This window comes from Citrobacter sp. CK199 (assembly GCF_030333285.1).
Classification (GTDB): domain Bacteria; phylum Pseudomonadota; class Gammaproteobacteria; order Enterobacterales; family Enterobacteriaceae; genus Citrobacter_B; species Citrobacter_B koseri.
The window spans coordinates 1-115,343 of the sequence record NZ_JAOWGF010000026.1; the positions used below are offsets into that span (position 1 = coordinate 1).

At 53.5% G+C, this 115,343-nt stretch carries 107 protein-coding genes and 4 tRNA genes (1 of these 111 running past the window's edge); 43 read left to right on the forward strand and 68 right to left on the reverse strand.

Annotation, left to right across the window (positions count from 1 at the left end):
• Positions 1-135: 135 nt before the first annotated feature.
• The 13 genes from OGX75_RS11095 to mltB all read right to left on the reverse strand — a co-directional run bounded on the left by OGX75_RS11095 (position 136) and on the right by mltB (position 10,315).
• A tRNA-Arg gene (locus tag OGX75_RS11095) sits at positions 136-212 on the reverse strand.
• Between the two features lie 62 nt (positions 213-274).
• Positions 275-351: transfer RNA gene (locus OGX75_RS11100), tRNA-Arg, on the reverse strand.
• A 62-nt stretch (positions 352-413) separates the two neighbouring features.
• Positions 414-490, reverse strand: a tRNA-Arg gene (locus tag OGX75_RS11105).
• Between the two features lie 3 nt (positions 491-493).
• Positions 494-586 (reverse strand) — tRNA-Ser (locus tag OGX75_RS11110).
• Between the two features lie 340 nt (positions 587-926).
• Entirely contained in the window at positions 927-1,112 is a 186-nt protein-coding gene (gene csrA, locus OGX75_RS11115; RefSeq protein ID WP_000906486.1) for a carbon storage regulator CsrA, read from the reverse strand.
• A gap of 239 nt (positions 1,113-1,351) precedes the next feature.
• Positions 1,352-3,979: an alanine--tRNA ligase gene (alaS, locus tag OGX75_RS11120; protein ID WP_047461723.1), complete on the reverse strand. Its 2,628-nt coding sequence runs from the start codon at positions 3,977-3,979 to the stop codon at positions 1,352-1,354.
• Between the two features lie 131 nt (positions 3,980-4,110).
• A complete protein-coding gene (gene recX / locus OGX75_RS11125; protein WP_047461718.1) occupies positions 4,111-4,611 on the reverse strand; it encodes a recombination regulator RecX in 501 nt (166 codons plus the stop codon).
• Positions 4,612-4,717: 106 nt separating this feature from the next.
• On the reverse strand, positions 4,718-5,782 hold the full coding sequence (gene recA, locus OGX75_RS11130) for a recombinase RecA (RefSeq protein WP_101744114.1): 1,065 nt from the start codon (positions 5,780-5,782) through the stop codon (positions 4,718-4,720).
• Between the two features lie 96 nt (positions 5,783-5,878).
• Complete coding sequence (gene pncC, locus OGX75_RS11135; protein ID WP_024130886.1) at positions 5,879-6,376, reverse strand: nicotinamide-nucleotide amidase; 498 nt, start codon at positions 6,374-6,376, stop codon at positions 5,879-5,881.
• Positions 6,377-6,505: 129 nt separating this feature from the next.
• Positions 6,506-7,384 (reverse strand): metal ABC transporter substrate-binding protein, encoded by an 879-nt coding sequence (locus OGX75_RS11140; protein WP_024130887.1) that lies wholly within the window; start codon positions 7,382-7,384, stop codon positions 6,506-6,508.
• Positions 7,385-7,398: 14 nt separating this feature from the next.
• Entirely contained in the window at positions 7,399-8,259 is an 861-nt protein-coding gene (locus tag OGX75_RS11145; protein WP_012134809.1) for a metal ABC transporter permease, read from the reverse strand.
• On the reverse strand, positions 8,256-8,909 hold the full coding sequence (locus OGX75_RS11150; protein ID WP_286451163.1) for a metal ABC transporter ATP-binding protein: 654 nt from the start codon (positions 8,907-8,909) through the stop codon (positions 8,256-8,258). The genes OGX75_RS11145 and OGX75_RS11150 overlap by 4 nt, the downstream gene beginning before the upstream one ends.
• Positions 8,910-9,214: 305 nt before the next feature.
• On the reverse strand, positions 9,215-10,315 hold the full coding sequence (gene mltB / locus OGX75_RS11155) for a lytic murein transglycosylase B (protein ID WP_286451162.1): 1,101 nt from the start codon (positions 10,313-10,315) through the stop codon (positions 9,215-9,217).
• A 255-nt stretch (positions 10,316-10,570) separates the two neighbouring features.
• Between mltB and srlA the strand changes: the two genes are divergently transcribed.
• From srlA to gutQ, 7 genes are all read left to right on the forward strand, one after another.
• Positions 10,571-11,134 carry a PTS glucitol/sorbitol transporter subunit IIC gene (srlA, locus tag OGX75_RS11160; protein WP_012134812.1) on the forward strand — a complete coding sequence of 188 codons (564 nt, stop codon included), beginning with the start codon at positions 10,571-10,573 and terminating at the stop codon, positions 11,132-11,134.
• Positions 11,131-12,102 (forward strand): PTS glucitol/sorbitol transporter subunit IIB, encoded by a 972-nt coding sequence (srlE, locus tag OGX75_RS11165; RefSeq protein ID WP_110493903.1) that lies wholly within the window; start codon positions 11,131-11,133, stop codon positions 12,100-12,102. Before srlA ends, srlE begins: the two co-directional genes overlap by 4 nt.
• Before the next feature lie 11 nt (positions 12,103-12,113).
• Positions 12,114-12,476 carry a PTS glucitol/sorbitol transporter subunit IIA gene (srlB, locus tag OGX75_RS11170; protein WP_012134814.1) on the forward strand — a complete coding sequence of 121 codons (363 nt, stop codon included), beginning with the start codon at positions 12,114-12,116 and terminating at the stop codon, positions 12,474-12,476.
• A gap of 18 nt (positions 12,477-12,494) precedes the next feature.
• A complete protein-coding gene (gene srlD / locus OGX75_RS11175) occupies positions 12,495-13,274 on the forward strand; it encodes a sorbitol-6-phosphate dehydrogenase (RefSeq protein WP_012134815.1) in 780 nt (259 codons plus the stop codon).
• A gap of 101 nt (positions 13,275-13,375) precedes the next feature.
• Positions 13,376-13,735, forward strand: a complete 360-nt coding sequence (gutM, locus tag OGX75_RS11180) for a transcriptional regulator GutM (RefSeq protein WP_286451161.1) — start codon at positions 13,376-13,378, stop codon at positions 13,733-13,735.
• A 73-nt stretch (positions 13,736-13,808) separates the two neighbouring features.
• On the forward strand, positions 13,809-14,582 hold the full coding sequence (gene srlR / locus OGX75_RS11185) for a glucitol operon DNA-binding transcriptional repressor SrlR (protein ID WP_012134817.1): 774 nt from the start codon (positions 13,809-13,811) through the stop codon (positions 14,580-14,582).
• Positions 14,575-15,540, forward strand: a complete 966-nt coding sequence (gene gutQ / locus OGX75_RS11190; RefSeq protein ID WP_286451160.1) for an arabinose-5-phosphate isomerase GutQ — start codon at positions 14,575-14,577, stop codon at positions 15,538-15,540. Before srlR ends, gutQ begins: the two co-directional genes overlap by 8 nt.
• Here the strand turns inward: gutQ and norR are convergent.
• Positions 15,537-17,057 (reverse strand): nitric oxide reductase transcriptional regulator NorR, encoded by a 1,521-nt coding sequence (gene norR, locus OGX75_RS11195; RefSeq protein ID WP_012134819.1) that lies wholly within the window; start codon positions 17,055-17,057, stop codon positions 15,537-15,539. The two genes, gutQ and norR, sit on opposite strands and share 4 nt — an antisense overlap.
• A gap of 186 nt (positions 17,058-17,243) precedes the next feature.
• Between norR and norV the strand changes: the two genes are divergently transcribed.
• A complete protein-coding gene (gene norV / locus OGX75_RS11200) occupies positions 17,244-18,692 on the forward strand; it encodes an anaerobic nitric oxide reductase flavorubredoxin (RefSeq protein ID WP_286451159.1) in 1,449 nt (482 codons plus the stop codon).
• Entirely contained in the window at positions 18,689-19,822 is a 1,134-nt protein-coding gene (norW, locus tag OGX75_RS11205; protein ID WP_071257938.1) for an NADH:flavorubredoxin reductase NorW, read from the forward strand. Before norV ends, norW begins: the two co-directional genes overlap by 4 nt.
• 257 nt (positions 19,823-20,079) lie before the next feature.
• Here norW and hypF read toward each other — a convergent pair whose 3' ends face one another.
• The 3 genes from hypF to OGX75_RS11220 form a co-directional block, all read right to left on the reverse strand.
• Positions 20,080-22,320 (reverse strand): carbamoyltransferase HypF, encoded by a 2,241-nt coding sequence (gene hypF / locus OGX75_RS11210; protein WP_153257806.1) that lies wholly within the window; start codon positions 22,318-22,320, stop codon positions 20,080-20,082.
• Positions 22,321-22,464: 144 nt separating this feature from the next.
• Positions 22,465-23,010 (reverse strand): electron transport protein HydN, encoded by a 546-nt coding sequence (gene hydN / locus OGX75_RS11215; protein ID WP_024130889.1) that lies wholly within the window; start codon positions 23,008-23,010, stop codon positions 22,465-22,467.
• A gap of 154 nt (positions 23,011-23,164) precedes the next feature.
• Positions 23,165-24,178, reverse strand: a complete 1,014-nt coding sequence (locus tag OGX75_RS11220) for a LacI family DNA-binding transcriptional regulator (RefSeq protein WP_286451168.1) — start codon at positions 24,176-24,178, stop codon at positions 23,165-23,167.
• A gap of 264 nt (positions 24,179-24,442) precedes the next feature.
• Here OGX75_RS11220 and ascF point away from each other — a divergent pair, with 264 nt between their 5' ends.
• The gene (gene ascF / locus OGX75_RS11225) at positions 24,443-25,897 is read left to right on the forward strand and encodes a PTS cellobiose/arbutin/salicin transporter subunit IIBC (protein WP_286451158.1); all 1,455 of its coding nucleotides are present in this window, start codon (positions 24,443-24,445) and stop codon (positions 25,895-25,897) included.
• A gap of 22 nt (positions 25,898-25,919) precedes the next feature.
• The gene (locus OGX75_RS11230; protein WP_024130891.1) at positions 25,920-27,344 is read left to right on the forward strand and encodes a 6-phospho-beta-glucosidase; all 1,425 of its coding nucleotides are present in this window, start codon (positions 25,920-25,922) and stop codon (positions 27,342-27,344) included.
• A 108-nt stretch (positions 27,345-27,452) separates the two neighbouring features.
• Here OGX75_RS11230 and hycI read toward each other — a convergent pair whose 3' ends face one another.
• The 9 genes from hycI to hycA form a co-directional block, all read right to left on the reverse strand.
• Complete coding sequence (gene hycI, locus OGX75_RS11235; RefSeq protein ID WP_115608920.1) at positions 27,453-27,926, reverse strand: hydrogenase maturation peptidase HycI; 474 nt, start codon at positions 27,924-27,926, stop codon at positions 27,453-27,455.
• Positions 27,919-28,329 (reverse strand): formate hydrogenlyase maturation HycH family protein, encoded by a 411-nt coding sequence (locus tag OGX75_RS11240; RefSeq protein WP_058668007.1) that lies wholly within the window; start codon positions 28,327-28,329, stop codon positions 27,919-27,921. Before OGX75_RS11240 ends, hycI begins: the two co-directional genes overlap by 8 nt.
• Entirely contained in the window at positions 28,326-29,093 is a 768-nt protein-coding gene (gene hycG, locus OGX75_RS11245) for a formate hydrogenlyase subunit HycG (protein ID WP_047461678.1), read from the reverse strand. The genes OGX75_RS11240 and hycG overlap by 4 nt, the downstream gene beginning before the upstream one ends.
• The gene (locus OGX75_RS11250) at positions 29,093-29,635 is read right to left on the reverse strand and encodes a formate hydrogenlyase complex iron-sulfur subunit (protein ID WP_012134831.1); all 543 of its coding nucleotides are present in this window, start codon (positions 29,633-29,635) and stop codon (positions 29,093-29,095) included. The genes hycG and OGX75_RS11250 overlap by 1 nt, the downstream gene beginning before the upstream one ends.
• A gap of 9 nt (positions 29,636-29,644) precedes the next feature.
• Positions 29,645-31,354 (reverse strand): formate hydrogenlyase subunit HycE, encoded by a 1,710-nt coding sequence (gene hycE / locus OGX75_RS11255; protein WP_012134832.1) that lies wholly within the window; start codon positions 31,352-31,354, stop codon positions 29,645-29,647.
• Between the two features lie 17 nt (positions 31,355-31,371).
• Positions 31,372-32,295: a respiratory chain complex I subunit 1 family protein gene (locus OGX75_RS11260; RefSeq protein WP_012134833.1), complete on the reverse strand. Its 924-nt coding sequence runs from the start codon at positions 32,293-32,295 to the stop codon at positions 31,372-31,374.
• Positions 32,296-32,297: 2 nt separating this feature from the next.
• Positions 32,298-34,124: a formate hydrogenlyase subunit 3 gene (gene hycC / locus OGX75_RS11265; protein ID WP_047461671.1), complete on the reverse strand. Its 1,827-nt coding sequence runs from the start codon at positions 34,122-34,124 to the stop codon at positions 32,298-32,300.
• Positions 34,121-34,732 (reverse strand): formate hydrogenlyase subunit HycB, encoded by a 612-nt coding sequence (gene hycB / locus OGX75_RS11270; RefSeq protein WP_047461668.1) that lies wholly within the window; start codon positions 34,730-34,732, stop codon positions 34,121-34,123. The genes hycC and hycB overlap by 4 nt, the downstream gene beginning before the upstream one ends.
• 146 nt (positions 34,733-34,878) lie before the next feature.
• On the reverse strand, positions 34,879-35,340 hold the full coding sequence (gene hycA, locus OGX75_RS11275) for a formate hydrogenlyase regulator HycA (protein WP_012134837.1): 462 nt from the start codon (positions 35,338-35,340) through the stop codon (positions 34,879-34,881).
• 209 nt (positions 35,341-35,549) lie between these two features.
• Here hycA and hypA point away from each other — a divergent pair, with 209 nt between their 5' ends.
• The 7 genes from hypA to OGX75_RS11310 all read left to right on the forward strand — a co-directional run bounded on the left by hypA (position 35,550) and on the right by OGX75_RS11310 (position 41,971).
• Complete coding sequence (hypA, locus tag OGX75_RS11280; RefSeq protein ID WP_024130894.1) at positions 35,550-35,921, forward strand: hydrogenase maturation nickel metallochaperone HypA; 372 nt, start codon at positions 35,550-35,552, stop codon at positions 35,919-35,921.
• 103 nt (positions 35,922-36,024) lie between these two features.
• Positions 36,025-36,897 carry a hydrogenase nickel incorporation protein HypB gene (gene hypB / locus OGX75_RS11285; RefSeq protein WP_012134839.1) on the forward strand — a complete coding sequence of 291 codons (873 nt, stop codon included), beginning with the start codon at positions 36,025-36,027 and terminating at the stop codon, positions 36,895-36,897.
• Positions 36,888-37,160 carry a hydrogenase 3 maturation protein HypC gene (gene hypC / locus OGX75_RS11290; protein ID WP_047461662.1) on the forward strand — a complete coding sequence of 91 codons (273 nt, stop codon included), beginning with the start codon at positions 36,888-36,890 and terminating at the stop codon, positions 37,158-37,160. Before hypB ends, hypC begins: the two co-directional genes overlap by 10 nt.
• Positions 37,160-38,281 carry a hydrogenase formation protein HypD gene (hypD, locus tag OGX75_RS11295; protein ID WP_012134841.1) on the forward strand — a complete coding sequence of 374 codons (1,122 nt, stop codon included), beginning with the start codon at positions 37,160-37,162 and terminating at the stop codon, positions 38,279-38,281. The genes hypC and hypD overlap by 1 nt, the downstream gene beginning before the upstream one ends.
• Positions 38,278-39,288 carry a hydrogenase expression/formation protein HypE gene (gene hypE / locus OGX75_RS11300; protein ID WP_047461655.1) on the forward strand — a complete coding sequence of 337 codons (1,011 nt, stop codon included), beginning with the start codon at positions 38,278-38,280 and terminating at the stop codon, positions 39,286-39,288. The genes hypD and hypE overlap by 4 nt, the downstream gene beginning before the upstream one ends.
• A 131-nt stretch (positions 39,289-39,419) precedes the next feature.
• Positions 39,420-41,498, forward strand: a complete 2,079-nt coding sequence (gene flhA / locus OGX75_RS11305; RefSeq protein ID WP_024130895.1) for a formate hydrogenlyase transcriptional activator FlhA — start codon at positions 39,420-39,422, stop codon at positions 41,496-41,498.
• 44 nt (positions 41,499-41,542) lie between these two features.
• Positions 41,543-41,971 carry a TOBE domain-containing protein gene (locus OGX75_RS11310; RefSeq protein ID WP_012134844.1) on the forward strand — a complete coding sequence of 143 codons (429 nt, stop codon included), beginning with the start codon at positions 41,543-41,545 and terminating at the stop codon, positions 41,969-41,971.
• Positions 41,972-42,047: 76 nt separating this feature from the next.
• Here the strand turns inward: OGX75_RS11310 and OGX75_RS11315 are convergent, their stop codons facing one another.
• The gene (locus tag OGX75_RS11315) at positions 42,048-42,392 is read right to left on the reverse strand and encodes a nitrous oxide-stimulated promoter family protein (protein WP_024130896.1); all 345 of its coding nucleotides are present in this window, start codon (positions 42,390-42,392) and stop codon (positions 42,048-42,050) included.
• A 187-nt stretch (positions 42,393-42,579) separates the two neighbouring features.
• Here OGX75_RS11315 and sitA point away from each other — a divergent pair, with 187 nt between their 5' ends.
• The 11 genes from sitA to OGX75_RS11370 all read left to right on the forward strand — a co-directional run bounded on the left by sitA (position 42,580) and on the right by OGX75_RS11370 (position 52,883).
• Positions 42,580-43,497 carry an iron/manganese ABC transporter substrate-binding protein SitA gene (sitA, locus tag OGX75_RS11320; protein WP_047461652.1) on the forward strand — a complete coding sequence of 306 codons (918 nt, stop codon included), beginning with the start codon at positions 42,580-42,582 and terminating at the stop codon, positions 43,495-43,497.
• Positions 43,494-44,315: an iron/manganese ABC transporter ATP-binding protein SitB gene (gene sitB / locus OGX75_RS11325; RefSeq protein WP_058668011.1), complete on the forward strand. Its 822-nt coding sequence runs from the start codon at positions 43,494-43,496 to the stop codon at positions 44,313-44,315. Before sitA ends, sitB begins: the two co-directional genes overlap by 4 nt.
• Positions 44,312-45,172, forward strand: coding sequence for an iron/manganese ABC transporter permease subunit SitC (sitC, locus tag OGX75_RS11330; RefSeq protein WP_012134848.1), 861 nt, complete (start codon positions 44,312-44,314; stop codon positions 45,170-45,172). Before sitB ends, sitC begins: the two co-directional genes overlap by 4 nt.
• Positions 45,163-46,011 carry an iron/manganese ABC transporter permease subunit SitD gene (sitD, locus tag OGX75_RS11335; protein WP_286451157.1) on the forward strand — a complete coding sequence of 283 codons (849 nt, stop codon included), beginning with the start codon at positions 45,163-45,165 and terminating at the stop codon, positions 46,009-46,011. Before sitC ends, sitD begins: the two co-directional genes overlap by 10 nt.
• 1,094 nt (positions 46,012-47,105) lie before the next feature.
• Positions 47,106-49,076 (forward strand): AAA family ATPase, encoded by a 1,971-nt coding sequence (locus OGX75_RS11340; RefSeq protein ID WP_174349458.1) that lies wholly within the window; start codon positions 47,106-47,108, stop codon positions 49,074-49,076.
• A 222-nt stretch (positions 49,077-49,298) separates the two neighbouring features.
• Entirely contained in the window at positions 49,299-49,736 is a 438-nt protein-coding gene (locus tag OGX75_RS11345) for a hypothetical protein (protein ID WP_174349459.1), read from the forward strand.
• A 313-nt stretch (positions 49,737-50,049) separates the two neighbouring features.
• Positions 50,050-50,487, forward strand: a complete 438-nt coding sequence (locus tag OGX75_RS11350) for an ATP-binding protein (protein WP_174349460.1) — start codon at positions 50,050-50,052, stop codon at positions 50,485-50,487.
• Entirely contained in the window at positions 50,456-51,652 is a 1,197-nt protein-coding gene (locus OGX75_RS11355; protein ID WP_174349461.1) for a relaxase/mobilization nuclease domain-containing protein, read from the forward strand. The genes OGX75_RS11350 and OGX75_RS11355 overlap by 32 nt, the downstream gene beginning before the upstream one ends.
• A gap of 182 nt (positions 51,653-51,834) precedes the next feature.
• A complete protein-coding gene (locus OGX75_RS11360; RefSeq protein WP_174349462.1) occupies positions 51,835-52,113 on the forward strand; it encodes a hypothetical protein in 279 nt (92 codons plus the stop codon).
• A gap of 36 nt (positions 52,114-52,149) precedes the next feature.
• Positions 52,150-52,536 carry an SEN1984 family lipoprotein gene (locus OGX75_RS11365; RefSeq protein WP_174349463.1) on the forward strand — a complete coding sequence of 129 codons (387 nt, stop codon included), beginning with the start codon at positions 52,150-52,152 and terminating at the stop codon, positions 52,534-52,536.
• A 26-nt stretch (positions 52,537-52,562) separates the two neighbouring features.
• Entirely contained in the window at positions 52,563-52,883 is a 321-nt protein-coding gene (locus OGX75_RS11370; RefSeq protein ID WP_001525471.1) for a hypothetical protein, read from the forward strand.
• A 119-nt stretch (positions 52,884-53,002) separates the two neighbouring features.
• Here OGX75_RS11370 and OGX75_RS11375 read toward each other — a convergent pair whose 3' ends face one another.
• The gene (locus OGX75_RS11375) at positions 53,003-53,428 is read right to left on the reverse strand and encodes a hypothetical protein (protein WP_032694657.1); all 426 of its coding nucleotides are present in this window, start codon (positions 53,426-53,428) and stop codon (positions 53,003-53,005) included.
• A 911-nt stretch (positions 53,429-54,339) separates the two neighbouring features.
• Here OGX75_RS11375 and OGX75_RS11380 point away from each other — a divergent pair.
• Entirely contained in the window at positions 54,340-54,849 is a 510-nt protein-coding gene (locus OGX75_RS11380; protein WP_174349464.1) for a helix-turn-helix domain-containing protein, read from the forward strand.
• Between the two features lie 266 nt (positions 54,850-55,115).
• Here OGX75_RS11380 and OGX75_RS11385 read toward each other — a convergent pair whose 3' ends face one another.
• The 3 genes from OGX75_RS11385 to OGX75_RS11395 form a co-directional block, all read right to left on the reverse strand.
• Positions 55,116-56,699, reverse strand: a complete 1,584-nt coding sequence (locus tag OGX75_RS11385; protein WP_174349465.1) for a P-loop ATPase, Sll1717 family — start codon at positions 56,697-56,699, stop codon at positions 55,116-55,118.
• A 203-nt stretch (positions 56,700-56,902) separates the two neighbouring features.
• A complete protein-coding gene (locus OGX75_RS11390) occupies positions 56,903-57,484 on the reverse strand; it encodes a hypothetical protein (protein WP_174349466.1) in 582 nt (193 codons plus the stop codon).
• A gap of 9 nt (positions 57,485-57,493) precedes the next feature.
• Positions 57,494-58,948, reverse strand: coding sequence for a tyrosine-type recombinase/integrase (locus OGX75_RS11395; RefSeq protein ID WP_174349467.1), 1,455 nt, complete (start codon positions 58,946-58,948; stop codon positions 57,494-57,496).
• 159 nt (positions 58,949-59,107) lie between these two features.
• Here OGX75_RS11395 and mutS point away from each other — a divergent pair, with 159 nt between their 5' ends.
• Complete coding sequence (gene mutS / locus OGX75_RS11400; protein ID WP_286451167.1) at positions 59,108-61,675, forward strand: DNA mismatch repair protein MutS; 2,568 nt, start codon at positions 59,108-59,110, stop codon at positions 61,673-61,675.
• Positions 61,676-61,771: 96 nt separating this feature from the next.
• Here the strand turns inward: mutS and OGX75_RS11405 are convergent, their stop codons facing one another.
• From OGX75_RS11405 to OGX75_RS11415, 3 genes are read right to left on the reverse strand one after another with little or no spacing between them, the layout of a single operon-like run.
• Positions 61,772-62,008 carry a non-oxidative hydroxyarylic acid decarboxylases subunit D gene (locus OGX75_RS11405; protein WP_012134852.1) on the reverse strand — a complete coding sequence of 79 codons (237 nt, stop codon included), beginning with the start codon at positions 62,006-62,008 and terminating at the stop codon, positions 61,772-61,774.
• Positions 62,009-62,018: 10 nt separating this feature from the next.
• Complete coding sequence (locus OGX75_RS11410) at positions 62,019-63,446, reverse strand: non-oxidative hydroxyarylic acid decarboxylases subunit C (RefSeq protein ID WP_071257925.1); 1,428 nt, start codon at positions 63,444-63,446, stop codon at positions 62,019-62,021.
• The gene (locus OGX75_RS11415) at positions 63,446-64,039 is read right to left on the reverse strand and encodes a non-oxidative hydroxyarylic acid decarboxylases subunit B (protein WP_071257924.1); all 594 of its coding nucleotides are present in this window, start codon (positions 64,037-64,039) and stop codon (positions 63,446-63,448) included. The genes OGX75_RS11410 and OGX75_RS11415 overlap by 1 nt, the downstream gene beginning before the upstream one ends.
• Positions 64,040-64,206: 167 nt before the next feature.
• Between OGX75_RS11415 and OGX75_RS11420 the strand changes: the two genes are divergently transcribed.
• On the forward strand, positions 64,207-64,611 hold the full coding sequence (locus OGX75_RS11420; protein WP_071257923.1) for a MarR family winged helix-turn-helix transcriptional regulator: 405 nt from the start codon (positions 64,207-64,209) through the stop codon (positions 64,609-64,611).
• 150 nt (positions 64,612-64,761) lie between these two features.
• On the opposite strand, the gene rpoS is transcribed toward OGX75_RS11420, so the two are convergent.
• The 12 genes from rpoS to cysD form a co-directional block, all read right to left on the reverse strand.
• Positions 64,762-65,754, reverse strand: coding sequence for an RNA polymerase sigma factor RpoS (rpoS, locus tag OGX75_RS11425; RefSeq protein ID WP_000081498.1), 993 nt, complete (start codon positions 65,752-65,754; stop codon positions 64,762-64,764).
• A 62-nt stretch (positions 65,755-65,816) separates the two neighbouring features.
• Positions 65,817-66,944: a murein hydrolase activator NlpD gene (nlpD, locus tag OGX75_RS11430; protein WP_104868264.1), complete on the reverse strand. Its 1,128-nt coding sequence runs from the start codon at positions 66,942-66,944 to the stop codon at positions 65,817-65,819.
• Between the two features lie 138 nt (positions 66,945-67,082).
• Positions 67,083-67,709 carry a protein-L-isoaspartate O-methyltransferase gene (gene pcm, locus OGX75_RS11435; protein ID WP_012134859.1) on the reverse strand — a complete coding sequence of 209 codons (627 nt, stop codon included), beginning with the start codon at positions 67,707-67,709 and terminating at the stop codon, positions 67,083-67,085.
• Positions 67,703-68,464, reverse strand: coding sequence for a 5'/3'-nucleotidase SurE (gene surE, locus OGX75_RS11440; RefSeq protein ID WP_012134860.1), 762 nt, complete (start codon positions 68,462-68,464; stop codon positions 67,703-67,705). Before surE ends, pcm begins: the two co-directional genes overlap by 7 nt.
• Entirely contained in the window at positions 68,445-69,494 is a 1,050-nt protein-coding gene (gene truD / locus OGX75_RS11445) for a tRNA pseudouridine(13) synthase TruD (protein ID WP_286451156.1), read from the reverse strand. Before truD ends, surE begins: the two co-directional genes overlap by 20 nt.
• Positions 69,491-69,970, reverse strand: coding sequence for a 2-C-methyl-D-erythritol 2,4-cyclodiphosphate synthase (gene ispF / locus OGX75_RS11450; protein ID WP_012134862.1), 480 nt, complete (start codon positions 69,968-69,970; stop codon positions 69,491-69,493). The genes truD and ispF overlap by 4 nt, the downstream gene beginning before the upstream one ends.
• 139 nt (positions 69,971-70,109) lie before the next feature.
• On the reverse strand, positions 70,110-70,805 hold the full coding sequence (gene ispD / locus OGX75_RS11455; protein ID WP_058668016.1) for a 2-C-methyl-D-erythritol 4-phosphate cytidylyltransferase: 696 nt from the start codon (positions 70,803-70,805) through the stop codon (positions 70,110-70,112).
• A gap of 18 nt (positions 70,806-70,823) precedes the next feature.
• The gene (gene ftsB / locus OGX75_RS11460; protein ID WP_012134864.1) at positions 70,824-71,135 is read right to left on the reverse strand and encodes a cell division protein FtsB; all 312 of its coding nucleotides are present in this window, start codon (positions 71,133-71,135) and stop codon (positions 70,824-70,826) included.
• A gap of 201 nt (positions 71,136-71,336) precedes the next feature.
• Complete coding sequence (locus tag OGX75_RS11465; protein WP_012134865.1) at positions 71,337-71,660, reverse strand: DUF3561 family protein; 324 nt, start codon at positions 71,658-71,660, stop codon at positions 71,337-71,339.
• Positions 71,661-71,709: 49 nt separating this feature from the next.
• Positions 71,710-72,315, reverse strand: coding sequence for an adenylyl-sulfate kinase (cysC, locus tag OGX75_RS11470; RefSeq protein WP_012134866.1), 606 nt, complete (start codon positions 72,313-72,315; stop codon positions 71,710-71,712).
• Entirely contained in the window at positions 72,315-73,742 is a 1,428-nt protein-coding gene (cysN, locus tag OGX75_RS11475) for a sulfate adenylyltransferase subunit CysN (RefSeq protein ID WP_134769114.1), read from the reverse strand. Before cysN ends, cysC begins: the two co-directional genes overlap by 1 nt.
• Before the next feature lie 9 nt (positions 73,743-73,751).
• Positions 73,752-74,660 carry a sulfate adenylyltransferase subunit CysD gene (gene cysD / locus OGX75_RS11480; RefSeq protein WP_012134868.1) on the reverse strand — a complete coding sequence of 303 codons (909 nt, stop codon included), beginning with the start codon at positions 74,658-74,660 and terminating at the stop codon, positions 73,752-73,754.
• 253 nt (positions 74,661-74,913) lie between these two features.
• Here cysD and OGX75_RS11485 point away from each other — a divergent pair, with 253 nt between their 5' ends.
• Positions 74,914-75,957 (forward strand): aminopeptidase, encoded by a 1,044-nt coding sequence (locus OGX75_RS11485; protein WP_286451155.1) that lies wholly within the window; start codon positions 74,914-74,916, stop codon positions 75,955-75,957.
• Positions 75,958-76,091: 134 nt separating this feature from the next.
• Here the strand turns inward: OGX75_RS11485 and cysH are convergent, their stop codons facing one another.
• The 3 genes from cysH to cysJ form a co-directional block, all read right to left on the reverse strand.
• Positions 76,092-76,826, reverse strand: coding sequence for a phosphoadenosine phosphosulfate reductase (gene cysH, locus OGX75_RS11490; protein ID WP_049008633.1), 735 nt, complete (start codon positions 76,824-76,826; stop codon positions 76,092-76,094).
• A 101-nt stretch (positions 76,827-76,927) separates the two neighbouring features.
• A complete protein-coding gene (gene cysI, locus OGX75_RS11495) occupies positions 76,928-78,640 on the reverse strand; it encodes an assimilatory sulfite reductase (NADPH) hemoprotein subunit (protein ID WP_012134872.1) in 1,713 nt (570 codons plus the stop codon).
• A complete protein-coding gene (gene cysJ, locus OGX75_RS11500; RefSeq protein WP_286451154.1) occupies positions 78,640-80,445 on the reverse strand; it encodes an NADPH-dependent assimilatory sulfite reductase flavoprotein subunit in 1,806 nt (601 codons plus the stop codon). Before cysJ ends, cysI begins: the two co-directional genes overlap by 1 nt.
• Positions 80,446-80,752: 307 nt before the next feature.
• On the opposite strand from cysJ, the gene queD reads away from it, so the two are divergent.
• From queD to OGX75_RS11520, 4 genes are all read left to right on the forward strand, one after another.
• A complete protein-coding gene (gene queD, locus OGX75_RS11505; RefSeq protein WP_012134875.1) occupies positions 80,753-81,115 on the forward strand; it encodes a 6-carboxytetrahydropterin synthase QueD in 363 nt (120 codons plus the stop codon).
• Between the two features lie 81 nt (positions 81,116-81,196).
• A complete protein-coding gene (locus tag OGX75_RS11510; RefSeq protein ID WP_112001651.1) occupies positions 81,197-82,468 on the forward strand; it encodes an FAD-dependent oxidoreductase in 1,272 nt (423 codons plus the stop codon).
• Entirely contained in the window at positions 82,459-82,719 is a 261-nt protein-coding gene (locus OGX75_RS11515; protein WP_112001650.1) for a ferredoxin family protein, read from the forward strand. The genes OGX75_RS11510 and OGX75_RS11515 overlap by 10 nt, the downstream gene beginning before the upstream one ends.
• 82 nt (positions 82,720-82,801) lie before the next feature.
• On the forward strand, positions 82,802-83,377 hold the full coding sequence (locus OGX75_RS11520; RefSeq protein WP_012134878.1) for a glycerol-3-phosphate responsive antiterminator: 576 nt from the start codon (positions 82,802-82,804) through the stop codon (positions 83,375-83,377).
• Positions 83,378-83,496: 119 nt separating this feature from the next.
• Here the strand turns inward: OGX75_RS11520 and OGX75_RS11525 are convergent, their stop codons facing one another.
• The 5 genes from OGX75_RS11525 to OGX75_RS11545 all read right to left on the reverse strand — a co-directional run bounded on the left by OGX75_RS11525 (position 83,497) and on the right by OGX75_RS11545 (position 88,872).
• Positions 83,497-84,351: an electron transfer flavoprotein subunit alpha/FixB family protein gene (locus OGX75_RS11525; RefSeq protein ID WP_286451153.1), complete on the reverse strand. Its 855-nt coding sequence runs from the start codon at positions 84,349-84,351 to the stop codon at positions 83,497-83,499.
• The gene (locus OGX75_RS11530; RefSeq protein WP_286451152.1) at positions 84,348-85,130 is read right to left on the reverse strand and encodes an adenine nucleotide alpha hydrolase family protein; all 783 of its coding nucleotides are present in this window, start codon (positions 85,128-85,130) and stop codon (positions 84,348-84,350) included. The genes OGX75_RS11525 and OGX75_RS11530 overlap by 4 nt, the downstream gene beginning before the upstream one ends.
• Complete coding sequence (locus OGX75_RS11535; RefSeq protein WP_232103851.1) at positions 85,108-86,457, reverse strand: MFS transporter; 1,350 nt, start codon at positions 86,455-86,457, stop codon at positions 85,108-85,110. The genes OGX75_RS11530 and OGX75_RS11535 overlap by 23 nt, the downstream gene beginning before the upstream one ends.
• A 111-nt stretch (positions 86,458-86,568) precedes the next feature.
• The gene (locus OGX75_RS11540; RefSeq protein ID WP_012134883.1) at positions 86,569-88,023 is read right to left on the reverse strand and encodes an FAD-binding oxidoreductase; all 1,455 of its coding nucleotides are present in this window, start codon (positions 88,021-88,023) and stop codon (positions 86,569-86,571) included.
• Positions 88,024-88,086: 63 nt separating this feature from the next.
• Complete coding sequence (locus tag OGX75_RS11545) at positions 88,087-88,872, reverse strand: SDR family oxidoreductase (RefSeq protein WP_104868255.1); 786 nt, start codon at positions 88,870-88,872, stop codon at positions 88,087-88,089.
• Between the two features lie 317 nt (positions 88,873-89,189).
• Between OGX75_RS11545 and OGX75_RS11550 the strand changes: the two genes are divergently transcribed.
• The gene (locus tag OGX75_RS11550; RefSeq protein ID WP_012134886.1) at positions 89,190-90,488 is read left to right on the forward strand and encodes an MFS transporter; all 1,299 of its coding nucleotides are present in this window, start codon (positions 89,190-89,192) and stop codon (positions 90,486-90,488) included.
• A gap of 25 nt (positions 90,489-90,513) precedes the next feature.
• Complete coding sequence (locus OGX75_RS11555) at positions 90,514-91,992, forward strand: FGGY-family carbohydrate kinase (protein ID WP_286451151.1); 1,479 nt, start codon at positions 90,514-90,516, stop codon at positions 91,990-91,992.
• 149 nt (positions 91,993-92,141) lie between these two features.
• Here the strand turns inward: OGX75_RS11555 and queE are convergent, their stop codons facing one another.
• The 6 genes from queE to rlmD form a co-directional block, all read right to left on the reverse strand.
• The gene (queE, locus tag OGX75_RS11560; protein WP_047461605.1) at positions 92,142-92,813 is read right to left on the reverse strand and encodes a 7-carboxy-7-deazaguanine synthase QueE; all 672 of its coding nucleotides are present in this window, start codon (positions 92,811-92,813) and stop codon (positions 92,142-92,144) included.
• Positions 92,814-92,947: 134 nt separating this feature from the next.
• The gene (gene eno, locus OGX75_RS11565; protein WP_012134889.1) at positions 92,948-94,246 is read right to left on the reverse strand and encodes a phosphopyruvate hydratase; all 1,299 of its coding nucleotides are present in this window, start codon (positions 94,244-94,246) and stop codon (positions 92,948-92,950) included.
• An 88-nt stretch (positions 94,247-94,334) separates the two neighbouring features.
• Positions 94,335-95,972, reverse strand: a complete 1,638-nt coding sequence (pyrG, locus tag OGX75_RS11570; RefSeq protein ID WP_047461602.1) for a glutamine hydrolyzing CTP synthase — start codon at positions 95,970-95,972, stop codon at positions 94,335-94,337.
• 353 nt (positions 95,973-96,325) lie between these two features.
• Positions 96,326-97,117, reverse strand: a complete 792-nt coding sequence (gene mazG / locus OGX75_RS11575) for a nucleoside triphosphate pyrophosphohydrolase (protein WP_012134891.1) — start codon at positions 97,115-97,117, stop codon at positions 96,326-96,328.
• Between the two features lie 130 nt (positions 97,118-97,247).
• Positions 97,248-99,482 carry a GTP diphosphokinase gene (gene relA / locus OGX75_RS11580; RefSeq protein ID WP_012134892.1) on the reverse strand — a complete coding sequence of 745 codons (2,235 nt, stop codon included), beginning with the start codon at positions 99,480-99,482 and terminating at the stop codon, positions 97,248-97,250.
• A gap of 51 nt (positions 99,483-99,533) precedes the next feature.
• Positions 99,534-100,832, reverse strand: coding sequence for a 23S rRNA (uracil(1939)-C(5))-methyltransferase RlmD (gene rlmD, locus OGX75_RS11585; protein ID WP_286451150.1), 1,299 nt, complete (start codon positions 100,830-100,832; stop codon positions 99,534-99,536).
• Positions 100,833-100,889: 57 nt separating this feature from the next.
• Here rlmD and barA point away from each other — a divergent pair, with 57 nt between their 5' ends.
• A complete protein-coding gene (gene barA / locus OGX75_RS11590; protein WP_012134894.1) occupies positions 100,890-103,646 on the forward strand; it encodes a two-component sensor histidine kinase BarA in 2,757 nt (918 codons plus the stop codon).
• A gap of 132 nt (positions 103,647-103,778) precedes the next feature.
• On the opposite strand, the gene OGX75_RS11595 is transcribed toward barA, so the two are convergent.
• From OGX75_RS11595 to syd, 8 genes are all read right to left on the reverse strand, one after another.
• Positions 103,779-104,921: a glycerate kinase gene (locus tag OGX75_RS11595; RefSeq protein WP_047461590.1), complete on the reverse strand. Its 1,143-nt coding sequence runs from the start codon at positions 104,919-104,921 to the stop codon at positions 103,779-103,781.
• An 81-nt stretch (positions 104,922-105,002) separates the two neighbouring features.
• Complete coding sequence (gene gudD, locus OGX75_RS11600; RefSeq protein ID WP_024130902.1) at positions 105,003-106,343, reverse strand: glucarate dehydratase; 1,341 nt, start codon at positions 106,341-106,343, stop codon at positions 105,003-105,005.
• 19 nt (positions 106,344-106,362) lie between these two features.
• Positions 106,363-107,703, reverse strand: a complete 1,341-nt coding sequence (locus OGX75_RS11605; protein WP_012134897.1) for an enolase C-terminal domain-like protein — start codon at positions 107,701-107,703, stop codon at positions 106,363-106,365.
• A 2-nt stretch (positions 107,704-107,705) separates the two neighbouring features.
• Positions 107,706-109,058: a galactarate/glucarate/glycerate transporter GudP gene (gene gudP / locus OGX75_RS11610; RefSeq protein WP_012134898.1), complete on the reverse strand. Its 1,353-nt coding sequence runs from the start codon at positions 109,056-109,058 to the stop codon at positions 107,706-107,708.
• Positions 109,059-109,514: 456 nt separating this feature from the next.
• The gene (locus OGX75_RS11615; protein ID WP_012134900.1) at positions 109,515-109,964 is read right to left on the reverse strand and encodes a flavodoxin; all 450 of its coding nucleotides are present in this window, start codon (positions 109,962-109,964) and stop codon (positions 109,515-109,517) included.
• Between the two features lie 18 nt (positions 109,965-109,982).
• Positions 109,983-110,765: a tRNA pseudouridine(65) synthase TruC gene (truC, locus tag OGX75_RS11620; RefSeq protein WP_286451149.1), complete on the reverse strand. Its 783-nt coding sequence runs from the start codon at positions 110,763-110,765 to the stop codon at positions 109,983-109,985.
• Positions 110,765-111,094: a YqcC family protein gene (locus tag OGX75_RS11625; protein ID WP_071257913.1), complete on the reverse strand. Its 330-nt coding sequence runs from the start codon at positions 111,092-111,094 to the stop codon at positions 110,765-110,767. Before OGX75_RS11625 ends, truC begins: the two co-directional genes overlap by 1 nt.
• A gap of 634 nt (positions 111,095-111,728) precedes the next feature.
• Complete coding sequence (gene syd / locus OGX75_RS11630) at positions 111,729-112,274, reverse strand: SecY-interacting protein (RefSeq protein WP_047461575.1); 546 nt, start codon at positions 112,272-112,274, stop codon at positions 111,729-111,731.
• Positions 112,275-112,342: 68 nt separating this feature from the next.
• On the opposite strand from syd, the gene queF reads away from it, so the two are divergent.
• From queF to sdaC, 3 genes are all read left to right on the forward strand, one after another.
• Positions 112,343-113,191, forward strand: a complete 849-nt coding sequence (gene queF, locus OGX75_RS11635) for an NADPH-dependent 7-cyano-7-deazaguanine reductase QueF (protein ID WP_058668030.1) — start codon at positions 112,343-112,345, stop codon at positions 113,189-113,191.
• Between the two features lie 114 nt (positions 113,192-113,305).
• Positions 113,306-114,670, forward strand: a complete 1,365-nt coding sequence (ppnN, locus tag OGX75_RS11640; RefSeq protein ID WP_024130903.1) for a nucleotide 5'-monophosphate nucleosidase PpnN — start codon at positions 113,306-113,308, stop codon at positions 114,668-114,670.
• A gap of 564 nt (positions 114,671-115,234) precedes the next feature.
• Positions 115,235-115,343, forward strand: partial view of an HAAAP family serine/threonine permease SdaC gene (gene sdaC / locus OGX75_RS11645; protein WP_012134907.1) — the beginning only. It continues 1,181 nt past the right edge of the window; only the first 109 of its 1,290 coding nucleotides appear in the window; its start codon is at positions 115,235-115,237; its stop codon lies beyond the right edge, outside the window.

Consider the following 115,343-nt stretch of genomic DNA (forward strand, 5'->3'; position numbering starts at 1 on the left):
AGATGGTGCATCCGGGAGGATTACTCGGCTGCGCCTCGCCCTACGGGCCGTTGCTGAAGCAACGTTATCCTCCCTGGTGCTTGCGATAGCTTCGCAGACAATGAAACAACAGCGTAGCTGTTATACCGGGGAAGATGGTGCATCCGGGAGGATTCGAACCTCCGACCGCTCGGTTCGTAGCCGAGTACTCTATCCAGCTGAGCTACGGATGCATCGGGAAACTTACTTTATTGCAGATTTTGATACCGCTACTAAAGCCATATCAAGTAAGAGATGGTGCATCCGGGAGGATTCGAACCTCCGACCGCTCGGTTCGTAGCCGAGTACTCTATCCAGCTGAGCTACGGATGCATCGGGAAACTTACTTTATTGCAGATTTTGATACCGCTACTAAAGCCATATCAAGTAAGAGATGGTGCATCCGGGAGGATTCGAACCTCCGACCGCTCGGTTCGTAGCCGAGTACTCTATCCAGCTGAGCTACGGATGCAAATGGCGGTGAGGCGGGGATTCGAACCCCGGATGCAGCTTTTGACCGCATACTCCCTTAGCAGGGGAGCGCCTTCAGCCTCTCGGCCACCTCACCACGCGCCTCTTACGAGTGCTTCGAAGAACTTGTTTCTGCTCATCGTCGCTGCGTGGCGCACATATTACTTTCTGGGACTTATAAGTCAAACAATTTTTCCCACGCTTTTATCGTTTGCACACTTCACGCTCAATTAGTCTGCAAAAACGGCAAAAAGGGTGTTTTATCAACAGATAAATCGGCGTGTTACACCGCCTGAGCGCAGGCAGAAAAACCGAATAACCAGGAAAGAGCCTGCCGGCACGGGAAGCGATACGGAAAAAGAGTGAAGAAAAATGAAAAAGAGAAAGGACGCGAGGAGCAGGTTGCGCCTCATCGGAAGAGATGAGACGCGAAAACCTTAGTAACTGGACTGCTGGGATTTTTCAGCCTGGATACGCTGGTAGATCTCCTCACGATGGACAGAGACTTCTTTCGGGGCGTTTACGCCAATGCGCACCTGGTTGCCCTTTACCCCTAAAACTGTCACGGTGACCTCATCTCCAATCATGAGGGTCTCACCAACTCGACGAGTCAGAATCAGCATTCTTTGCTCCTTGAAAGATTAAAAGAGTCGGGTCTCTCTGTATCCCGGCATTATCCATCATATAACGCCAAAAAGTAAGCGATGACAAACACGTAAAGTGTAAGCAGTCACGGCATCACATTCTGTTAAACCTAAGTTTAGCCGATATACACAACTTCAACCTGACTTTATCGTTGTCAATAACGTTGATGCAAACGCCGCAGACCGGGGCCTGCGGCGTTAGATAACGCTTATAGTTATTACAGTTTTGCGCTAACCCAGCCTTTCACACTGGCTAACGCTGCTGGCAGAGCAGCCGCATCCGTACCACCGGCTTGCGCCATGTCTGGACGTCCGCCGCCCTTGCCGCCCACCTGCTGAGCGACCATGCCGACCAGCTCCCCTGCTTTCACGCGGTCGGTCACATCCTTCGACACGCCCGCAATCAGAGAAACCTTACCTTCCGCTACCGTTGCAAGAACGATAACGGTAGAACCCAGTTGATTTTTCAGATCATCAACCATCGTACGCAGCATTTTTGGCTCAACGCCCGCAAGCTCGCTAACCAGCAGCTTCACGCCGTTGATGTCAACCGCTTTGCTGGAAAGGTTCGCACTTTCCTGCGCGGCAGCCTGTTCTTTCAACTGCTGCAACTCTTTTTCAAGCTGACGCGTACGTTCCAGTACAGAACGGACTTTTTCGCCCAGATTCTGGCTGTCGCCCTTCAGCAGCTGTGCGATATCGCTTAAGCGATCGCTTTCAGCGTGCAGCGTAGCAATCGCGCCTTCGCCCGTAACCGCTTCAATACGGCGAACGCCTGCCGCAGTACCGGATTCAGAAACGATGCGGAACAGACCGATATCCCCCGTACGGCTGGCGTGCGTACCGCCACACAGTTCGGTGGAGAAATCGCCCATGCTCAGCACACGAACGCGATCGTCATACTTCTCGCCAAACAGCGCCATTGCGCCTTTAGCTTTCGCCGCTTCAAGGTCCATGATGTTGGTTTCGACCGGCAGGTTGCGACGGATTTGCGCATTCACCAGATCTTCCACCGCACGGATTTCAGACGGTTTCATCGCTTCATTATGCGAGAAGTCGAAACGCAGGACTTTGTCGTTAACCAGCGAGCCTTTCTGCGCTACGTGCGTGCCCAGAATCTGGCGCAGCGCCGCGTGCATCAGGTGCGTCGCAGAGTGATTCAGGCGAATACGCGCCCGGCGAGCGTCATCCACATCAGCCTGCACCGCATCACCCACTTTCAGGGAACCGGTCGAAAGCGTACCGATATGTCCAATCGCCTGGCCATATTTTTGCGTATCGCTAACCGCAAACGCGAAGCCTGCGCCTTTCAGTTCGCCTTTATCGCCAACCTGACCGCCGGATTCCGCATAGAACGGCGTCTGATCCAGCACGACAACGGCTTCCTGACCCGCGCTAATCGCATCTACCGCTTTACCATCCACAAACAGCGCGGTCACTTTACCGTTCAGTTCCAGATGGTCATAACCTTTAAATTCTGACGCGCCGTCAACGCGGATCATCGCGTTATAGTCTGCGCCAAAACCGCTGGCTTCACGCGCGCGACGACGCTGTTCTTCCATCGCGGCTTCAAATCCCGCTTCATCAACTTTGATGTTGCGCTCGCGGCAAACGTCCGCCGTCAGGTCAACCGGGAAGCCGTAGGTGTCATACAGACGGAAAGCGGTTTCGCCATCCAGCGTGTCGCCGGAAAGCTTCGCCAGCTCTTCGTCCAGCAGCGCCAGACCACGTTCCAGCGTACGGGCAAACTGCTCTTCTTCCGTTTTCAGAACCTGCTCAACCTGCGCCTGCTGGCGCTTCAGCTCTTCACCGGCAGAGCCCATAACGTCAATCAGCGGCCCAACCAGCTTGTAGAAGAAGGTCTCTTTCGCGCCCAGCATGTTGCCATGACGAACCGCACGACGAATGATACGGCGCAGCACATAGCCACGGTTTTCATTCGACGGAACCACGCCGTCGGCGATCAGGAAAGCGCAGGAACGGATGTGGTCGGCAATCACGCGCAGCGACTTGTTGCTCAGGTCAGTCGCGCCAGTCACCTTCGCAACGGCTTCAATCAACGTGCGGAACAGGTCAATTTCATAGTTGGAGTTAACGTGTTGCAACACAGCGGCGATACGCTCCAGACCCATACCGGTATCGACGGACGGTTTCGGCAGCGGTTCCATCGTGCCGTCAGCCTGACGGTTGAACTGCATGAAGACGATGTTCCAGATCTCAATATAGCGATCGCCATCTTCTTCCGGGCTTCCCGGAGGGCCGCCCCAGATGTGATCGCCGTGGTCGTAGAAGATCTCGGTACATGGACCGCACGGCCCTGTATCGCCCATCTGCCAGAAGTTGTCGGACGCGTATGCCGCGCCTTTGTTATCACCAATTCGGATGATACGTTCACGCGGAATGCCGACTTCTTTTTCCCAGATCTCGTAGGCTTCATCGTCAGTTTCATAGACGGTCACCCACAGACGCTCTTTTGGCAGGGCAAACCAGTTTTCACCGGTCAGCAGTTCCCACGCAAACTGAATCGCGTCGTGTTTGAAATAGTCGCCGAAGCTGAAGTTACCCAGCATTTCGAAGAAGGTGTGGTGACGTGCAGTGTAACCGACGTTTTCCAGATCGTTGTGTTTACCACCCGCACGTACGCAACGCTGCGAAGTGGTGGCGCGGGAATAATTACGCTTGTCGAGCCCAAGGAAAACATCCTTGAACTGGTTCATCCCGGCGTTGGTAAACAACAAAGTTGGGTCATTGTTTGGCACCAGGGAGCTGCTGGCAACTACCTGATGTCCCTTACTGTGGAAAAAATCGAGAAACGCCTGACGGATCTCAGCGGTGCTCTTGCTCATAATTATCCTGAAATCAAGCTAACGAAATATCATTACCCGCCTCAGCGCTCATATGCCCTGCCCGGCTGGCAATTGAAAAAAGTGGGAATAAGATAAGTTTTCTTTACGGGGAAGTAAAATCCCGTATGCAGTCAATCGTCAAAATTTCGCCATATCTCCTGAATATCCTCCATCAGATAGCCACGATAAAGCAGGAAACGCTGGACTTTGACCTTTTCCGAAAATGCGGCTGGTAAGGGTTCGCCATATTTGCGGATCGCCTGTTCGCGTGCAAGAAGCAACCACTCAATCTCGCATTCACGCATCGCGCGTTCAATCGCCTCACGCGCAATGCCTTTTTGATTCAGCTCCTGCCGAATACGTGCCGGGCCATAACCTTTACGGCTGCGGCTGGCGATAAAGCGCGAAACAAAACGATGATCATCAAGGTAGTTGTGCTCATGGCACCAGGCGATAACCCGCTCATAGTCTTCCGGTGCCGCATCGATCTCTTCCGGCCCGTTTTTTCCCATAACCGGTGCAGAGAGTTTACGCCGCAGTTCCTGTTCACTGTGATCGCGTACCGCCAGAATACGTACCGCGCGATCCAGCAGACGGTTATATGCGGGGCGTCGCGGTGTGGATTCACTCATAACAAACCTTCGGAAAAAGAAATGCAAAAAGGGCTGCAAAATATGCAGCCCTTCAAAGTATAAGCCCGATAAGACGCCATAGCGCCGCCACCGGGCAATGCAACGATTAGAAATCTTCGTTGGTTTCTTTCACACCTTCACCGTTGTCATCAACGGTGAAGTCTGGCGTCGAGTCCTGATTGCTCAGCAGCAGCTCACGCACTTTTTTCTCGATCTCTTTGGCGGTCGCCGGGTTCTCTTTCAGCCAGGCAGTGGCATTCGCTTTACCCTGACCGATTTTCTCGCCGTTATAGCTGTACCATGCACCGGCTTTCTCGATCAGCTTCTCTTTCACGCCCAGGTCAACCAGTTCGCCATAGAAGTTAATGCCTTCGCCGTAGAGGATCTGGAACTCAGCCTGTTTAAACGGCGCGGCGATTTTGTTCTTCACAACCTTCACGCGGGTTTCGCTACCCACGACGTTTTCGCCCTCTTTCACCGCGCCGATACGACGGATATCCAGACGAACGGACGCGTAGAATTTCAGCGCGTTACCCCCGGTAGTGGTTTCCGGGTTACCGAACATGACGCCAATTTTCATACGGATCTGGTTGATGAAGATCAGCAGGGTATTGGACTGTTTCAGGTTACCGGCCAGCTTACGCATCGCCTGGCTCATCATACGCGCCGCGAGGCCCATATGAGAGTCGCCGATTTCACCTTCGATTTCCGCTTTCGGCGTCAACGCCGCCACGGAGTCAACAACGATAACGTCTACAGCGCCTGAACGCGCCAGCGCATCACAGATTTCCAGCGCCTGCTCGCCGGTGTCCGGCTGGGAGCACAGCAGGTTGTCGATATCGACGCCCAGTTTGCGGGCATAGATAGGGTCCAGCGCATGTTCGGCGTCGATAAACGCACAGGTTTTGCCTTCACGCTGTGCAGCGGCAATCACCTGAAGCGTCAGGGTGGTTTTACCGGAGGATTCCGGCCCGTAGATTTCTACGATACGCCCCATCGGCAGGCCACCCGCGCCCAGCGCGATATCCAGAGAAAGCGAACCGGTGGAGATGGTTTCCACATCCATGGAACGGTCTTCACCCAGGCGCATGATGGAGCCTTTACCGAATTGTTTTTCGATCTGGCCCAGCGCTGCCGCCAACGCTTTCTGTTTGTTTTCGTCGATAGCCATTAACTACTCCTGTCATGAGCCGGGGTCCGCTTGCGCTTGTACCGGATAGTGAATTCTGTACTGTTAGGTGCGATTATACTGTACAGTCATACAGTATCAAGTGTTTTGTAGAAATTGTTGCCAGAGCGTTTTGAGCGCATATTCCGTCGCCTGGCGACGTACGCTGTCACGGTCGCCGCTAAAGCACTCCCGGCGGGTGATCCCCTCGCCCTGCGCGGTTGCGAAACCAAACCAGACAGTGCCGACGGGCTTCACGTCGCTGCCGCCGTCCGGCCCGGCAATACCGCTGATAGAAACGGCATAATCCGCGCGGGCCGCTCTGAGCGCGCCAATCGCCATCTCAATCACCACCGGTTCGCTGACCGCGCCGTGCTGCTCAAGCGTCGGTTCGCGCACGCCAATCATTTGCGCTTTCGCTTCATTACTGTAGGTAACAAAACCGCGTTCAAACCAGGCGGAACTCCCGGCGATATCGGTAATCACTTTCGCTACCCAACCGCCCGTGCAGGACTCCGCTGTCGTTAGCGTTGCGCCGCGCTGTTTCAGCGCCAGCCCTACCACTTCGCTTAACTGCATCAATTCATGGTCAGTCATCATCGCTTAAGGCTCCTGAAAAACGTGCAGCACAAGATAGCACTTTCTGAGCAGATATGGGGACGAGGTGCGGATTTTACGAGGAGGCTTCAGAAAAAAGCCGATGCGAAGCATCGGCCAATCGTACGGTTACTTCATGCTGTTGGCGATGGTCTCAACATTGTGGCGAAACGCTTTTACGTAGCTATCCGCCACGCCGCCTTTTGCCGACAAGGCTTCAGGATACAGCTCGCCGCCCGGCTGCGCGCCCGTCGCGCTGGCGATCTGTTTTACCAGACGCGGATCGAGCTGATTCTCCATAAACCAGGTGTTCACTCCATCCGCTTTAATCTGCTTAATGAGCGCGGCGACCTGCGCGGCAGAGGCTTCACTTTCCGACGACAGCCCCTGCGGCGCCAAAAACTCAACACCGTAGGCACGACCGAAATAACCGAAGGCGTCGTGGCTGGTCAGCACCTTGCGTTTCTCCTGCGGGATCTGGCTAAAGCGCGCTTTCGCCCACGCGTCCAGTTCAGTCAGCTGTGCGATATAAGGTTTGCCGGAAGCCTCCAGCGCGGCTTTATCCTGCGGGTCGGCGTTGACCAGCCCGGAAAGAATATTCTGCGCATACAGCGCGCCGTTCGCTGCGCTATTCCAGGCATGTGGATCGGTGACGGTTTCGCCGTCTTCATCCAGCGTATGCGTCTTCACCCCGTCGGAAGCCACTACCAGCGTACCTTTGAAACCGGAGGCTTTTACCAGCCGGTCAAGCCACCCCTCCAGCCCCAGCCCGTTCACTACCACCACATCCGCTTTGCTCAACGCCGCGCTGTCTTTCGGCGAAGGCTCGAAGGTATGCGGATCGCCATCCGGCCCAACCAGCGTAGTGACGTTGACATTCTTGCCGCCGACCTCCTGAGTGATGTCGCCGAGAATAGAAAAACTCGTCACCACATTCAGCGTTTTCGCCAGCGCGCCTTGCGTCATCAACCCCAACGCGAGCGCAATCATTACCCCTGTACGTTTCATCTTTTCCCCTTGCATTAAAAAAGCGCGCGCAGACTGTCAGCCAGCCTGCTGCGCGTGCCGAATAAAATGGAAATAAAGAACAGCGCGCTGGCGGTCAGTACAATCGACGGCCCGGCGGGTAAACTCACCGCCCAGGAAAGGCTTAGCCCCAGCCATGCACAGACGACGCCGCTGCCGCCGGCGAGCAATAACAGCCCCGGTAACGTGCGCGCCCAGCAGCGGGCCGCAACGGCAGGAAGCATCATCAGCCCTACCGCCATCAGCGTGCCGAGTACCTGAAAGCCAGCCACCAGATTCAACACCAGCAACGAGAGAAACAGCCCGTGCAGCAGCGAAGGCAGCCAGCGCGCGTTAACCTGCAACCATGCGGTATCAAACGCTTCACTCACCAGACCACGATAGAAAATCGCCAGCATGATCAATGTGAATGCGCATACCCCCGCCACGAACAGCGCGGAATCGCGATCGACCGCCAGAATGGAACCAAACAGAAGATGCAGCAGATCGACATTTGACCCGCGCAGCGACACCAGCGTAACCCCCAGCGCCAGCGATCCCAGGTAGAACCCGGCGAAGCTGGCGTCTTCTTTTAGCGGCGTACGGCGACTCACCATTCCCGCCACCAGCGCTACCGTAATCCCGGCGATAAACCCGCCGATGCTCATTGCCAGCAATGACATTCCACTGAGCAGATAGCCCACCGCCACGCCGGGTAGCACCGCATGCGACAGCGCGTCTCCCATCAGGCTCATACGTCGCAGCAGTAAAAAGACGCCAAGCGCCGTCGTGCTGACCGAAAGCGCCAGACAGACCACCAGCGCCCGCCGCATAAAGCCGTATTCAATAAACGGCTGAAAGAAGATATGCCAGATCATGCCACCCTCACCCGCTCGGTCATCCAGTGAGACACATCCGTATCCAGCCGTAACGTCTGCGGAAAATAGCGCGCCACCCGTTCGCTGTCGTGCAGCACCGCCAGCACCGTTTGCCCTCGCTGATACATCTCCAGCATCAGCCCCATCAGTACGTTGCAGGTCTCCTCATCCACGCCGGTAAAGGGTTCATCCAGCATGACCAGCGGCGCTTCCTGCACCAGCACACGGGCAAACAGCATGCGTTGAAACTGACCGCCAGAGAGTTCATCAATGGTCATCGTCGCCATTGCCTCCAGCCCCACGCGCTCAATAGCGTGGGCGACACGCAGACGGGTTTTGCGTTGAAATCCCCCCAGCAGGGAAATAGCAGGCCAGCACCCCATGCTCACCACGTCCTGAACGGTAAGCGGAAACTGCGTCTCCAGCGCGTGACGTTGCGCCAGCCAGCCAATTACCGGGCGGCGTCCGCGCCAGTGAAATGCGCCGCTCACCGGAGGAAGAAAACCGGCCAGCGTTTTCAGCAGCGTTGATTTACCGCAGCCGTTAGCGCCGATAATCGCCGTCATGCTGCCGCGTTCCAGCGTGCCGGTCAGCGGCGACGTGACCGGCTGTCGCTCGTAACCGGCCACCAGTTGATTCAGGATAATCATGGCAATGCCACCGCCCAGCGCACGGCCAGTCCGATAAACAAAACAAGCGCGATAGCCATCAACAGGCGAGTCAAAGCCGAAAGAGAGAAGAGTGAAGCAGACATATTCGCACCACAATAAAATGTTATAACATAACAATAATAAAATGCGATGCGGATGTAAATTGCCAGGAAAAAAGGGAGTGTGGCGAAATGTTTCAGACGTGAAATAGCGCAGCAACGGCGCTGCACGCTCCCCTTTCTCTCAGGGAAAAGGGAGCGTAATCCAGACCGGGTAAGCGTAGCCCCCCGGAAAACACACCGCGGCTACTGACTAAACGGCGACGCCGCAGGTACACGCGCCAGCGCGACGGCCTGACCAAGCTGCCAGACCGCCATCGCATAGTGAGTGCTGTGGTTATAGCGCGTGATGGCATAGAAGTTCGGCAACCCGTACCAGTACTGATAGCCCGTACCCACATCCAGGCACAGCAGGCTGGACTGCTGATGATTGCCCAGCGACTGCTGCGGCGTCAGCCCGGCGGCCGCAAGCTGAGAAATGCTGTACTGAGTTTTAAAGCCGTTCGCCAGCCCCGGCGCCTGACCGTTGGCCGGAACGGCGACCACATCGCCTTTCACCCAACCGTGGGATTTGAAATAGTTCGCCACGCTGCCGATGGCGTCAACCGGGTCCCACAGGTTGATGTGCCCGTCGCCGTTAAAGTCCACCGCGTACTGCTTATAGGACGACGGCATAAACTGTCCGTACCCCATCGCACCGGCAAAAGACCCTTTCAGATCCAGCGGGTCGTCCTGCTCATCACGCGCCATCAGCAGGAACGTTTCCAGCTCGCCGGAGAAATACTCCGCCCGACGCGGATAGTTAAACGACAGCGTCGCCAGCGCATCCAGAATTCGCGTTTTACCCATGATGCGGCCCCAGCGGGTTTCCACGCCAATAATGCCGACGATAATCTCCGGCGGGACGCCATAAACCTGCCATGCACGGTTCAACGCATCCTCATATTGATTCCAGAACGCCACGCCGTTTTGCACATTGTCCGGGGTAATAAACTGCTTACGATAGCGCAACCATGCGCCATTCGGCCCCGCTGGCGGTTGCGTGGTCGGCGCCTGTCTGTCCATCAGTCGCAGAACGTAGTCCAGGCGCTTCGCCTGCGACAGGATCTCCTGCAACTGCTGGCGATTAAAACCGTGCTTGTTCACCATCTTCTCAATGAACTGCTGCGCGTTCGGATTATTGGCGAAATCACCGCCCATCACCATGACATTGTGCTGTGGCTCAAGCAGGAAACCGCCGGACGGCGCTCCCGTTGTCGTTTGAATTTCTGAAGACTGTGGTTTGCTGCTACAGGCAGCAAGCAACGCAAAGAGAGGAAGTAGTGCTACATAACGACGCTTGAACATGAGACATCCATTAAACAGATTCAGCCAGGGGGAAGTATGGTAAAGCATCCCGCTTCGCACAAGGAAGCGCTCTTCACAGAATACGCACTATTCTCCCGTAACATCCCTGCTTTTTTTCTCCGCAACAAACGTAAACTTTCACTTTAAAATATTTATCTTTCATTTTGAGATCAAAATAACACTTTTAAATCTTTCGATCTGATTAAAATAACTCACCAATTGGCAAGATAACAACAAACCCTACAGGAGAGAACAATGATCGAAACCATTACACATGGTGCGGAGTGGTTTATCGGGCTGTTCCAGAAAGGCGGAGAGGTGTTCACCAGTATGGTGACCGGCATCCTTCCGCTTTTGATAAGCCTGCTGGTCATCATGAATGCCTTAATAAACTTCATTGGCCAGCAGCGTATTGAACGTTTTGCCCAGCGCTGCGCCGGGAACCCGTTATCCCGTTACCTGCTGCTGCCGTGCATCGGTACGTTTGTGTTTTGTAACCCGATGACGCTGAGCCTGGGCCGCTTTATGCCAGAAAAATACAAGCCCAGTTACTACGCGGCGGCCTCCTACAGCTGCCACTCGATGAACGGACTGTTCCCGCACATCAACCCCGGCGAGCTGTTTGTTTACCTGGGCATCGCCAGCGGCCTGACGACACTCGGCCTCCCGCTTGGCCCGCTCGCCGTCAGCTATCTGCTGGTCGGTCTGGTCACCAACTTCTTCCGTGGCTGGGTGACTGACCTCACTACATCCATCTTTGAGAAAAAAATGGGCATTCAACTTGAGCAGAAAGTCCACCTGGCTGGAGCGACATCATGACGCGTATTCGTATTGAGAAAGGCACCGGCGGCTGGGGCGGCCCGCTTGAACTGGATGCAACACCCGGAAAGAAAATCGTCTACATCACCGCCGGGACGCGTCCGGGGATTGTCGACAAACTGGCGCAACTGACAGGCTGGCAGGCGGTGGATGGCTTTAAAGAGGGCGAACCACCTGAGGAAGAGATCGGCGCGGCGATTATCGACTGCGGCGGCACGCTGCGCTGCGGGATTTATCCGAAGCGGCGCATTCCAACCATCAACATCCACTCTACCGGGAAGTCGGGGCCGCTGGCGCAGTACATCGTGGAAGATATTTACGTCTCCGGGGTGAAAGAAGAGAACATCACGCTGAGCGGTGAGGCGCCTGCAAACGCGCAGCCTGTCGCCTCGCCTGCGGGCCGCGATTACGACGCCAGCAAAAAAATCACCGAACAGAGCGATGGCCTCTTGGCGAAAGTCGGTATGGGGATGGGCTCAGCGGTAGCGGTGCTGTTCCAGTCCGGGCGCGACACCATCGATACGGTGCTGAAAACCATTCTGCCGTTTATGGCCTTCGTCTCGGCGCTGATCGGCATCATTATGGCCTCCGGTCTCGGCGACTGGATCGCTCACGGCCTGGCGCCGCTTGCCAGCCATCCGCTGGGGCTGGTCACGCTGGCGCTCATCTGTTCATTCCCGCTGCTGTCGCCCTTCCTCGGCCCTGGCGCGGTGATCGCCCAGGTTATCGGGGTGCTGATTGGCGTGCAGATTGGTCTGGGTAATATCCCTCCCCATCTGGCGCTGCCCGCGCTGTTCGCGATTAACGCTCAGGCCGCGTGCGACTTTATTCCGGTCGGTTTATCGCTGGCGGAGGCCCGCCAGGACACCGTTCGCGTCGGCGTGCCTTCCGTGCTGGTGAGCCGCTTCCTGACCGGCGCGCCTACCGTTCTCATCGCCTGGTTTGTTTCCGGCTTTATTTATCAATAAGAGGTTCAGAGATGACCGTGATTTACCAGACCACCATCACCCGTATCGGCGAGAGCGCGCCGGACGCGCTCTGCGACAGGATGCTGATTACCTTTCGTGAAGGCGCGCCTGCGGATATCGAAGCGTTTTGCTTTATCCACTGCCACGGCGAGCTGAACGGCACGCTGCAACCCGGCGCACAGTTTCAACTGGGTGAGCATCGCTATCCGGTGACTGCTGTGGGCAGCGTGGCCGAGCAGAATCTGCGTGAACTGGGGCATATCACCCTGCGCTTCGACGGGCTGAACGAGGCGGAATTTCCCGGCACCGTACACGTTGCGGGGCCAGTACCGGACGACATCGCGCCGGGCTGTATTTTGAAGTTTGTGGCTTAAAGGTTTAAGGAGAGAAAAATGAATCAGGTTGCCGTTGTCATTGGTGGAGGCCAGACCCTGGGGGCCTTCCTCTGCCGTGGGCTTGCAGAGGTCGGTTATCGCGTCGCCGTTGTGGATATTCAGAGTGATAAAGCTGCAAATGTGGCGCAGGAGATTAACGCCGCGTTTGGCGAAGGCATGGCGTACGGTTTTGGCGCCGATGCCACCAGCGAACAGAGCGTTCTGGCGCTCTCTCGCGGAGTCGATGAAATTTTTGGTCGGGTTGATCTGCTGGTCTACAGCGCGGGCATCGCCAAAGCGGCGTTTATCAGCGATTTTCAACTCGGCGATTTCGACCGCTCGCTACAGGTGAATCTGGTGGGGTATTTCCTCTGCGCTCGCGAATTCTCCCGCCTGATGATCCGCGACGGCATTCAGGGACGCATTATCCAGATCAACTCCAAGTCCGGGAAAGTGGGCAGTAAACACAACTCCGGCTATAGCGCGGCGAAGTTCGGCGGCGTGGGCTTAACCCAGTCGCTGGCGCTGGATCTGGCAGAATACGGCATTACCGTGCATTCGCTGATGCTTGGCAACCTGCTGAAATCACCAATGTTCCAGTCACTGCTACCGCAGTACGCCGCCAAGCTTGGCATCAAGCCGGACGAAGTGGAGCAGTATTACATCGACAAAGTTCCGTTAAAACGCGGCTGTGATTATCAGGACGTACTGGACATGCTGCTGTTTTACGCCAGCGCGAAGGCGTCGTACTGCACCGGACAGTCCATCAATGTAACCGGCGGTCAGGTGATGTTTTAAGAGGTATGATTGCCCGGTGGCGCTGCGCTTACCGGGCCTACGAATATTATGTAGGCCGGATAAGGCGCAGCCGCCATCCGGCAAAATCAAAGGAGCGCATTATGGTTTCCGCACTGATCACCGTCGCCGTTATCGCCTGGTGTGCGCAACTGGCGCTGGGCGGCTGGCAAATCTCCCGCTTTAACCGGGCGTTTGACAAACTTTGCCAACGAGGGCGAGTGGGCGTCGGGCGCTCCGGCGGACGCTTTAAACCGCGAGTGGTGGTCGCCATCGCTCTGGATGACCAGCAGTGCGTTACGGATACCTTATTCATGAAAGGTCTCACCGTCTTTGCCCGACCGGTTAAAATTCCCGCAATACAGGGCAAACATCTTGATGAATTACAGCCTGATGTGATCTTTCCCCATGATTCGCTCTCACAGAATGCACTATCATTAGCGCTTAAACTGAAACATGGGTAATTTCGTTGTGAATGCTAATTGCTTGCGAAATTATCATTTCACAACTTATACATCAGTCAGGGTAATTACGCCTATGAAACCACGTCAGCGTCAGGCTGCTATTCTGGAGCATCTGCAAAAGCAGGGAAAATGCTCGGTTGAGGAGTTGGCCCAGTACTTTGACACCACGGGCACCACCATTCGCAAAGACCTGGTCATTCTGGAAAATGCCGGAACCGTTATTCGCACGTATGGCGGCGTGGTGTTGAATAAAGATGAATCCGACCCGCCTATCGATCACAAAACGCTGATCAACACCCATAAAAAGGCGTTGATCGCACAAGCGGCTGTCCAGTTTATCCACGATGGCGACTCCATCATCCTTGATGCCGGAAGCACCGTGTTGCAGATGGTGCCGATGCTTACCCGCTTTAGCAATATCACCGTCATGACCAACAGCCTGCACATTGTTAACGCCCTTTCGGAGCTGGACAACGAGCAGACCATCCTGATGCCCGGCGGCACATTCCGCAAAAAATCTGCGTCATTTCACGGTCAGCTGGCAGAAAACGCCTTTGAGCAGTTCAGTTTTGATAAACTGTTCATGGGCACCGACGGCATCGATCTCAATGCCGGAGTGACCACCTTTAATGAGGTCTATACCGTCAGCAAAGCGATGTGCAATGCCGCACGCGAAGTGATTCTGATGGCGGACTCCTCAAAATTTGGGCGTAAAAGCCCCAACGTTGTGTGCAGTCTGGAAAGCGTCGACAAACTGGTTACCGACGCGGGTATCGACCCCGCGTTTCGTCAGGCGCTGGAAGCAAAAGGGATTGAAGTGATCATAACCGGAGAAACCAATGAGTGATGCATTACTGAACGCGGGTCGCCAGACATTACTGCTGGAGTTACAGGAAGCAAGCCGTCTGCCGGAACGCCTGGGCGATGATTTTGTCCGTGCCGCCAATACTATCCTCCACTGCGAAGGCAAAGTGATTGTCTCCGGTATTGGCAAGTCAGGCCATATCGGCAAAAAAATCGCCGCGACTCTCGCCAGTACAGGAACGCCCGCGTTCTTTGTCCACCCGGCAGAAGCGTTACATGGCGATCTCGGCATGATCGAAAGCCGGGACGTGATGCTGTTCATCTCCTATTCCGGCGGAGCGAAAGAGCTGGATCTCATTATTCCGCGCCTGGAAGATAAATCGATAACCCTGTTGGCGATGACCGGAAAGCCAACCTCCCCGCTGGGTCTGGCGGCAAAGGCTGTGCTGGATATCTCCGTTGAGCGTGAAGCCTGCCCGATGCACCTGGCGCCGACCTCCAGCACCGTCAACACCCTGATGATGGGCGACGCGCTGGCTATGGCGGTGATGCAGGCGCGCGGTTTCAATGAAGAGGATTTCGCCCGTTCACACCCTGCCGGGGCGCTGGGCGCGCGTCTGCTCAACAAAGTCCATCACCTGATGCGCCGTGACGATGCGGTGCCGCAGGTTCAGCTCACCACCAGCGTGATGGACGCCATGCTGGAGCTGAGCCGTACCGGGTTAGGTCTGGTTGCGGTATGCGACGCGCAGCGCGTTGTAAAAGGCGTCTTTACCGACGGCGACCTGCGCCGCTGGCTGATTGGCGGCGGCACGCTGGCTACGCCGGTCAGCGAAGCGATGACCCACAACGGCATTACGTTGCAGGAGCAGAGCCGCGCCATCGATGCCAAAGAACTTCTGATGAAGCGCAAGATCACCGCCGCGCCGGTGGTGGATGAAAACGGTAAACTCACCGGCGCAATCAACCTGCAAGATTTCTACCAGGCAGGCATCATCTAACTTTTCAGCCCCAGACGCTTCGCCAGCCGATGCAGGTTGGCGACGTCTGTCTCCAGCGCTCGCGCGCAGGCGGCCCAGTTGTGGTTATTTTGCGCCAGCGCACGGCGAATCATCTCCCGCTGGAAAGCCTCGGTAGCGTCGCGCAAATTGTGATTTGCCGGTAGCGTCGGCGTACTGTCGTCAGGCAGAGCGGGAGAAACCTCCTCCTGTAAGGCAAAATGCTGCGCTTCCAGCACCACCTCATCCCCCGCCCGGGTCGCTCTTGCCAGAACCACCGCACGGTGGATCGCATGTTCCAGTTCGCGAACGTTCCCCGGCCAGCCATAGCTCAGCAGATGGCTACGCGCCCCCGGGCTCAGCACCACGCGGGAAAGCCCCAGCCGCAGGCGGCACTGTTCGCAAAAATACCCGGCCAGCAAGACCACATCCTCACCACGCTCACGCAGCGGCGGCACGGAGAGCGGGAACACGCTCAAACGGTGGAACAGGTCGGCGCGAAAACGCCCGGCCAGCACCTCTTCGCGTAAGTCGCGGTTAGTCGCCGCCAGCACGCGCACGTCAACGCGCAGGCTGCGATCGTCCCCGACGCGTTGAATATCGCCATACTGCAAAACGCGCAGCAGTTTCGCCTGCAACGCCAGCGACAGCTCGCCGATCTCATCAAGAAACAGCGTGCCGTTATCGGCCATTTCGAACTTACCGCTACGGTTGCTGATTGCCCCGGTAAACGCCCCTTTGACGTGGCCAAAAAGCTCGCTCTCCGCCACGCTTTCCGGCAGCGCGGCGCAGTTCAGATACACCAGCGGGTTCACCGCCCGTGGCGAGCCTTCGTGAATCGCTTTCGCCACCAGCTCTTTCCCGGTTCCCGTTTCGCCGCTGATCAGCACGTTGAGATCCGACCCCGCCACAATCTCAATCTCTTTTTTCAACTGCATCATATTTGGCGACAGGCCGATCATCTGCGTTTCTTTCACCTGTTCGAAAGAGGCGGAAGACCCCGGCAACATATTCTGGCTTTCTAATTGCTCAATAAGCAGCGCATTGCTCAGCGCCCCCGCCGCCAGCGCTGCGATGAGCCGCAGTTCTTCATCGCTGAAAACATCAAACTGATCGGGTTCCATGCCGTCAAGCGTAAGTGCGCCAATCAGGGTTTGCCCGGCGAACAGCGGCAGCCCGATACAGGCGTGTACCTTCAGGCTCTCCTGATCCGGGATCAGCCCGTCATACGGGTCCGGCAGGTCGCTGTCGGCCGGAAAACGCACCACATCCCCGGCACGGGCAATGGCTTCCAGTCGCGGATGCCCTTCCAGAGTAAAGCGCCTGCCCAGTACATCCTGCGCCAGACCGTCGATCGCCAGCGGAATAAACTGCCGCCCCTCATAGCGCAGCAGCGCCGACGCATCGCACTCCAGCACCTGACGCAGCGTGGTGATCAGGCGCTGAAAGCGGTCCTGATGCCCGATACCACTTTGTAATTCAATGGCGATGCCCGCCAGGACATCAACTGAAAAGCTCATGGCTACCTCATTGTCATTTTGACAATCAATAGTGTCATATTGACAATTAATTGAATAGTCTTTTTGACTACCATTTTATGAGTATAAAATTTTTAATTACTTAAAATCAATCAGTTAAAAAGTTGGCACGCATCCTGCTATTAGCAATACATCTTTCTTAAAAAAACTGTATTTACTGAGGTTGCTATGTCTATTCTGGTTAAAAATAACATTCATTGGGTTGGCCAACGTGACTGGGAAGTTCGTGATTTTCACGGGACCGAATATAAAACACTGCGCGGCAGCAGCTACAACAGCTATCTCATCCGTGAAGAAAAAAATGTTCTGATCGATACCGTAGATCATAAATTCAGCCGCGAATTCGTGCAAAACCTGCGTAGCGAAATCGACCTGGCCGACATTGATTACATCATTATTAACCATGCGGAAGAAGACCACGCGGGCGCGCTGACCGAACTGATGGCGCAAATCCCGGATACGCCGATCTACTGCACCGCAAACGCCATTGACTCCATTACCGGTCACCACCATCACCCGGAATGGAACTTTAACGTCGTAAAAACAGGCGACACGCTGGATATCGGCAACGGCAAGCAGCTGATTTTTGTTGAAACCCCGATGCTGCACTGGCCGGACAGCATGATGACCTACATGACGGGCGACGCGGTACTGTTCAGTAACGACGCCTTTGGTCAGCACTACTGTGACGAACGTCTGTTCAACGATGAAGTCGATCAGACCGAGCTGTTCGAGCAGTGCCAGCGTTACTACGCCAACATCCTGACGCCGTTCAGCCGTCTGGTCACGCCAAAAATCACCGAAATCCTCGGCTTCAACCTGCCGGTAGATATGATTGCCACCTCTCACGGCGTGGTATGGCGCGACAACCCAACCCAGATCGTTGAACTGTATCTGAAATGGGCGGCGGATTATCAGGAAGATCGCATCACCATTTTCTACGACACCATGTCCAACAACACCCGCATGATGGCCGACGCGATTGCGCAAGGCATCAACGAAGTTGATCCGAACGTGGCGGTGAAAATCTTTAACGTCGCACGCAGCGATAAAAACGAAATTCTGACCAACGTGTTCCGTTCCAAAGGCGTGCTGGTCGGTACTTCTACGATGAACAACGTGATGATGCCGAAAATCGCCGGTCTCGTTGAAGAGATGACTGGCCTGCGCTTTCGTAACAAACGCGCCAGCGCCTTCGGTTCCCACGGCTGGAGCGGCGGCGCGGTAGACCGTCTGTCCACCCGTCTGCAAGATGCCGGTTTCGAGATGTCACTGAGTCTGAAAGCGAAATGGCGTCCTGATATTGATGCCCTGGAACTTTGCCGTCAGCACGGCCGCGATATTGCCCGTCAGTGGGCGCTCGCTCCGCTGCCGGAAACAAATGTGAAAGCGACAACCCAGGAAGAAGAGTGCGCCTGTGCCACCGCCGCTGCGGCTGACCTCGGCCCAAGCATGCAGTGCAGCGTGTGCCAGTGGATTTACGACCCTGCAAAAGGTGAGCCGTTGCAGGATGTCGCGCCGGGTACGCCGTGGAGCGACGTACCGGATAACTTCCTGTGCCCGGAATGTTCATTAGGTAAAGACGTCTTTGATGTGTTGGCAACGGAGGCAAAATGAGCCGGGGAATTGTCATTATTGGTTCGGGCTTCGCCGCCCGCCAGTTAGTCAAAAACATCCGTAAACAGGACGCGACCGTAGCGCTGACCCTGATTGCCGCTGACAGTATGGACGAGTACAACAAACCCGACCTCAGTCACGTCATCAGCCAGGCGCAGCGCGCCGACGACCTCACCCGCCAGTCGGCGGGGGAGTTTGCCGAACAGTTTAATCTGCGTCTGTTCCCACACACCTGGATTACGGACATTGATGCCGACGCCCATGTGGTAAAAAGCCAGGACAAGCAATGGCAGTTCGACAAACTGGTGCTGGCGACAGGGGCATCAGCCTTTGTTCCGCCGGTTGCCGGGCGTGAGTTAATGCTCACACTGAACAGCCAGCAGGAGTATCGCGCCTGCGAAACGCAACTGCGTGACGCGCAGCGCGTACTGATCGTCGGCGGCGGTCTGATTGGTAGCGAGCTGGCAATGGATTTCTGCCGTGCGGGTAAAGCCGTCACGCTGATTGACAATGCCGCCAGCATTCTGGCCTCGCTGATGCCGCCGGAAGTGAGCAGCCGTTTGCAGCATCGTCTGACCGATATGGGCGTACATCTGCTGCTGAAATCGCAGTTGCAGGGTCTGGAGAAAACCGCTACCGGTATTCGCGCCACGCTGGATCGCGATCGTCAGGTAGAGGTGGATGCGGTCATCGCCGCGACCGGCCTGCGCCCGGAAACCGCGCTGGCGCGCCGTGCCGGGTTGACCATCAACCGTGGCGTCTGCGTTGACAGCTATCTGCAAACCAGCCACCCGGATATTTATGCGCTGGGAGACTGCGCGGAAATTAACGGTCAGGTTCTGCCTTTCCTGCAACCGATTCAGTTAAGCGCCATGTATCTGGCGAAAAATCTGCTCGGCGGGAACGCGCCGCTGAAGCTGCCCGCCATGCTGGTGAAAATCAAAACGCCGGAATTGCCGTTACATCTTGCAGGCGAAACCCAGCGTTGCGACCTGAACTGGCACATTGCGGCGGAGTCCGAAGGGATGGTCGCCCGAGGCATGAATACCGAAGGTCAGCTTTGCGCCTTTGTGGTGAGCGAAGACCGCATGAAGGAGGCCTTTGCGCTGCTGAAAACGCTGCCCGCGTAAGTTCATTGTGCCGGACGGCGGCTGGCCTGCAAATCATGACGCCGTAGGCCTGATAAGCGCAGCGCCATCAGGCAATGTTCGAACATCTTTGCCGGACGGCGGCGTAAACGCCTGATCCGGCCTACGGGAAGCGCCTGTTTGTACGTCGCCATCCGGCGATACTGCCACTGATTTATTAACCTCACGCACACGGAAGTGCGCTGCTGCTTGTCGGTATGCCCCGACACGTTTCGCCCCGCCAGTCCCGGGGCTTTTTTTTATTTCTGCGCCAGCTCGCGCGCTGCGGCGATCGCTCCCTGCCCTAACGACACTCCCCCATCTCCGGCCGGTAAACGCTGCGGGAACAGTAAGGTAAAATCAGCAAGACAGAACGTCAGACGCCTGCACAGCAAGCGGTTATGCAGCACGCCGCCGCCGAATACCAGCGTGGTGATCCCGCGTGCGGTCGCTTCCTGGCGCAGCAGCGCGGCGAACCCATGCGCCAGCGCGTCGTGAAAGGCCCACGCCCGCTCCTCGGGAGCAGCCTGCCAGTTCAGCCACTGCCGCCAGAACGTGGCTAAATCCAGCTGGTTGTTTTTAACCGGCATCGTCACCGGATGTTCAACGCGATTGCATCGCGAAGCCAGCGCCTCCAGCGCACAGGCCGCTTCCCCTTCATAACTGAGCGTGTCAGGCGCGCAGCCTGATGCGGCGGCGACGGCATCGAACAGGCGTCCGCACGACGACGCCAGCGGGGCGTTGATTCCGCGCTCAATGGCCCGCGCCAGCACGTTCCACTGCTGTCGTTGCAGCGCAGCCGTTTCTGGATAGTCCCGCCAGTCAGGAACGAAGCGCAGACACTGCGCCAGCAGGTTGCGCCAGGGCTGCTTCGCGGCGAGATCGCCGCCCGCCAGCGCGACGGCGGGCAGGCCGCCAAGATGCTCGCATTCACGGTAATTAACGCGTAAACACTCTCCGCCCCACAGCGCGCCGCCCTCTCCCATACCGATGCCGTCGAGCGTCAGGGCAATCACATCGCCGCCGTTCAACGGCCAGCCGTGCTCGACCATGCATGCCGCCGCATGCGCATGGTGGTGCAATACCGTTTCGGTCGGAAGCGTCATCTCGCTGGCCCACTGGCTGGAGACGTAGCCCGGATGCGCGTCGCAGACAACGCGTTGCGGCGTAAAATCGTAAATGTTCTGAATCAAACGCAGCGCGTCACGCCACTGCGTTTGAATGCCGTCATCGCTGAGATCCCCCAGATGCTGGCTTACCACCGCCTGCTCGCCGCGCACCAGACAGAAGGTATTTTTCAGATCGGCGCCCAGACAAAGCATCGGCGGCACATCACGAAATCCCGGCGGCAGCGCGATCGCATCCGGCACATAGCCCCGCGAACGGCGTAGCATTTCGCCGCTGTCACGCACGACCGAGTCATCCATTCGCTGCACGATATCGCGGTTGTGCAACAGAAAACCGTCGGCGATCGCCTTCAGGTCGTCCAGCGCCTGTTGGTTAGTGATGGCCGGCGGTTTACCGCTAAGGTTGCCGGAGGTCATCACCAGCGGACAATTCAGCGCCTGTAAAAGCAAATGCTGGAGCGGATTCGCGGGCAACATTACCCCCACTTCCGCCAGCCCCGGCGCGATCCCCTCGCACAGCGACGCGACATGCTGTTTATCCACCAGCACGATGGGGGCGGCCGGCGTAGTCAGCAGTCGGCGCGCCGCATCCGGCAAGCCTTCCGCATCCGGCAACATTACCGCCAGCGGTTTCGCAGGGCGGCGTTTACGCGCCCGCAGCATCGCCACCGCCTCATCATTTTGCGCATCGCAGGCCAGATGAAAGCCGCCAATACCTTTGATGGCGACAATGCCCCCCGCTTTTAACATCGCGACGGCAGCCTGTAGCGCAGCGTCTTTTTCCGCCCGCGCGCTGCCAGAGCGCCACGCCAGATGCGGGCCGCAGGCCGGGCAGGCAACAGGTTGGGCGTGGAAACGGCGGTCGTATGGATCGCGATATTCCGTCGCACACTTCCTGCACAACGGAAACGATGCCATCACGGTAAACGGACGGTCGTAAGGCATCGCACGTATGATCGTAAAACGCGGGCCGCAGTGGGTGCAGTTGATAAAAGGGTAACGGTAGCGCCGCTCGCCGGGCGTATTCATTTCGGCGAGGCAGGCCGGGCATGTGGCCGCATCGGGCACAATTTGCGTATTCATCGTTCCGCCCGCGCTCTGGCGGATGGAGAAATCGGCAGGCAGTTGAGACCAGGCAAACGGCTCGCTCTCGACGCTGTCAATACGGGCCAGCGGCGGGCAATGTTGATGTAACTGCACAATAAACTCCGCCGGATCTTCCTGTAAGCGCACAACCACACCGTCACCGTCGTTACACACGTCGCCATGCAGTTGTAACCGCTGCGCCAGTTGCCAGACGTAGGGGCGAAATCCGACGCCCTGTACCTTGCCACGAATACGCAGCTGTACGCCGGAGTGGTTGTTTATTGTCATGAAGTCGTTCCCGCAGTCATCTATCCCGGTTTGCCTGATGGCGCTACGCTTATCAGGCAAACCGGGGATACGAACAGTAGGCCGGATAAGGCAAGACCGCCATCCGGCATGAATACCACCGTATTTTACGCGGTTTTTCAGGAATCAGAAAAGCAAAGACGCAGAGGAGTCCAGCGCCGCACGGCGACGTTTTTCCGCGCTCAGTTGTTCAAGTTTGTTGCGATCGACGCAAATCAGCGCGTGGGTCGGACAGGCTTCCATACAGGCAGGGCCGGCCTCGCGGTGGTGGCAAAGGTCGCATTTGTTGGCCTCCGCTTTTTCCGCCCGGACGTTCAGACCCGCGCCGCTGTTGCGAATCACCGGACGCACAACCACTTCCATCGCGCCGTATGGGCAAGCGACCACGCAGGTTTTACAGCCAATGCAACGCTCCTGCATCACATGTACGAAACCTTTATCACGGCTGATGGCGCCGTTCGGGCAGACGTTGGCGCACGGCGCGTCTTCACACTGGCGGCACAGCGTCGCCGTGGAGACATTTACACCTTTGATCACATGGATGCGGGGTAAGAAAGTTTCAGGGGTCAGCGACGCGCAGTCCTGGTTTTCCTGATGAGACACCACACAGGCCACTTCACAGGTACGGCAACCAATGCATTTATTGGCGTCGGCAATGATGAAACGGTTCATCAAATTCTCCAGCAATGACAGATTATGTGCCGAAACATTCATAAATCGTGCCAGTTTTTAACTGATTGTTATTGCTTGATATTTGATGATGACGTTGTGACCAGGCACTGTCATCGTCACGAATGACGATGACAAATGACAATGTAAAGCGGGATCAGCGGACAGGCAGCGGCGCTGCCGAATCGCGCAGGATCAGCGCACCGGTAAAGGTTTTTGGCGGCGTAAATTCACCGCCGTCCAGCATGAAGATAAGACGTCCAATCGTCTCCTGAATCATCTCCGTGACCGGAATTTTAACGCTGGAAAGCGCCGGGATGGTATAGGGCGCCATCGCAATGTCGTCGAATCCGATGACCGAGGTCTGCGCAGGCACGCTCATGCCACGCTCGTGTAACTGTTTGATGGCGCCAATCGCCATATCGTCATTACTGGCTACCAGCGCGGTAAAACTCACCTTGCGCGCCAGGAGCGTATCCACCCCTTCAGCACCGCTGGCGGGCGTCCACTTTCCGTTGACAATCAATTCGTTATTGATAGCGATGCCGTGTCGCGTCAATGCGTCTTTATACCCTGAAAGACGCTCCACGCCGGTAGGGGAATCCATCGAACCGGTGATAAACGCAATCTCGCGATGCCCCCCGGCGATCAACTGTTCCACCGCGTTAAAACTGGTCTGCTTCTGGTCGCAATAAACGCAGTGGCTGCTGTTTCTTCGCAGCCGACGGTTAAGCACCATAATGGGCTGGGCGTGTGAGTCGATAATGTCGTCAATCTCATCCACGCTAAGAAAACGGGGATAAATCATAATGGCGTCGCAACGCAGATCGAGCAGATACTGAATCGCCTGACGCTCTTCTTCCGCGCTGTGTTTGCCGTCCGCGAGCAGAAGCTGACGCCCCTTATCCTCTGCCATCCGCGCCGTATGAAACAGCAGCTCGCTAAAATAAACGCCGTGGTAAAGGGTGTTCGTCACCACCAGACCGAGGGTCTGCGTTTTCTTCGCCGCCAGACTGCGCGCTAACAAATTGGGTCGATAGCCGCTCTCTTCAATGGCCTGAAACACGCGGTCTTTGGTCTCCTGGCTGACGTAGCCGTTACCTGAAAGCACCCGGGAAACCGTCGCTTTCGACACCCCGGCGCGCTTCGCCACTTCCAGCATCGTCGTCATATTACTCATCCATTAGCACTCAATGACACGCAGTGTACTTCACCGTACCGTTGTTGTCCTTGATGGTAAATCACCGCCCAAAACAACAAGTGATCATTCTCACAATTATAAAAAATGATCGAATTGTGATCTTGTATCACTCAGTTAAACTATTCATGATTTTGTGGAACCGGTTTCCTATTTTGCGTTTCATTGCCCACGTTTTTTTAGCGAAAAGGCGTAAGACGATAAAACTACCCTATTGATAAAACAGGATAAAATCCGATGTCTAAGAATTATGCGGCACTGGCGCGCTCCGTGGTGACGGCGCTGGGCGGTGTGGATAACATCACCGCCGTGACACACTGTATGACGCGTCTACGTTTCGTTCTCAAAGATGACGCGCAGGTCGACAGCGCGACGTTGAAAACCCTCAGCGGCGTTCTCGGCGTGGTTCGCAGCGACAACCAGTGTCAGGTAATTATCGGCAACACCGTTTCACAGGCGTATCGCGAAGTCGTCAGTCTGCTGCCGACCGATATGCAGCCCGCAGCGCCCGTCGGCAAACCTAAACTCACCTTTAAACGCATCGGCGCGGGGATCCTTGACGCGCTGATCGGCACTATGTCCCCGTTGATCCCGGCGATTATCGGCGGATCGATGCTGAAACTGCTGGCCATGATCCTCGAAATGACGGGGCTGCTGGAAAAAGGCGCCTCCACGCTGACCATCCTGACGGTGATTGGCGACGGCGCGTTCTTCTTCCTGCCGCTGATGGTGGCGGCGTCAGCGGCAATCAAGTTCAAAACGAACATGTCGCTGGCGATTGCCATCGCAGGCGTGCTGGTTCACCCGAGTTTTATCGACCTGATGGCGAAAGCCGCCGAAGGTGAACACGTTGAATTTGCCCTGATCCCGGTGACGGCGGTGAAATACACCTACACGGTGATCCCGGCGCTGGTGATGACATGGTGTCTTTCATACATCGAACGCTGGGTGGATCGCATTACCCCGGCCGTCACGAAAAACTTCCTGAAACCAATGCTGATCGTCCTGATCGCCGCCCCGCTCGCCATTGTTTTAATCGGCCCAATCGGGATCTGGATCGGTAGCGCCATCTCCGCGCTGGTTTACACCATTCACGGCTATCTGGGCTGGCTTTCCGTCGCCATCATGGGCGCGCTGTGGCCGCTGCTGGTCATGACCGGGATGCACCGCGTCTTTACCCCAACCATCATCCAGACCATTGCTGAAACCGGCAAAGAAGGCATGGTCATGCCGTCTGAAATTGGCGCTAACCTGTCGCTGGGCGGTTCCTCTCTGGCCGTCGCATGGAAAACCAAAAACCCGGAACTGCGCCAGACGGCGCTTGCCGCCGCCGCTTCCGCAATTATGGCGGGGATCTCCGAACCGGCGCTGTACGGCGTGGCGGTACGTCTGAAGCGTCCGCTGATTGCGAGCCTGATTAGCGGCTTTATCTGCGGCGCGGTGGCAGGTATGGCGGGGCTTGCCAGCCACTCGATGGCGGCGCCGGGCCTGTTCACCAGCGTCCAGTTCTTCGACCCGGCAAACCCGATGACCATCGCCTGGGTGTTTGGCGTGATGGCGCTGGCCGTGGTGCTCTCTTTTGTTCTGACGCTGCTCCTCGGCTTTGAAGATATCCCCGTGGAAGACGCAGCCGCGCAGGCAAGAAAAAACCAGGCCGCGCAACCGACTACTGTAAAAGAAGCCAGCATCTGACTGGCGCATATTGAGGATGACTATGTCTGTATTTCCGCAAGGATTTTTATGGGGCGGCGCACTGGCCGCCAACCAGTCTGAAGGGGCATACCGGGAAGGCGGCAAAGGGCTGAGCACCGTCGATATGATCCCGCACGGCGAGCACCGGATGCCGGTCAAACTGGGGCTGGAAAAACGCTTTCAACTGCGGGATGACGAATTTTATCCTAGCCATGACGCGATTGATTTTTACCATCGCTATAAAGACGATATCGCCCTGATGGCGGAGATGGGCTTCACGGTGTTTCGCACCTCGATCGCCTGGAGCCGTCTCTACCCTGACGGCGATGAGCTGACGCCGAACGAAGAAGGCATCGCGTTTTATCGCGCGGTGTTTGAAGAGTGTAAAAAGTACGGTATTGAGCCGCTGGTCACGCTGTGCCACTTCGATGTGCCGATGCACCTGGTAACGGAGTACGGCTCCTGGCGCAATCGCAAAATGGTGGAATTCTTTACCCGCTACGCGCGAACCTGCTTTGAAGCCTTTGACGGTCTGGTGAAATACTGGCTGACGTTCAACGAAATCAACATCATGCTGCACAGCCCGTTCTCCGGCGCGGGCCTGGTGTTTGAGGAAGGTGAAAATCAGGATCAGGTGAAGTATCAGGCCGCGCATCACGAGCTGATTGCCAGCGCGCTGGCGACCCAAATCGCCCATGAGGTCAACCCGCAAAACCAGGTCGGCTGTATGCTGGCGGGAGGCAATTTTTATCCGTACTCCTGTAAACCGCAGGACGTCTGGACCGCGCTGGAGAAAGACCGCGAAAACCTGTTCTTTATCGATGTGCAGGCGCGCGGCGCTTACCCGGCCTATTCCGCCCGCGTCTTTCGTGAGAAAGGCGTGGTGATTGAAAAAGCCCCGGAAGACGACGCTATCCTGAAGAACACCGTCGATTTCGTCTCGTTTAGCTACTACGCGTCACGCTGCGCTTCAGCGGAGATGAACGCCAATAACACCAACGCCGCCAACGTGGTGAAATCGCTGCGCAATCCGCACCTTGACGTCAGCGAATGGGGCTGGGGGATTGACCCGCTTGGTCTGCGCATCACTATGAATATGATGTATGACCGCTACCAGAAGCCGCTGTTTCTGGTGGAAAACGGCCTCGGCGCGAAAGATGAGCCGGACGCGAAAGGTGAGATCCATGATGATTACCGCATCCGCTATCTGCGTGAGCATATTCGGGCGATGGCCGACGCCATTGAAGACGGCGTGCCGCTGATGGGTTACACCACCTGGGGCTGCATCGATCTGGTGTCCGCCTCGACAGGCGAAATGAGCAAACGCTACGGGTTTGTGTATGTCGACCGTGACGACGCTGGCAACGGCACGCTGGCGCGTACCCGCAAAAAATCATTCTGGTGGTACAAGAAAGTGATTGCGAGTAACGGGGAAGATCTGGCGTAGCCCGTTTTGCCGGGTGGCGGCTTCGCCTTACCCGGCCTACAAAACCGTAGGCCCGGTAAGTATGTAGGCCGGATAAGCGTTAGCGCCATCCGGCATCACAAACGACGCCTACTCCTCGCCCTCAGCAACCAACTGCTCAAATCCACCATTCCCCTGCCACCCTTCAAGATGCTGATAAACCACCTCAACCGCGTCTTTAATCGCTTGCGTCATCGGATAATAAAAGCCAACGATATCCGGCTGGATGCCGAGGAAAATCACGTCGCCAACATCCTCTTTCAGCTGATCCACCAGGTAATTCAACGGCATATTATGGGTGGTTATCATAAACATTTCGGCGATGTCATCCGGGTCGATGATGCGGATCTCGCCCGGATTCAGCCCCATGTCGGTCGCATCGACAATCAGCAGACGATCCGGGCGCAGTTCGCGGATCGCGACAATATCGTTCTCCGGCGCGCTGCCGCCGTCAATAACAACCCAGTTGCCTTTAGGCTGCGCGGCGCACATTTCGGCCAGCAGCGGACCGGCGCCGTCATCGCCCATCATACTGTTGCCGACGCACAATAAAACGTCAGTCACGGTGTCTCCTCACCATCAGATAGATGGCGCTTTCCTGATGAATATCGTGGAGCATACTCAGCATCAGCTTGCTCCACGCCTGCTGTTGCGGGCTTTGCGCAGCGAGCGCGCTGTCGAAAGCGCGCGCCAGCATTTGCACATGGTTAAAATCGATGACGATCTCGCCGTACTTTGGCACGCCTTCCATTTTACGTCTGGCCTCGCTTCCCTCTTCCAGAGTCGCGATCCACGCCAGATAATCCTCCCACGGGCAGGTTAACGCCGCTTCCAGGCAGTCGATGACCCCAAGGTGGTGGCCAATCGCCAGGCTGTAATAGACAACCTGCTGCGCCTCGGCGGGCGTCGCATCGTTCTCATCAATAAACTTACGGCTCAGTTGACTGAACACCACCGTTTCACTCATCGGATACGCGCCTCTTCAACCACATGATTCAGGTGAGTGACAATCTCGGTCAGACGCGGATCGTTTTCCACTTCCAGCCAGCGCGCCACCTGATGTTCACCCTGTCCCAGTTGGGTCAGGTAATCATCGGCGATCTGACGGCCATAGCGATAACCCGCCAGACGACGCGCCGCGCGATCCACCTTCACGCGCAGCGGCTGCACCATGTCGGGATGCAGAATCTCTGCCGCCTGCTCGTCCAGTTCACCCGGCGCGCGGGCGTGGATTTTCTGCTCCAGCAAACCCAGCGCCATCGCGAAACCGTACAACGTTGCCGCAGGCGTCGGCGGGCAGCCCGGAATGTAGACATCCACCGGTACGATTTTGTCGGTGCCGCCCCAGACGCAGTACAGGTCGTGGAAGATACCGCCGCTGTTGCCGCAGGCGCCGTAAGAGATACAGATTTTTGGGTCCGGCGCGGACTGCCAGGCGCGCAGCGCCGGAGAACGCATTGCGCGCGTCACCGCCCCGGTGAACAGCAGAATATCCGCATGACGCGGCGACGGGACGACTTTGATGCCAAAACGTTCGGCGTCAAACAGCGGAGAAAGGGTGGCAAAAATTTCGATTTCGCAGCCGTTGCAGCCACCGCAGTCCACGCGGTAGACATACGCCGAACGCTTAATGTTTTTCAGCAAAGACGCCTTCATGCTGGCGATGGATTCATCCACCGTCATCGGCAGCGGAATGCCGTTGGCGTCGCGTGGGCCTAATAAATTGCTCATCAGCTGGCCTCTTTCATATGGCGAGTCAGTTCAATACGGTCGGACGGCACCAGGCATTTCTGACGCTTGCAGTCCGGGCAGGTCTCAAAGCTTTCACGGTGATGCTCCGCGCGGCTGTCGCCATTGTGTTTCAGCAGCGCGATGGCGTAATCAATCTCTTTCTGCACCGCGAAAGGACGGTTGCACACGCGGCAATTGCACAGCGTAAAGCGGGACTGTTGCAGAAAGTCCGCTTTCTTCCACACCGCCAGCTCATACTCCTGCGAGAGTTTAATCGCCGCTGTCGGGCACACTTCTTCGCAGCGGGCGCAAAAGATGCAGCGCCCGAGGTTGAACTGCCAGGCCAGCTCGCCGGTAACAAGGCAGGTTTCAACCGTCAGCGCATTCGACGGGCAGGCATTGACGCAGGCTGCGCAGCCAATACACTGCTGCGGATTATGCTCCGGTTTGCCACGGAAGTTTTTATCGACCGCAATCGGCTCCAGCGGATACGACGACGTCGGCGCGCCGGTTTTGATAACTTTTTTGATAAAGGTAAACATGGCGATTCCTTATTTCAGCGGCGAGTTTTTACGCTCAATGCTGTAGCGCTCAAGTTCTTTGTACGGCACGACTTTGCTCTTCTTCTTACGCACATCCACCACGGTCATGCGGTCGGTACAGGAGTAGCAAGGGTCGAGGCTACCGATGATCAGCGGCGCGTCGGAGACCGTGTTACCGCGCAGCATATAGCGCAGGGTCGGCCAGTTGGCGTAGGTCGCCGCACGGCAGCGCCAGCGATACAGCTTCTGGTTGTCGCCGGTCATGCTCCAGTGGATGTCATCCCCGCGCGGCGCTTCGGCAAAGCCCAGCGCAAAACGGTGTGGGATATAGGTAAAGCCTTCCACCATCAGCGGGCCGCCCGGCAGGTTGTCCAGGCCGAAATCGATCATGTTCAGCGCGGTGTACACTTCGTTGATGCGCACTTTCAGACGGGAGATGACGTCACAGCCCTGCTCGCTATGCACTTCCATCGGCAGCAGGCCGTAACCGACAAACGGGTGATCGGCGCGGGTATCGCGGGCGTGGCCGCTGGCGCGCACCATCGGCCCCACGTTACTGAAGTCGCGGGCGATTTCCGGGTCGAGGCGCCCAATGCCGACGGTGCGCTGCTCCATGTTCGGCGTGCTGAGCAGCATATCCACCAGTTCCTGCACCTCGCGGCGCATCTGCTGCGCCAGTTGACGGGTCTGGATCATGTCCTCTTTCAGCAGATCGCGACGAATCCCGCCGATCAGGTTCAGACCGTAGGTTTTACGCGCCCCGGTAAGGATCTCCGCCATCTTCATCGACGTTTCACGCACGCGGAAGAACTGCATAAAGCCGGAGTCAAAACCGGTAAAGTGGCAGGCCAGGCCGAGGTTCAGCAGGTGTGAATGCAGGCGCTCCACCTCCAGCAGAATGGCACGGATCATCTGCGCGCGTTCCGGCACCACGATCCCCATCGCATTCTCGACGGAGGTGGTATAGGCGGTGCTGTGAGCAAAGCCGCAAATGCCGCACACGCGGTCCGACAGGAAGGTGACTTCGTTGTAGCCCATGCGGGTTTCCGCCAGTTTCTCCATGCCGCGATGGACGTAGAACAGGCGGTAATCGGCGTCGATAATGTTTTCGCCATCAACAAACAGACGAAAGTGGCCCGGTTCATCAGAGGTGACGTGCAGCGGGCCGATCGGCACCACGTTGTTTTTCTTGTCACCCAGCTCGTTGATAAATTCGTAGGTTTCGGCATCGGTGGTCGGCGCCGGACGTTGACGGTAATCCATGCTGTCTTTACGCAGCGGATAGAGTTCATCCGGCCAGTCATCCGGCAGCACCAGGCGGCGTTCGTCAGGCAGGCCGACCGGAATTAAACCGTACATGTCGCGCACTTCGCGCTCACCCCACACCGCAGCAGGCACGCGCGGCGTCACGGACGGAAACTCCAGTTTGTTGGCATCGACTTCAACGCGCACGGTAATCCAGCACTTCGTCCCCTGCTCCATCGACAGCACGTAGTAAACGGCATAGTGGCCGCACAGCTGGCGTTCGTCGTTGCCAAACAGTACCGAGAGCCATCCGCCCTGTTTGTAGTAGAGAAACTCCACCACTTCCGGCAGGTAGTTCACCTTCACGGTGAGGGTCAGCTGATCTTTGGTCTGCCAGGCTTCGTCCAGCACCACGCCCGGAAAAGCCTGGTGCAGCGCCGCAAGGTATTGTTGACCTAATTTTTCTTCAGACATGCTCAAACTCTCTTAAATCACGCCACCAGCAAGGAGACGAATGCTAAAAACGCAAACCCAAAACCGGCCCAGGTCACGCGTGAAGTGGCGCAAAAACGCAGGCGCGCCATGCTGTTTTCGAACAGGGCAATCACCAGTACGCCAGCGATCAGCTTGACGATGGCAATCACCAGCGCCAGCAGCAGCCCACCCGCGCTGAAGGTCTCCATCTGTCCCCACGGCAGGAATACGCCGACAAACATTTGCAGCACCACCAGTTGTTTCAGGCTGATGCCCCACTTCAGCACCGCGAAGCCGCTGCCGCTGTATTCGGTCAGCGGGCCTTCCTGCAACTCCTGCTCCGCTTCCGCCAGATCGAACGGCAGTTTGCCCATCTCGATAAAGGTGGCGAACGCGCAAGCGCACAGCGCCAGCATCAGCGGAATGCTGCGCGCTGCCGGCCAGTGGTAAATCGTGTCGGTGATATTGCTGATGTGCGTGGAACCGGCCACCTGCGCCGCCACCCACAGGCCGAGCAGCAGGATTGGCTCCACCAGTACGCCGAGCATCGCTTCGCGGCTTGCGCCGATCGCGGTAAACGGACTCCCGGTATCCAGACCGGCAATAGAAAAGAAGAAACGGGCGATCGCAAAGAGGTAGATCAGGGTGATCAGATCGCCCAACTGCGGCAACGGTGAACCAACCGTCACCACCGGCAGCGCGGTCGCGATAGTCAGCATGACGCCGACCATCACAAACGGCGTCAGGCGAAAGACCCAGCCGGAATCGGCAGGCGCAACGCTCTGGCGCCCCAACAGCTTGATCAGGTCGCGATACTCCTGCAAAACGCCCGGCCCGCGACGATTGTGCAACCGGGCACGCGCCACGCGGGTAATACCGGACAGCAGCGGCGCTGCGGCGAATAACACCAGCGCCTGAATTAACGGATATAACACACTCATTCTCAGGCTCCTCGTGAAACCACAATCACCACCAGCACCGCCAGCTCAATCAGCGCCAGGCGGCGGAACAGAACCGGTGCCGCCGCATTCTGCCAGCCCGGAACCAGCGATACCGGGTTAAGCCATTTACGCAGCTTGAGTACCGGGGCAAAGGCCTCTTTCACCGGCATGGCGAAACCGTGGGCGGTAATCACCATCGACTGCTCGTGGTCGTAGCCACAGACCCAGGCCGCGCCGCGTGAACGCGACGGCAGACGGTTGCCTTTGAAAATCGCCATGATGATGAACGGCAGCAGCGGACAGGCGATCAGCAGCAGCGCGATCATCGGCTGAGAAACGGTGGTATTCGCCGTCTCCAGCGGTAGCGGGACGGCAGCGGAGATCAGCGGCAGCAGCCACGGCGCGGCAACGCCGCCCAGCACGCAGCAAATGGCCAGCGCGACGACGCTCACCCCCATCAGGATTGGCGCACAGCAGGCGTTTTCCGCCTCTTTGGTACGCGGCGCGCCGAGGAAAGTGACGCCATAGACTTTCGCCATACACATCACCGCCAGCGCACCGGTAATCGCCAGCCCGACGGCCAGCAACGGCCCTAACAGACGGCCAATGAACGCGCCGCTGTTGCCCAGTTTGAAGAAGGACTGATAGATAACCCACTCACCGGCAAACCCGTTCAGCGGCGGCAGCGCGGCCATCGCCATCAGGCCAATCAACATCGCGACAGAAATCACCGGCATACGCTTGCCGATGCCGCCCAGTTTTTCAATGTCGCGGTGCCCGGTACGAAACCAGATGCTGCCCGCGCCCAAAAACAGCACACTTTTGAACAGGCTATGGTTGACCAGATGATAGAGACCACCGGTCAGGCCGAGCGCAATCAGCGCCGGTTGATTAAGGGCAATACCGGTGACGCCCGCGCCCAGACCGAGCAGGATAATGCCGATGTTTTCCAGAGTGTGGTACGCCAGCAGACGCTGAATGTTATGTTCCATCAGCGCATACAGACCGCCGACAAACGCGGTGATCATGCCGAGCACCAGCAGCAGAACGCCCCACCACAGCGGCGCATTGCCGCCAATCAGCGATAAAGAGAGAATGCCCAGCAGACCCATTTTCATCACCACGGTAGAGAACAGGGCCGCCGCCGGCGCGCTGGCGTTGGCATGCGCCTGCGGCACCCAACCGTGCAGCGGGATAATCCCGGCCAGCAGACCAAAACCGACTACGCCGAGCAGCCAGATGTCAGAACCGAGCGGCAGCGCCTGGGCGCGCAGATCGAGCAGACGCAGCTCCAGCGTGCCGTAACGCTGCCACACCAGCCAGCAGGCGACAGCCAGCAGCAGCGTACCGATACGCCCCAGCGCAAACCACAGTTTGCCCTCTTTACTGCAACCGGTAAGAAACACCGCGCACAGCGCCATGATTTCCGCCATCACCACCAGCGTACCAAGATTGCTGGCAACGACCGCGCAAACTGCCGCCGCCATCAGCAGGTTTACCAGCAGCCCGTTGGCTAACACCAGCGGGTGACGATGCCAGTCGATGTTGTACAGGCTGACGAACAGCCCGCACAGCCCCAGCGTAATCAGCCAGATGGCGTTCAGCGGGGTGATTTGTAAACCATGACCGATCAACGGCATCACGCCGCTGACCGCTGTCGCATTCACCAGGACGGAAAAACCCGCCGCCGCGGTATACAGACTGCCGACCGCGCCGCCGACACCAGCGACCCAGCCGCTCAGCGCTTTATGAAAAGAAAACAGAAATGCCAGTACGGCCGCCGCCGCGAACCAGGCCACACCGCTATTGATCAGTGAAATTGCGTTCATTTTGCCTCCCCACTTTGCGCCTGCTGAAACAAGGTGAGATCGCCAAAATCGGTGTTGAAGGTCAGCTCACGTTTGCGCTTGCTGGCGCGGGCGATATCCATGTTATTCACCAGGTGTAACGCGTTGGTCGGACACATCCGCACGCAGGCCGGGCCTTGTTCGTCGAAGCTGCACAGATCGCATTTGACCGCGATGGCGCGCACGCCCGGCACCCAGTCCAGCAGCGTACTGACGCGTGCCGGCGCGGGAGGCGCCGGCGGGGCTTTCGGTGAATTGGCATTCGCCGGAATATGCAGCGGACGGCTGCCGGAAAATTCAATCGCGCCGAACGGGCAGGCAATGCCACACAGCTTGCAGCTTACGCACAAGCTTTCATTCAACTGTACGGCGCCGTCTACCCGATTGATGGCGTTCACCGGGCACACCACGGCACAGGGCGCATCTTCACAGTGGTGACACAACTGCGGCGCGGATTCTTTTTCATTGAGCATCACTTTCAGCCGCGGCATTGATTGCAGGCCGTGCTGGCGATGCGTCTCTGAACAGGCTGCTTCACAGGTGTGGCAGCCAATACAGAGCGTGGAGTCAGCAATTACAAAACGATTCACCAGGCATTCCTCAGGTGATAGTCATTTTTGACGAAAACATGTCTGAAAAATGTCATTTTCGACACTTATCGACATTCCCATCCCCTCAAACATTCATATGCAGCGTGAAGCGCACGCCGCGAGTAACAACGGGCAGCGCCTCGTGCTTATGCCGCCGGGCTATTTCCCTTTACCAGTTGACGTAAATTCACCGGGCGATTGTTTTCCACGGCGGTGTACAGGCTGTCGTAAACGCTGGCGATTTTTTCGAGATAGTGCTCCAGCACCTGCTCGCGATCGCGGTTACTGACCTTCTCATCAACGAGGCCGTCAATGGTCAATTGCGCTTGTGCAATCAACTGCTTATCTTCACCGTCTTTGGTTTCGACGTAATACTCGATGGTGTGGCTGTTAAAACCGTCCGCCAGGGTGACGTAAATCGTGAAGTGCTCGAAAAGCACAAAACACAGATCTTTGTCCGGCGCACAGCTCATGGCGTGATGCAGACGCGCTTTTGATAAGGTGATCCCCTGAACCAGTGAGTTGCAGTAGATTCGCCACTGGTCCAGCAGGCGATGATGCCGCTGCGCGATGTAATCAGCCTTTTCGCTTATTTCCCAAATAGTCATGTCAGGTTACCCGGTTAGCAGAGATAGCCAGCCTTAAGCATTTTCCATGCCAGTTTTTAAACCTTTATTTTTCATGATGATACAAAAACAGCCATCACGTTTGACGCTGTGACGACATGTCATTTCGTCATCGTCGTCATTGCCACAAGCAAGGGAAAAATAACTGGCATATTTATTGCTTATTCAGGGCAATGAATTCGGGAGGCGATATGCACGAAATAACTCTCTGCCAACGGGCACTGGAATTAATTGAACAACAGGCCGCAGCGCACGGTGCAAAACGGGTAACTGGGGTCTGGCTCAAAATTGGCGCATTTTCTTGCGTAGAAACCAGCGCTCTCGCCTTTTGTTTTGATCTGGTATGCCGTGGCACCCTGGCGGAAGGTTGTAAACTCCACCTCGAAGAACAAGAAGCCGAATGCTGGTGCGAGTCTTGTCAGCAGTACGTCACGTTACTGACGCAGCGCGTGCGCCGTTGTCCGCAATGCCAGAGCGACACGCTACGCATTGTGGCCGATGACGGGTTGCAGATTCGCCGAATTGAAATAGACAGTAATCCAACGCCGGATAGCGACGCCTGAGCGTCTTATCCGGCCGACAGGAATGGCCTGAGTTGTAGGCTGCATAAAGCAAAGCCGCCATCCGGCAATAGATTTACCGCAAGATAGAGATCAGGAGTGAGCGATGTGTACGACATGCGGTTGCGGTGAAGGCAACCTTTATATAGAGGGAGATGAGCATAATCCCCATTCGGCGTTTCGTAGCGCGCCTTTTGCCCCGGCGGCTCGCCCGGCGCTGAACATCACCGGCGTGAAGACATCCGCCTTTACCCCGAGCCAGACCGCAGAAGGCGATCTGCACTACGGTCACGGTGAAGCGGGAACCCATGCGCCGGGTATGAGCCAGCGCCGGATGCTGGAAGTCGAAATTGACGTGCTGGACAAAAACAACCGTCTGGCCGAGCGCAACCGCGCCCGCTTCGCCGCCCGCCAGCATCTGGTGCTCAATCTTGTCTCCAGCCCCGGTTCCGGTAAAACCACCCTGCTGACCGAAACGCTGATGAAGTTAAAAGACAGTGTGCCGTGCGCGGTGATTGAAGGCGACCAGCAGACGGTCAACGACGCCGCCCGCATCCGCGCGACCGGTACGCCCGCTATTCAGGTCAACACCGGCAAAGGCTGCCATCTTGATGCGCAAATGATTGCCGATGCCGCTCCGCGTCTGCCGCTGGCCGACAACGGTATTCTGTTTATCGAAAACGTCGGTAACCTTGTCTGCCCGGCCAGCTTTGACCTCGGCGAGCGCCATAAAGTGGCGGTGCTTTCCGTCACCGAAGGCGAAGACAAGCCGCTGAAATACCCGCATATGTTCGCCGCCGCTTCGCTCATGCTCCTGAACAAAGTTGATCTGCTGCCGTACCTCAATTTTGACGTTGAGAAGTGCATCGCCAGCGCCCGGGAAGTCAATCCTGACATTGAGATCATCCTCATCTCCGCCACCAGCGGCGAAGGGATGGATCGGTGGCTGAACTGGCTGGAGGCACAGCGATGTGCATAGGCGTTCCGGGGCAAATTCGCTCCATTGACGGCAATCAGGCGAAAGTCGATGTCTGCGGCATCCAGCGCGATGTCGACCTGACGCTGGTTGGCAGTTGCGATGAGAGCGGTGAGCCGCGTCTGGGCCAGTGGGTGCTGGTTCACGTTGGTTTTGCCATGAGTGTGATTAACGAAGCGGAAGCGCGCGACACCCTCGACGCGCTGCAAAACATGTTTGATGTCGAACCGGACGTCGGCGCTTTGTTGTATGGCGAGGAAAAATAATGCGTTTTGTTGACGAATATCGCGCACCGGAACAGGTGATGCAGTTGATTGATCACCTGCGTGAACGTGCCGCGCATCTCCCTTATACCGCCGAACGTCCGCTGCGCATTATGGAAGTGTGCGGCGGTCATACGCACGCCATCTTCAAGTTCGGCCTCGACCAGCTGCTGCCCGACAACGTGGAGTTTATCCACGGCCCCGGCTGCCCGGTGTGCGTGCTGCCGATGGGCAGAATTGACAGCTGCGTGGAGATCGCCAGCCATCCTGAGGTGATTTTCTGCACCTTTGGCGATGCCATACGCGTACCGGGGAAACAGGGTTCGCTATTGCAGGCCAAAGCCCGTGGCGCAGATATCCGCATTGTTTATTCGCCAATGGATGCCCTGAAACTGGCGCAGGAAAACCCAACGCGCAAAGTCGTTTTCTTCGGTCTGGGATTTGAAACCACCATGCCGACCACCGCCATCACGCTGCAACAGGCGAAGCTTCGCAACGTGCAGAACTTTTACTTTTTCTGCCAGCACATCACGCTTATTCCAACGCTGCGCAGCCTGCTGGAGCAGCCGGATAACGGAATTGACGCGTTTCTCGCGCCGGGTCACGTCAGCATGGTGATCGGCACCGACGCCTATAGCTTCATCGCGACGGATTTCCATCGTCCTCTGGTGGTGGCGGGATTCGAACCGCTTGATCTACTGCAAGGCGTCGTCATGCTGGTTGAGCAGAAAATAGCCTCCCATAGCCAAGTTGAGAACCAGTACCGTCGCGTGGTGCCGGATGCCGGTAATCTACTGGCGCAACAGGCTATCGCCGAGGTGTTTTGCGTCAACGGCGACAGCGAATGGCGCGGGCTGGGCGTGATTGAATCGTCCGGTGTCCATCTGACGCCAGACTACCAGCGGTTTGACGCCGAAGCGCACTTCCGCCCGGCGCCGCAACAGGTGTGCGACGATCCGCGTGCGCGCTGCGGAGAAGTGCTCACCGGCAAGTGCAAACCGCACCAGTGCCCGTTGTTTGGCACGACCTGTAACCCGCAGACGGCGTTCGGCGCGTTAATGGTCTCCTCCGAGGGGGCATGCGCCGCCTGGTATCAATATCGTCAGCAGGAGTGTGAAGCATGAACAGCGTACAACTTGCCCACGGCAGCGGCGGTCTGGCCATGCAGCAGCTGATTAACAGCCTGTTTATGGAAGCCTTTGCCAACCCGTGGCTGGCTGAGCAGGAAGATCAGGCGCGTCTTGAACTGGCGCAACTGGCGGCGGAAGGCGACCGCCTGGCCTTCTCCACCGACAGCTACGTTATTGACCCGCTGTTTTTCCCCGGCGGCAATATCGGCAAACTGGCGATTTGCGGCACGGCCAACGACGTGGCGGTCAGCGGTGCGATCCCGCGTTATCTCTCCTGCGGCTTTATCCTCGAAGAAGGTCTGCCGATGGAGACGCTGAAAAGCGTGGTGAACAGCATGGCGGCAACCGCGCGCGAAGCCGGTATCGCCATTGTGACCGGTGATACCAAAGTCGTTCAGCGCGGCGCGGCGGATAAGCTGTTCATCAACACCGCCGGAATGGGGGCGATTCCCGCCAATATTCACTGGGGGGCGCAGACATTAAGCGTGGGAGATGTGCTGCTGGTCAGCGGCACGCTCGGCGATCATGGCGCAACGATCCTCAATTTGCGTGAACAACTGGGGCTGGATGGCGAGCTGGTCAGCGACTGCGCAGTATTAACCCCGCTTATTCAGACGCTGCGCGATATTCCAGGCGTGAAAGCCTTACGCGATGCGACGCGCGGCGGCGTGAATGCTGTCGCCCATGAGTTTGCCGCCGCCTGCGGCTTCGGTATTGAGTTGTCCGAATCCGCGCTGCCGGTCAAACCGGCGGTGCGCGGCGTTTGCGAACTGCTGGGGCTGGATGCGCTTAACTTTGCCAATGAAGGCAAACTGGTGATCGCCGTTGAGCGCCAGGCCGCAGACGCGGTGCTTGACGCGCTGCGCGCGCACCCGCTGGGCCGCGATGCAGCGCCGATCGGCGAGGTGGTTGAACGCAGAGGCGTTCGCCTGGCCGGTCTGTATGGCGTGAAACGTACCCTTGATTTACCCCACGCCGAACCGTTGCCGCGTATATGCTAGCGCCTGATGGCGCTATGCTTATCAGGCCTACGGATGGACAGGCCTGCGGTGATACCCAAAATATATTACCTATATCTATAATTTATTTACCGTTTTCGCACCGCATCGCGGTGCTTTTCTGGAAAAGCAACATGTCGTATACACCGATGAGCGATCTCGGACAACAAGGTTTGTTCGACATCACTCGTACATTATTGCAGCAGCCCGACCTGGCGTCGCTCAGTGAAGCGCTTTCGCAACTGGTCAAGCGCTCAGCGCTGGCCGACAGCGCGGCTATTGTGTTATGGCAGCCACAGACACAACGCGCGCGTTATTATGCAACTCGCGAAAATGGTAAACCTGTCGCGTATGAAGACGAAACCGTGCTGGCACACGGCCCGGTTCGGCGCATTCTCTCGCGCCCCGATGCGCTGCACTGCAATCATCACGAATTCAGCGAAACCTGGCCGCAACTGGCGACAAACGGGCTGTACGGTGAATTTGGCCACTACTGTTTGCTGCCGCTGGCCGCTGAAGGGCGCATTTTTGGCGGCTGCGAATTCATCCGCCAAAACGACCAGCCGTGGAGCGAGAAAGAGTACGAACGCCTGCAAACCTTCACCCAGATTGTCGCAGTGGTCGCTGAGCAAATTCAGTGTCGGGTCAGCAATAACGTTGACTACGATCTCCTGTGCCGTGAGCGCGACAACTTCCGCATTCTGGTGGCGATCACCAATGCCGTGCTTTCACGGCTGGACATCGACGAACTGGTGAGCGAAGTCGCGAAAGAGATCCACCACTACTTTAATATCGATGCCATTAGCATCGTCCTGCACAGCTCCCGCAAAAATAAGCTGAGCATCTATTCCACGCATTATCTGGATGAACATAATCCCGCGCATGAACAAAGCGAAGTGGACGAAGCGGGAACGCTCTCTGAACGGGTTTTCAAAAGCAAAGAGATGCTGCTGATTAACCTGAACGAGCGGGATACGCTTGCGCCGTACGAACGCATGCTGTTCGACACCTGGGGCAACCAGATACAGACCCTGTGTCTGCTGCCGCTGATGTCCGGCAATACAATGCTCGGCGTGCTGAAGTTGGCGCAATGCGAAGAGAAAGTGTTTACCACCGCCAACCTCAAATTGCTGCGCCAGATTGCCGAACGCGTGGCGATTGCCGTGGACAACGCCCTCGCCTATCAGGAGATTCACCGGCTGAAAGAGCGTCTGGTCGACGAGAACCTGGCGCTTACCGAGCAGCTCAATAACGTGGATAGCGAATTTGGCGAGATAATCGGTCGCAGCGAAGCCATGTACAACGTGCTCAAGCAGGTGGAGATGGTGGCGCAAAGCGACAGCACCGTCCTGATCCTCGGTGAAACAGGAACCGGTAAAGAGCTGATTGCCAGGGCGATTCATAATCTGAGCGGGCGTAACGCACGGCGAATGGTGAAGATGAATTGCGCGGCGATGCCCGCCGGGCTGCTGGAAAGCGATCTGTTTGGTCACGAGCGCGGCGCCTTTACCGGCGCCAGCGCGCAGCGTATTGGTCGTTTTGAGCTGGCGGATAAAAGCTCGCTGTTTCTTGATGAAGTGGGCGACATGCCGCTGGAGCTACAGCCGAAACTGCTGCGCGTGCTCCAGGAGCAGGAATTTGAACGTCTGGGCAGCAATAAACTGATCCAGACGGACGTCAGGCTGATCGCCGCCACCAATCGCGATCTGAAAAAAATGGTGGCCGATCGTGAGTTCCGCAACGATCTCTATTACCGTCTGAACGTCTTTCCGATCCAGCTCCCGCCGCTGCGCGAGCGCCCGGAGGACATTCCGCTGCTGGTCAAAGCCTTCACCTTTAAAATCGCCCGCCGGATGGGGCGCAACATCAACAGTATTCCTGCCGAAACGCTACGCACGCTGAGCAATATGGAGTGGCCGGGGAACGTCCGCGAGCTGGAAAACGTCGTCGAGCGCGCCGTTCTGCTGACGCGGGGTAACGTGCTGCAACTCTCGCTGCCGGACATGGGAATGCTCACGCCGGGCGCGCCGCCGGTCGCCACCGAAGTCGCCCAGGAGGGCGAGGATGAATTTCAGCTCATTATGCGCGTGTTGAAAGAGACAAATGGCGTGGTGGCGGGGCCAAAAGGCGCCGCGCAGCGTCTGGGGCTGAAGCGCACCACCCTGCTCTCTCGCATGAAACGATTAGGCATTGATAAAGATGCATTGGTATAGCATCTCTGGCTATACTGGCAGATATCTCAACGAAAGGAGGCAGTATGGCGGTATCAGCACGTAATCAACTGACCGGTACGGTTAGCGCAGTCGCAACGGGTGCGGTGAATGATGAAGTTGAACTGACGCTGGCGGGCGGCGCAAAACTGGTGGCGATTGTCACTCACAGCAGCCAGCAGGCGCTGGGTCTGACAAACGGAAAAGACGCCATTGCTTTGATTAAAGCCCCCTGGGTTACTCTGGCAAGCGAAGATTGCGGCCTGAAGTTCTCCGCCCGCAACCAGTTTGCCGGTAGCGTATCTCAGGTGACGGAAGGCGCGGTCAACGCGACTGTACACATCAAAACCGACGCCGGTTTTGAGATTGTGGCCGTTGTCACCAATGAGAGTCAGGAAGAGATGAAACTGGCGCAGGGCAGTCGCGTTATTGCGCTGATTAAGGCGTCAGCGATTCTGATTGCGACCAAAGCGTAATGGTGTTGCCCGATGGCGCTAACGCTTATCGGGCCTACGCAACTGCGATTAACTCCCGCCATCCGGCAAGACACATTTATTTCTTGCGCTGATACTTTTCCGGCAATTCCGGGACGGGGCGTTTGTCATCAATAAGGTGACGGATGGTCAAAATCGGATGGCGCCAGAGCATTCTTGGGCCTGCCCAACGCATGATCTGCTTCATCTCCTCACGCTTCGCGGGCTGATAACAGTGCACCGGACACTGCTTACAGGCCGGTTTTTCCTCGCCAAACACGCACTTATCCAGCCGCTTTTGCGCATAGGCAAACAGCGCATCGTAATGACCTTGCTCGTTTGAGGCCTGCGGGCACTGGCTCTCGTACAGCGCGATCATTTTTTTAATCGTCAGTTTTTCACGAGCAATACGCTTACCGGACATGATGCCTCCACAAATAAGTTGCATAAATAATACACCTTATCTTCTCTCAGGACTATCACCCTAAGGTGACACATCCTTAGCGCCCTACGTAAATAAGAATTATTTTCATTTATCTATACCTTGTGCTATATAACATAGCAAAGGCTATATTCGATGAATAATTAACCGCATTATGATGAGGGATACTATGCCGCACTTGCTCCGTCTGAAATCCATTCTCCTTGCCAGCGCGCTGGCGATGCTTGCGCTGTCGCCTGCTTATGCAAAAGATAAATTTAAGGTCATCACAACGTTTACCGTCATCGCCGACATGGCGAAAAACGTAGCGGGCGATGCGGCGGACGTCAGTTCAATCACGAAGCCTGGCGCGGAGATCCACGAGTATCAGCCGACGCCCGGCGACATTAAGCGGGCGCAGGGCGCGCAGCTGATCCTCTCTAACGGCCTGAACCTGGAGCTGTGGTTCGCCCGGTTCTACCAGCACTTATCCGGCGTGCCGGAAGTTACGGTATCCAACGGCGTGAAGCCGATGGGCATTACCGAAGGGCCGTATAACGGCAAACCCAACCCGCACGCCTGGATGTCGGCGGAAAATGCGCTGATTTACGTGGATAACATTCGCGATGCGCTGGTGAAATACGATCCAGATAACGCCGCGACATACCAGAAAAACGCCGAAAACTATAAAGCCCAAATCCGCCAGACGCTCGATCCACTACGCGACGCACTGGCGAAGATTCCTGCCGACAAGCGCTGGCTGGTGACCAGTGAAGGCGCATTTTCCTATCTGGCGCGCGATAACGACCTGAAAGAGCTGTACCTCTGGCCGATCAACGCCGATCAGCAAGGCACGCCTAAACAGGTACGCAAAGTGATCGACGCGATCAGGGAACATCACATCCCGGCGGTGTTCAGCGAAAGTACCGTTTCCGATAAACCGGCCCGCCAGGTCGCGCGTGAATCCGGCGCACACTACGGCGGTGTGCTATATGTTGATTCTCTGAGCGCTGCCGACGGTCCGGTGCCGACGTATCTGGATCTGCTGCGCGTCACAACTGAAACCATCGTCAGCGGCATCACTGACGGGCTGAGGAGCCAGAAATGAGTCAATCTGCGATTACCGTTGATCGCGTCACGGTGACGTATCGCAATGGTCACACTGCCCTGCGGGACACGACGTTTCAGGTGCCTGGCGGCTCAATTGCCGCGCTGGTTGGCGTCAACGGTTCAGGGAAATCGACGCTGTTTAAAGCATTGATGGGGTTTGTCCGACTGGCGAAGGGAGAAATCGCCATCCTGCAACAGCCCGTCAACAAAGCGTTGAAACAGAATCTGATCGCCTATGTCCCGCAATCTGAAGAGGTGGACTGGTCGTTTCCGGTACTGGTGGAAGATGTGGTGATGATGGGGCGCTACGGCCATATGGGGTGGCTGCGCCGCCCCAGCGCGCGCGATCGTGAAAGCGTGGACGCCGCGCTGGCGCGGGTGGACATGCTGGAATATCGCTATCGGCAGATTGGCGAGCTTTCCGGCGGGCAGAAAAAACGCGTCTTTCTGGCCAGAGCCATCGCCCAGGACGGGCAGGTTATTCTTCTGGATGAGCCTTTTACCGGCGTTGACGTGAAAACCGAAGCCCGCATTATTGCCCTGTTGCGCGAGCTGCGCGATGAAGGCCGCACCATGCTGGTTTCAACGCATAACCTCGGCTCGGTAACGGAGTTTTGCGATTACACGGTGATGATCAAAGGCACCGTGCTGGCGAGCGGCCCGACGGAAACCACCTTCACCGCTGAAAACCTCGAACTGGCGTTCAGCGGCGTATTGCGTCATGTGGCGCTGAGCGGCGGCGAGGAGCATATCATCACCGACGACGAGCGTCCCTTTATCTCACGGCGCGCAGCAGGCGGAGGAGAATCATCATGAACTGGCTTGTGGAACCGTTCGGCTACCAGTACATGCTCAACGCCATGTGGGTCTCGGCAATGGTCGGCGGCCTGTGCGCCTTTCTCTCCTGCTATCTGATGCTTAAAGGTTGGTCGCTGATTGGCGACGCGCTTTCCCACTCCATCGTCCCCGGCGTGGCGGGCGCGTATATGCTGGGGCTGCCCTTCTCTCTCGGCGCGTTTCTCTCCGGCGGCCTGGCGGCGGGCAGCATGCTTTTTCTCAACCAGCGTTCACGCCTGAAGGAAGACGCGATTATCGGTCTTATCTTCTCCTCTTTCTTTGGCATCGGGCTGTTTATGGTTTCGCTCAATCCGATGTCGGTCAACATCCAGACCATTATCCTCGGCAACGTGCTGGCTATTGCGCCGGAAGATATTCTGCAACTGGCGATCATCGGTACGGTCTCTCTGGTGATTTTGCTGCTGAAGTGGAAAGATCTGATGGTGACTTTTTTCGACGAAAACCATGCGCGATCGATTGGGCTTAACCCCGCCCGGCTGAAGCTGCTGTTTTTCACGTTGCTGTCGGTCTCCACCGTCGCCGCTCTGCAAACCGTCGGCGCTTTTCTGGTGATCTGTCTGGTGGTCACGCCTGGCGCCACCGCCTGGCTGCTGACCGATCGTTTTCCGCGCCTGTTAACCATCGCCGTCGCCATCGGCAGCCTGACCAGCTTTTTCGGCGCCTGGCTCAGCTACTGGCTGGATGGTGCGACCGGCGGGATCATCGTCGTCCTGCAAACGCTATTGTTTCTGCTGGCGTTTATCTTCGCTCCGAAACACGGCCTGCTTGCCAACCGCCGTCGTGCGCGCCTGAATAAGGAGACCCCATGCGCTTAACCGCCTTACTGGAACCCTTCCAGTTTGATTTTATGATCAACGCGCTCATGGTCTCGGCAATTGTGGCGATCCCCTGCGCGTTATTGTCGGTGTTTCTGGTGCTGAAAGGCTGGGCGTTAATGGGCGACGCCATGAGTCACGCCGTGTTCCCCGGCATTGTGCTGGCCTATATCGCCGGTATTCCGCTGGCCATCGGCGCGTTTATTGCCGGGCTATTCTGCGCGGTTGCCACCGGCTATCTCGACGATAACAGCCGCATTAAGCGCGATACCATCATGGGAATCGTTTTCTCAGGAATGTTTGGCGCAGGGCTGGTGCTGTACGTTTCTATCCAGTCTGAAGTCCATCTGGATCATATTCTGTTCGGCGATATGCTGGGCGTGTCCATCAGCGACATTCTGCAAACGGCGCTGATTGCGCTGGGTATTGCGCTGATTATCGGGCTGAAATGGAAAGATTTTTTACTGCATGCCTTCGATCCGCACCAGGCAAAAGCCAGCGGCCTTAATACCTCCCTGCTGCATTATGGTCTGTTGTGCATGATCGCGTTGACCATCGTCGCAACGCTGAAATCGGTGGGGATTATTCTTTCCATCTCGCTGTTAATCGCCCCTGGCGCGATTGCGATTTTGCTGACGCGGTGTTTTGCCCGCGCGCTGATGCTGGCGGTCACGCTGTCGGTCGTCACCTCTTTTCTCGGCGTTTATCTGTCGTTTTTCCTCGACAGCGCCCCTGCGCCAACCATCGTAGTATTGTTCACTGCGATCTTCATCGTGGCATTTATTTACGCTACGTTGCGGGAGCGGCGTTCCGAAATGCGGCTCAAACAGCAGTTATAAAAATCAGAAACGGAATAAGGATCGATAAGTCGTCCATCGCTGCTTTCCCTGAAATGCGTATCTCCGTTATCATGTGCCCCTTATGTGATAACAACGAAAAGAAAAAGCATCGCAATCCATTTAAAATCAGGGAACTGGACACGACTCCATGAGTACAATCGATAATCTCGACGCCCATACCCCCATGATGCAGCAGTATCTGAGTAACCAATCTAATGTTATGAAAATTATACAGTAATTATCCTCGAATTTTCTTTGGTCTACGTATGGGATACATTTTTTGGACTTTAACCTGGTGTTCGAAGTCGCTTCAGATAGAAAAGGTTCTTCTATTTGGCTGGCTTCGGTAGGAGCATGAAGCGATGGTGAGCCTTGAAGGACGAAAGGCTACTTCAAAAACAAAGTAACCTTTCCAATATCCCCATATATGGGGCAAGTAGTATATTAACTGCACATGGTGCAGGAGACGTATGACATAAAAACTCTTTTATTTATGGCATACTTAATAAATAACTTATTTTTTATTTATGTCAATAGGTTTTGTTAAATATTTTTATAATAATTAATCGCCAGATTTATATTATAGCTTCGCTTGTGCAAGCGAAGATCTTATTGTCCTTTAATGAGTAATGCCAGTTATAAGATAAGCAAGGGCTAACCCTACGAAGCTACTGCGTATGCTTCTTCGGGTTGACCTTGCTTTTCCGCCCTTTGGTTGGAAAAGGAAGAATAGCCACATGAATATTTACCACATCATTTTTATTATGATAAAAATGTTATAAACAAGGACATTTAATAAAATGATGCATACTTAATAACACATCGTTATCTCAACTAACATATTAGCTAAACAAAATTATGCCTGCATAATGAACGCCGCTAGTCGCTATTAAAATATGTTATACGTAACATAAGCAAAGATGTATCAATGATATAGCCATCTTCTCTTGATAAAATAGGAGAGTTTTGACCCACATCACATAATCTAATGTATGTCGCATACTTTCCAGAATATACAGAAAAACTATTTTCAATATGTCTAACTAAATAGTATAATTAGCAAGTACAAAGGTTTCGTATTTAGGGTAGTAAAAATGTATATCAAGAATATCCTCATAAATAATTATGGTGCATTAAGTTCATTTAATTTAGAATTTCCTTTCAATGAAAATGGCTCTCCGAAGCCCATTGTGCTCGTTGGGAAAAATGGTTCCGGTAAAACTTTGCTTACCTCAAGCATTGTTGATTCATTAATTGAAATAAAACGAGCCAATTTTCGCACAATTAATGAAACTAAGGAAAACTCCTATTACAAAGCTGGAAAAAAAGACTATATAACTGTAGGAGAAAACTACAGTTTTGTTCGTGTTGAGTTTTCAAAGGGTGATAGTTCAAGCATTTATTATAATGACATTGCCAGCACTCAGCCCACTAAGACACGAGAATTGCTTCAGCATTACAATATAAATCTGAATCAGGAATTTATTGACCATGGGTTTTCTAAAACAATTAATGGTGATACAAAAGGTATTTTTGAAAAGAACGCAATATTATATTTTCCCGTAAATAGATACTACAATCCTGCATGGTTAGTGGATAGTGATGACCCTCGAATACAAACCGTTGAAAATTATGTTGGACAAAGTAATGATAACTTTATAAAAACAAATGTTATTAAAGAAATCGAATCATGGATATTAGATGTCATCCTTGACTCTGAGCTTTATGAAAAAATACCATTAATGGTTCAAGCTTATATTCCCGTAGGGAATAATTTCATTCCTATACCAGGGCAAGTAATACAATCTTCAAATGGAAAAAATACCAAAATTCAGATTTTAATAAATCAAATATTAACTATAATATTAAAATCTAAAATTTCAAATCTAGAAACAGCAAGATTTGGAATTAGCAGTAAGGAGGCTGGCAGAAAAATATCAGTTTTAATTAAAGAGAATGGAATTGAAGGCGAAAAAAGAATATGCCCAACATTTTCACATATGTCGTCAGGCGAAGCAATGCTGGTCGCATTATTTTGTTCAATCATCAAAAAATTTGATGAAATATCGACACTGGAAGAATTCAATCTAACCCAAATTGAAGGTATTGTAATCATTGATGAAATAGATCTTAATCTTCATATTGAATATGCAAAAAATGCTGTCCCGGAACTTTTACGGTTATTCCCCAAAGTTCAATTCATTATAACAAGTCACTCTCCATTTTTTTTGCTTGGCATGAAAGAGTGCTTCTCAGATAATTATCAAATTATCAGCACACCAAATGGAGAAATTATTCAAGAATCTGATTTTGATGAGATACAAACAGCATACTCTATTTTCATTGAAAGATTTCAAGATATCAAAAACAATCTCAAAATCCTTGAAAAGGATCTATATAAATCAACAAAAACATTAGTTATAACCGAAGGAAAGACTGACTGGAAACATATAAAGTCTGCACTTTTATTTTTTCAAGAAAAGCAAGAGAAATTTATTGACTTAGACTTTGAGTTTCATGAGTACAATGATGCTTCATTTTCAGATGATAAACTTAATAGCTTTTTGACAAATGTCAGCCAAGTGCAAAACACAAAAAAAATAATTGGTATTTTTGATCGCGATGAAGGTAATGGAAAGCGATATAGTAAAAACAAAATAAATAGTCTTGGTAACAAGGTGTATGCCATCAGCATACCTCAACCAGAACACCGTAATTATCATGAAGGAATTTGCATTGAATTCATGTATAAGGATCAAGATTTATACAGATGTGATGAAGCCGGACGTAGAATTTATACCTCAAAAGAATTTAATGAAAATGGCAGATTAACTGAAAATTTAGAAATTGGAGTCAAGAACCATAACAAAATAAAAGGGAAAAATAATCCAGCATTTGATAATATCATAGATTCAGATGTTATTGACATCTATGGTAATTCATTGGCATTATCTAAAAATGATTTCGCTGACAATATCTTAAATAAGAAAGAAAGATATTTGGATTTAGACTTCTCGGCATTTGAAGAATTATTTGAAACAATAAGAGAAATTATTAATTCTTAGTTTTTTTGATATGTGCGATGTTATTTATTAACATCGCACGAGTTATCATTTAATACTTAACACTGCACTCAAAATAGAAATACAAAAATATGGTTTTATTATCTGGTACTTCACTCTCACTTTAATATAGAGCATAACAACGCAATATGTATAAATAAATTTGAATTTTATTTATTTCTTAATATATATTCTCTTTAACAAAAACAATAAAGGAGAATAAAAATGAAAAAACAAAACTACTCAACCTTCACAAGTTATCTTTCTAAAACGCACAAAAATGTAGATCTTTATAGATTGTACAATCCACATTTTTCAAGCTTCTGCAAAAGCTACACTTATGACCATGATTTTTATCTTACCTATTTCTCTCGTCATATGATTACGGAGAGAAACATTCTGACTATATTTTCAATATACACTTACTTCTCTTATGGCATGACCAAGAAAGAAACAATCAAAGATTTCATACTATTTCTTAAAAATATTAACTCAGTTGTTTTCTGGAAATCATTCTCCTTCCGTGGTTGCAATGTTATTTATTTGGACAAAAAGCGAGAACAAAAAGAAATATCATGGTTTACCTTTTCACGAATCTATGAAGAAGTATTAGGAATAAAAGAATATCAATTTAATAACAATATTTATGGAAAAATAGCATAATGGGGGATAAGCAACAATGAAAAAAAACTAAATCAATAAGAAAAACAATAAAGATCATTACAACTAAATCCAGGTTACCTAAACGGTTCAAAAGGATACAGTATAGATAATAGAGGTATATTAGAAATATGAATTCAATGTGAAATATCCATAACAGACTCAAGACTATATATCTAAAGCTAAACCGGGTAAGTCTTAAACTATTCTAAGACACTTCTTTATCCGGTGTTTATTTTTTCACGATTACACACTTGACGTTTTATTATTATCTTTTATATATGGTTCATGACACGATTAAAATTTAGGTATTTATATGCATTATAACCCTCAAAAACAACAGCCTGATTTAACAAAAACATCGAGAAGGGGAAAATTTCATACTGAACGGTTACCAGAGAATGAAATCAGATCATACTGTGTAAGTGTCAGATTAAATGAAAATGAATTATCTATTCTGGAAGAAAAAAGAGGTTCCTATAAAAAAGGAGAATGGCTCAGGATGGCTTCGCTGAATAAACTTCCTTTGGTATTACCAGCGATTAATAAAAGTGCATGGGTAGAGCTTGGTCGCCTTTCACAAGATTTAAATCACCTACTGACCTACCTCGATGGTAAAAGTCCTGACAGCGATCCAACCCTGACAGAAATGCATGTAATCAGACGGCAGGTGCAGACACTTCGCACTCTTCTACTTCCCTCAACTTTTTGGAGTAATACAAATGAAAGGTATGCAGAAAATCAAGAGAGGTAAGCAATTTACTGGAGTAGTTGTCTATGCACTTGAACCGGCTTCACACCATAAAACTGATCCCAGGGTTATTGGCGGCAACATGGCTGGTAACCATATCGTTGACCTTATTCGCGAGTTTGGACAAACAAAACTTTTACGACCTGATATCAAAAAACCGGTATGGCACAACTCTCTTCGCTTACCGCATGGAGAAAAATTGTCAGAAGCACAATGGGCAACCGTAGCCGACGACTATATGTCCCGTATGGGTTTTAATGATACACATCTTCGTTGCTATGTTCTTCATAATGATGAGGCTGGACAACACATTCACATTATTGCCAGTCGTATCGATATTACTGACGGAAAGTTGTATCTTGGAAAAAATGAGAACCTTATCAGCACTCGTATTATCAGTGAGCTTGAAAGAGTATATGGTCTTACAGAAACAGCGACTACTTCAAACCGACGATCTCAGAGCATAAAGAAGCTTTCGCGCAACGAAAAGATGCTCTCTGAACGAACGGCAACTCCCTGCCCAAAAGCCGCTTTGCAAACTTGCATCGATAATGTGTTAGTCAATCGCCCAGATTTGTTATCGTTCATTCAGCAACTGGAACAAGTGGGTGTAACCTGCCAGCCCAACATTGCTTCGACGGGCAAAATGAATGGTTTTTCATTTGAATTTCAGGGGATTGCCTTCAAGGCTTCGCAGCTTGGGAAAAGGTATGCCTGGTCAAATATTCAGACACTTATTGATTACTCGCCTGGACATGTAAAACTACTTGATACAAGATCTAAATTTGCTCCAGCTCCTTGTAAACAGCCAGAAGCACAACATCCCAGCAGAGAAACTATTCTCGATAAACTACTACAACTCGACGAGCAAGTCAGAAATGAAATGGAGAATGAACTTGCCCATACCATCCAGTTGAACCAAAAACTACGCTTTACGGCCCATCAGATATCCAGACAACACCAATCCCACTTCCAGGTGTGGCTTCCATTTCTTAGCAGATTCATACAACTGCTCAGACAGTTGGATAGTTCTCTGTTGTATGCGACCGCTCGTCCCTTTAGACAAATCTATCATCTTCACTTACTTGCCTCCTCTCCTGAACCTGGCGATGAAATACATTCAGAACAATTGGTTAGCAAAGGATCCAACTACAAACCACATTTCTAATAGTTTATTTTTACAATTTAGTCAAGAAATTATTGATCGTTTATATAGATCGATAATTCAATTGTGATAGATAAAAGCTATCAACAAGAATCCATCGATCGGTACAAGCAATTTTACTAAAGCAGTTCATTCATTGAAAATGCTCAAAAAGACATCGCCTTAAATCAGGTCAGGGAGTTGCAATGAGTAAGCAAACTGTTCAGTGCCCCTTTTGTTTTAAAGAAAGTCCCCACGGCGTAAAAATATGCTCCGGATGCCATGCAAAAGTGGCCTATGGTGAAAGTCCGCTCAGTGTGGCCTTCCTGTTTCAATTCGTGGCCTTCGGTCTCGCATGGTTAGTATATTCATTGACCGATAGCACTTCTGTTTCAGTCATTACGTTTTTTGCCAGCATCATTATTCTTATCTGTATAATTAAAAAGACATATGCAAACAGAGTTGTTTTTATTCAACGAAATTAATTCTGCACTGCATAAAACATTAAAATGAGAGAGCTTATGAACAGACTTATTGCTTCTGTATTTTTTATTTCCGTTTCCTTTACTTCTGGTTGCTCAACATCAGGCAATCAACATCTCAAAAACGAAACATCACAAAGTCTACAGTCGCAAATTACTAAAAATAAGACAACGAAATCAGAAATCACCGCCCTCCTGGGCAAGCCAGATACAAGAACCATTCTTGATAACGGTAATGAAGAATGGACTTACTTTATGAATAACAATCAGTTTGACGCCACCACATTCATCCCGATCGTTGGATTACTGACGGGTGGTTCACAGACACAGGCAAAAAGACTCGAAATCGAATTTAAAGACGAAACGGTCAGAAAGTGGACGTTCTCAGAAAATAACAGCAAGATGAAAACCGGTCTTATTCAATAACGCACTCTATCGTCTGGAATTATTTTATGAAAACATATGCAATTACTACACTCATTGCCTCAATTTTTTTACTGAGTGGCTGTAATAATGAGCCCTCCGAGCAAGAACTTTATAATGCAATGAATAAGGTCGTGGAGCAGACGAATGCCATCGTCACATCCATAGCCGGTAAAGATGTCCCAAAAGACGCACTGCGGGAATTAAAATCAGTCAAAAAGCATGACTGTGTGAAAGTATCGGATAAAAGCTATAAATGTAATGTGACGGTTGTTGTCAATAACGACAAGGCCACCGCAGCTGTCACAATGGTCAAAACGGATGATGGCTGGCAGGTCGTAGATAAGTAAAATTCCAGAAAATTATCCCCGCAGGCAGGATCCTGGATAACCAACTCCTGCTTTTTCTTACCCACATATCTCACCGTGCCACGAACTGAATAGTGTGCATAAAGCACATTACCTTATCCTCATAGCCTTTTCCTGCCACCTATAGGTGGTGGTACGTAATTCAATGAATGTGAAATGCTCTTCCTTTCATACTGTGCCAGCAAATCTGCATAGAGTTGTTCAACCTCCATGAGGTTACCAGAAATATAATCCACAAGCCCATTCAAGCAATAAAGCATCGTATGGCTGTTGTTGAGCTTTATTAGCACATTAGCCCTAAGTGATGAAACTACACCTGTGAACATCTGCATAATATTATCGACATGAAAACACGAGTTACAGTATTGCTTACGTGAGTAATAATATTTAAGGTGATATCCGACGAAAAGCACATACAGCTTTCGGTAAAACACAGCATTAATAGCATCATCACGATGCTGAGTGATATATTTATCTATCAACTGGATAAATTTTTCTTCCTGCGAAAGAGTAATGTTATTACACATAGCTTGATCCTTTTTTAGTTTTATAATCAAGTACTATCATGCCAACATAAAAAATCAACACCTAAAACAAAATATTTTTTTATCATTACCAATGAGAAATAATTATCACCTTACTTTTTGGAAACAAAACAATAATATATGTAAGTTAAATAGCAATCTTCCTTTAATCGAATTTAAAACCAATTAATAAAAAACCTTCTACGGATATTTATAACAAAGTGCTTCGCACTGGCTTACGCCCCATATACTGATACTAATATATTGATTTATACTTTGCTACGGACTTTCTTGCAGCACCGCTGAGTGCACAAAGCACTCACTCGCTGAAGTAGAAAAAATTTTCCAGAGGTTTTCGGCGTAAGCCGATTTTTATAATCATGTAATACAATGATTTTCAGTTATTCTGATATCTTAGCTCTTCTGCGACAACCTTGTTCATTCATTTAATTCCAGATATCTGCATATAGTGTAATTATTTACATTTAGTCCAAAAAAAAAATAATGATAACCGAAGTCCAATGGCGCAACACTGAAGTTGCGCAGACTTCATTACATTATACACATCAACATAAGGGATATATTCGATATTGAATTAAGCAAGGCAATATGGCAGATCAAATTAGTATTGTAATGCTATGGTTTCTTATTTCTTTATTTATCTTTTATCTTGCGAAAGTCAAATAAAATAAAACTAAGTAAATCATAATATTAAATCAGATGAGCAGTAATGACTTCCATGAAGTAAATTTATTTATTTTATAACCTGAAACATTAAATCTACCACCCATAGTATTTAATTTAATACTCCATATATCAATATAGATAAAATAATTTGTGTTTTTATAAAAAAATTTGACAATTAAATAAAATATGCAATATATATTATCAGATAAACAACAAAAGGAGATAATATGATAAATACAAATGTTATTCTAACCAGAGAACAAAAATCCGCGATTGCAGAAGCATTAGACGTATCATTAGACGATTTAGAAGAACTTAGAATTAAAGCCAGTAATAAAAGGAAAACCTCCTTTAAAGATGATTTTTCCATGATCTTTAAAACAAATATCGGCACCCTGGCAAAAATGAAGCTAACACCAACTTCTTTTCGAATAATTATTTATCTTTTTTCAATTATTGACTATGGTAATATTCTTGTTAATTTCTCTCAATCAAGAGTAGCAAAAGATTTAGGACTACAAAAATCTAATGTTTCGAGAGCATTCAAAGAGTTATTTGAAAAGAGAATTCTAATTCGCAATACAGAAGACGATCATGTTTATTTGAACTCTAATTTATGCGTGAAAGGGATTCCTCATAAATTCAATGAGGAGCAAATGGATAGATTCAAAAAATCAAAAATAGAAACACCAGATCTTATGAATTCATTTAATTTTTACAAATCAAAAAAAAGATAGATTCATGGCTAATTATATAATTTGTACTAATCATGTTATAATAAGAGACTGCGTTGAAATTCACTCAATCATCAGATCTCGCATTCCATATTATTGTCACCTATCGAAAGTACTTATCTCTATAATATTTACCATGCTAACAAAATAAAAATCCTGATTTAATATGGTCTGACCCATCATATGGGAGCAAGAATAGGTCAGCCATTTTGTAAAATTATCCGATTGAATTCTATATTACAAATTCAATTATTAAGCCAGAGAGTATATTATTCTCGGACAGTAGGCTTACCGATATCAATAGCTTTCGCTATACCTGGATGTATCATGTACATGCACCCTTTTTTAATTTTTGGCATGACATTGAGTGCATTTCGTTCACGATAGGACCAATGGTAGAAATTATTATTTTCATCTGCCACTCTTTCCTTATAGCCAATTACATTCACATCATACCAAAACTGCAAAAAGGAACTATAATCATTTGTAATACTTGATGTCTCTTGTATTTCATTTTCGTGCCTATTTTTAAATGTATTGAAAGCTTCTCTAAATTCTTCTTCAGTAAAATTGCTATTGCCATCTAATAGTTGAAAAAATGAAATCAAAACATCAAACTGTGCATTTGATATATAGTAATTAGCATAATTTTTGACCTCTCCCAAAAGATACTGAGAATACACTTTAGTAAATTCAGGGCTGATAAAATCTTGCCATGAAAAATGGTTTAATGAACCTCTCCCATCTTTTTTATATATATCAATAAGTATTTTTATTGCTGAAAATACATCTCGCGGCCTTTGATATGAAATGCGGAGAAGTCGTCTATACGACCTATTTTTACTGCCAGGCCTTTCCTCTTGAAAATATCTCTCCCAGCCACTATTGTCATTATTTTGTGAGATAAAATATTTGTCAGACATTTTATAAAGATCTGAATTTTTATAGCCTTGTTTAGATGTACTCCAGTCAAATACAACTGAATTATCTGAAAGTTTACAGTTTGAATTATGTAAATTTAGTGAATCAAAAACATCTGGTCTCAAAAGGAGAACTACTCTTGGCTTTTGAGGTGAGTTTGGCATATTTGAAAAAAAGTCCTTGTTGAGACTCCAAGCCGCATCTGCCAACCCAGTTATACATTTCTGATATTCAGAAAAGTCAATACCGCTTGGCTTAGCATCTATGCCATCTAAAAACAATACAATTTGCTTATTTAATTTCAAACTAAATAAACTATCTTTCAATATTTTTTCACATTCCAATAATGAAGCTTTTATCGATGTCTGAGTTGTTTTTATTGAATTAGTTTCACTTGACTCAAATGCTATTTTTAATGCTTCCGGTATGTTTGCAGATAGTTTACCTCCTTCACTTAAGGAAGTAGCAAATTCAATAACATACTCAAGCTCAGGAATATGTGCATCCTTATCATAAGAAGTTATTGCTGCTTCCAGTTTGTGAAATTTATACGTTAATTTATGATACCATCTTTTTCTTTTTTGAATAATCAACTTACAGATAAGATAAAGAATAGTTGCTCGCCATATGATGGGGTAATCAGTATATGACAACTTTCCTGCTGATTTTAAATTAATGAATCTAGTGTACTGAGAATCAGATATTGGCAATAACTTCGCATTAATATTTTTAGGCTCATCATTTTGTATATGAAATGCTAATGCTGTTTTTCCAGTCCCTTTCTCCCCGACAAAATAATAGCAATTAGGATCGCAAGCTTTCTCAGAAAAACTTGTAGCAAGATATGAGTCCTTAAAAAACATTTTTTTATCTGGTGATGTATAATCTGTGGCATCAACAGAAGGGGTTATCAACTGATTTATTTTTTTCATAAGTTACTTATGTCCTTGTACAAGTATCATGTATTAAACTCACTTAGTATAAAAATAACCATGCTACCATTAAAAAAGTCAAAACCTTAATATACTATCTATCATCATAATTATCTGCATGTTAATCAGTTGAGACGATTTTTTAAAATGATTTATTTTTATTAACATCACTTTTTCATCCCCTTTGAATCAATATGAAATATCTATTCTAAGAGTTTATCATTAATTATATGTTTTTCCTGTAGCAAATTTGATGTCAACACAAGCTCATTTAAAAAAATAACAAAAAAATCATTCCATATCTGCCGTTCCCTCGCACTATGCCAGTCCTCAGATAAAACTTTTTCAACAGAGATCCAGATAACTTCTGCACGAGCTGTATTTAATAGTTCCTTGAATATTTCGTCAGAAATAGTGAGGGCATGAGAGTAAATTTTATTATCAATAGACCAAAACGGTTCTGGCTTAGTAAAATCATTCAAACAAGTAAAAGCCAATCCTCGGACCTGTGCAGCCTCCATTGTACTGCTTACCTTATGACTATCCCGCCAAGCCCTTAAATCACCCAGTAGATAATTTACTCGTTGATTCCGTGCTTTGCTGTCTTCTGCTTGGTATTGGATATAAGCTGGGCCATTACCATTCTGGCGATAGCGAGCAAGGGTTTTGACACTCACACCAAGATAAAGAGCCGAAACTTCAGCACTTAGAGTTGCATCATCTGGCATATTACCAAATAAATGCCATACTTCGGCGTATTCCCTTAAAGTGTCTATTGCACTCATTCCCTTCTCCTAATTTACTGGTAATGGTGGATATTTCGCCGAAGCCAAAAGTGTATTATACAATCCTGGTGCCGTCATCAGCATGTGAAGCTCAATCCTTTGAAGTGCCCCATAAATTCGTTCATTATCAGGCATTGCATACCTTTCAGTGGGATCGGTGGTATTGCGATGGTTGAGCAATCTTTTCACCACTGTATACGAGGTCAGTTCTTCTGCAACACGGCCAAAGGTCCTACGCAGATCGTGCATTCCCAACTTCATTATTCCGGCTTCCTGACAGATATACTCGCGTAAGCTTTTACTGTCTGAATAGTGCCCGACCTTACTTCGTGACGAACGAGCCGGAAAAACCCATTTGCGTTTATCTGCTTGTTTTTCGGTATCGTTGACGATATCTCGTCGATCTTCCAGAATTCGCTTCGTAGCATCGCAGATTGGCAACTCATGGTCATTGCGGTTTTTTGTGTCGTAAAAGCGAATAACCCGGTTTTCGAGATCGATATAGCTGGTCGTTTTAGCTTCATCTTCTGTCAGAGTCTCTCGCCAGCACAGTGAAGCCGTTTCTTCTTTTCTGGCCCCCGTCAGAACGGTCAACAACAGATAATCACACCCCAGACGATTGAAGCTTCTTTTGTTGTGTAATGCGGTAAGAAATCGTCCTAATGTGTCCTTAGGTGATAAGGGGTTTCGAACACCTTTCGCACGATAGCTATCTTCCAGTTCAGAACGAGTCCTGAACTTTTTCTGCACTTTCAGGATAGAAAATGGATTGTATGACAACGAAGGTTGCCGCTGTTGTGTCTGAGCATTCCCAGCCTCAATTTCAATCGCATGTTTGACAGCAACATTGGCCCACCGGAAAGTCTGCTCTGCTGCTGTTCTAGCTTTTGCAGCAATCTCGTCAAACTTACGGAGGATTTCATTACCAGTGAGATCCTTGATTCGAAGGTTTTGCCACTCTTTTAATCGATTTTCTGCTTTGTCCAATACATTTAGGGTGTTGGGTTTAGCAGGCCTGGTTCTGCCAAGTAAGTGACTTCTGTATTGGGCAAAAGCTTCACTCACCGTCAATTCGGCAAGATCGAGTTCCCTCTTAATTTTGTTGGGATTTCTCTTTGTTGCGATCATTGTCTGAACCAACTGCCGAGCTACCTCACGGGCTTGATCGATACTTGGAAAATCAGACACATTTCCAACCTTGACTTTCAAGACAGAGCTTGGCTTCTTACCCTCACTGACATTACGATCTGACGAGGCTACTCTTCGCTGGATCACATAGGTTTTTTTCGTCAAACTGACCTTCACACCAAAGCCAACTGGTGAGTCGCGGTGGTCATCAAAAACTATGTAAGGTTTTTGCTCTGGGTTTGCTTCGAAAACGACTTTTCCCGCATGGTTAAGGGTGGGCTTCACACCAATGCTTAACTTATTGATAATAAAAGCCTGACTGAGAGTTGTTTTCAAAGTATCACCACTATCTGTAGCCCAAGAATGATTAGAAGGTAACCTATCACATTCTAGGCTACAAGTGAGCTACAAATTTATGGGTTTATGTGGGTTTAAAGGGGATTTACCTGGGGCCACATGAGCACCTGAAAGAATTAAAAAATGAGTAAAATCAATATGAATGAAGACATTGACAAGGACTTCTCTAGCCATACACCCATGATGCAGCAGTATCTCAAGCTGAAAGCCCAGCACCCGGAGATCCTGCTGTTTTACCGCATGGGCGATTTTTACGAACTGTTTTACGACGATGCACGCCGCGCCTCGCAATTACTCGATATTTCGCTGACCAAACGCGGCGCATCGGCGGGCGAACCGATTCCGATGGCGGGCATCCCGCATCACGCCGTCGAAAACTACCTTGCGAAGCTGGTCAATCAAGGGGAGTCCGTCGCAATCTGTGAACAGATTGGCGATCCGGCCACCAGCAAAGGCCCGGTTGAACGTAAGGTCGTGCGCATCGTTACGCCTGGCACTATCAGCGATGAAGCGCTGTTGCAGGAGCGCCAGGACAACCTGCTGGCCGCCATCTGGCAGGACAGCAAAGGCTACGGTTACGCCACGCTGGACATCAGCTCCGGGCGTTTTCGCTTAAGCGAACCGGTTGACCGTGAAACGATGGCCGCAGAATTACAGCGCACTAACCCGGCAGAACTACTATACGCCGAAGATTTTGCCGAAATGGCGCTGATCGACGGCCGCCGTGGTTTACGCCGTCGCCCGCTGTGGGAATTTGAAATCGATACCGCTCGCCAGCAGCTAAACCTGCAATTTGGTACGCGGGACCTGATCGGCTTTGGTGTAGAGAACGCACCACGCGGACTGTGCGCCGCAGGCTGTCTGTTGCAGTACGTCAAAGACACCCAGCGCACTTCACTGCCGCACATTCGCTCCATTACGATGGAACGCCAGCAGGACAGCATCATTATGGATGCCGCCACGCGCCGCAACCTGGAGATCACCCAGAACCTGGCGGGCGGCGTGGACAATACGCTGGCTTCGGTGCTCGACTGCACCGTCACGCCAATGGGCAGCCGTATGCTCAAACGCTGGCTGCATATGCCGGTGCGCGACACGAAAACCCTGATCGAACGTCAGCAGACCATTGGCGCGTTGCAGGATGTGACCAGTGAATTGCAACCGGTGCTGCGTCAGGTGGGCGACCTGGAGCGTATCCTCGCCCGTCTGGCCTTGCGTACCGCCCGACCACGCGATCTCGCCCGTATGCGTCACGCCTTCCAGCAGTTACCGGAACTGCGCGCACAGCTTGAAACCGTAACCAGCGCCCCCGTGCAGAACCTGCGCGAGAAAATGGGCGAGTTTACCGAACTGCGCGATCTGCTGGAACGCGCCATTATCGACGCGCCGCCGGTTCTGGTGCGCGACGGCGGCGTTATTGCGCCGGGCTACAACGAAGAGCTGGACGAATGGCGCGCGCTGGCTGACGGGGCGACCGACTATCTCGATCGTCTGGAAATCCGCGAGCGTGAACGTACCGGGCTGGATACGCTGAAAGTCGGCTTTAACGCCGTACACGGTTATTACATCCAGATCAGCCGTGGGCAAAGCCACCTGGCGCCCATTAACTACGTCCGCCGCCAGACGCTGAAAAACGCCGAGCGCTACATTATTCCCGAGCTGAAAGAGTACGAAGACAAAGTTCTGACCTCTAAAGGCAAAGCGCTGGCGCTGGAAAAACAGCTTTATGACGAACTGTTCGATCTGCTGCTCCCTCACCTGGCAGAGCTGCAACAGAGCGCCAATGCGCTGGCTGAGCTGGACGTGCTGGTCAACCTGGCTGAACGCGCGTATACGCTGAATTATACCTGTCCGACCTTTAGCGATAAGCCCGGCATTCGGATTACCGAAGGTCGCCATCCGGTTGTCGAGCAGGTGCTGAACGAGCCGTTTATCGCCAACCCGCTGAACCTTTCCCCACAGCGCCGGATGCTGATTATCACCGGGCCGAACATGGGGGGTAAAAGCACCTATATGCGTCAGACCGCGCTGATTGCGCTGCTGGCGTATATTGGCAGCTACGTGCCAGCGCAAAGCGTTGAGATTGGCCCGATCGACCGCATCTTTACCCGCGTAGGCGCGGCGGACGATCTGGCTTCCGGTCGTTCAACCTTCATGGTTGAGATGACCGAAACCGCCAATATTTTGCACAACGCGACCGAAAACAGTCTGGTTTTGATGGACGAAATCGGGCGCGGCACATCGACCTATGACGGCCTGTCGCTGGCGTGGGCGTGTGCGGAAAATCTGGCGAATAAGATCAAAGCGCTGACGCTGTTCGCCACCCACTACTTCGAACTGACGCAGTTGCCGGAGAAAATGGAAGGCGTCGCGAATGTGCATCTGGACGCGCTGGAACACGGCGATACCATCGCCTTTATGCACAGCGTGCAGGACGGGGCGGCAAGCAAGAGTTACGGTCTGGCGGTAGCTGCGCTGGCGGGCGTGCCGAAAGAGGTGATCAAACGCGCGCGGCAAAAGCTGCGCGAGCTGGAAAGCCTCTCGCCGAATGCCGCCGCGACCCAGGTGGATGGTACGCAGATGTCGCTGCTGTCGGTTGCGGAAGAGACCTCTCCTGCCGTTGAAGCGCTGGAGAACCTCGACCCTGACTCTCTGACGCCACGCCAGGCGCTGGAGTGGATCTACCGGTTGAAGAGTCTGGTGTAAATCAGAAACGCCCGGTGGCGCTACGCTTACCGGGCCTACAAGAAGCATCGCAATACGTAGGCCGGATAAGGCGTCAGCCGCCATCCGGCTTTTTTATTAACGCTTATCTTCCGCCAGCAGCGGTGGAATGCCCGGCACCATCGGCGCTTGATCAATATCTTTCTGCGTCATGCGAAACGCTTGCGGATAATGTTCACGGCTGGTACGGCGTAGCGGCTCGGTATCACGCCAGGTGTACAGACAATGCTGGCACTGATACACCGTCCAGATCCCTTTGACCGGAGAGGTCGCCATCAATTCAATATGTTCATCAGCGCAACGTGGACAAATCATCTGCTACTCCTTATTTACGGTTGGCCAGCATGGCAGTCAGCTTTTCAGCCCAGGCTTTGGTTTCTGGTAAATCACATACCGGCTGGCTGTAGTGGCCGCGATTATCCGGCGCAACCGGCGTTGTGGCGTCGATGATCAGTTTGTCAGTGATCCCCGCCGGGCTTGAGCCTGGGTCCAGTTCCAGTACCGACATGTTCGGCAGCTGCACCAGATCGCCTGCCGGGTTGACCTTCGACGACAGCGCCCACATCACCTGCGGCAGGTTGAACGGATCGACATCCTCATCAACCATAATCACCATCTTCACGTAGCCCAGACCGTGCGGCGTGGTCATTGCCCGCAGGCCGACTGCGCGGGCAAATCCGCCGTAGCGTTTTTTGGTCGAGATAATCGCCAGCAGACCGTGGGTATACATGGCGTTAACCGCCTGCACTTCCGGGAATTCCGCTTTCAACTGCTGATACAGCGGCACACAGGTCGCTGGCCCCATCAGGTAGTCGATTTCAGTCCACGGCATCCCGAGGTAGAGCGATTCAAAAATCGGTTTAGTGCGATAAGACACTTTGTCGATGCGCACCACCGTCATATTGCGCCCACCAGAATAGTGGCCGGTAAACTCGCCAAACGGCCCTTCAATTTCACGCTTACGGCTTTCGATCACCCCTTCAAGGATCACTTCTGAGCCCCACGGCACATCAAAGCCGGTCAGCGGTGCGGTGGCGATCGGGTATGGGCTTTCGCGCAGCGCGCCCGCCATTTCATACTCAGACTGATCGTATTTCAGCGGAGTGGCGCCCATCAGAGTGATGATCGGATCGTTACCGAGCGTAATAGCAATCGGCAGATCTTCGCCACGCTCTTCCGCCTTATGCAGATGCAGCGCGATATCGTGCATTGGCACCGGTTGCAGGCCCAGCTTACGCTTGCCTTTCACTTCCATCCGGTAGATACCCACATTCTGCTTGCCGAAGTGATCCGGGTCGAGCGGATCGCGGGAGACGACACAGGCTTTATCCAGATAGAAGCCGCCATCGCCATCGTTGAGGCGAAACAGCGGCAGAATATCAAACAGGTTGATCGCCTCGCCATCAACGGTGTTTTCCGCCCACGCCGGGTTGACACGGCGCTCGGGGGCGACGGGGAACGTGTCCCAGCGGCGGATAAATTCATCAATTTGCTTTTTTACTGGCGTATTAGGCGGCAAGCCTAAAGAGATGGCATGGTTCTGCCAGGAACCAATGGTGTTCATCGCCACGCGCGCATCCGTGAAGCCACGGATATTGTCGAACCACAGCGCCGGCGCGCCGTCGCCAATGCGCCCGGTTGCGTTAGCCGCAGCAGCCAGATCCGGCTCTGCATTCACTTCTTCACTGATTTTCAGCAGTTGCCCCTGCTCGTCGAGCGCCTGCAAAAAGCTGCGTAAGTCATCAAATGCCATTATTCATTCTCCTGTGAAAAATTCTGCGCCTGCTGCAACCCCTGCCAGCGCCGGGCACGCGGATGCTCCAGACCAAACTGATCCAGCACACGCGCCACAATATGCTGCGTAATATCATCAATAGTTTGCGGATGGTTGTAGAAAGCAGGCATGGGCGGCACCATCGCGACCCCCATGCGGGAAAGGGCGAGCATGTTTTCCAGATGGATCGTGCTGAGCGGCATTTCACGCGGCACCAGCACCAGTTTGCGCCCTTCTTTCAGCACCACGTCGGCGGCACGGCCAACTAACCCCTCGGCATATCCTGCGCGAATCCCCGCCAGCGTTTTCATACTGCAAGGAATAATGATCATGCCGTCGGTGCGAAATGAGCCGGAAGAGATCGTCGCCGCCTGATCCGCCGGGTTATGGCAGTAATCAGCCAGTCCGGCAACATCTCGCGCACTGTAAGGCGTTTCCAGCTCAATGGTCGTTTTGGCCCACTTAGACATTACCAGGTGTGTTTCTACTGTCGGCATTTGCCGCAGCGCCTGTAGCAGCGCAATGCCTAGCGGCGCCCCCGTTGCGCCGGTCATCCCCACAATCAGTCTCATCCATCACTCCATTTTGTTCGTACACGAACGTTTTGGATAAAATACGCTACCCGGAATACCTGGACAAGCTTCATTCCCCATAGCCGCACGGAGAGCTAAAAGATTGAGCATTATAAAAATTGCTACAACCCGTTATGATAGCAACAGATATTTTGCCAGGAGCGCACATGGAGTTACGAAACACAGCGTTTCATCTGTTACGTCAGCTTTTTCAACAGCATACGTCCCGCTGGCAGCACGAATTACCGGAACTGACCAAGCCACAGTATGCGGTAATGCGCGCTATTGCTGAGCATCCAGGCATTGAGCAGATTGCCCTAATGGAGGCGGCGGTCAGTACAAAAGCGACGCTGGCGGAGATGCTAAGCCGAATGGAAAGCCGGGGACTGGTGACGCGGGAAAGCGATCCACAAGATAAACGCCGCCGCTTTGTTTATCTTACTGGCGAAGGAGAAACGCTGCTGACCAGCGCCATGCCGTTGGGGGATCGTGTGGATGATGAATTTTTAGGGCGCCTGAGCGACGATGAGCGCAAACAGTTCACGCAGCTGGTGCGCAAGATGATGGGGTAAAGTCAGCCTGGGATATTTTTGTCGGCCCGATAAGCAAAGCGCCATCGGGCAATAAGTGCCGGATGACGGCTACGCCTTATCTGGCCTACGAATTGACGGCCAAAGAAAAAGGCCAGTCTCACGACTGGCCTTTTTTTGACGAATAATCACTTACTCACGGAACAGCGCTTCGATATTCAGCCCCTGAGTCTGCAAAATTTCGCGCAGACGACGCAGGCCTTCAACCTGAATCTGACGAACACGTTCACGGGTGAGACCAATTTCACGCCCCACATCTTCCAGTGTCGCCGCTTCATACCCCAGCAGACCGAAACGACGTGCCAGCACTTCACGCTGTTTGGCGTTCAGTTCGAACAGCCACTTGACGATACTCTGTTTCATATCATCATCTTGCGTGGTGTCTTCCGGGCCGTTCTCTTTTTCATCGGCCAGGATATCCAGCAACGCTTTTTCGGAATCACCACCCAACGGGGTGTCTACCGAGGTTATGCGCTCGTTGAGACGAAGCATACGGCTGACGTCATCAACCGGTTTATCCAGTTGCTCTGCTATCTCTTCCGCGCTCGGTTCGTGGTCCAGTTTATGCGACAACTCTCGTGCGGTACGCAGATAGACGTTCAGCTCTTTAACAATGTGAATCGGCAGTCGAATCGTACGGGTTTGGTTCATAATGGCCCGTTCGATCGTCTGGCGAATCCACCAGGTAGCGTATGTTGAGAAACGGAACCCACGTTCAGGGTCAAACTTCTCGACGGCACGGATAAGCCCCAGATTGCCCTCTTCAATCAGGTCCAGCAACGCCAGTCCACGATTGCCATAACGGCGGGCAATTTTTACCACCAGACGCAAGTTACTCTCAATCATGCGACGGCGAGAGGCAACATCTCCACGCAGTGCGCGACGCGCAAAATAAACTTCTTCTTCGGCCGTTAACAGTGGCGAATAACCAATCTCACCAAGGTAAAGCTGAGTCGCGTCCAACACACGCTGTGTGGCCCCTTGCGATAACAGCTCCTCTTCAGCCAGGTCGTTATCACTGGGTTCCTCTTCACTCAAGGCTTTTTCGTCAAAAGCCTCTACTCCGTTCTCATCAAATTCCGCGTCTTCATTTAAATCATGAACTTTCAGCGTATTCTGACTCATAAGGTGGCTCCTACCCGTGATCCCTGGACGGAACTAGCAAGTGCAAGCCTGGTTCCGCCGAATTATCGCTGCGGTAAATAGCGCAGCGGGTTTACGGATTTCCCCTTGTAACGAATTTCAAAATGCAAGCGTGTAGAACTGGTTCCGGTGCTACCCATGGTAGCGATTTTTTGCCCCGCCTTAACTTCTTGTTGTTCCCGGACCAGCATCGTATCGTTATGGGCGTAGGCACTCAGGTAATCATCGTTGTGTTTGATGATAATAAGATTACCGTAACCGCGCAGCGCGTTACCGGCATATACGACGCGTCCATCTGCGGTCGCGACAATAGCCTGTCCTTTACTGCCTGCAATGTCGATCCCTTTGTTGCCACCTTCAGTAGCCGCGAAGTTTTCGATCACTTTGCCCTCAGTCGGCCAGCGCCATGTGGAGATTGGCGAACTGGTTGACGTACTGCTTGCAGTCGGTTCGGTTGTGCTCGCTGTTGGTGCCGTTACAGGCGCTGTGACCACGGTCCCAGCAGGCTTGTTGTTCGGCAACATTTTATTAGCACTTTGTTCACCTGAATCCTCAGAATACGTAATTGTCGGTTTCGACGCAACTACAACGGTGGAATTTTGTGCAGGTTTGGTCACAACTCCTTGCTCAACTGCATCCGCCTGCGTAATCGCGTTGCCGCCGGTAATTGGCGTGCCTGAGGCATTGCCGACCTGGAGCGTTTGCCCCACATTCAGGCCGTATGGGGCCGGAACGTTGTTACGCTGAGCAAGGTCGCGGAAATCGTTCCCGGTGATCCAGGCGATATAAAAAAGCGTGTCGCCTTTTTTAACGGTGTATGTGCTGCCGCCGGTGTAGCTGCCTTTCGGAATGTTCCCATACTGGCGGTTGTACACGATACGGCCATTTTCCATTTGCACAGGCTGCTCAGCGACCGGCTGGATCTGCCGGGACTGGGCAACCGGTTGAACAGGCTGCACGGGCTGAATCTGCGGCGTTTGTTGCGCCGTTGTCCCCATTTTGGGCGGCGGCGTGATCAGCATCCCGGAGCTGGTGCTCGACGGGGTATTACCATTAACTGAGCTTACCGGCGCAGGAGGATTCGAAGAATTGGAACAACCTGCCAGCCATAGCGAAACCAGCGACAATGCCGCAATGCGGCTAACGGTGAATTTTGGGCTTCCCGCGCTCATTTATCCCCCAGGAAAAATTTGGTTAACAACCAGTGACGTAATAACCGTGCAAGGCATCGGCCTGGACGCTGGAAACGTCCCCACAATACGCTTACCCTTTATAAAATAACCAGGAAAAATCCGGGTATTAAAGGATGCTTAAGCGAGTTCGCCTTTCACTAAAGGCACAAAGCGGACGGCCTCCACGGTATCGATAATAAATTCGCCTCCCCGGCGACGCACCCGTTTCAAGAACTGATGCTCCTCACCCACGGGTAAAACGAGAATCCCGCCTTCATCCAGTTGCGTCATTAACGCCGTCGGAATTTCCGGCGGAGCTGCCGTCACGATGATGGCGTCAAACGGGGCACGAGCCTGCCAACCTTGCCATCCATCGCCATGACGAGTTGAAACATTGTGTAAATCAAGCTGTTTCAGGCGACGACGCGCCTGCCATTGCAGCCCTTTAATGCGCTCCACCGAGCACACATGCTGTACCAGATGCGCGAGAATCGCCGTCTGATACCCGGAGCCAGTGCCGATCTCCAGCACTCTGGATTGCGGCGTCAGCTCAAGCAATTCTGTCATTCGCGCCACCATATAGGGCTGCGAAATGGTCTGCCCCTGGCCAATCGGCAAAGCGATATTGTCCCAGGCTTTATGTTCAAACGCTTCATCAATGAATTTTTCACGCGGGACGGCGGCAAGCGCATCCAGCACTTGCTCATCTTTGATGCCCTGAGCGCGCAATTGTTCAAGAAGAGTGTGTACGCGTCTGCTTACCATTGCGCGTCAACTCCCACGCTGTCTAACCAGTCCGAAACCACATCATGCGCGCTATACGCCGTTAAATCCACATGCAGCGGGGTAACGGAGACATAGCCCTCATCCACCGCCGCAAAATCGGTGTCCGGCCCGGCGTCGCATTTGCCGCCCGGCGGGCCGATCCAATACAGCGTGTTGCCGCGCGGGTCCTGCTGTGGAATAACCTGATCGGCCGGATGGCGGCTGCCGCAGCGGGTTACGCGAATGCCTTTGATTTGATCCAGCGGCAGATCCGGGACATTGATATTCAGAATGCGTCCGGTACGCAGCGGCTCCCGACGTAATGCACGCAAAATAGAGCAGGTTACCGCTGCCGCCGTCTCATAGTGCTGATGACCGTCAAGCGATACCGCCAGCGCGGGAAAACCCAGGTGACGGCCCTCCATCGCTGCGGCGACGGTCCCGGAATAGATGACATCATCGCCCAGATTAGGGCCCGCGTTAATGCCTGAAACCACAATATCCGGGCGCGGACGCATCAGCGCGTTCACGCCCAGGTAGACGCAGTCGGTCGGTGTGCCCATCTGCACGGCGATATCGCCGTTATCAAAGGTAAAGGTACGAAGCGAGGATTCCAGCGTCAGCGAGTTTGACGCGCCACTGCGGTTACGATCCGGGGCGACGACCTGTACGTCAGCAAACTCACGCAGCGCTTTCGCCAGCGTTTGTATACCGGGCGCGTGGACCCCATCATCGTTACTCAGCAATATGCGCATAATCACCCATTGTGTTAATCAGTTCCCTTACGACGCTGGTGGCGAAACTGCCTGCCGGTAGCCAGAAGCGCAGTTCAACGGTGACGTCATCCCACCAGTTCCAGCGTAATTGTTGCGGATAGAGCAGCATCGCCCTGCGCGCCGCTTCAACCTTTTCGCGCAGCAGTAACGATTGCAGTTCACTCTCATCCGCAATGGCAGCCTCTTCAAACGCCAGCGCGTCGCGCAGGGTTCCCCACTCGCCGCTACCGGGAAGCGCCGCCGTAATCATCAGTTCTTTTTCATCAACGCGACGCTGCAATTCCGCCTGTTCTTCCTGCGTGGCCACAAACCAGCTCCCGCGCCCCGCTAATTGTAGCGCATCGCCATCAACAACTTGATTAAAGTCTGGTTTTTTCACGCGTTCGTTGACGATCTGATTAAACAACGCACTGCGGGCCGCCGACAACCAAAAACTGCGTTTATTGCGATCGCGCACCGGCGCATTGCTTTGCGCCCAGCGCAGCGCGCCTTGCAGGTTGCTGCCGCCAATGCCGAATCGCTGCGCGCCAAAATAGTTTGGTACGCCGCGCGTATTGATGGCCTGTAGCCGGGCTTCGACATCATCACGATGGCTGACTTCACGCAGCACCAGCGTAAACGCGTTGCCCTTCAGCGCGCCTAAACGCAGCTTACGTTTGTGACGCGCGTACTCCAGCACTTTACAGCCTTCAATCTGGAATGTGCTCAGGTCTGGCATCTCTTTGCCCGGCACGCGCGCGCACAGCCACTGTTCAGTGACGGCATGCTTGTCTTTCTGCCCGGCAAAGCTCACTTCACGGGCATGAATTTTAAGGAATTTCGCCAGCGCATCGGCCACAAAACGGGTGTTACAACCGTTTTTCAGAATGCGAACCAGAATATGTTCGCCTTCGCCATCTGGCTCAAAACCTAAATCTTCAACCACCACAAAATCTTCCGGGTTCGCTTTAAGCAGCCCGGTGCCCTGCGGCTTTCCGTGGAGGTACGTCAGGTTTTCAAACTCGGTCATTTCGCGGCCTTAATCAGTAGCGCCACCGCTTCGCAGGCAATCCCTTCCCCACGCCCGGTGAACCCGAGTTTCTCCGTGGTGGTCGCCTTAACGTTGACATCATCCATATGACAACCAAGATCTTCCGCGATAAACACGCGCATTTGCGGGATATGCGGCAGCATCTTCGGCGCCTGGGCGATAATGGTCACGTCCACGTTACCAAGGGTATAGCCTTTGGCCTGAATACGTCGCCATGCTTCCCGCAGCAATTCGCGGCTGTCCGCGCCTTTAAAGGCCGGATCGGTATCCGGGAAAAGTTTGCCGATATCGCCAAGCGCCGCCGCGCCGAGCAGCGCATCGGTCAGCGCATGCAGCGCCACGTCTCCATCAGAATGCGCCAGCAGCCCTTTGTCATACGGGATGCGCACGCCACCAATGATAATTGGGCCTTCTCCGCCAAAAGCGTGTACGTCAAAACCGTGTCCGATTCGCATTATGCATTCTCCTGATATACACATCATCCTTCAAGCTGCCTCTTTGTTAGCTGCCTTTGTTCACCCCAGTCACTTACTTATGTAAGCTCCCGGGGATGCACTCAGTTGCCGCCTCGATGCAGCCTGAATGATTTTGTGTCTAGATTGTTCGGGTCAGATAAAATTCCGCAAGCGCCAGATCTTCCGGGCGGGTGACTTTTATATTATCAGCCCGGCCTTCAACCAGTTGGGGATGAAAACCGCAATACTCCAGCGCGGACGCCTCATCGGTAATGGTCGCGCCTTCGTTCAGCGCACGGCTCAGGCAATCGTGCAGCAGCTCGCGTGGGAAGAATTGCGGCGTTAACGCGTGCCACAGGTCGGTACGCTCTACGGTATGCGCAATAGCGGTTTTACCCGGCTCGGCGCGTTTCATGGTGTCGCGTACCGGAGCGGCGAGGATTCCGCCCGTGCGGCTGGTTTCGCTAAGCGAGAGCAGGCGCGCCAGGTCATCCTGATGCAGACAAGGCCGGGCGGCGTCATGCACCAGCACCCACTGCGCGTCACCGGCCGCCCGTAAGCCTGCCAGTACAGAATCGGCGCGTTCGTCGCCCCCGTCCACGACGGTGACCTGCGGATGTTGCGCCAGAGGAAGTTCGGCGAAGCGGCTGTCGCCAGGGCTGATTGCGATAACGACGCGCGTCACCCGGGGATGCGCCAGCAGCGCATGCACCGAGTGTTCAAGAATGGTTTTATTGCCAATAGAGAGATATTGCTTAGGACATTCCGTTTGCATTCGGCGGCCAAATCCGGCAGCCGGTACCACAGCGCAAACGTCCAATAAAGTGGCTGCCATGTCATTTCCTGGGCTGATTTATCGATTAGTTTGCCCCGCAGCCTGAGCACGTTTAGACGCGTCAGGCACCAGACGGTAAAAAGTTTCGCCCGGTTTGGTCATGCTGAGTTCATTACGCGCGCGCTCCTCGATCGCTTCCTGGCCGCCATTGAGATCGTCAATTTCGGCGAAAAGCTGATCGTTACGCGCTTTAAGTTTCGCATTCGTAGCTTGCTGCGCAGCCACATCATCGTTGACGCGGCTGTAGTCATGTATGCCGTTCTTACCGAACCACAGCGAATACTGCAACCAGACCAGTAAAGTCAGCAGCAGCAGCGTTAGTTTACCCATCCTGCCCCCTGAAAAACGGCACCATCATCCCATAACTTTCCCAGAGACTCTACTCTGAGGCGGGAATGCCGCGACAACGCGGGCAAATGTACCACATTTATCCGCCGATCCGCATATCTCGTGCAGGGAGAACATAATCTTATTGTTGGTTACGGTTTGAATTATGGCCACTCTCGCCCGTCATGAAAAGGGAGGGCTGACCTACCCCAACAGCCACATGAAGAGCGCGCCAAACATCGCGCCTACCGTTAATAGCGTAGCCGTAATGCTGTAGAACAGTTTGCCGCTCATGATTGAATGCAGGGCCACGCCGACCACAACCGCAACGGGCATGAGCGCCAGGAAAAAGGGCCAGGTATAGAGGAAGAAAAACAGCGTGTTAGGGCCATAGATGAGAAAGGGAATTCCCAACGCCAGCAGCCACGAGGCAAAACCGACCACGGCGCCCGGCAGTGACCAGGTTGTGTCGTCGTCGGTCGTGAGGGCATCTGACCTTGTGATAGTAATGTTATGGCTATTACGCATATCGAATCCTGTAACCTTGACTCACCGGGCATACAAGCCCGGCGGTGTCTCAGGATCTGATAATATCGCCCTGTCTCAGTAGATCTAATAATTGGGCAACCAAATTTGTTACTAATTGTTCACCATCCAGATGAACTTCAGGCGATTCAGGCGTTTCATATACCGAATCAATGCCGGTGAAATTACGCAGTTCACCCGCCCTGGCCTTCTTGTACAACCCTTTAGGATCGCGCGCTTCACAGGTTGCCAGCGGCGTATCGACAAAAACCTCGATAAACCGCCCCTCCCCGATGCGCTCGCGCACCATCTGCCGCTCCGCGCGATGCGGCGAAATAAACGCCGTCAGCACCACCAGCCCGGCATCCACCATCAGGTTCGCAACCTCCCCCACCCGGCGGATATTCTCTTTACGGTCTGCGTCGCTAAAGCCAAGATCGCTGCACAGGCCGTGACGGACATTATCGCCATCCAGCAACCAGGTACTGATGCCCAGCTTATGCAGGGCCTCTTCCAGCGCGCCTGCAATCGTTGATTTCCCCGAACCGGAAAGTCCCGTAAACCAGACCACAGCCCCTTTATGCCCATGCAGCGCTTCACGATCTTCGCGCGTTACCGCATGGGCATGCCAGACGACGTTTTCGTCATGCAGCGCCATTACTTGCCTCCCAGCAAATCACGCGCGCCCCAGTGCGGGAAGTGGCGACGGATCAGCGCGTTCAGTTCCAGCTCAAAATCGCTGAACCCGGAAGGCGTCGCGGCGGTGTGCTCAATAGGCTCACGTACCAGCCCCGCGCCAACGGTCACGTTGGACAGCCGGTCGATGATGATTAACCCGCCAGTGACCGGGTTCTGCTGGTATGTATCCAGCACTAACGGTTCGTCAAAAGTCAGTTCGACCAGGCCGATACCGTTCAACGGCAGGCTTTCCACCTCGCGCTGGGTCAGGTTGTTGATATCAACCTGATGGCGAATGGCATCGACGCGCGCACGGGTCTTTTTACCGGCAATCTTGATGTCATAACTCTGCCCGGCCGACAGCGGTTGTTCCGCCATCCATACCACATCAACGGCGGCGCTCTGTACGGCTGGCAGGTTTTCGCCTGCATCCAGCAACAGATCGCCACGGCTGATGTCAATTTCATCTTTCAGCACCAGCGTAATCGCTTCACCGGCGTGCGCCTCTTGCAGATCGCCATCAAAGGTGACGATGCGCGCCACGTTGGATTCAACGCCGGACGGCAGAACTTTGATACGCTGCCCGACCTTCACGCTGCCGGAGGCCAGCGTTCCGGCATAACCACGGAAATCGAGGTTCGGCCGGTTCACATACTGTACCGGGAAGCGCATCGGCTGGGTGTCGACAACCCGCTGGATCTCAACCGTCTCCAGCACTTCCAGCAGCGTCGGGCCGTTGTACCACGGCATACTGGCGCTCTGGGTCGCGACGTTATCCCCTTCCAGCGCAGAGAGTGGCACAAAGCGGATGTCCAGGTTCCCCGGCAACTGCCCGGCAAACGTCAGGTAATCTTCGCGAATACGGGCGAACGTCTCCTCGCTGAACCCCACCAGATCCATCTTGTTGATCGCCACCACCAGGTGTTTAATGCCCAGCAGCGTAGAGATGAAACTGTGGCGGCGGGTCTGATCCAGCACGCCTTTGCGGGCGTCGATCAGCAGGATCGCCAGATCGCAGGTTGATGCGCCGGTCGCCATGTTACGCGTGTACTGCTCGTGCCCTGGCGTGTCGGCAATAATAAATTTGCGTTTCTCGGTCGAGAAATAGCGGTATGCCACATCAATGGTAATTCCCTGCTCGCGCTCAGCCTGCAACCCGTCGACCAGCAGCGCCAGATCGAGTTTTTCACCCTGGGTGCCATGACGCTTACTGTCGTTATGCAGCGACGAGAGCTGATCTTCATAAATCTGACGCGTATCGTGCAGCAGTCGGCCAATCAGCGTGCTTTTACCGTCATCGACGCTGCCGCAGGTCAAGAAGCGCAGCAGGCTTTTGTGTTGCTGGGCAACCATCCAGGCTTCGACGCCGCCTTCATTAGCGATTTGTTGTGCAAGTGTGGTGTTCATGGCGGCTCCTTAGAAATACCCCTGACGTTTCTTCAGCTCCATTGAGCCCGCCTGGTCGCGGTCAATCACGCGCCCCTGACGTTCACTGGTGGTCGAGACCAGCATTTCTTCAATAATTTCCGGCAGCGTCTGCGCGCTGGATTCCACCGCTCCCGTGAGCGGCCAGCAGCCGAGGGTACGGAAACGAACCATGCGTTTTTTGATCACCTCGCCGGGTTGCAGGTCAATACGATCGTCATCGATCATCATCAGCATGCCGTCGCGCTCCAGCACCGGGCGCTCAGCGGCCAGGTACAGCGGCACGATCTCGATATTTTCCAGCCAGATGTACTGCCAAATATCCTGCTCGGTCCAGTTAGAGAGCGGGAAAACGCGGATGCTTTCGCCTTTGTTAATCTGCCCGTTGTAGTTGTGCCATAGCTCCGGGCGCTGGTTTTTCGGGTCCCAGCGGTGAAAACGGTCGCGGAAGGAGTAAATACGCTCTTTGGCGCGCGACTTCTCTTCGTCGCGGCGCGCGCCACCGAACGCGGCGTCAAAGCCATATTTATCCAACGCCTGTTTCAACCCTTCGGTTTTCATAATATCGGTGTGTTTAGCGCTGCCGTGAACGAACGGGTTAATCCCCATCGCCACCCCTTCCGGGTTTTTATGCACCAGCAGTTCACAACCGTAGGCCTTCGCGGTGCGATCGCGGAATTCGTACATCTCACGAAACTTCCAGCCGGTATCAACGTGCAGCAGCGGAAACGGCAACGTACCTGGATAAAACGCTTTACGCGCCAGATGCAGCATGACGCTGGAATCTTTACCGATGGAATACATCATCACCGGATTAGAAAATTCGGCGGCCACCTCGCGAATGATATGGATGCTTTCCGCTTCCAGCTGCCGCAGGTGGGTGAGTCGTTTTTGGTCCATAACCGTTCCTTTGCAATACCGCTATTTTGCTAAACATTCAGATAACACGACTATAGGGAGCGCAGGAGAACGAATGAAATTACGAATTGGAATGAGTAGTTCCTCAAAGGAATAACGATTTGAGAAAGCAAATATCAAAAAGTGCTTAACCCACCGAATTTAGGGCATTTCAGAGCAAATGAAATTGTTTTACGGCAATCACGGTTTCATACTAAGCGGGTAAAAATTTCTGCTCTGTATTTAAGGACTCACTATGTTTTCCGCATCGCGCCTCCGTGCAGCGCTCCTGGCGCTCGGCGTATGCTTTATCCTTCCCGCGCAGGCAACGTCACCGAAGCCTGGCGATATCGCCACTATTCAGGCACGACACATTGCAACATTCTTTCCCGGCAGAATGACCGGAACACCGGCGGAGATGCTCTCTGCCGATTATTTACGTCAGCAATTTGAGCAGATGGGATATCGCAGCGATATCCGAACATTTAATAGCCGCTATATTTATACCGCCAGGAATAATCGCAAGAACTGGCATAACGTGACGGGCAGTACCGTTATTGCGGCGCATGAAGGGAAAGCGCCGCAACAAATTATTATTATGGCGCACCTGGATACCTATGCGCCGCTGAGCGATGCCGATACCGACGCCAATCTCGGCGGTTTAACCTTGCAGGGCATTGACGATAACGCCGCCGGGCTGGGCGTGATGCTGGAACTGGCTGAACGCCTGAAAGACATCCCGACGCAGTACGGCATCCGCTTTATCGCCACCAGCGGTGAAGAAGAGGGAAAACTGGGCGCAGAAAACCTGCTTAAGCGGATGAGCGCCGCTGAGAAGAAAAATACGCTGCTGGTGATTAACCTTGATAACCTGATTGTCGGCGACAAACTCTACTTCAACAGCGGGCAGCAAACGCCGGAAGCCGTACGCAAACTGACGCGCGACCGGGCGCTGGCGATTGCGCGCAGCCACGGTATCGCCGCCGCGACCAATCCGGGTCTGAACAAGGATTACCCGAAAGGCACAGGCTGCTGCAACGACGCCGAAGTCTTCGATAAAGCCGGTATTTCCGTGCTGTCGGTTGAGGCCACCAACTGGAATCTGGGAAAAAAAGACGGCTATCAGCAGCGTGCGAAAACGCCTTCATTCCCGGCCGGAAACAGCTGGCACGATGTGCGTCTGGATAACCAACAGCACATCGACAAGGCGCTACCAGGAAGAATTGAACACCGCAGTCGCGATATCGTGCGCATCATGTTGCCGCTGGTAAAAGAACTGGCGAAAGCCGGTAAAGCCTGATGTGTCGCCCGGTGGCGGCTACGCCTTACCGGGCCTACAGAGCTGCACTTGCCGGATGGCGGCATAAATGCCTTATCAGGCCTACAGACACTGTCTGGTAGGCCTGATAAGCGTAGCGCCATCAGGCAAAACAATCACCCTTCGTGCAGCCCGCACTCGCGCTTCAGCCCGAAGAATCGCGTCTCTTCTTCCGCCATGCCGGGCTCCCATTTACGGGTGGTGTGGGTATCGCCAACCGACAGATAGCCCTGATCCCATAGCGGATGGTATTTCAGACCGTGTTTTTGCAGATACTGGTACACCGTCCGGTTATCCCAGTCGATGATGGGCAGCACTTTAAAAACGCCGCGCTGAATCGCCAGCACAGGCAGATGCGCCCGGCTCCCGGATTGTTCGCGGCGCAGGCCAGCAAACCACGTTTGCGCGTTAAGCTCTTTTAACGCCCGGTTCATCGGCTCGACTTTGTTGATGTCATTGTATTTCTCAATGCCCTCAACGCCTTGCTCCCACAGTTTACCGTAGCGGGCTTCCTGCCAGGCCGCGCTTTCCGTCGCACGGTAGACTTTCAGGTTCAGGTTCAGCTTTTCCGTCAGCTCATCAATAAACTGGTAGGTTTCCGGGAACAGATAGCCGGTATCGGTCAGGATAACCGGAATATCAGGGCGAATCTGGTTAACCAGATGCAGGCTGACCGCCGCCTGAATACCAAAGCTCGACGAGAGCACGTATTCACCGGGTAGATTCTCCAGCGCCCACGCCACGCGTCCTTCAGCATCCTGCTTTTCCAGCTGCGCGTTGGTTTCAGCCAGCGCCATGACGCGCTCGACTTTCGGCAATTCATTCAGGGCGTTTAGATCGAGTACGGACATAAGTTCCTCACTATTTGCCTTGCCTGATGGCGCTGCGCTTATCCGGCCTACCGTCTACGTAGGCCGGATAAGGCATTTATGCCGCCATCCGGCGATGCACGTTATTCCCAGAAATCCCGGGCGGGATCGAGCACCGGGCGAATGATGCCCGCACGCACCGTAAAGTCGCCGAAGCCTTCACCCGCTTCGCGCTCTTTTACCCAGCGCCCAATCAGTTCATCCAGCGACGCCAGAATTTCCGGCTCGGTAATGTTCTCTTTGAACATACGCGGGATACGCGTTCCGATGCGATTGCCGCCCAGATGCAGGTTATAACGACCCGGCGCTTTCCCCACCAGACCGACTTCCGCCAGCATGGCGCGTCCGCAGCCATTTGGGCAGCCCGTCACGCGCAGCACGATGTGCTCATCGCTCACGCCGTGGTGGGTCATCAACGCGTCCACTTTATCGACGAAGGTCGGCAGGAAACGCTCCGCTTCCGCCATCGCCAGCGGGCAGGTCGGGAACGATACGCAGGCCATCGAGTTTTCACGCTGCGACGTGACCGCATTCATCAGGCCGTGGTTGCGCGCCAGTTTTTCAATCTTCGCTTTCTGGCTTTCCGGCACGCCGGCAATGATCAGATTCTGGTTGGCGGTAATACGGAATTCACCCTTGTGGATCTTCGCGATCTCCAGCAGACCGGTTTTCAGCGGGCGCCCCGGATAATCCAGAATACGGCCATTCTCAATAAACAGCGTCAGGTGCCATTTGTTGTCGATGCCTTTCACCCAACCGATGCGATCGCCGCGCCCGGTAAATTCATACGGGCGGATCGGTTCAAATTTGATGCCTGCACGACGCTCGACTTCCGCCTTGAACGTCTCGACCCCAACACGCTCCAGAGTGTATTTGGTTTTGGCGTTTTTACGATCGGTACGATTACCCCAGTCGCGCTGAGTCGTCACCACCGCTTCCGCCACCGCCAGGGTATGCTCCAGCGGCAGATAGCCGAACTCGCTTGCGGTGCGGGCATACGTTTTCTTGTTCCCGTGCTCAATAGAAAGCCCGCCGCCGACCAGCAGGTTAAAGCCCACCAGCTTGCCGTTTTCCGCCACGGCGACAAAGTTCATGTCGTTGGCGTGCAGATCGATGTCGTTCTGCGGCGGGATCACCACGGTCGTTTTGAACTTACGCGGCAGATAGGTCTGGCCGAGGATCGGCTCCTCATCCGTTGTGGCGACCTTTTCCTGATCAAGCCAGATCTCCGCATAGGCGCGGGTACGCGGCAGCAAATGCTCGGAGATCTTTTTCGCCCACTCATAGGCTTCGGCATGCAGCTCAGACTCATACGGGTTAGAGGTGCACAACACGTTACGGTTCATGTCGTTGGCGGTCGCCAGCGCGTCCAGCCCAACGGAGTGCAGCATCTGATGTACCGGCTTCACGTTCTTTTTCAGAATGCCGTGGAACTGGAAGGTCTGACGGTTAGTCAGGCGAATGCTGCCGTAAATCGTATTTTCCGCGGCGAATTTATCAATCGCCTGCCACTGTCTGGTGGTGATAACCCCACCCGGCAGACGGCAACGCAGCAGCATCGCATGACGCGGCTCCAGCTTCTGCTCGGCGCGCTCGGCGCGAATGTCGCGGTCATCCTGCTGGTACATACCGTGAAAACGGATCAGCAGAAAGTTGTCGCCTTTAAAACCGCCGGTCAGACCGTCATTCAAATCTTCAGCAATGGTGCCGCGCAGGTAGTTGCTCTCAAGCTTCATGCGCTCGGCATCTGCCAGTTTACCTTCGACCACCAGTGGGCCTGGATGTTTTTCGCTCATTAGTAGACATCTCGCTGATAACGGCGCTCAACGCGCAGCTCACTTAAAAATTCATCCGCCGCTTCGGCATCCATACCGCCGAATTCGGCAATCACTTCCAGCAGTGCCTGCTCAACGTCTTTCGCCATGCGATTCGCGTCGCCGCAGACATAAATGTGCGCGCCGTCATTAATCCAGCGCCACAGCTCTGCGCCCTGTTCGCGCAGTTTGTCTTGTACGTATATTTTTTCTTTTTGATCGCGGGACCAGGCCAGATCGATGCGGCTCAGGACGCCCTCTTTGACGTAGCGCTGCCATTCCACCTGGTAGAGGAAATCTTCGGTAAAGTGCGGGTTGCCAAAGAACAACCAGTTTTTACCCGGCGCTTCATCTGCCGCACGCTGCTGCATAAAGGCGCGGAAAGGGGCGATCCCGGTGCCTGGACCTATCATGATCACCGGTGTTTCCGGGTTGGCCGGCAGACGGAAATTATCGTTGTGTTCGATAAATACGCGCACTTCACCCTCTTCTTCCACGCGGTCGGCCAGGAAGCTTGATGCCCCGCCCGCCCGCGCCCGGCCTTCTATTTCATAACGCACGGCGCCTACGGTGATATGCACTTCGCTCTCGACTTCCGCCTGGGAAGAGGCTATCGAGTAAAGACGCGGCGTCAGCGGGCGCAGCAGCCCCACCAGCGCGTCAGCATCCAGCTGAGCCGGAGAGAAACGCAGCATATCAACGACAGGCGTCGTCGCGGCGTAATGCTGCAACTGGGCTTTATCACCCACCAGCGGCAACAGCGATTCGCTGCGGGTCAGCGTGGCGTAGTTTTCCACGATATTGGCGGTGTTCACCGTCAGCTCAAAATGCCACTGCAAGGCTTCGGCAAGCGGCAGCACCTTACCGTTAACGGTGACCGGCTCCGTGCCTTTCAGCCAGACCAGTTCGACGATCTCTTTGACCAATTCAGGATCGTTCTGATACCAGACGCCCAGGGCATCGCCCGGCTGATAACGCAGGCCGGAATCGCCCAGATCAATTTCGATATGGCGCACATCTTTTTCCGAGTCGCGGCCGGTGATTTTCTGATTGACGGCGAGCGAGGCGCTCAGCGGCGCTTCTTTGGTATAAGGGCTGGAATGCACGTCATTCACGGCCCCCGTTGCCGCGACAGCGACCTGCGCTGCCGATGCGCTCGGCGCACGCGCTTTCAGTACGTCAACAACGCGAGCCCGCCATTCTTGTGCCGCCGCCTGGTATTCCACATCCGCATCGACGCGATCGAGCAGACGCTCCCCCCCCAGTTCCGCCAGCTTGCTGTCGAAATCTTTACCCGCCTGGCAGAAAAATTCATAGGAGGTATCACCGAGGCCAAAGACGGCGAAGGCGGTGTTGTCGAGCTTCGGCGCTTTTTTAGAGAACAGAAACTTACGCAGCGCAACGGCTTCTTCCGGCGGCTCGCCTTCGCCCTGCGTGGACGCGACCACAACCAGCAGCTTTTCATTGGCGATCTGTTTGAATTTGTAGTCGCCCGCATTAACCAGCGTGACGCTCAGTTTCGCCGCCAGCAGGTCATCGCGCAGGGCTTCCGCCACGCGCCGCGCATTGCCGGTTTGCGATGCAGAAATAAGCGTAATACCCGGCATTTCAGCGACAGGCGCTGGCGTGGCGGCGAGCGTGCCCGGCTGCTGGTTCAGCATTCCCCAGAAATAGCCGGAAACCCAGGCAAGCTGGGTGGGAGAAAGATCGGTTGTGGCCGCCTGAAAGCGTGCCAGCTGCTCCGGGTTTAGCGGAAGCAAAGCGGATGGTGGGGCCTGTGTTGTCATGCGTCGTTATGTTCCAGTAGCAAAGCGGAATTTATGCAAAAAGACCAAACTAGCGATAAGGTTAACGGCGGGGATAATAACAATTAAAGAAGGGATGGAAATAACAAATAACCAAATGGACTAACCTGTTTTAGTTATAGTTATTAACAACAAAAGCGATTAAACAACCTATTGAAATAGAAAGAAATAATTCACAATTCTTGTGTAAATCTCATTATCCGCGCGTCAACGCCGTTTTAGTTAATGATAAAAAATGTGCTTTCCGGTACCCTACGGCGGTTTTTGTATTCTTGAGAGTTAATCATCCATGTCCACCACCTTGTTTAAAGATTTCACCTTTGAAGCCGCTCACCGCCTGCCCCACGTACCGGAAGGGCATAAATGTGGCCGCCTGCATGGTCATTCATTTATGGTGCGCCTTGAAATTACCGGTGACGTCGATCCGCATACCGGTTGGATCATGGATTTCGCCGAACTGAAAGCCGCGTTCAAACCGACGTACGATCGTCTGGATCATTATTATCTGAACGATATTCCAGGTCTGGAAAATCCAACCAGCGAAGTGCTGGCAAAATGGATTTGGGATCAGGTTAAACCTGCCGTACCGCTGCTGAGCGCAGTAATGGTGAAAGAGACCTGCACAGCAGGCTGCGTGTATCGCGGCGAGTGATTTTTTTGTTTGTGTCGCGGGTCAATTTTCCTTAAATAACGTTATGTTAGGGTTGTGTTCTCAGGATTTCTGGAGCACAACATGGCTGACGATTTCGATATCATCATCATTGGTGCAGGGATAGCGGGCACCGCTTGTGCTTTACGCTGTGCGCGGGCTGGACTCTCAGTCCTGCTGCTTGAACGCGGTGAGTTTCCCGGCAGCAAAAATCTTTCCGGCGGTCGTTTATATTGTCATGCGCTCGCCGAGCTTCTTCCCGACGTTCACCAGTCCGCCCCCCTTGAACGCCGTATCACTCAGGAAAACCTCACGCTATTAACCCGTGATGGCGCAACAACCTGGTCCAGCCTGCAACCAGACGGTGACTCATGGAGTCTGCTGCGCGCCCGCTTCGATCCCTGGTTTGTCGCTCAGGCCGAGGCCGCAGGGGTACAGTGCGTTAACGGCGTTACGGTTGAAGCGCTCCATATTGAAGATGGCCGAGTCTGCGGCGTCATGTGCGAAGATGAAACGCTGCGCGCCCGTTATGTCGTGCTGGCAGAAGGAGCAAACAGCGTGCTGGCGGAACGGTATGGATTCCTGCCTCGCCCCGCCGCGACATCAATGGCGCTGGGGATCAAGGAGGTGCTGGCGCTGGATAAACAGACGCTTGAAGAGCGCTTCCGATTGTCCGGGGCGGAAGGTGCCGCCATGTTGTTTAGCGGAGAAATTTGCGGCGATCTCCCCGGCGGCGCGTTTCTTTATACCAACCAGGAGACGCTCTCTTTAGGCGTCGTGTGTCCACTCTCTTCTGTTGCACAGAGCGACATTCCGACAGTCGAAATGCTGGAACGGCTCAAAGCGCATCCGGCGCTGCGTCCTTTGCTCAGAGGCAGCGAAACGCTGGAGTACGGCGCGCATCTGGTGCCGGAAGGCGGCTTACACAGCATGCCCGTCCAGTACGCAGGCGAAGGCTGGCTGCTGACAGGCGATGCGTTGCGCAGCTGCGTCAATACCGGCTTCTCCGTACGCGGTATGGATATGGCGCTCATCGGCGCTCAGGCGGCCGCGCAAACCCTGATTAACGCCTGCCAGAAACATGCGCCGCAAAATCTGTTCCCGGCCTATCATCAGGACATCCGGCACAGTCTGCTGTGGGAGGTTTTGCAACGCTATCGGGATGTTCCCGCGCTGTTGCAGCGCCCGGGATGGTATCGTCAATGGCCTGCATTAATGCAGGATATTTCTCACGAGCTCTGGCATCAGGGGCATCATCCCGTGCCGCCGCTGCGCCAGATCGTCTGGCGTCATTTTCGCCGTCACGGCCTGCGCCATCTGGCAGGCGATATTATCAGGAGCTTACGATGTCTGTAGCCCGCAACATCTGGCGCCCCGCCGAAATTTCCCATATCGTTACGGCTGCCGCTGTCGACAGCAAAACGGCAGAACGGCTGATCACGTCCTGCCCCGCCGGACTCTTTTCCCGCACGCCGGAAGGGGGCCTGCAAGTCGACTTTCGCGGCTGCCTGGAGTGCGGCGCCTGTCGACTACTGTGTGATGAAAAAACGCTGCAACAGTGGCGCTACCCGGCATCTGGGTTTGGCATCACTTACCGATTTGGCTAATTTGATACTCTAAATAATTCGAGTTGCGAGGAAAGCCAACGCACCAGCAAATTGAAGTATGACGAGTATATAAGGATAATCTATGCCCCTGTTACACCTGCTCCGCCAGAATCCGGTGATTGCCGCCGTTAAAGATAACGCCAGCCTACAGTTAGCCATTGATTCCGAATGTCAGTTCATCTCCGTGCTGTACGGTAACATTTGCACCATCAGCGCGATTGTGAAGAAAATAAAAAATGCGGGTAAATATGCGTTTATCCACGTTGATCTGCTGGAGGGGGCGTCAAATAAAGAGGTCGTGATCCAGTTTTTAAAATTGGTCACCGAAGCGGATGGCATCATCAGCACGAAAGCGGCAATGCTGAAAGCCGCCAGAGCGGAAGGTTTTTTCTGTATTCACCGTCTGTTTATCGTTGATTCCATTTCATTTCACAATATTGATAAGCAGGTCGCGCAGTCAAACCCGGACTGTATTGAGATCCTGCCGGGCTGTATGCCGAAAGTGTTGGGCTGGGTGACAGAGAAGATACGCCAGCCGCTGATTGCCGGGGGGCTGGTATGCGATGAAGAAGACGCCCGCAATGCGATGAAAGCCGGTGTGGCGGCGCTTTCCACCACCAATACCGACGTCTGGACGTTAGCGAAACACCTTAATTAAGCCGGGCAACGCCGGATGGCGACGATAAATCGTCTTATCCGGCCTACACGTAGGCCTGATAAGCATAGTGCCATCAGGCATTTTGTAGCCTACACGTAGGCCTGATAAGCGTAGCGCCATCAGGCATTTTTGCAGCGGACCAACTCTTCCAGCACCGGTAGCCAGTCATCGACAATCCCGACATCCGCCTGCGAAAAAACCGGCGCGCTGGCATCGTGGTTTATCGCCACAACAAAACGGCTCTGGCGTACTCCGGCCATCAACGCCGCCGCCCCTGACGCGCCAGCCACGATACAGACATCCGGCGACAGCAGATGCCCCGATATTCCAGTCACGCGATCGGCATCAAAACCGCCGTTCATCACCCGCGCACGGCTGTACCCTACCTCAGCATCAAGCGCCTGACCAAGCGCGGTAATCTTATCTGCATCCGCTTCACTTCCCCCTTGCCCAACCACCAGTACGCGCCCGGCACGTAACAAAGGATGGGTAGCGACGCTATTTACGCTTTCCACCTTATCCAGCCAGTCGGGGGGGGCCGTGGGGGTAATCAGATGTTCCGTCATCACAGGCAAGGAATGACCAGAAGCGCTCACCTCCGGCTGTCGCGCCAGCGACAGGCACAAAGGGCGTGCGGTAATTTGCAACGTTGCCGTCAGCGCATTCCCCCAGTGGGATTTTTTCACCATGCCTTGTCGCACATCCACAGCCAGAACCTGACAGAGGCTGCCGCCATGCAGGCGCCAGGCGAGTCGCGTCGCCAGTTCATCGCCCGGACTACCTGCCGGAAAGATCAGCATATCAACAGGTGTCCGCAGCCATTGCGCCGCCAGCGCATCCAGTACCTGCTCTGCAACATCCGGCACGGGATCGATAATCCAGCGCTCCAGTTCTGCGGTGCAAAGCGCATTCTCTGCGATCCAGCTCGCCATCGCCGCACACTCATGCGAGTCAGTAATGATGGCAATTTTCATGACGGCATCCTCTGGCGCAAATAATCCGCCCATAGCCTCCGGGCTTTTTCCTGCGCCGTCGCGCCGCTGATAATCGTTGCATGCCGCCGCTGCTCCGGCCTCTCCAGACGCAGGCACTGAACCGCTGATGTTGTCTCAACCACAACGTTCCGACGCTCGACGTCTGCTTTCGCCGCCGCCAGACGCTGGCGCATCCCCGGTACGGGAAGCGCCACTTCACCACACTGCCTGACGGCGATGACGGCCGGGAACCGTACCCGACAACGCCGAAGCCCGGTCATCGTTCGCTGCTCAACCACAATAAAAGGAGGCTCAAGCGTAAAACGCTCCACCTGGGTAAAACAGGGCCACGCCAGCATTTCAGCAACCAGAAATGGCGTCTGACTGTTCTGACCCTCGCTACTCTGACAGCCCGTTATAATCAGATCCGCACCGTGATTACGCTGCCAGTCGGCAATGTTCCTGGCGATAAATTCGGGAGCAAACCGCAGGTCTGCCGTCGTCTCCAGCAACACCGGCGTCTCAAAACCCAGCGCGACAAAATAGCGTAACCAGTGGAGCGCCCGCTCATCGCCGATGCTTAACGCAGTCAACGTCATCTCACAGCCCCCATTGCGCTGAGCCAGCAGCAACGCTGCCGCCGCCTGTTCATCCGCACCTGGGGAGCAACGCAGCAAGGAAACATCCGGGCCGTGGGTATCCGCCGTCGCCGCCTGCCAGTCTTTCTCCGCCAGCATGCCGGGATCGGACTCTGCCTTAAACGCTAACAGAATGTTCATTCACACCTCCCTGTCTTTTGTCCACACTCCCGGCAGCCACCAGCGGCAGCGCCTTGGTTTCCGGCGCCCACAGCCAGGTCACCACAAATCCGATGACTAATATCCCAGCCAGCAGTAATAGCGTGACCTGCATTCCCCACTGCGCCAGCGTCCAGGGCAACAAACTGGTGCTGATCGCCGCCCCTAATCGGCTCATTGCCGTGGCAAACCCGACGCCCAGGGAACGAATATCCGTCGGGAAGCTTTCCGCAGGCAGAACCCCCACCAGATTGCTGACGGCAGAAATGGTGGTACTGAACAACACAAACAGCAGCAGCGTCAGGCTGCTTCCCGCCGGTAAACAAGCCATGACGACAAGCGTCGCGGCGAGCAGCATAAAACTGCCGAGCAGAAATTGGCGGTGCGCCAACAGGTGTGTTAACAGCAGCCCCAGCAACGCGCCAACAATCAGCAGCGCGTTAAGCATCAGGCTGGCGGTTAGCGCATTTTCAAGACCAATCGTTTGTGCAATGGTGGGAAGCCAGGTGTAAATCACAAACCACGGGATCACCAGGCAGACAAAGAACACGCTGTTAAACGCGGTTCTTCGCCAGTAATGCGTTGAAAATAGCGTTTTGATATGTCTGCTCGTCGGCGCCGCCACCTCATCGCCGAGCAGCACATGCGTGCCAAAGTAGCGGTGCACAATCGCATACGCTTCTGTTATCCGCCCCTGACGCATCAGCCAGCGAGGCGACTCCGGCGTTCCCCAGCGTAAGAACGTAATGCACAGCGCGGGTAATGATGCCGATGCCAGCAGCCAGCGCCAGGCATCCGGCGTTTCCTGAATAAAATGATGCCCCACCAGGCTCGCCAGAACATAGCCGATAGTCCACACCACACTGAATGCGCCCAGTAATATTCCCCGATGGCGACGCGGCGCAAATTCAGCCAGCAATGTATGACCAACCGAGTAGTCACCGCCAAGGCCGATACCAATCAGAATGCGCAAGCCAATAAGCTGTTCCGGCGTTGTGGCAAAAAACTGTAGGAAAGAGGCGATGGTTATCAGCATAAAGCTGAAGGTAAAAATTTTCTGACGCCCGATATAATCAGATACCCATCCCAGGATCAGGCTACCGAGAAAAAGTCCAACCAGCGCCGAGCCGCCAATCATCCCTTCCATAAAAGGCGTCAGTTGCATGGCGGGGGTCAGTTGGATCATGGCATAGCCGACGACGCCTAATACATAGCCATCGGTCAAATGCGCGCCGAATGTCAGCGCAGCAATGCGGCAATGAAAACCATTCAGCGGTAAATCATCCATTCGCACCGGTGAAGTGTTCATCGTAGCCCCTTCATTGTCCGGTAAAGTCGCGGCTTCCCGGTTGAGAAGCCGTTTATACGCTTCGCCCTTTAAGCTGCCTGATGCAGCTTAAAGGATTTTGCGTATAACTCTCTATTTTTCAATCGGGTAGATCGTGCCTGTATTCATAATACCGTTTGGATCAAACTGGCGCTTGAGACCTTCCAGCAGCGGCCAGGCGCTACCGTGTTCCAGCTTGCTCCAGTGAACGCGGTGCTTACCAATGCCGTGGTGATGCACCATTGAGCCGCCAAGACGGATCGTCTCTTCGCAGATGATCTTGTTGAGCGGGTTATGGTACTTATCAATCTCCTCTTCCGGCTTACAGTCCACCACGTTGTAGTCATACACAAAATACATGTTGGTGCCGTTGATATAGCTGTGAGAAGAGTGGCCGCCCAGCATGGTGATATCGTCCGCATGCGGGAACTCGGTACGGATACGGTTGATCACGCTTTCGTAGATTTGATGGATGCAGCTCCAGCAACCGGATACTTCCGTCGTGAAGCCCATATTGCCGGTTTTCAGGATCTGTACGCGTTCGGCAGCCACTTTTTCCGGCCCCCAGTTCAGATGGTTGAACCAGTTTTCGATAAGTTTGCTGTCCACCCGCTGGCACTGCGGGTAGCGCGCCACGATCTCCGCAATCCCTTCTCCGGTGGCTTGCGCCAGTCGCGGATTGCCTTCAGCCATAAAAATCAGCACACATTTGCCGTCGGCAAAATGCGTGAAGTGCTGGGTTCCATCTTCGGCGTCGTACAGGCGCGCAATGGAGGGGCGATAGCCTTCCACCATGACTTCACGCAGGATGTCGAAACCGGTTTTCATGTCGTCCAGCACATAGCCGTAGTAGAGGTTGTTTTCGGGCGTGAACTTAAAGATTTTCACTGTGACTTCAGTGATGTAGCACAGCGCGCCTTCGTTCCCAATGATGATGTGGCGGATATCCGGCCCGGCCGCCCGGCGAGGCACGTTTTTGATGCGGGTAATGGTTCCGTCCGCCAGTACGGCTTCCAGCCCCACCACCATATCTTCAATCGCGCCGTACAGCGTGGAGAACTGGCCGATACTGCGAGTGGCGACCAGACCGCCCATCTGCGCCAGCGGCTTAGACTGCGGCGAGTGCCCGGTGGTATAGCCTTTTTCACGCAGCGCGTTTTCCAGAATCTCAAGCGGTACGCCACATTGCGCGGTTGCCTGCATGTTTTCGATATCAATACTCAGGATTTGATTCATCCCTGCGCCGTCCAGCACCACAGAATCTTTGACGACGGTTTCCAGACCGCCTTCCGTCGCAGATGCGCCGGTACGCGGCACGCCATTGATTTTATGCTGATTCATGAATGCCAGAACGCGAGAGACCTGCTCCGTCGAACCGAGCTTAACCACGGCCGCCGGAATGGGCAGCGTGTAAACGCCGTGAATATCCGCATATTTGCGAAAACGGTCAATACTGTTTTTCTTTAATACGGTTTCATCCGTAATAACACGCCCGGAACCCACAATTTCTTTTAACTGGTCAACAATCGCTTCACGGGATAATGACATAATAAATCCTTCCTGATAGTCAATGCAGAATAAAATAAAAACCAGAAACCACCGATATTAAAATTAACGCACCAGATAACCGCCATCGACAACCAAAAGATGACCATTAACATAATTTGATGCCTGGCTGGCGAGGAATATCGCCGACCCCATAAGATCCTGAGTATCACCCCAACGATTGGCCGGAATATGATCCAATACACGCTGATTAGTTTCCGGGTTACTGCGGGTTGCCAGCGTAATATCAGTGGCATAATAACCCGGCGCAATACCGTTAACCTGAATATTATATTGCCCAAGCTCATCGCAATATGCTTTGGTAAAACCAGCAAGCGCATGCTTGGTTGCTGAATAAGCCGGAGACCACTGCCCGCCAAGATAAGAGAACAAAGAGCAGATATTAATAATTTTCCCGCTATTTTGTGGGATCATAATTTTTGCCGCTTCATAGCTCAGCTCAAACGCCGCAGTCAGGTTAACATCAATCATCGGGTCCCAGTCCGCGCGGCCAAAGTCCAGAACCTTATTCAGCTTACAGATCCCGGCGTTGTTCACCAGAATATCTACCGTGCCAAAACGCTCGCAGCAGGCGGCAATAATCTTCTGCGGCGCGCCTTTCTCGGTGATGTCCACTTGCATGAACGCCACTTCAACACCCTGGGCTTCAATGAGTTCTTTCGTTTCACCGTTATCCTTTACGAAGCTGGGAATAAAAAGATTGGCTCCGGCTTTCGCCAGCGCCATCGCGAAAGCCTGACCCAGACCACTGTTCCCGCCCGTTACAATTGCCGTTTTCCCTTTCAGGGAGAAAAAATCCATTGAGAATGCATTGAGAGATTCGATCGACATAGTTGGCTCCAAATTCCTTCAGGCAAAAAAAAAGAAAGGTAACTTCCCCCGCGAGAGGGAAGTTACCTTTCTCATTATCTCTGGTAACTGGCGTAAATTTTTAGCACAACCTCCAGACATCTAATGTGATCGTAATCACAGATGAACCGTTCGCTTTGTAATTATGGTAAAAAACAAGAAGCGTGATTATTCTCACACTATAAGCTGCCCTTCCATGCTATTTCTAACGTAATTACTAGAGACCTGAGAAAAGTAATCCTCCTGAAAAGGCGGCTTACTTTTCTCTTTTTTTTGTCCATTACAAATGGGAATTCGATATGCAACACAACTCATATCGCCGCTGGATAACCCTCGCCATTATTAGTTTTAGCGGTGGCGTCAGTTTTGATCTGGCTTATTTACGCTATATATATCAAATTCCCATGGCAAAATTTATGGGATTTAGCAATACCGAAATAGGGCTAATAATGAGTACCTTTGGTGTTGCTGCTATTATTCTTTATGCGCCCAGCGGAATCATCGCCGATAAATTTTCCCATCGCAAAATGATTACCTCCGCAATGATTATTACCGGACTACTCGGTCTGGTCATGGCGACGTATCCACCGCTATGGGTCATGCTGTGCATTCAGGTCGCGTTCGCGATTACGACAATCCTGATGCTGTGGTCCGTATCCATTAAAGCCGCGTCGCTGCTTGGCGATCACAGTGAACAAGGCAAAATTATGGGCTGGATGGAAGGGCTGCGCGGCGTCGGCGTGATGTCGCTGGCAGTGTTTACCATGTGGGTCTTTTCTCGCTTCGCGCCGGATGACAGCAACAGCCTGAAAACGGTGATTCTGATTTACAGCGTGGTCTATATCCTGCTGGGTATCCTGTGCTGGTTCTTCGTCAGCGATGGTCATCATCACAGCAGCGCGGCAAAAGAAGAGAAAAAATCATTCCAGCTCAGCGATATTCTGGCCGTGTTACGCATCAGCACCACCTGGTATTGCAGCATGGTCATCTTCGGTGTCTTTACGATCTATGCCATCCTCAGCTACTCCACCAACTACCTGACCGAAATGTATGGCATGTCGCTGGTCGCCGCGAGTTACATGGGCATTGTGATCAACAAAATTTTCCGCGCTATCTGTGGCCCGCTGGGCGGCATCATTACCACTTACAGCAAAATTAAATCGCCGACGCGCGTCATTCAGCTTCTCTCCATTGTCGGAGCCGTCGCGCTTATTGCGCTGCTGGCCACCAACTCAAATCCACAGTCTGTCGTGATGGGGATCGGCCTGATTCTGCTGTTGGGCTTCACCTGCTACGCCTCACGCGGGCTTTACTGGGCCTGCCCTGGTGAAGCCAGAACGCCGTCTTACATCATGGGAACGACGGTAGGTATCTGCTCGGTTATCGGTTTTCTACCCGACGTTTTTGTTTATCCGATCGTAGGCCACTGGCAGGACACGCTCCCGGCAGCGGAAGCCTATCGCAACATGTGGCTGATGGGACTGGCGGCGCTGTGTATGGTGATTCTGTTTACCTTTTTGCTCTTTCGCAAAATTCGTACCGCTAACGCCACACCGGAAAAGATGACATCGCTGGCCGCAGAAGCCTCCGGCGAGTGAAGAGAGAAAATTAAGGAGAATGACAATGTCGAAGAAATACATCATTGGAATTGATGGCGGAAGTCAGAGTACGAAGGTCGTGATGTACGATCTCGAAGGGAATGTGGTGTGCGAAGGGAAAGGATTGTTACAGCCCATGTATACACCCGATGCCAATACGGCAGAACATCCTGATGATGATTTATGGACGTCTTTATGCTCCGCAGGGCAAGACCTGATGAGTCAGTTTTCGGGTGACAGAAAAGACATTGCTGGAATCGGTCTGGGTTCCATCCGTTGCTGTCGCGCATTATTAAAAGCCGACGGCACGCCCGCAACTCCGCTGATTAGCTGGCAGGACGCGCGCGTAACCCGTCCCTACGAGCATACCAACCCCGATGTGGCTTATGTCACCTCATTTTCAGGTTATCTGTCGCATCGCTTAACCGGTGAGTTTAAAGACAATATCGCCAACTACTTTGGGCAGTGGCCGGTGGATTACAAAACCTGGGCGTGGAGCGATGACGATGAGGTGATGAAGAAGTTCAACATTCCGCGCAGGATGCTGTTTGACGTCCAGATGCCGGGAAGCGTGCTCGGTCATCTGACTGAAGCCGCCGCCCTGGCAACGGGTTTCCCTGTCGGCTTGCCCGTGGTCTGCACTACCAGCGACAAACCGGTGGAAGCACTGGGCGCAGGATTGCTGGACGATGAAACCGCAGTTATCTCATTAGGCACCTATATCGCCCTGATGATGAACGGCAAAGCGCTCCCCAAAGATCCGGTCGCTTACTGGCCGATTATGTCTTCTATTCCCGAAACCCTGCTCTATGAAGGCTACGGTATTCGTAAAGGCATGTGGACGGTCAGTTGGCTGCGGGATATGTTGGGCGAATCACTGATTCAGGACGCCAAAGCACAGGGGCTGTCGCCGGAAGATTTACTCAATAAGAAAGCGGCCGGCGTACCGCCTGGCTGTAACGGTTTAATGACGGTTCTCGACTGGCTAACCAATCCCTGGGAACCGTTCAAGCGAGGAATCATGATCGGCTTTGATTCCAGCATGGATTACGCATGGATTTACCGTTCTATTCTGGAGAGCGTTGCGCTGACGCTGAAAAACAACTACGACAATATGTGCAATGAAATGAACCACTTTGCTAAACATGTGATCATCACCGGGGGTGGTTCGAATAGCGACCTGTTTATGCAAATCTTTGCCGATGTGTTCAATCTCCCCGCCAGACGCAATGTGATAAATGGTTGCGCGAGTCTGGGAGCGGCAATTAACACGGCCATAGGGCTTGGTCTGTACCCGAACTATGAGACCGCGGTTGAAAAAATGGTGCGGGTAAAAGATGTGTTTATGCCGATAGAGAGCAATGCCAGACGCTATGACGCGCTGAATAAAGGGATTTTCCGCGACTTAACGCAATACACCGATGTGATTTTGAAAAAGTCGTATGAAGTGCTGCATGGCAATCTGGATAACGTCGATTCGATTCAAAGCTGGTCGAACGCGTAGCATTCCTTATCTCGCGTCTTATCCGGCCTGTAAATGAACGGGCGAACGTGCCGGATGGCGACGCGTTGCGTCTTATCCGGCCTACAAATGAGTATGACCGTAGGCCGGGCAAGCGAAGCGCCCCCGGCAAGCGCGCTAACGATTTTTTATCACGCAATATTCAGATATTTGTGCGTCTGCATTGATAAGCGCCAGTTACGCGCGATACAGGTTTCAATGCACAGACGCGTCGCGTCTTCTTTCTGGCTGATTGGCTGCAAGGCAATGATTCGCGGCTTATCGTCGCTCAGCGTCGCCAATAGCTCATCCAGCGCTTCAATATCACGGACGCGACCAACAGGGTGCTTGATTTCATTCGCACGCTCCAGCGCCTGTGACAGGACGTCATAGCCACCGCGCATATTCACCTTCGGCGAGACCGTCACCCAGGTATTGGGCGTACAGCGCACCTCGTGGGTACCGCTGGTTTCAATCTGACAGCTGAATCCATTCTTCTCAAGTAAATCGGTCAATGGCATCAGGTCATGGATACAGGGCTCACCGCCGGTGATCACGACATGACGCGCGGTATACCCCTGTCGGCTTATCACCGCCAGCAGGTCTTCGCTACTTGCCGCGCCCCACTTGTCGCTCTCTTTGGTCTTCGCCAGGATGCTGTACAACGACACTTCCCGATCTTCAAGCTTATCCCAGGTGTGTTTGGTATCGCACCAGGCACAGCCAACCGGGCATCCCTGTAAACGAATAAAAATGGCGGGGACGCCGGTAAAGTAACCCTCACCTTGCAGGGTCTGGAACATCTCGTTAATCGGGTACTGCATAGCATTCTCTGTTAAGGGGATAATCAGTGATTATCGCAGAAAGCCTCGCTAAGGTCATGCACAGCAGCTGCGCCAAACGCACACCATAAAAAACCCGCCGGAGCGGGTTTTTTACGTTAAGAGTGAAAGCAGGATTACGCCTGACCTTTGATCTCTTTACGACCGTTGTACGGCGCTTTTTCGCCCAGCGCTTCTTCGATACGAATCAGCTGGTTGTATTTAGCAACACGGTCAGAACGGCTCATAGAACCGGTTTTGATCTGGCCTGCTGCGGTACCAACAGCCAGGTCAGCGATGGTCGCGTCTTCAGTTTCGCCAGAACGGTGAGAGATAACGGCAGTGTAGCCAGCGTCTTTCGCCATCTTGATAGCAGCCAGCGTTTCGGTCAGAGAACCGATCTGGTTGAATTTGATCAGGATGGAGTTAACGATGCCTTTGTCGATACCTTCTTTCAGGATCTTGGTGTTGGTTACGAACAGGTCGTCACCAACCAGCTGGATTTTGTCGCCCAGCACTTTGGTCTGGTATGCGAAACCGTCCCAGTCAGACTCGTCCAGACCGTCTTCGATGGAAACGATCGGGTACTGTTTGGTCAGGTCTTCCAGGAAGTGAGTGAATTCTTCAGAGGTGAACGCTTTGTTGCCTTCGCCAGCCAGAACGTATTTGCCGTCTTTGTAGAATTCAGATGCTGCGCAGTCCATCGCCAGAGTGATGTCTTTGCCCAGCTCGTAGCCAGCGGCTTTAACCGCTTCAGCGATAACAGCCAGTGCTTCAGCGTTGGAGCCCAGGTTCGGCGCATAGCCGCCTTCGTCACCAACAGCAGTGTTCATACCTTTAGCTTTCAGAACTTTAGCCAGGTTGTGGAACACTTCAGAACCCATACGCACTGCTTCTTTCAGGGTTTTAGCGCCAACCGGCTGAATCATGAATTCCTGGATATCAACGTTGTTGTCAGCGTGCTCGCCGCCGTTGATGATGTTCATCATCGGAACCGGCATGGAGTATTTGCCCGGGGTGCCGTTCAGTTCAGCGATGTGCTCGTACAGCGGCTGACCTTTAGAGGCCGCAGCGGCTTTGGCGTTAGCCAGAGACACAGCCAAGATCGCGTTCGCACCGAAGTTAGATTTGTTTTCAGTACCGTCCAGGTCGATCATGATTTTATCAATGCCAGCCTGATCTTTGGCGTCTTTGCCAAGGATTGCCTGAGCGATCGGGCCGTTAACCGCTGCAACAGCTTTGGTTACGCCTTTACCCAGGAAACGGGATTTGTCGCCATCGCGCAGTTCCAGCGCTTCGCGGGAACCCGTAGAAGCACCTGACGGAGCGGCTGCCATACCAACGAAACCACCTTCCAGGTGTACTTCGGCTTCAACAGTCGGGTTACCACGGGAGTCGATGATTTCACGACCGATGACTTTAACGATTTTGGACATTAGGTTTTCCTCAGTACAAGTTAAACTAAAACTCCAGACAAACAACGCGTACCTTTGGTACGCGTTGCCGTTCTAACTTTTTTACTTCTTACTTCGCCTGACGCTTCTGATAGTCGCTGGCGGCTTTCACAAAGCCTGCAAACAGCGGATGCCCGTCACGCGGCGTTGAAGTAAATTCCGGGTGGAATTGACAGGCAACGAACCACGGATGGTTCGGCACTTCGATGATCTCGACCAACTGATCATCCCCGGAACGGCCCGCAATGCGCAGACCCGCAGCTTCAATTTGGTTCAACAACATGTTGTTGACTTCATAGCGGTGACGATGGCGCTCAGTGATTGTCGGCGTACCGTACATCTGGCGAACCAGGCTCTCATCGGAAAGCTGACACATCTGCGCGCCAAGACGCATGGTGCCACCCAGATCGCTCTTCTCAGTACGGACTTCAACGTTGCCGTTCTCGTCACGCCACTCGGTAATCAGCGCCACAACAGGGTACTTACAGTCTGGCACAAATTCCGTTGAGTTGGCGTTTTCCATACCCGCTACGTTGCGCGCAAATTCAATCAGCGCAACCTGCATACCCAGGCAAATACCCAGATAAGGAATATTGTTTTCACGCGCATAACGCGCCGTCGCGACCTTACCTTCAACGCCACGGTAGCCGAAGCCGCCTGGGATCAGGATAGCGTCCAAATCTTTCAGAATTTCGACGCCGCGCGTTTCAACATCCTGCGAATCGATCAGCTTGATGTTGACGGTGACACGGTTCTTCAGGCCACCGTGTTTCAGCGCTTCAATCACCGACTTATAGGCATCCGGCAGTTCAATGTACTTACCGACCATACCGATAGTCACTTCGCCCGCCGGGTTCGCTTCTTCGTAGATAACCTGTTCCCATTCGGCCAGGTTCGCTTCCGGGCAGTCTAAGCTGAATCGTTTACAAATATAATCGTCCAGGCCCTGAGATTTCAACATGCCCGGAATTTTATAAATAGAATCGACGTCTTTCAGAGAAATAACGGCCTTTTCAGCAACGTTACAGAACAATGCAATCTTCGCACGCTCATTGGCCGGAACGGCGCGATCGGAACGGCAGATCAGAATATCCGGCTGGATACCGATGGAGAGCAGTTCTTTAACGGAGTGCTGCGTCGGTTTCGTTTTGACTTCGCCTGCCGCGGCCATGTACGGCACCAGCGTCAGGTGCATAAACAGCGCGTGCTCACGACCGATATCAACCGCCAGTTGACGAATCGCTTCCAGGAACGGCAGGGACTCGATATCACCGACAGTACCGCCGATTTCGACCAGCACCACGTCGTGGCCTTCGCCGCCTTCGATGATGCGCTCTTTAATCGCGTTGGTGATGTGCGGGATAACCTGTACGGTTGCGCCCAGATAGTCGCCACGGCGTTCTTTACGCAGAACGTCAGAGTAAATACGACCCGTGGTGAAGTTGTTGCGGCGGCTCATCTTGGTGCGAATGAAGCGCTCATAGTGACCCAGGTCCAGATCGGTTTCGGCGCCGTCTTCAGTAACGAACACTTCCCCGTGTTGGATTGGACTCATAGTACCAGGATCGACGTTGATGTACGGATCCAGTTTCATGATGGTCACGTTGAGGCCACGGGCTTCAAGAATGGCTGCGAGGGAGGCTGCGGCAATGCCTTTACCCAGAGAGGATACGACCCCGCCGGTCACAAAAATATAGTTCGTTGTCATGCTGAACCTGAGAAGTTAGGTTTAAAAGACGATGGAATAACCAGGACGGGAAAGCAGTATACCCGAACATGGCGTACGCCACAAACTTTCATTATCCCCTCTCCTTCGTTCTTCAAGCCGCACCAGTGTTAACTTCCTTCACTCCCCCCAGTCACATCGCATTTCTATGTTCCTGGGGATTCTTTCAGTCGCCGCCTTGTTGCGACTCGAATAACTCGAAGAGGCAGTATACAAGGTGTTTCATCAACATAACGGGAAGAGAAAATAGCCCCTTTGGGGTAAATGTTTTTGACGTAAATCAAGAGCTTGTTATTTAAAAAATCACACAAAACGCCCTTGACTGCCTAAATTCGTTAGAGATCAATTTCCTGGCGTTTTACCTGCTGCCAGACTTCTTCCATTGTTTCCAGATCAACTCCCGTCATTTCCAGGCCTCGCGCCGCAACAATCCGCTCAACTTCACGAAAACGCCGTTCGAACTTTTCATTGGCTTTTTGTAACGCGGTCTCTGCTTTTGTCCCTAAATGACGCGCCATATTGACGGTGGCAAAGAGCAGGTCGCCCATTTCCTCCTCCAGTTTAGCCTGGTCTACGACAGCCTGCCGCGCCTCGAACATGACCTCGTCGATCTCTTCATACACCTTATCGACAACCGGCCCTAACGTCGTCCAGTCAAAGCCGACGTTCGAACAGCGCTTCTGGATTTTTTGCGCGCGCATTAACGCCGGTAAGCTGCGGGGAATATCATCCAGCGCCGAATGCTGCGCTTTCTGCGCGCGCTCTTCGGTTTTGATTTGCTCCCAGCGGGCTAATACCTCGGTACTGTTGTGAGCGGCTACGTCCGCAAAGACGTGTGGGTGGCGACGTTCCAGTTTATCGCTGATGGCGGCGCAAATATCATTAAAGTCAAAGCGCCCTTCTTCCTGCGCCATCTGCGCATAAAACACGACCTGAAACAGCAGATCGCCCAGCTCTCCGCGCAGGTCGTCAAAGTCCTCACGGGCAATGGCGTCGAGCACTTCATAGGTTTCTTCAAGGGTATACGGCGCAATGGTGGCAAACGTCTGCTCTTTGTCCCACGGGCAGCCGTTTTCCGGGTCGCGCAAGCGTTGCATGATGCCAAGCAGGCGATCGATTTGATTCATTGGAATATCCTGAAAATTGTCACCAACGTAGGCCGGATAAGGCGACAGCCGCCATCCGGCAACTGGCAATACCTGATGGCAACGCTGACGCGTCTTATCAGGCCTACAAAGCTTATCCGACCTGGAAAAATTAATTGCCGTGCAAACGACGCGCGTCGATCACATCCGGCACCTGGTTGAGTTTACTGAGAACGCGCCCCAGCACTTGCAGGTTGTAAATTTCGATGGTCATATCGATGGTGGCGAGCTGCTGCCGGGTGTCGCTGCGGCTGGCCACCCCCAGCACGTTTACCTTCTCGTTAGCCAGAATGGTGGTGATATCCCGCAACAAGCCGCTGCGATCGTTGGCCTGAACGCGTACCACCAGCGAATATCCCGCAGAGTAGCTCTCGCCCCACACCGCATCCACGATACGTTCCGGTGCATGAGAACGCAGTTCCACAAGCTGTTCGCAGTCCGCCCGGTGTACGGAAATACCGCGCCCCTGGGTGATAAACCCGACAATCTCATCTCCTGGAATCGGCTGGCAGCAGCGCGCAATGTGGTGCATCAGGTTGCCGACCCCTTCCACCACCACGCGACCATCGTCTTTACGGCGATTCTGCGGAGCGTATGTTTTCTGCTGAAGCTGTTTCAGCGCGGCGGCATCCTGTTCGGCGGCGCTCGGCTTATTAAACTGCGATTGCAGGAAGTTCACCATCTGGTTAAGGCGAATATCCCCGCCGCCAATCGCCGCCAGCAGTTCCTCCAGCTCATTGAAGTTGTAGCGCGGCAGCAGGTGTTTTTCCGCCTCTTTCAGGCTGATGCCCAAATGCGCCAGTTCATCGTCGAGGATTTGCCGCCCGGCGAGAATGTTCTTGTCCCGATCCTGCTTGCGGAACCAGGCGTGGATTTTAGAACGGCCACGGCTGGTCGTCACATAGCCCAGGTTCGGGTTGAGCCAGTCCCGGCTAGGGTTTGGCTGCTTCTGGGTGATGATTTCAATCTGATCGCCCATCTGCAACTGATAGGTAAACGGCACGATACGCCCGCCGATTTTCGCCCCGATGCAGCGATGCCCCACATCGCTGTGGATATGGTAGGCAAAGTCAAGCGGCGTGGAGCCTGCGGGCAGATCCACCACATCGCCTTTTGGCGTAAAGACATACACCCGGTCGTCAAAGACCTGGCTGCGCACTTCATCCAGCATTTCGCCAGAATCCGCCATCTCTTCCTGCCAGGCGATCAGCTTACGCAGCCACGCAATTCTGTCTTCATGGCCCGTGCGCGCGCCCCCGGAGACTGCTCCCTCTTTGTACTTCCAGTGCGCCGCGACGCCCAGTTCGGCATCTTCGTGCATCTGTTTGGTACGAATCTGGATCTCAACGGTTTTACCGCCAGGGCCAAGCACCACCGTATGGATTGACTGGTAGCCATTAGGTTTCGGGTTGGCGACGTAATCATCGAACTCGTCCGGCAGATGGCGATAGTGCGTATGCACAATCCCCAGCGCGGCATAGCAGTCCTGCAAACGTTCAGCCACAATACGCACGGCGCGCACGTCAAACAGCTCGTCAAACGCCAGATGCTTTTTCTGCATTTTGCGCCAGATGCTGTAGATGTGTTTCGGGCGGCCATAGACCTCCGCCTTCACGCCTTCGGTTTTCATTTCAGAACGCAGATGCCCGACAAACTCTTCAATGTAATGCTCGCGGTCAATGCGGCGTTCGTGCAGCAGTTTGGCGATCCGCTTGTATTCTGCCGGGTGCAGATAGCGGAAGCAGTAATCTTCCAGCTCCCACTTCAGTTGCCCGATGCCCAGCCGGTTAGCCAGCGGGGCATAGATATTGGTGCACTCTTTCGCCGCCAGTACGCGTTCATCTTCCGGCGCGTCTTTAACCTCGCGCAGATGGGCGATGCGTTCCGCCAGCTTGATGACCACGCAGCGGAAGTCGTCCACCATCGCCAGCAGCATCCGACGAACGTTATCCACCTGCTCGGAGGAGACGGAATCGTTATGCGTCGCTTTCAGCTGACGAATCGCCGCCATATCGCGCACGCCGTGAATCAGATTGACGATCGATGTCCCCACGCTCTCGCGCAGGATATCTTCGCTGACAACATTGGCGTCAGCCAGGGGGAAGAGCAGCGCCGCCCGCAGCGTGTCGATATCCATACTTAACGTAGAGAGGATTTCCACCATCTCCACGCCACGCCACAGCAACAGTTCCGCATCGGGATGTCCTTGTGTCTGTTGCAGGCAATACGCCCAGGTTTCGGCTAAGCGTTCACACGACTGCTGGCTGGAGATACCCAGACTCGCGATCCATTTTTTCGGATCAAACTCACCAGCTTTATTAAGATGTGCACTTCTTACCGCAACCATTGTCCTCTCCTTAAGGGACCAGGCCTACCGAAGTCAGCAAGCCATGACTCATTACAAACGCTCAAACAACACCATTGATTCCAGATGCCCAGTGTGTGGGAACATGTCGAGCATCGCCAGCCGCTGAATTTGGTATCCGGCATTCAACAAGGCGTCGCTATCCCGTGCCAGCGTAGCAGGATTACAGGATACATAAACAATACGAATTGGTTTTAACTTTATAATGTGTTTCATCACGCCTGCCGCCCCGGCACGAGCGGGATCGAGCAAAATTTTGTCAAAACCATTTTTCGCCCATTGCTGCTTCGTGACATCTTCTTCGAGATTTTCGTGAAAGAATGTCACATTCTGTAATCCGTTACGCCGCGCGTTTTCCCGGCCTTTTTCCACCAGCGCCGGAACGCCTTCAACGCCCACAACGCTGGCGGTGCGCGTCGCCAGCGGCAGAGTAAAATTCCCCATGCCGCAGAACAGATCCAGAACCCGGTCGCCAGGTTGAATATCCAGCCATTCCAGCGCCCGGGCGACCATTTTCTGGTTCACCCCTTCGTTGACCTGAATAAAGTCGCGCGGGCTGAAGGTTAAGCGTAGCCCGTTTGAATCATACCAGGGCGCCTCCCCGGTAAGCGGTTCAAGTATGTCGCTTTGAGGGGCCAGAAACAGAGACAGTCCCTCAGAATGCGAAAAGCGTTCCAGTTTTTCTCTGTCCGTCGCGTTCAAGGGCGCCGTATGACGCAGCACCATCAGGGTGCCATTCCCCGCCTGTACCAGCTCGACATGGCCAAAGTGGCGGTTTCCTTGCAAACTTTCCAGACACGCCCTGACGCGGGGCAGCAGCGCCTCAAGCTGGGGCACCAGAATGGGGCACTGCCTGACATCCACGATATCGCTGGAGCCTGCCTTGCGAAATCCCATCTGCAATTGCTGAGTTTTAGGCAGATAATTCAGGCTTAAACGCGCACGGCGCCGATAGCCCCACGGCGTATCAGCGATCACCTCGGCGACATCGCATTTCATTAAGCGCGACAGCGCGGCGCTTTTGCTGCGTTGTTGCAGCGCGACGCTGGCATGCTGCTGCTGGCAGCCGCCACAGACGCCAAAGTGCGGGCAGCGCGGCGTTTCCCGTTCCGGGCTATCATTCAGGCGACGCTTAACTTGCGCGCGGGCAAACTGTTTTTTATCTTCGGTAATGACGACGTCGCCCTTTTCCTGGGGCAGTAATCCCGGTATAAACAGCGCCTTTCCATTATGGCGAGCCACGCCCTGACCGAAAGGATCGAGGTCATTGACCGTAACGGTTATGATCTGACGCGTCGTCACGCGTCGTTTTGCAGAGTAGAATTGCGCCATCGACGAGATATTTCTCAATTTAACAGTGTGACCCTAATTGTCCCATAACGGAACTCCATGACCAACTACAGCCTGCGCGCACGCATGATGATTCTGATCCTGGCCCCGACCGTCCTCATTGGTTTACTGCTCAGTATCTTTTTCGTTGTGCATCGCTATAACGACTTGCAGCGTCAACTGGAAGATGCTGGCGCCAGCATTATCGAACCTCTTGCGGTCTCCAGCGAATATGGCATGAACCTGCAAAACCGCGAATCAATCGGGCAGCTCATCAGCGTTCTCCATCGCCGCCACTCCGACATCGTGCGCGCCATTTCCGTTTATGACGAGAATAACCGGCTGTTTGTCACATCCAATTTCCATCTCGATCCGTCAGAAATGCAGCTCGCCACCGGGGAGCCGTTTCCCCGCAGGCTGAGCGTGACCCGCCACGGGGACATTATGATCCTGCGAACGCCGATTATCTCCGAAAGGTATTCGCCGGACGAATCCCCCGTAACAGACGCCAAAACGCCGAGAAATATGTTGGGATATGTGGCGCTTGAACTGGATCTCAAGTCCGTCCGCCTGCAACAGTACAAAGAGATTTTCATCTCCAGCGTGATGATGCTGTTCTGTATCGGCATTGCCTTAATTTTTGGCTGGCGTCTGATGCGCGACGTCACCGGTCCCATTCGTAATATGGTCAATACCGTTGACCGCATTCGTCGTGGGCAGCTCGACAGCCGCGTCGAGGGCTTTATGCTGGGCGAGCTGGATATGCTGAAAAACGGCATCAACTCAATGGCGATGTCGCTTGCCGCTTACCATGAAGAGATGCAGCATAATATCGATCAGGCCACTTCGGATCTGCGCGAAACGCTGGAACAGATGGAGATCCAGAACGTTGAGCTGGATCTGGCGAAGAAGCGCGCTCAGGAAGCGGCGCGTATTAAGTCTGAGTTTTTGGCCAACATGTCGCACGAACTGCGCACGCCGCTTAACGGCGTGATTGGCTTTACCCGTCTGACGCTAAAAACCGAACTTAATACAACCCAGCGCGATCACCTCAATACTATCGAACGTTCGGCCAACAACCTGCTGGCGATCATCAATGACGTGCTCGATTTTTCCAAGCTGGAAGCGGGCAAGCTGATTCTGGAAAGCATTCCCTTCCCGCTACGCAGCACGCTGGATGAAGTGGTGACGCTGCTGGCGCATTCATCCCATGACAAAGGGCTGGAGCTCACGTTAAACATCAAAAATGACGTACCGGATAACGTCATCGGCGACCCGCTGCGCCTACAGCAGGTCATTACCAATCTGGTCGGTAATGCCATTAAATTTACCGAAAGCGGCAATATCGACATTCTGGTTGAAAAGCGCGCACTCAGTAATACCAAAGTACAGATTGAAATCCAGATCCGCGATACCGGCATCGGCATTCCCGAGCGCGACCAGTCGCGTCTGTTCCAGGCTTTCCGCCAGGCGGACGCCAGCATTTCACGCCGTCATGGCGGAACCGGTCTGGGGCTGGTGATTACGCAAAAACTGGTCAATGAGATGGGCGGCGATATCTCATTCCACAGTCAGCCCAATCGCGGTTCCACTTTCTGGTTCCACATTAATCTCGATCTCAACCCGAATGTGATAAGCGACGCGCCGCCAACGCGCTGTCTGGTCGGAAAACGGCTGGCCTACGTCGAACCGAACGCCACCGCCGCGCAATGCACGCTGGATATGCTGAGCGACACGCCGCTGGAGGTGATCTACAGCCCGACGTTCTCAGCGTTGCCGCTGGATCACTACGATATCCTGCTCATCAGCGTTCCGGTGACCTTTAACGAACCGCTCACCATGCAGCAAGAACGGCTGGCAAAAGCCGCCGCCATGACGGACTTCCTGCTGCTGGCGCTGCCTTGCCATGCCCAGATTAACGCCGAAAAACTCAAGCAAGGCGGCGCGGCGGCCTGTCTGTTAAAACCGCTCACCTCAACGCGTTTACTGCCAGCGCTGACGGAATACTGCCATTTAAATCAGCATGTTGAACCGCTGCTGACGGATGAGAATAAAATCGCCATGACGGTAATGGCGGTCGACGATAACCCGGCCAACCTGAAGCTGATCGGCGCGCTGCTGGAGGATAAAGTCCAGCATGTGGAGCTTTGCGACAGCGGGCATCAGGCGGTGGAGCGGGCCAAACAGATGCAGTTTGATTTGATCCTGATGGACATTCAGATGCCGGATATGGACGGTATCCGCGCCTGTGAGCTGATTCATCAGCTTCCGCATCAGCAGCAAACGCCGGTGATCGCCGTGACGGCACATGCGATGGCGGGTCAGAAAGAGAAGCTGCTGAGCGCGGGGATGAATGACTATCTGGCCAAGCCGATAGAAGAAGAAAAGCTGCACAGTCTGCTGTTACGCTATAAGCCGGGGGCCGTGGTAGCAACCCGATTACCCGCCGCTGAATCGGCTGAGTTTATCGTCAACCCGAACGCAACGCTCGACTGGCAACTGGCGCTGCGCCAGGCGGCTGGAAAATCCGATCTGGCGCGGGATCTGCTGCAAATGCTCATCGACTTCCTGCCGGAAGTGCGTAACAAAATTGAAGAACAGCTGGTGGGAGAGGCGCCCGAAGGGCTGGTGGATCTCATCCACACGCTGCACGGCAGCTGCGGCTACAGCGGGGTGCCGCGCATGAAAAACCTGTGCCAGTTAATTGAGCAGCAGTTACGCAGCGGCACCAAAGAAGAGGAGCTTGAACCCGAGTTTCTGGAGCTGCTTGATGAGATGGACAACGTCGCGCGCGAAGCAAAGAAAATATTAGGATGAGAGGATGCCGGATGGCGACGCTAGCGCGTCTTATCCGGCCTACAGGTGCGTGACCGTAGGCCTGATAAGCGCAGCGTGACCGGCCTACAGGTGCGTGACCGTAGGCCTGATAAGCGCAGCGCCATCAGGCAGTTAACGTAAATGTTGCCCCACGTTAAGGGTGGCGGCGATATTGCGCGCAGCCATACGCACATTTTCTGCGGCATTCTCCAGCGCCTCATCCAGCGTACAGATGGTATAAATCACGCTGAAAACAGCATCCAGCCCATGTTGGTGTACAACACCCACATCCGCCGTCAGGCTACCTGCAATACCAATCACGGGCTTATTATGTCGTTTCGCGACCTTTGCCACGCCGACAGGCACTTTGCCGTGTATCGTTTGGCTGTCGATGCGCCCTTCTCCGGTAACAACCAGATCCGCATCAGCAACGCACTCCTCCAGATGCAAGGCATCGGTCACGATCTCAATGCCGCGCCGTAACTCCGCGCCGCAAAACGCATATAATGCGGCTCCCAGACCGCCCGCCGCGCCGCCGCCCGCCAGTTCGAATACGTTAATATCCAGATCGCGGGAAATCAGCCGGGCATAGTGCGTCAGCGCGTCGTCTAAGCGTTGAATCATCTCCGGCGTGGCGCCTTTTTGCGGACCAAATACCGCAGATGCCCCCTCTTTCCCGGTCAGCGGATTCGTGACATCGCAGGCGACTTCGATACGACACGCGGCAAGACGTTTATCAATACCGCTGATATCAATCTTGGAGAGCGCTTCCAGCGCCGCGCCGCCTTGCGTAATCTCCTGGTGCTGCGCATCCAGCAATTTCGCCCCCAGCGCCTGCACCATACCGGCGCCGCCGTCATTCGTCGCGCTACCGCCAAGGCCAATAATAATATGTTCCACCCCGGCATCGAGAGCGTGGCGAATTAACTCGCCGGTTCCCCACGAGGTGGTTTTTAGCGGATCGCGTAATTGCGGTGGAACCAACTCCAGCCCACTGGCGGCGGCCATTTCGATAAAGGCCGAACGCTCGTCGCCAGAAAGCCCATAAAATGCCCGCACGCTGTCACCGAGCGGGCCCGTCACGTCAACATCAACAATCCGGCCTGCCGTGGCCTCGACCATCGCTTCAACCGTTCCCTCACCACCATCAGCAACCGGGAGTTTTACGTAATCCGCATCAGGCCAGATTTCACGAAACCCCTCCTCAATGGCGGTCGCTACCTCAAGAGCGCTCAAACTTTCCTTATAAGAGTCCGGTGCGATCACTATTTTCATAAAGCATCCTTACGCATGTTGACTGTACTAAGCATACACCAGGAGAAGAACCGACCCCATGACGAAACCGGTTCAATACAGTCAGCGCACCATGCACGGGCGCTTATTGTCGAATGTCCAGTTCGGGATCAGATACTGCATTCCCATCGCATCATCACGCGCGCCCAGGCCGTGTTGCTGATACAACTCGTGCGCCTTCATCACCTGATCCATGTCAATCTCAACGCCAAGACCTGGTTTATCAGGCACCTGCACCATACCGCCTTTGATTTCAAACGGCTCTTTGGTCAGACGCTGATTACCTTCCTGCCAGATCCAGTGGGTGTCGATCGCGGTGATCTTGCCTGGCGCGGCGGCGGCCACATGCGTGAACATCGCCAGGGAAATATCAAAGTGGTTATTGGAATGCGAACCCCAGGTCAGGCCGAACTCATGGCACATCTGCGCGACGCGCACAGATCCCTGCATCGTCCAGAAATGCGGGTCAGCCAGCGGAATGTCCACAGACTGCAAGGAGAGCGTATGTCCCATTTGACGCCAGTCAGTGGCGATCATATTGGTGGCCGTCGGCAGACCGGTCGCGCGACGGAACTCCGCCATCACTTCGCGGCCAGAGAAACCCTGCTCCGCCCCGCACGGATCTTCCGCATAGGCCAGCGAGCCTTTCAGGTACTTACCGATTTGGATTGCTTCATTCAGCGACCAGGCGCCGTTCGGGTCCAGCGTCACGCGGGCATTCGGAAAGCGTTTCGCCAGCGCTACAATGGATTCCGCCTCTTCATCTCCCGCCAGAACGCCGCCCTTCAGTTTAAAGTCGTTAAAGCCATACTTCTCGTATGCCGCTTCCGCCAGGCGGACGACCGCATCAGGAGTCATCGCCTCTTCGTGACGCAGACGATACCAGTCGCATTTCTCATCCGGCTGGCTCTGGTACGGCAGCGGCGTCGCTTTACGGTTGCCGACAAAGAACAGATAGCCAAGCATTTCCACTTCGCTACGCTGTTGCCCCTCACCCAGCAGGGATGCCACGTTGACCCCCAGATGCTGGCCTAACAGATCAAGCAGCGCCGCTTCAATGCCGGTGACCACATGAATGGTGGTACGTAAGTCGAAGGTTTGTAAGCCGCGCCCACCCGCATCACGATCGGCGAACTGATGACGCACGGCATTCAGCACGTTTTTGTACTCACCTAGCGTTTTACCCACCACCAGCGGGATCGCCTCTTCCAGCGTCTGGCGGATTTTCTCGCCGCCGGGGATTTCCCCCACGCCGGTGTGACCAGAATTGTCTTTAATAATGACGATATTACGGGTGAAGAACGGCGCATGCGCCCCGCTCAGGTTCATCAGCATACTGTCATGCCCAGCAACCGGGATGACCTGCATCGCGGTAACAACAGGGGTCGTAAATTGTGTACTCATCATTCAGTCCTTATATGAATTAGCGACGGCCGAAAACGGGGCGTTTACGATCAAAAGTCCAGCCGGGGATCAGGTATTGCATCGGGCCTGCGTCATTGCGCGCGCCGCCGGGCAGTTTCTTGTAAGCGTCATGCGCTTTTTGCACCTGCTCCCAGTCCAGCTCCACGCCAAGACCCGGCGCATCCGGCACTGCAATTTTTCCGTCTTTAATTTCCAGCGGTTGCTTCGTCAGGCGACAATCGCCCTCCTGCCAGATCCAGTGGGTGTCAATCGCCGTCGGTTTACCCGGCGCGGCAGCGCCAACGTGAGTGAACATCGCCAGGGAAATATCGAAATGGTTGTTCGAATGGCAGCCCCAGGTCAGCCCCCAGTCATCGCATAATTGCGCCACGCGCACCGCGCCGGAGAGCGTCCAGAAGTGCGGGTCGGCGAGCGGAATATCCACCGCGTTTAACATCACCGCATGGCCCATTTCACGCCAGTTGGTGGCAATCATGTTGGTCGCGACCGGCAGCCCCGTCGCACGACGGAACTCCGCCATCACTTCACGCCCGGAGAATCCTTGTTCTGCGCCACACGGATCTTCAGCATACGTGAGCACATCGTTCAGCCCTTTACACAACGCGATAGCTTCATCCAGCAGCCAGGCGCCGTTTGGGTCAACCGTGATTCGCGCATCCGGGAAGCGTTTTTTCAGCGCGCGGGCCGTGTCGATCTCCTGCTCGCCGGGCAACACGCCGCCCTTCAGTTTGAAATCTTTAAAGCCGTAGCGATCCTGCGCCGCCTGCGCCAGATGCACAACCGCGTCGCTGGTGAGCGCTTCCTGATGGCGCAGGTGATACCAGTCATGATTGCCCGGCGTTTTTTCGAGATAAGGTAAATCCGTTTTGGTGCGATCGCCCACGTAGAAAAGGTAGCCCAGCACAGTCACCGCATCACGCTGTTTGCCCGGCCCTAACAGTTCGCACACCGGTACATTCAGCGCTTTGCCCAGCAGATCCAGCAGCGCCGCTTCCAGCGCCGCTACCGCATTCACCCGCAGTTCGAAAGTCCAGGCGCCTTTACCAAAGGTATCAAAGTCGGCAGCCTGATTACCTTTATGCACCTGTTGCACCACTTTATTCAGGCGGGCCACTTCCTGGCCTAAAACCATTGGAATCGCATCCACCAGCGTCTGGTAAATCACCTCGCCGCCGGGCGCTTCACCCACGCCGGTGTTACCGGCGTTATCGGTGAGGACGACGATATTGCGCGTGAAATACGCGTTATGCGCCCCACCGATGTTGAGTAACATACTGTCATGTCCGGCCACCGGAATGACTTTCATATCGGTAATGACGGGACTTGATTGCGTTGTCATATTTATTGTCCTGCTACAGGTTTCAGTTCGATGCGTTTAATATCCCCGACCAGCACGAGGTAACTCAGTACCGCCACCAGCGCATGGACGCCAACGTAAATCAGCGCGCCATTGAACGAGCCGGTCGTGCCGACGATGTAGCCAATCGCAATTGGCGTTACGATGCCGGAAATATTGCCAAACATGTTGAATAAGCCGCCGCTCAAGCCGCTGATTTCTTTCGGCGCGGTGTCCGCCATGACTGCCCAGCCCAGCGCGCCAATGCCTTTACCGAAGAAGGCCAGCGCCATGAAGCCGATAATCATCCATTCGACGTTGACGTAATTACAGAACACCATCACCATCGACAGCAGCATCCCCATCACGATCGGCGTCTTACGGGCGATGTTCAGCGAGCCGGTACGACGCATCAGCCAGTCGGAAATAATGCCGCCCAGCACGCCGCCCACGAAGCCGCAAATAGCCGGGACGGAAGCGACGAACCCCGCTTTCAGAATCGACATGCCACGCGCCTGCACCAGATAAACCGGGAACCAGGTGATAAAGAAATAGGTCAACGCATTAATGCAGTACTGGCCGATATAGACGCCGATCATCATGCGGGAACCCAGCAGCTGTTTGATTTGGCCCCATTTCACGCTAAACGGGACTTTCACCTTCGTATCTTTCTGATCCATATTGATCAGCGCGCCGCCTTCAGCAATGTACTCCAGCTCTTTTTTGTTAACGCCGGGATGCTGGTTTGGTTCATGGATCACTTTCAGCCAGATAAAGCTGATCACGATCCCCAGACCGCCCATAAAGAAGAATACATGCGACCAACCCACTTCATGGGTCAGCCAGCCCATGATTGGCGCAAAGATAACGGTGGCAAAGTATTGCGCGGAGTTGAAAATCGCCACCGCCGTTCCCCTCTCCTGCGCCGGGAACCAGGCCGCGACGATTCGGCTGTTGCCGGGGAAAGATGGCGCTTCGGCTAACCCGACCAGGAATCGCAGGGTAAACAGCGCCACGATGATGCCAAAACCGCTGAAGATATCCACAAAGCCCTGTAACAGGGTAAACATGGACCAGATAAAGATGGACCAGAAGTAGACACGTTTAGAACCAAAACGGTCGAGCAGCCAACCGCCGGGGATTTGCCCGATCACGTAGGCCCATGAGAAAGCGGAGAACACGTACCCCATGCCTACCGGGTCGAGACCAATATCTTTGGCCATTTCCGATCCGGCAATGGACAATGTGGCGCGGTCGCCATAGTTGAAGGATGTGACGATAAACAGCATCACCACTATCCAGTAGCGGGCATTGGTGCGTTTTTCCGCGCCGCTCACCGCGTGACTTAATGAACTCATTGTTGCACTCCTGAATTTTCGCGTTATCTACGCTCACTCTGAACTGCACAACCGGTAGGGAATCAGAGATGACGTTTCGTGTTTTTTTGCAGCTTTTTATGAGGTCGTTTGCCTTGTGTACTGCATTTTTAATAACTGGCACGAGAAGTATAAAAAGCACACCTCGCACTCTCACCGTGCAACAACACAGTATTTCGGCAGCGTATCACGTATGTTTGTGGCAAAAGCCCAGGGCAATGGAAGCCACTTCACGGAAATGAAAAACGAAGAGGTAAACAGACAGGGTGCGAGAAGCAAAAGAAGAGGAGTGTGAAACGGGTCGCTTGACCCTATGAAAATGCCTCTGAAAACCCTTTCGTATGAAAGGGTTTTAGGGCAAATGCCTGATGGCGCTACGCTTATCAGGCCAACAGACTGCGCATGTAGACCGGACGTCGCCATCCGGCTGGGTTTTGCTCAGGAGAGCAATGTTCCCCAGTTTTCGACCCAGGGGTTGGATTCGCTCTCCGGCTCCGGGTGTTCGCTGGCGTCAATCAACAGCATCTCCCCAACACGCTGCGCGCTTTGCTCCTGTAACAGCGCATCGAACTGTTTGCCGCCATTGCAAAAATTAACGTAGCTGCTGTCGCCCAGCGCAATCACGCCGTAACGCAGATTTGGCTGAAAACCGAGATTGTCCTTTATTCCCTGGAACAGCGGCACAATGCTGTCCGGGAGATCGCCCTGCCCCGTCGTCGATGTCACAACCAGCACAACTTTATCCAGATACGGCTGCCAGTCGCTCAGTTGCGGATCTTCAAAGACGGTTGCTTTATGCCCCTGCGCGGTAAGGATCGCCTCGGCCTCTTCGGCAACCAACAGCGAGTTTCCATACATGGTGCCGACAAAAATACCAATTTCCGCCATTAACGTTTTCTCCCTGATTTAAGCCTGATTATTTTCATCCTGCCGGGACAACGCATTAAACTCAACCCTTTCATTCTCAGGGAGAAGTCCGCGCCAGCCAAACTGTGATAACCCCTGCATCCAGACGTCGTCCAGACCGGCGCGCAGGATCAGCGGTTCACCGGTAAAGGGGTGGGTAAGCGTCAGTTGACTGGCGTGCAACATTAAGCGCTGGCAACCAAAATGCTCTGCGGCGCTGCGATTCTGACGTAAATCGCCGTGTTTGCTGTCGCCGATAATCGGATGGCGTAAATGCGCGAGATGACGTCTGAGCTGGTGTTTACGGCCCGTTTTCGGCTCCAGTTCCACCAGGCCGTAGCGGGTTGTCGGATAACGCCCGGTCGCCACCGGCATTTCGACCGTCGCCAGCCCCCGGTAATGGGTCACGGCAGGCTGCGGGCCTTTATCTTCGCGGGCAAATTTATCGGCAATCTTATCCAGTTCTTCCACCAGCGGATAATCCAGAACGGCCTCATCCATTAACCAGCCGCGCACAATCGCATGGTAGCGTTTCTGAATCTGATGCTGCTCAAACTGCTGCGCCAGCAGGCGCCCCGCTTCGCTGGAAAGCCCCATCAGCAGGACACCGGAAGTCGGCCTGTCGAGCCGGTGGGCGGTAAAGACGTGCTGACCAATCTGATCGCGTACGGTTTGCATCACCACGACTTTTTCGTCGCGATCCAGCCAGCTGCGGTGAACCAGCCAGCCAGACGGTTTATTCACCGCCACCAGCCATTCATCCTGATAGAGGATTTCCAGCATCAGACGTTATCGCTCGTAAACAGCGCGTCCAGATCCTGCAATGTCGTCAGGATCACCTCGCGTTGAGGATGATCGGCCGTCAGCGCCATTTCATAATACGGCGCGACAGCAAAGGCTTGCGGAAGCGGCTGCGCGTTATCGAGCAACGCGTGCATACGGGGGATCAGCACCCATTGCAGCCATTCAAGCGGTTCCATCGTATCCATACAAAAAGGTTGCGTGCTGGTAAACAGGTGGGCCTGCGGCTCGTCCATCCGCCAGTGATGATGTTCACGCAGCAGGGCTTCCAGCGCGTGGAGTTGCTGGCGCACACGGTCATGAGTCGTCATGAAATTAACCTCAGTGATGAAAAACTGGCGCGAAGAATAGCATCAGTGAAGACGAAATAAAAAAAAGGGAGCACTGTAAAAACAGTGCTCCCGGTTCGTTTCGCAGCATTCCGGCTACTTTTGGCGCTCCCTGCTCATCCGTGACAACTTTTCCTGTGGTCTTGCGACCTGCTCATCCTGAACAATTTGCATCCTGCTCACATCACCCCGATGTGAATCGACTTCATCCTGAAGTATCCTGGCCATCCTGACCCACCGAACATCCTGCCCGGCTCTCGTTCTCCGTCCTGGAGGTGTCCCTTAACGCATCCGGCGTTTTCCACTTTGCTTCATCCTGAAGCCTGTCCTTGTAACACCATCCTGGCGTGTCCTGCTGAAGCGCCATCATCCTGACGTTCGCTTCGTTGTGCGACTCCTTGTCGACAGGTATAGAATCGCCTGTTTCGCCTTGTCTTACAAGACACTTACAGACAATGCCTTAAGGATATTTTCATATGAAAGGCAGGATTGTTAACTCAACTCATTAATATTAAAGGAATTATAGTTAACACCATGAGATAAGTATTCGCTTATTATCTGGCGATCTCTCACAGGGTATGTAAGAGATCTCTCACACAGTGTCTGGCAAAGTGGATTACAGAAGCGGCTTAAGCTGAGTCAGGAATTCCGCAAGAGAGGCGGCCAGAACGGTACGATTGCGCGTTCCCAGGGTCTCTTTGCAAACTTCACCAGAGAGATTACACACCGAAATGACCTCAAGTTCATTTTCCAGCGTGGCGATAAAAAGCGTAGGCGGTAACTTGAGACGCTTCTGCGTGACCAGATGGCCGATCAGGTTTTCCTGAACGCGTCTGAAGTCATCTGCGCTCCATGTTTGCAGCAGCGTCAGCTTTTCATCCGCGAACTGCGCGTACATATCCCCGGCAAATTGCGTGGTGTAAAAAGCATGGACCGCAGGTTGTATCACAATATCAAATGCGCGTTCAACCGCGTTTACATTCGCCTCGCCTTCAAACGGCTGCGGCTGCCAGTAAACGGCATCGCTGGTCGAAGAGATAATGCACGGGGAAGGCACGCCATACAGCTCTTCGCTGAGCGGCCAGCTGTTGTGTTTCTCATGCCATGCGTCGCAATAACGCGTCGTAAATGCCGTCAGGGCTTGCGATGTCAGTTCGTCCACCGATTTCTCTCTTCATAAAAGCCAGGATACACTTGACGCATAGTGTATCTGGTTTATGACGGTGAAACATGTCTTCTTATGAAAACCATCAGGCGCTTGATGGCCTGACTCTCGGAAAATCAACGGATTACCGGGATAATTATGACGCCAGCCTGTTACAAGGCGTCCCGCGCAGCCTGAATCGCGATCCGCTGGATTTAAAAGCGGACAACCTGCCTTTTCACGGCGCCGATATCTGGACGCTGTATGAACTGTCATGGCTGAACGCGAAAGGCGTGCCGCAGGTCGCCGTTGGTCATGTGGAACTGGACTACACCAGCGTCAATTTGATTGAGTCGAAAAGTTTTAAGCTGTACCTGAACAGCTTTAACCAGACCCGTTTTGACTCCTGGGACGCCGTGCGTCAGACGCTGGAAAACGACCTGCGCGCCTGTGCGCAAGGCGAAGTCAGCGTCGCGCTGTACCGTCTTGATGAGCTGGAAGGGCAGCCTGTCGCCCATTTTCACGGCACCTGCATTGATGACCAGGATATCACCATCGATAACTATCAGTTCAGCACCGACTACCTGGAGAATGCCGCCAGCGGCGAAAAAGTCGTGGAAGAGACGCTGGTCAGCCATTTGCTGAAGTCAAACTGCCTGATCACCCACCAGCCGGACTGGGGCTCCATACAAATTTGTTATCGCGGGCGCAAAATTGACCGCGAGAAGCTGCTGCGTTATCTGGTCTCGTTCCGTCATCACAACGAGTTCCACGAGCAGTGCGTAGAGCGCATTTTTAACGACCTTCTGCGTTTCTGCCAGCCGGAAAAACTGAGCGTGTACGCGCGCTATACGCGTCGTGGCGGTCTGGATATCAACCCGTGGCGCAGCAACACCGATTTTGTGCCTGCAACGGGCAGACTGGTGCGTCAGTAATCTTTTTTTCTCAATTTTGCGCGCCGGATTCCGCGCGCAAGGTTGTGAAAGGTCATAAGCCAGCGCTATTGTAATCAACAGGGAATGACGTCTTGCGTCCCATAAGGAGTTTACTTGATTACACATATTAGCCCGCTTGGCTCAATGGACATGTTGTCGCAGCTGGAAGTCGATATGCTTAAACGCACGGCCAGCAGCGACTTGTATCAACTGTTTCGTAACTGTTCGCTTGCCGTACTGAACTCCGGCAGTCTGACTGATAACAGCAAGGAATTGCTGTCTCGTTTTGAAAGTTTCGACATCAACGTGCTGCGTCGTGAACGCGGCGTGAAGCTCGAACTGATTAACCCGCCTGAAGACGCCTTTGTGGACGGACGCATCATCCGCGCCTTGCAGGCTAACCTGTTCGCCGTGTTGCGCGACATCCTGTTCGTCAACGGTCAGATTCACAATGCAGGCCGTTTCCAGCATCTGGATCTCGAAAGCTCGGTGCATATTACCAACCTGGTGTTCTCGATCCTGCGCAACGCCCGGGCGCTGCATGTCGGCGAAGCGCCAAACATGGTCGTCTGCTGGGGCGGTCACTCCATTAACGAAAACGAATATCTCTATGCCCGCCGCGTCGGCACCCAGCTGGGTCTGCGTGAACTGAACATTTGCACCGGCTGCGGGCCAGGGGCAATGGAAGCGCCAATGAAAGGCGCAGCGGTAGGCCACGCGCAGCAGCGTTACAAAGACAGCCGCTTTATCGGTATGACGGAACCTTCCATCATCGCGGCAGAACCGCCTAACCCGCTGGTCAATGAATTGATCATCATGCCGGATATCGAAAAACGCCTCGAAGCCTTCGTGCGTATCGCCCACGGCATCATCATCTTCCCGGGCGGCGTCGGTACGGCGGAAGAACTTCTCTATCTGCTGGGGATTCTGATGAACCCGGCGAATAAAGATCAGGTACTGCCGCTGATCCTCACCGGGCCGAAAGAGAGTGCGGATTACTTCCGCGTGCTGGACGAATTTATCGTGCATACGCTGGGAGAAGACGCCCGCCGTTACTACCGCGTCATCATTGATGACGCCACGGAAGTGGCGCGGCTGATGAAAAAAGCGATGCCGTTGGTGAAAGAGAATCGCCGCGACACTGGCGACGCTTACAGCTTCAACTGGTCGATTCGCATCGCGCCGGACCTGCAAATTCCGTTCGAACCGTCGCATGAGAATATGGCGAATCTGCAACTTTACCCCGATCAACCGGTTGAAATTCTGGCGGCGGATCTGCGGCGCGCCTTCTCCGGCATCGTTGCGGGTAACGTCAAGGAGGTCGGCATCCGTGCGATTGAGGAGTTCGGGCCTTATAAAATCCACGGCGACCGCGAGATGATGCGTCGCATGGACGACCTGCTCCAGGGCTTTGTCGCGCAGCATCGTATGAAACTGCCCGGCTCGGCTTACATTCCCTGCTACGAAATCTGCGCATAACGCGCAGCGCCCGGTGGAGCACATCCGCCGGGTCAGACGATCGTCCGCTTTCTCAGACCGGGTCTGGTGTTTTCACCGCCCGGTTTTTTCATTGATACCAGTCACATAGTGAAGCTAAGTTTATAAATGCCGCTTATATTTCAAAATAAAAGCATTAACGCGCAAACGTTTACCTTACAATACCAATAGTAATTTATCAGCCGTAATTCTTATTAGTCGCGACAATCCTCCAAAAACATTGTTTTTTATAGCCAAACCTCCGTATATTGCGCCCCGATCTTTTAGGGCATATGTCGTTAATGGTAGCCTTCGCGCCCGTAAATTCGCTTTGACGTTTTTTTAACAGATTAATGGTCCAAATTTATCCACATAACAGGTGGATTATTGCATTTGGGATCGCGATCACTGATACATTCATAAGTTAAATGTATCTTTCCGCCCGCAAATTATTACGGCGAAAAATTATATAAAAATCGTCATTAAACGAATTTCATTTTACGGTCAGGTCTTTTTTCATTGGATTAGACCACAAACCTGACTTTTAGCTTCCTCCAGGAGAAACAGATGGAAACCACTCAAACCAGCACTATTGCTTCGATTGATTCTCGAAGCGGATGGCGCAAGACGGACACCATGTGGATGCTGGGCCTTTACGGCACGGCAATCGGCGCGG

Coding starts and splice junctions, on each gene's coding strand:
- srlA (WP_012134812.1), top strand. CDS start 10,571: ATGATCGAAACCATTACACATGGTGCGGAGTGGTTTATCGGGCTGTTC.
- sitA (WP_047461652.1), top strand. CDS start 42,580: ATGCCGCACTTGCTCCGTCTGAAATCCATTCTCCTTGCCAGCGCGCTG.
- relA (WP_012134892.1), bottom strand. CDS start 99,482: ATGGTTGCGGTAAGAAGTGCACATCTTAATAAAGCTGGTGAGTTTGAT.
- OGX75_RS11415 (WP_071257924.1), bottom strand. CDS start 64,039: ATGAGACTGATTGTGGGGATGACCGGCGCAACGGGGGCGCCGCTAGGC.
- nlpD (WP_104868264.1), bottom strand. CDS start 66,944: ATGAGCGCGGGAAGCCCAAAATTCACCGTTAGCCGCATTGCGGCATTG.
- hypE (WP_047461655.1), top strand. CDS start 38,278: ATGAACAGCGTACAACTTGCCCACGGCAGCGGCGGTCTGGCCATGCAG.
- cysI (WP_012134872.1), bottom strand. CDS start 78,640: ATGAGCGAAAAACATCCAGGCCCACTGGTGGTCGAAGGTAAACTGGCA.
- OGX75_RS11315 (WP_024130896.1), bottom strand. CDS start 42,392: ATGTCCGGTAAGCGTATTGCTCGTGAAAAACTGACGATTAAAAAAATG.
- gudP (WP_012134898.1), bottom strand. CDS start 109,058: ATGAGTTCATTAAGTCACGCGGTGAGCGGCGCGGAAAAACGCACCAAT.
- hycG (WP_047461678.1), bottom strand. CDS start 29,093: ATGAGCAATTTATTAGGCCCACGCGACGCCAACGGCATTCCGCTGCCG.
- eno (WP_012134889.1), bottom strand. CDS start 94,246: ATGTCCAAAATCGTTAAAGTCATCGGTCGTGAAATCATCGACTCCCGT.
- OGX75_RS11545 (WP_104868255.1), bottom strand. CDS start 88,872: ATGTCGATCGAATCTCTCAATGCATTCTCAATGGATTTTTTCTCCCTG.
- mltB (WP_286451162.1), bottom strand. CDS start 10,315: ATGTTCAAGCGTCGTTATGTAGCACTACTTCCTCTCTTTGCGTTGCTT.
- ascF (WP_286451158.1), top strand. CDS start 24,443: ATGTCTAAGAATTATGCGGCACTGGCGCGCTCCGTGGTGACGGCGCTG.
- OGX75_RS11260 (WP_012134833.1), bottom strand. CDS start 32,295: ATGAGTGTGTTATATCCGTTAATTCAGGCGCTGGTGTTATTCGCCGCA.
- OGX75_RS11535 (WP_232103851.1), bottom strand. CDS start 86,457: ATGAACACTTCACCGGTGCGAATGGATGATTTACCGCTGAATGGTTTT.
- OGX75_RS11250 (WP_012134831.1), bottom strand. CDS start 29,635: ATGTTTACCTTTATCAAAAAAGTTATCAAAACCGGCGCGCCGACGTCG.
- queF (WP_058668030.1), top strand. CDS start 112,343: ATGTCTTCTTATGAAAACCATCAGGCGCTTGATGGCCTGACTCTCGGA.
- OGX75_RS11540 (WP_012134883.1), bottom strand. CDS start 88,023: ATGTCATTATCCCGTGAAGCGATTGTTGACCAGTTAAAAGAAATTGTG.
- ispD (WP_058668016.1), bottom strand. CDS start 70,805: ATGGCAGCCACTTTATTGGACGTTTGCGCTGTGGTACCGGCTGCCGGA.
- OGX75_RS11375 (WP_032694657.1), bottom strand. CDS start 53,428: ATGTGTAATAACATTACTCTTTCGCAGGAAGAAAAATTTATCCAGTTG.
- srlE (WP_110493903.1), top strand. CDS start 11,131: ATGACGCGTATTCGTATTGAGAAAGGCACCGGCGGCTGGGGCGGCCCG.
- sitD (WP_286451157.1), top strand. CDS start 45,163: ATGCGCTTAACCGCCTTACTGGAACCCTTCCAGTTTGATTTTATGATC.
- OGX75_RS11605 (WP_012134897.1), bottom strand. CDS start 107,703: ATGACAACGCAATCAAGTCCCGTCATTACCGATATGAAAGTCATTCCG.
- pyrG (WP_047461602.1), bottom strand. CDS start 95,972: ATGACAACGAACTATATTTTTGTGACCGGCGGGGTCGTATCCTCTCTG.
- OGX75_RS11230 (WP_024130891.1), top strand. CDS start 25,920: ATGTCTGTATTTCCGCAAGGATTTTTATGGGGCGGCGCACTGGCCGCC.
- OGX75_RS11615 (WP_012134900.1), bottom strand. CDS start 109,964: ATGGCGGAAATTGGTATTTTTGTCGGCACCATGTATGGAAACTCGCTG.
- rpoS (WP_000081498.1), bottom strand. CDS start 65,754: ATGAGTCAGAATACGCTGAAAGTTCATGATTTAAATGAAGACGCGGAA.
- norV (WP_286451159.1), top strand. CDS start 17,244: ATGTCTATTCTGGTTAAAAATAACATTCATTGGGTTGGCCAACGTGAC.
- gutM (WP_286451161.1), top strand. CDS start 13,376: ATGGTTTCCGCACTGATCACCGTCGCCGTTATCGCCTGGTGTGCGCAA.
- OGX75_RS11390 (WP_174349466.1), bottom strand. CDS start 57,484: ATGAGTGCAATAGACACTTTAAGGGAATACGCCGAAGTATGGCATTTA.
- OGX75_RS11595 (WP_047461590.1), bottom strand. CDS start 104,921: ATGAAAATAGTGATCGCACCGGACTCTTATAAGGAAAGTTTGAGCGCT.
- sitC (WP_012134848.1), top strand. CDS start 44,312: ATGAACTGGCTTGTGGAACCGTTCGGCTACCAGTACATGCTCAACGCC.
- hydN (WP_024130889.1), bottom strand. CDS start 23,010: ATGAACCGTTTCATCATTGCCGACGCCAATAAATGCATTGGTTGCCGT.
- queD (WP_012134875.1), top strand. CDS start 80,753: ATGTCCACCACCTTGTTTAAAGATTTCACCTTTGAAGCCGCTCACCGC.
- surE (WP_012134860.1), bottom strand. CDS start 68,464: ATGCGCATATTGCTGAGTAACGATGATGGGGTCCACGCGCCCGGTATA.
- mazG (WP_012134891.1), bottom strand. CDS start 97,117: ATGAATCAAATCGATCGCCTGCTTGGCATCATGCAACGCTTGCGCGAC.
- OGX75_RS11485 (WP_286451155.1), top strand. CDS start 74,914: ATGTTTTCCGCATCGCGCCTCCGTGCAGCGCTCCTGGCGCTCGGCGTA.
- truD (WP_286451156.1), bottom strand. CDS start 69,494: ATGACCGAGTTTGAAAACCTGACGTACCTCCACGGAAAGCCGCAGGGC.
- mutS (WP_286451167.1), top strand. CDS start 59,108: ATGAATGAAGACATTGACAAGGACTTCTCTAGCCATACACCCATGATG.
- hypA (WP_024130894.1), top strand. CDS start 35,550: ATGCACGAAATAACTCTCTGCCAACGGGCACTGGAATTAATTGAACAA.
- OGX75_RS11410 (WP_071257925.1), bottom strand. CDS start 63,446: ATGGCATTTGATGACTTACGCAGCTTTTTGCAGGCGCTCGACGAGCAG.
- OGX75_RS11550 (WP_012134886.1), top strand. CDS start 89,190: ATGCAACACAACTCATATCGCCGCTGGATAACCCTCGCCATTATTAGT.
- OGX75_RS11340 (WP_174349458.1), top strand. CDS start 47,106: ATGTATATCAAGAATATCCTCATAAATAATTATGGTGCATTAAGTTCA.
- pncC (WP_024130886.1), bottom strand. CDS start 6,376: ATGACTGACCATGAATTGATGCAGTTAAGCGAAGTGGTAGGGCTGGCG.
- norW (WP_071257938.1), top strand. CDS start 18,689: ATGAGCCGGGGAATTGTCATTATTGGTTCGGGCTTCGCCGCCCGCCAG.
- gutQ (WP_286451160.1), top strand. CDS start 14,575: ATGAGTGATGCATTACTGAACGCGGGTCGCCAGACATTACTGCTGGAG.
- cysN (WP_134769114.1), bottom strand. CDS start 73,742: ATGAACACCACACTTGCACAACAAATCGCTAATGAAGGCGGCGTCGAA.
- OGX75_RS11625 (WP_071257913.1), bottom strand. CDS start 111,094: ATGACGACTCATGACCGTGTGCGCCAGCAACTCCACGCGCTGGAAGCC.
- OGX75_RS11520 (WP_012134878.1), top strand. CDS start 82,802: ATGCCCCTGTTACACCTGCTCCGCCAGAATCCGGTGATTGCCGCCGTT.
- cysD (WP_012134868.1), bottom strand. CDS start 74,660: ATGGACCAAAAACGACTCACCCACCTGCGGCAGCTGGAAGCGGAAAGC.
- OGX75_RS11510 (WP_112001651.1), top strand. CDS start 81,197: ATGGCTGACGATTTCGATATCATCATCATTGGTGCAGGGATAGCGGGC.
- OGX75_RS11145 (WP_012134809.1), bottom strand. CDS start 8,259: ATGATCTGGCATATCTTCTTTCAGCCGTTTATTGAATACGGCTTTATG.
- ispF (WP_012134862.1), bottom strand. CDS start 69,970: ATGCGAATCGGACACGGTTTTGACGTACACGCTTTTGGCGGAGAAGGC.
- OGX75_RS11365 (WP_174349463.1), top strand. CDS start 52,150: ATGAACAGACTTATTGCTTCTGTATTTTTTATTTCCGTTTCCTTTACT.
- barA (WP_012134894.1), top strand. CDS start 100,890: ATGACCAACTACAGCCTGCGCGCACGCATGATGATTCTGATCCTGGCC.
- OGX75_RS11140 (WP_024130887.1), bottom strand. CDS start 7,384: ATGAAACGTACAGGGGTAATGATTGCGCTCGCGTTGGGGTTGATGACG.
- hypD (WP_012134841.1), top strand. CDS start 37,160: ATGCGTTTTGTTGACGAATATCGCGCACCGGAACAGGTGATGCAGTTG.
- OGX75_RS11350 (WP_174349460.1), top strand. CDS start 50,050: ATGCATTATAACCCTCAAAAACAACAGCCTGATTTAACAAAAACATCG.
- OGX75_RS11370 (WP_001525471.1), top strand. CDS start 52,563: ATGAAAACATATGCAATTACTACACTCATTGCCTCAATTTTTTTACTG.
- OGX75_RS11355 (WP_174349461.1), top strand. CDS start 50,456: ATGAAAGGTATGCAGAAAATCAAGAGAGGTAAGCAATTTACTGGAGTA.
- alaS (WP_047461723.1), bottom strand. CDS start 3,979: ATGAGCAAGAGCACCGCTGAGATCCGTCAGGCGTTTCTCGATTTTTTC.
- ftsB (WP_012134864.1), bottom strand. CDS start 71,135: ATGGGTAAACTAACGCTGCTGCTGCTGACTTTACTGGTCTGGTTGCAG.
- OGX75_RS11465 (WP_012134865.1), bottom strand. CDS start 71,660: ATGCGTAATAGCCATAACATTACTATCACAAGGTCAGATGCCCTCACG.
- hycC (WP_047461671.1), bottom strand. CDS start 34,124: ATGAACGCAATTTCACTGATCAATAGCGGTGTGGCCTGGTTCGCGGCG.
- OGX75_RS11420 (WP_071257923.1), top strand. CDS start 64,207: ATGGAGTTACGAAACACAGCGTTTCATCTGTTACGTCAGCTTTTTCAA.
- OGX75_RS11385 (WP_174349465.1), bottom strand. CDS start 56,699: ATGAAAAAAATAAATCAGTTGATAACCCCTTCTGTTGATGCCACAGAT.
- OGX75_RS11220 (WP_286451168.1), bottom strand. CDS start 24,178: ATGACGACGATGCTGGAAGTGGCGAAGCGCGCCGGGGTGTCGAAAGCG.
- OGX75_RS11555 (WP_286451151.1), top strand. CDS start 90,514: ATGTCGAAGAAATACATCATTGGAATTGATGGCGGAAGTCAGAGTACG.
- recA (WP_101744114.1), bottom strand. CDS start 5,782: ATGGCTATCGACGAAAACAAACAGAAAGCGTTGGCGGCAGCGCTGGGC.
- cysJ (WP_286451154.1), bottom strand. CDS start 80,445: ATGACAACACAGGCCCCACCATCCGCTTTGCTTCCGCTAAACCCGGAG.
- cysC (WP_012134866.1), bottom strand. CDS start 72,315: ATGGCGCTGCATGACGAAAACGTCGTCTGGCATGCCCATGCGGTAACG.
- OGX75_RS11525 (WP_286451153.1), bottom strand. CDS start 84,351: ATGAAAATTGCCATCATTACTGACTCGCATGAGTGTGCGGCGATGGCG.
- OGX75_RS11380 (WP_174349464.1), top strand. CDS start 54,340: ATGATAAATACAAATGTTATTCTAACCAGAGAACAAAAATCCGCGATT.
- OGX75_RS11345 (WP_174349459.1), top strand. CDS start 49,299: ATGAAAAAACAAAACTACTCAACCTTCACAAGTTATCTTTCTAAAACG.
- hycA (WP_012134837.1), bottom strand. CDS start 35,340: ATGACTATTTGGGAAATAAGCGAAAAGGCTGATTACATCGCGCAGCGG.
- OGX75_RS11360 (WP_174349462.1), top strand. CDS start 51,835: ATGAGTAAGCAAACTGTTCAGTGCCCCTTTTGTTTTAAAGAAAGTCCC.
- srlD (WP_012134815.1), top strand. CDS start 12,495: ATGAATCAGGTTGCCGTTGTCATTGGTGGAGGCCAGACCCTGGGGGCC.
- OGX75_RS11310 (WP_012134844.1), top strand. CDS start 41,543: ATGGCGGTATCAGCACGTAATCAACTGACCGGTACGGTTAGCGCAGTC.
- OGX75_RS11150 (WP_286451163.1), bottom strand. CDS start 8,909: ATGATTATCCTGAATCAACTGGTGGCCGGTTACGAGCGACAGCCGGTC.
- OGX75_RS11240 (WP_058668007.1), bottom strand. CDS start 28,329: ATGAGTGAAACGGTGGTGTTCAGTCAACTGAGCCGTAAGTTTATTGAT.
- pcm (WP_012134859.1), bottom strand. CDS start 67,709: ATGGTAAGCAGACGCGTACACACTCTTCTTGAACAATTGCGCGCTCAG.
- queE (WP_047461605.1), bottom strand. CDS start 92,813: ATGCAGTACCCGATTAACGAGATGTTCCAGACCCTGCAAGGTGAGGGT.
- hypF (WP_153257806.1), bottom strand. CDS start 22,320: ATGACAATAAACAACCACTCCGGCGTACAGCTGCGTATTCGTGGCAAG.
- srlB (WP_012134814.1), top strand. CDS start 12,114: ATGACCGTGATTTACCAGACCACCATCACCCGTATCGGCGAGAGCGCG.
- OGX75_RS11515 (WP_112001650.1), top strand. CDS start 82,459: ATGTCTGTAGCCCGCAACATCTGGCGCCCCGCCGAAATTTCCCATATC.
- OGX75_RS11530 (WP_286451152.1), bottom strand. CDS start 85,130: ATGAACATTCTGTTAGCGTTTAAGGCAGAGTCCGATCCCGGCATGCTG.
- OGX75_RS11405 (WP_012134852.1), bottom strand. CDS start 62,008: ATGATTTGTCCACGTTGCGCTGATGAACATATTGAATTGATGGCGACC.
- recX (WP_047461718.1), bottom strand. CDS start 4,611: ATGAGTGAATCCACACCGCGACGCCCCGCATATAACCGTCTGCTGGAT.
- rlmD (WP_286451150.1), bottom strand. CDS start 100,832: ATGGCGCAATTCTACTCTGCAAAACGACGCGTGACGACGCGTCAGATC.
- sitB (WP_058668011.1), top strand. CDS start 43,494: ATGAGTCAATCTGCGATTACCGTTGATCGCGTCACGGTGACGTATCGC.
- hypB (WP_012134839.1), top strand. CDS start 36,025: ATGTGTACGACATGCGGTTGCGGTGAAGGCAACCTTTATATAGAGGGA.
- cysH (WP_049008633.1), bottom strand. CDS start 76,826: ATGTCCGTACTCGATCTAAACGCCCTGAATGAATTGCCGAAAGTCGAG.
- truC (WP_286451149.1), bottom strand. CDS start 110,765: ATGCTGGAAATCCTCTATCAGGATGAATGGCTGGTGGCGGTGAATAAA.
- flhA (WP_024130895.1), top strand. CDS start 39,420: ATGTCGTATACACCGATGAGCGATCTCGGACAACAAGGTTTGTTCGAC.
- srlR (WP_012134817.1), top strand. CDS start 13,809: ATGAAACCACGTCAGCGTCAGGCTGCTATTCTGGAGCATCTGCAAAAG.
- norR (WP_012134819.1), bottom strand. CDS start 17,057: ATGAGCTTTTCAGTTGATGTCCTGGCGGGCATCGCCATTGAATTACAA.
- hycE (WP_012134832.1), bottom strand. CDS start 31,354: ATGTCTGAAGAAAAATTAGGTCAACAATACCTTGCGGCGCTGCACCAG.
- hypC (WP_047461662.1), top strand. CDS start 36,888: ATGTGCATAGGCGTTCCGGGGCAAATTCGCTCCATTGACGGCAATCAG.
- gudD (WP_024130902.1), bottom strand. CDS start 106,343: ATGAGTACACAATTTACGACCCCTGTTGTTACCGCGATGCAGGTCATC.
- csrA (WP_000906486.1), bottom strand. CDS start 1,112: ATGCTGATTCTGACTCGTCGAGTTGGTGAGACCCTCATGATTGGAGAT.